This window comes from Enterobacter oligotrophicus (genome assembly GCF_009176645.1).
GTDB lineage: Bacteria > Pseudomonadota > Gammaproteobacteria > Enterobacterales > Enterobacteriaceae > Enterobacter > Enterobacter oligotrophicus.
The window spans coordinates 1260889-1376231 of the sequence record NZ_AP019007.1; the positions used below are offsets into that span (position 1 = coordinate 1260889).

Sequence of the window (115343 nt, forward strand, 5' to 3'; positions counted from 1 at the left end):
CGCGACGCATTTGCATTGTGGCACTGTATCTTGAACAAGATGAAGGTGGGCGTGCAATTCTGAATGCGCTCTATGAAGCTAAACGTCAGCGTCCGGAACTGGATGTTCGCGTGCTGGTTGACTGGCACCGTGCACAGCGTGGCCGCATCGGCGCTGCCGCCTCAAACACAAATGCTGACTGGTATTGCCGCACGGCTCAGGAGAACCCTGGTGTCGATATTCCGGTTTACGGCGTCCCGGTAAATACCCGTGAAGCGCTCGGCGTACTGCATTTCAAAGGGTTCATCATCGATGACAGCGTTCTTTATAGTGGCGCGAGCATTAATGATGTTTACCTGCATCAGCTTGATAAATACCGCTACGACCGCTACCACCTGATTCGCAATCCTCAGATGGCGGACATTATGTTTAACTGGGTTGATAAGAATCTGGTACACGGCCGCGGAGTTAACCGTCTTGACGATCTTCATCGTCCCAAAAGCCCGGAAATTAAAAATGATGTCCGCTCTTTCCGTCAGGAATTACGCGACGCGGTCTATCATTTCCAGGGTAACGCTAATAACGAAGAGTTATCCGTTACGCCTCTGGTAGGGTTAGGCAAATCAAGCCTGCTGAACAAAACAATCTTCCATTTGATGCCATGCGCGGAACAGAAGCTCACGATCTGTACGCCGTACTTCAACCTTCCTGCTGTGCTGGTGCGTAATATCATTCAACTGCTGCGCAATGGTAAAAAAGTGGAGATCATCGTTGGTGATAAAACGGCAAACGACTTCTTCATTCCGGAAGATCAGCCCTTCAAAATCATCGGCGCGTTACCTTATCTTTACGAGATCAACCTGCGTCGTTTCCTGAGCCGTTTACAGTATTACGTGAATACTGATCAGCTGATTGTTCGTCTCTGGAAAGATGAAGATAACAGCTACCATCTCAAAGGCATGTGGGTTGATGACGAGTGGATGCTGCTGACCGGCAATAACCTGAACCCTCGCGCATGGCGTCTGGACCTGGAAAATGCCATCCTGATCCACGATCCGCAGCATGAATTAGCCGCAAAACGCGAGCGTGAGCTGGAGCTTATTCGCACTCATACGACTGTGGTTCAGCATTATCGCGATCTTCAGAGCATTGCTGATTATCCGGTGAAAGTCCGAAAACTTATTCGACGCTTACGCCGCATCCGTATTGACCGCCTTATCAGCCGCATTTTGTAACGCTCAGGCCCTGTCGACGACAGGGCTTTTTTTATGGAGCCTGTTGTGATGCGTATTTATCTCCTGCTGACAACCCTTTGTCTGAATGGCTGCAGCCATATGGCAAACGATAGCTGGTCTGGTCAGGATAAAGCCCAACACTTTATTGCTTCAGCAATGCTTTCCGCTGCCGGTAATGAAGTAGCTCAACGCCAGGGCTACAACCGGGATCGCAGCGCAGCTATCGGCTTTATGTTCTCTGTCAGCCTTGGCGCATCCAAAGAATTTTGGGACAGCCGCCCGGCGGGGAGTGGCTGGAGCTGGAAAGATTTTGCGTGGGACGTAGCCGGTGCAACGACCGGCTACGCCGTGTGGCAGCTGGCGCATTATTAAAGACGGATGCCTTTGCCCTTACGATGCAGCATCAGGGAAACAATAAATGCCAGAGCGCCCATCACGCTGACATACCAGAAGAAAGTCGTTTCGCTACCCCATGATTTAAGTGACAGCGCAACGTACTCTGCAGACCCGCCAAACAACGCATTCGCTACCGCGTAAGAAAGACCCACACCGAGGGCACGAACTTGTGCCGGGAACATCTCTGCTTTCAGTATCCCACTGATAGACGTGTAGAAACTGACAATCACCATCGCTACCATCACCAGCGCAAATGCTGCATACGGTGAAGAGACGTGTTGAAGCGCGGACAAAATGGGTACGGTACATAACGCGGACAATCCACCAAAAATCAGCATTGACGTTCGTCGGCCAATTTTATCGGAAAGTGCACCAATAAGAGGTTGTATGAGCATAAAGACGAACAGAGCCACCGTCATCACCACACTGGCGACGTTAGCGTGCATTCCCGTCGTGTTCACCAGATATTTTTGCATATAGGTGGTGAAAGTATAAAAACTGAGAGAACCACCTGCTGTGAAGCCAAGCACCATCAGAAAGGCTTTGCGGTTACGCCAGAGCCCTTTGAATGTTCCTGCTTCCTTCAGCGTCCTGACCTCCTTTCGGGAGGTTTCATCTAGCTGGCGACGCAACCAGAGCGCAACGATCGCCAGTACGGCTCCCATTGCAAAAGGGATACGCCATCCCCAACTGTGGAGTTGATCGTCTGTCAGGATCTGCTGAAGGATCACCACAACAAGGATGGCTAACAACTGACCCCCTATGAGCGTGACATACTGGAAGGAGGCGTAAAAACCTTTACGCCCTTCCAGTGCAATTTCACTCATGTAAGTAGCACTGGTGCCGTACTCTCCACCAACTGACAGTCCCTGGAACAAACGAGCCAGTAAAAGCAGAGCGGGTGCCCATGTACCGATGGCGTCGTAGCCCGGTAAACAAGCGATCACCAGAGAACCGAAGCACATCATACAGACCGAGATCAGCATGGAGGCTTTACGTCCGCGACGATCGGCAATGCGCCCGAACATCCAGCCACCAATAGGGCGCATTAAGAAACCTGCGGCAAAAACCCCTGCCGTTTGCAAAAGTTGCGTTGTCGTGTTTCCTGATGGGAAAAAAATATGGGCGAAATAGAGTGAACAAAATGAATAAACATAGAAGTCGAACCATTCAACCAGATTCCCTGAAGAGGCACTGATGATTGCCCATACCCTTCTACGGGTATCACTGTTAACCAGTGTCCCGTGTGTTGTAATACTTTCTGTCATTGTGATGATGCTCCTGCCATAAAAAACGGCGTGCTGAGCCATAGAGGACTCAATTGCTTCGTAAATGAAATGTTATAATTTTGTTATAATTGACATTGAGATCAGGATCACATATTTCATTAGCAGGATAAGGGATTCGGAGAAGGGCCATAAAAGCAAAAAACCCCGCACCTTACGGTACGGGGTTCTTCTTAATTGATGCCTGGCAGTTCCCTACTCTCGCATGGGGAGACCCCACACTACCATCGGCGCTACGGCGTTTCACTTCTGAGTTCGGCATGGGGTCAGGTGGGACCACCGCGCTACAGCCGCCAGGCAAATTCTGTTATCTGTATCAGGCTGAAAATATCGTCTCTCACCGCCAAAACATCTTCGGCGTTGTAAGGTTAAGCCTCACGGTTCATTAGTATCGGTTAGCTCAACGCATCGCTGCGCTTACACACCCGACCTATCAACGTCGTCGTCTTCAACGTTCCTTCAGGAGACTTTAAGTCTCAGGGAGAACTCATCTCGGGGCAAGTTTCGTGCTTAGATGCTTTCAGCACTTATCTCTTCCGCATTTAGCTACCGGGCAGTGCCATTGGCATGACAACCCGAACACCAGTGATGCGTCCACTCCGGTCCTCTCGTACTAGGAGCAGCCCCCCTCAGTTCTCCAGCGCCCACGGCAGATAGGGACCGAACTGTCTCACGACGTTCTAAACCCAGCTCGCGTACCACTTTAAATGGCGAACAGCCATACCCTTGGGACCTACTTCAGCCCCAGGATGTGATGAGCCGACATCGAGGTGCCAAACACCGCCGTCGATATGAACTCTTGGGCGGTATCAGCCTGTTATCCCCGGAGTACCTTTTATCCGTTGAGCGATGGCCCTTCCATTCAGAACCACCGGATCACTATGACCTGCTTTCGCACCTGCTCGCGCCGTCACGCTCGCAGTCAAGCCAGCTTATGCCATTGCACTAACCTCCTGATGTCCGACCAGGATTAGCTGACCTTCGTGCTCCTCCGTTACTCTTTGGGAGGAGACCGCCCCAGTCAAACTACCCACCAGACACTGTCCGCAACCCGGATTACGGGTCCACGTTAGAACACCAGCCATTAAAGGGTGGTATTTCAAGGGCGGCTCCACGCAGACTGGCGTCCACGCTTCAAAGCCTCCCACCTATCCTACACATCAAGGACCAGTGTTCAGTGTCAAGCTATAGTAAAGGTTCACGGGGTCTTTCCGTCTTGCCGCGGGTACACTGCATCTTCACAGCGAGTTCAATTTCACTGAGTCTCGGGTGGAGACAGCCTGGCCATCATTACGCCATTCGTGCAGGTCGGAACTTACCCGACAAGGAATTTCGCTACCTTAGGACCGTTATAGTTACGGCCGCCGTTTACCGGGGCTTCGATCAAGAGCTTCGCGTTGCCGCTGACCCCATCAATTAACCTTCCGGCACCGGGCAGGCGTCACACCGTATACGTCCACTTTCGTGTTTGCACAGTGCTGTGTTTTTAATAAACAGTTGCAGCCAGCTGGTATCTTCGACTGATTTCAGCTCCACCCGCAGGGGCTTCACCTACATATCAGCGTGCCTTCTCCCGAAGTTACGGCACCATTTTGCCTAGTTCCTTCACCCGAGTTCTCTCAAGCGCCTTGGTATTCTCTACCTGACCACCTGTGTCGGTTTGGGGTACGATTTCGTGTTACCTGATGCTTAGAGGCTTTTCCTGGAAGCAGGGCATTTGTCACTTCAGCACCGTAGTGCCTCGTCATCACACCTCAGCGTTAAAAGGTACCGGATTTACCTGGAACCTCCGCCTACATGCTTAAACCGGGACAACCGTCGCCCGGCCGACATAGCCTTCTCCGTCCCCCCTTCGCAGTAACACCAAGTACAGGAATATTAACCTGTTTCCCATCGACTACGCCTTTCGGCCTCGCCTTAGGGGTCGACTCACCCTGCCCCGATTAACGTTGGACAGGAACCCTTGGTCTTCCGGCGAGCGGGCTTTTCACCCGCTTTATCGTTACTTATGTCAGCATTCGCACTTCTGATACCTCCAGCAACCCTCACAGGCCACCTTCAACGGCTTACAGAACGCTCCCCTACCCAACAACACATAGTGTCGCTGCCGCAGCTTCGGTGCATGGTTTAGCCCCGTTACATCTTCCGCGCAGGCCGACTCGACCAGTGAGCTATTACGCTTTCTTTAAATGATGGCTGCTTCTAAGCCAACATCCTGGCTGTCTGTGCCTTCCCACATCGTTTCCCACTTAACCATGACTTTGGGACCTTAGCTGGCGGTCTGGGTTGTTTCCCTCTTCACGACGGACGTTAGCACCCGCCGTGTGTCTCCCGTGATAACATTCTCCGGTATTCGCAGTTTGCATCGGGTTGGTAAGCCGGGATGGCCCCCTAGCCGAAACAGTGCTCTACCCCCGGAGATGAGTTCACGAGGCGCTACCTAAATAGCTTTCGGGGAGAACCAGCTATCTCCCGGTTTGATTGGCCTTTCACCCCCAGCCACAGGTCATCCGCTAATTTTTCAACATTAGTCGGTTCGGTCCTCCAGTTAGTGTTACCCAACCTTCAACCTGCCCATGGCTAGATCACCGGGTTTCGGGTCTATACCCTGCAACTTAACGCCCAGTTAAGACTCGGTTTCCCTGCGGCTCCCCTATTCGGTTAACCTTGCTACAGAATATAAGTCGCTGACCCATTATACAAAAGGTACGCAGTCACACCACGAAGGTGCTCCCACTGCTTGTACGTACACGGTTTCAGGTTCTTTTTCACTCCCCTCGCCGGGGTTCTTTTCGCCTTTCCCTCACGGTACTGGTTCACTATCGGTCAGTCAGGAGTATTTAGCCTTGGAGGATGGTCCCCCCATATTCAGACAGGATACCACGTGTCCCGCCCTACTCTTCGAGTTCACAGCATATGTGCTTTCGTGTACGGGACTATCACCCTGTACCGTGCGACTTTCCAGACGCTTCCACTAACACACAAGCTGATTCAGACTCCGGGCTGCTCCCCGTTCGCTCGCCGCTACTGGGGGAATCTCGGTTGATTTCTTTTCCTCGGGGTACTTAGATGTTTCAGTTCCCCCGGTTCGCCTCACAGCACTATGTATTCATGCTGTGATGATGCACCGTAGTGCACCGGGTTTCCCCATTCGGACATCGCCGGGTCAAAGGTTCATATCACCTCGCCGGCGCTTTTCGCAGATTAGCACGTCCTTCATCGCCTCTGACTGCCAGGGCATCCACCGTGTACGCTTAGTCGCTTAACCTCACAACCCGAAGATGTTTCACTTCATGATTGCGAAAATTTGAGAGACTCGAACACACATTAACTGTGTGTCGTTTCAATTTTCAGCTTGATCCAGATTTTTAAAGAGCAAATATCTCAAACGTAACTCAGTGAGTCAGTTTTGAGATATCGGTTGGCTGTGTCTTTCACTCACAAACCAGCAAGTGGCGTCCCCTAGGGGATTCGAACCCCTGTTACCGCCGTGAAAGGGCGGTGTCCTGGGCCTCTAGACGAAGGGGACGTACAGTCTCAATCGCAAGACGCCTTGCTGTTTACTTTTCATCAGACAATCTGTGTGAGCACTACAAAGGCAGGTTCTTTAAGGTAAGGAGGTGATCCAACCGCAGGTTCCCCTACGGTTACCTTGTTACGACTTCACCCCAGTCATGAATCACAAAGTGGTAAGCGCCCTCCCGAAGGTTAAGCTACCTACTTCTTTTGCAACCCACTCCCATGGTGTGACGGGCGGTGTGTACAAGGCCCGGGAACGTATTCACCGTGGCATTCTGATCCACGATTACTAGCGATTCCGACTTCATGGAGTCGAGTTGCAGACTCCAATCCGGACTACGACGCACTTTATGAGGTCCGCTTGCCCTCGCGGGGTCGCTTCTCTTTGTATGCGCCATTGTAGCACGTGTGTAGCCCTGGTCGTAAGGGCCATGATGACTTGACGTCATCCCCACCTTCCTCCAGTTTATCACTGGCAGTCTCCTTTGAGTTCCCGGCCTAACCGCTGGCAACAAAGGATAAGGGTTGCGCTCGTTGCGGGACTTAACCCAACATTTCACAACACGAGCTGACGACAGCCATGCAGCACCTGTCTCACGGTTCCCGAAGGCACATTCTCATCTCTGAAAACTTCCGTGGATGTCAAGACCAGGTAAGGTTCTTCGCGTTGCATCGAATTAAACCACATGCTCCACCGCTTGTGCGGGCCCCCGTCAATTCATTTGAGTTTTAACCTTGCGGCCGTACTCCCCAGGCGGTCGACTTAACGCGTTAGCTCCGGAAGCCACGCCTCAAGGGCACAACCTCCAAGTCGACATCGTTTACGGCGTGGACTACCAGGGTATCTAATCCTGTTTGCTCCCCACGCTTTCGCACCTGAGCGTCAGTCTTTGTCCAGGGGGCCGCCTTCGCCACCGGTATTCCTCCAGATCTCTACGCATTTCACCGCTACACCTGGAATTCTACCCCCCTCTACAAGACTCCAGCCTGCCAGTTTCGAATGCAGTTCCCAGGTTGAGCCCGGGGATTTCACATCCGACTTGACAGACCGCCTGCGTGCGCTTTACGCCCAGTAATTCCGATTAACGCTTGCACCCTCCGTATTACCGCGGCTGCTGGCACGGAGTTAGCCGGTGCTTCTTCTGCGGGTAACGTCAATTGCTGCGGTTATTAACCACAACACCTTCCTCCCCGCTGAAAGTACTTTACAACCCGAAGGCCTTCTTCATACACGCGGCATGGCTGCATCAGGCTTGCGCCCATTGTGCAATATTCCCCACTGCTGCCTCCCGTAGGAGTCTGGACCGTGTCTCAGTTCCAGTGTGGCTGGTCATCCTCTCAGACCAGCTAGGGATCGTCGCCTAGGTGAGCCGTTACCCCACCTACTAGCTAATCCCATCTGGGCACATCTGATGGCAAGAGGCCCGAAGGTCCCCCTCTTTGGTCTTGCGACGTTATGCGGTATTAGCTACCGTTTCCAGTAGTTATCCCCCTCCATCAGGCAGTTTCCCAGACATTACTCACCCGTCCGCCGCTCGCCGGCAAAGTAGCAAGCTACTTTCCGCTGCCGCTCGACTTGCATGTGTTAGGCCTGCCGCCAGCGTTCAATCTGAGCCATGATCAAACTCTTCAATTTAAGTTTGATGCTCGTGAATTAAACTTCGTAATGAATTACGTATGTTCACTCAGAGACTTGGTATTCATTTTTCGTCTTGCGACGTTAAGAATCCATGTCACTTTGAGTGCCCACACAGATTGTCTGATAAATTGTTAAAGAGCAGTGCCGCTTCGCTTTCGCAGCGGCGCGGGGTGTGCATATTACGCTTTCCCGCTTCAGAGTCAAGCGTTTATTTCGCTTTTCCCTGCTGACCCGGCGGCGTGTGTGCCGTTGTTCCGTGTCAGTGGAGGCGCATTATAGGGGGTAATTTTGAAGCTGCAAGGATAAAGTGAAAATTATTTACTAACCGCTCACTTTCCAGGCAAATCGTTACCCAGACCTTCATTTTCGCCTGGTTTTTAAACAAAAACGAGCCGCAAGCGGCCCGTTTTTGCGTTTTGTGACTTACTGCACTGCTACAATGCGATCGTCATTGGCTTCCAGACGAATAACTTTTCCTGGAATCAGCTCTCCGGAAAGGATCTGCTGCGCCAGCGGGTTTTCGATCTGCTGCTGGATAGCACGTTTCAATGGACGCGCCCCGTAAACCGGATCGTAACCATTCTCGCTCAGCAGTTTCAGCGCATCGTCGGAGATGTGAATTTCATAACCACGCTCTTCCAGACGTTTGTACAGACGCTGCAGCTGGATCTGTGCAATTGACGCAATGTGTTTCTCACCCAGAGGATGGAACACCACCACTTCATCAATACGGTTGATGAACTCCGGACGGAAGCTATGGCTGACAACTCCCATAACCAGATCCTTCATATGTCCATAATCCAGCTCACCGAAGCGTTCCTGAATCAGATCGGAACCCAGGTTCGAGGTCATGATGACAACCGTATTACGGAAGTCGACCGTTCTCCCCTGCCCGTCGGTCAGACGACCATCATCCAGTACCTGCAGCAGGATGTTAAACACATCCGGATGCGCTTTTTCCACTTCATCCAGCAGGATAACGGAATAAGGACGACGGCGAACCGCTTCAGTCAGATAACCGCCTTCTTCATAACCGACATATCCCGGAGGCGCACCGACCAGACGCGATACGGAGTGTTTCTCCATAAACTCGGACATGTCGATACGCACCATCGCGTCATCGCTGTCGAACATAAAGTTAGCCAGCGCTTTACACAGTTCGGTTTTACCGACACCAGTTGGTCCGAGGAACAGGAACGAACCGATTGGACGATTTGGATCGGACAATCCTGCACGGCTACGACGAATAGCATTCGAGACCGCTTCAACCGCTTCGTTCTGCCCAATGACACGCTGATGCAGATCCTGCTCCATACGCAGCAGTTTCTCGCGTTCGCTTTCCAGCATGCGCGCCACCGGAATACCGGTCCAGCGCGCCAGCACTTCGGCAATTTCGGCATCCGTCACTTTATTACGCAACAGACGCATCGTTTTCCCTTCCGACTGGGTGGCAATCTCAAGCTGTTTTTCAAGCTCAGGGATTTTGCCGTACTGAAGCTCAGACATCCGTGCCAGGTCACCGACGCGGCGAGCCTGCTCGATGGCAATTTTTGCCTGTTCAAGTTCAGCTTTAATGGTCTGAGTACCGGAGAGTGACGCTTTCTCCGCCTTCCACTCTTCTTCTAACTCAGAATACTGGCGTTCTTTATCGTCCAGTTCTTCGTTAAGCATATCCAGGCGTTTCTTACTTGCTTCATCAGACTCTTTTTTCAGCGCCTGCTGTTCCAGCTTGAGCTGAATGATACGACGGTCAAGTCGGTCCAGCTCTTCCGGTTTCGAGTCAATCTGCATACGAATGCTCGATGCCGCTTCATCAATCAGGTCAATCGCTTTATCCGGCAACTGACGGTCAGCGATATAACGATGCGAAAGCGTCGCCGCGGCAACGATGGCCGGGTCAGTAATCTGCACATGGTGGTGCAGCTCATAGCGTTCTTTCAAACCACGCAGGATCGCGATGGTATCTTCAACGCTTGGCTCAGCAACAAACACTTTCTGGAAACGACGTTCCAGCGCAGCATCTTTTTCAATGTACTGACGGTACTCATCCAGCGTTGTCGCACCGACGCAGTGAAGCTCACCACGCGCTAAAGCAGGTTTCAGCATGTTCCCGGCGTCCATCGCGCCGTCCGCTTTACCCGCACCCACCATGGTGTGCAGTTCGTCGATAAACAGGATGACGTTGCCTTCCTGCTTCGCCAGGTCGTTGAGCACACCTTTCAGGCGCTCTTCGAACTCACCGCGGTATTTCGCACCAGCCACCAGCGCGCCCATATCCAGCGCCAGCACGCGACGGCCTTTCAGCCCTTCCGGCACTTCGCCGTTTACGATACGCTGTGCCAGCCCTTCAACGATGGCGGTTTTACCAACACCAGGTTCACCAATCAGCACCGGGTTGTTTTTGGTACGACGTTGCAGTACCTGGATAGTACGGCGGATCTCTTCATCACGGCCGATAACCGGGTCAAGTTTGCCCTGCTCAGCACGTTCGGTCAGATCGACCGTAAACTTCTTCAAAGCCTGACGTTGGTCTTCGGCTCCCTGATCGTTCACGCTTTCACCTCCGCGCATTTGCTCAATCGCCTGGGTCACACTGGCGGTGGTTGCGCCGGCAGTTTTCAGCAGGTCGGTCAAAGTACCGCGTGATTCAAGCGCCGCCAGAACAAACAGCTCTGACGAAATAAAGTTATCCCCACGTTTTTGCGCCAGCTTGTCGCAAAGGTTCAGCACACGCACCAGCTCCTGAGATGGCTGAACGTCGCCGCCAGTCCCTTCTACCTGCGGTAAACGGCTCAGCGCCTGGTCAATGGCGGTGCGTAGCTGGCCAGCATTAATGCCAGCAGAGGTTAATAATGGACGTACCGATCCCCCTTCCTGATTCAGCAAGGCGCTCATTAAATGAAGAGGTTCGATGAATTGGTTGTCGTGCCCCAGTGCAAGAGACTGGGCATCGGCAAGAGCAAGCTGGAATTTATTAGTAAGACGATCCAGACGCATAACTCCTCCCATAACAGGTCAAATTTGCTACTGGAGATTAAATGAGGTCATCCCTCAATTATTCAAGGTTAATGACCTGAATTATGTGAAAAGAAAACGGCACGTGCCGGATCGTCTTGATTCTTTAGGTTATATCAGCCAAATAAAACTTGCCATACGGCCCGTCGTCTTGTCGCGGCGATAAGAGAAAAAATCACCCTTTTCGGTGAAGGTGCAGCGATCGCCGCCGAAGATCTGCGTCACGCCAACGTTATTCAGACGCTGGCGAGCAAGTTCGTAAATATCGGCCAGGTACTTTTCACCTGCCGACACAAAGGCCTGTACCGCTTGCGGATCTTTTGCCATAAAGGCTTCACGCACCTCTGGACCCACTTCAAACGCTCGAGGGCCAATGGCCGGGCCAAGCCAGGCAATGATGTTGGCAGGGGAGTCGTTAAAGCAGGCAACGGTCTCTTCCAGCACGCCCTCACACAAACCACGCCAGCCAGCATGGGCTGCTGCCACTTCAGTACCGGCATGGTTACAGAACAGAACCGGCAGGCAATCGGCCGTCATCACGGCGCAAACCGTTCCCGGAATATTGCTGTAAGAGGCATCAGCACGTTTAGACGCATAGGGTTCTCCCGACAACGTCAGCACATCCTTACCATGAACCTGCTCAAGCCAGACCGGTTTCGACGGCAAGTTTCCCGCAGCAAACAGGCGTTTGCGGTTCTCTTCAACATGTTCCAGGTTGTCGCCACAGTGCGCGCCGAGATTCAACGACGCCCATGCGCCCTGGCTCACACCGCCAACACGGGTTGAACTGCATGCAGCCACGCCCTCAGGCAGTGGCCACGCAGGGACAATCAGTTTGGTCATAACCAGTCCACGCGATCCTTATGTTCTTCAAAGTCAGCACGCATTGCGTCGATAAGTTCCACCATATCCTGTGGGATCGGCGCATGCCATTCCATTTGAATCCCCGTAATCGGGTGGTAAAGACGCAGCATGGTCGCGTGCAGTGCCTGGCGGTCGAACTTACGCAGTACGGAGATGAACTCATCCGATGCGCCTTTTGGCGGACGCGGACGGCCACCATACACCTGGTCGCCCACCAGCGGATGGGTGATGTGCGCCATATGAACGCGGATCTGGTGAGTACGCCCGGTTTCAAGACGCAGACGCAGGCGCGTATGAATGCGGAAATGCTCCATGATGCGGTAATGCGTTACCGCCGGTTTACCCATCGGGTGCACTGACATATGCGTACGCTTGGTTGGGTGACGGCTAATCGGCTCTTCAACCGTGCCGCCAGAGGTCATATGCCCAATCGCCACGGCTTCATACTCACGGGTGATTTCGCGCAGCTGCAGAGATTCCACCAGACGGGTCTGAGCAGGAACGGTTTTCGCCACCACCATCAGACCGGTGGTGTCTTTATCCAGACGGTGCACAATGCCCGCGCGCGGGACATCAGCGATGGGTGGATAGTAATGGAGGAGTGCATTAAGCACCGTACCATCAGGATTCCCCGCGCCCGGATGAACGACCAGGTCGCGCGGCTTATTGATCACCAGAATGTCATCATCTTCATAGACGATGTTCAGCGGGATATCCTGCGGCTCAAAGCGGATTTCTTCTTCGATTTCAGCATTGATGGCGACAGCTTCCCCACCTAACACTTTCTCTTTTGGTTTATCCCAGATCTTGCCGTTAACCATCACGCGCTGGTCAAGTATCCATTCTTTTATGCGTGAACGCGAATAATCAGGGAACAATTCGGCCAAAGCCTGATCTAAGCGTTGACCGAGCTGATTTTCGGAGACTGTTGCGGTGAGTTCTACTCGTTGTGCCATAAACTGCTTCTTCGTTTAACGTTGGGTTTTACGGCTTTGCCGTTTAATATAGTGTGCTATTGTAGCTGGTCTTAATCGGGAGCAGGAAAGAGATTCTCCCGGACAAACATTTGAGGAAAGTCAAAACGTCATGACGCGCATGAAATATCTGGTGGCAGCGGCCACGTTGAGCCTGGCTTTGGTGGGCTGCTCCGGTTCGAATGAACAGGTCCCTGACAATCCGCCGAATGAAATCTATGCGACTGCACAACAAAAGTTGCAGGACGGTAACTGGAAACAGGCGATAACGCAACTGGAAGCGTTGGATAATCGCTATCCATTTGGCCCTTATTCGCAGCAGGTACAGTTAGATCTTATCTACGCGTACTATAAAAATGCCGATCTGCCGCTGGCTCAGGCCACCATCGATCGCTTCATGCGTCTGAACCCGACCCATCCTAACATTGATTATGTCATGTATATGCGCGGCCTGACCAACATGGCGTTGGATGACAGTGCACTGCAGGGCTTCTTCGGCGTGGATCGTTCTGACCGCGACCCGCAGCACGCGCGTGATGCTTTCAATGACTTCTCCAAACTGGTGCGCGGCTACCCGAACAGCCAGTACATTACCGATGCCACTAAGCGTCTGGTGTTCCTGAAAGATCGTCTGGCGAAATATGAGTACTCCGTTGCGGAATACTACACCCGCCGTGGCGCATGGGTTGCCGTGGTTAACCGTGTAGAAGGCATGCTGCGTGATTATCCGGATACGCAGGCAACGCGCGATGGCCTGAAGCTGATGGAAAATGCTTACCGTCAGATGCAGATGACTTCGCAGGCTGATAAAGTGGCGAAAATCATTGCCGCGAACAGCAGCAACACCTGATACCAACCACAATGCAAAACGGCAGCCACCAGGCTGCCGTTTTTATGTTCATTTGAATACCACGCTGAAGCGGTTTAGCTTCAACCAATCCAGTCAACTATGACCGCTATTTTCAGCTTCGACAAGGTAAATCTCGCCTCTTCCTGCCCTGCCTCACAAAAAAGATTCCCTGACAAAAACCGACAAAATAACGTGATATAAATCACACATTTTGACATTAGGACAGGTATGCTGGAATCACCAAGACGGAAAGACAAGAGGTAAAATTTATGACAATGAACATTACCAGTAAACAAATGGAAATTACTCCGGCAATTCGCCAGCACGTCGCAGACCGTCTCGCCAAACTGGATAAATGGCAAACACACTTGATTAACCCACATATCATCCTGTCCAAGGAGCCGCAGGGTTTCATCGCTGACGCAACTATCAATACTCCAAACGGCCATCTGGTCGCCAGCGCAAAACACGAGGATATGTACACCGCGATTAACGATTTGATCAACAAGCTGGAACGGCAGCTCAATAAAGTGCAACACAAAGGTGAAGCCCGTCGCGCCGCAACGTCGGTGAAAGACGCCAGCTTCGCGGAAGAAGTTGAAGAAGAGTAATCCTTTAAATTGAGTGTACCGCCAACGCGCCTTCGGGCGCGTTTTTTATTGACAGGGTGAAAACAGTACGGGTACTTTAACGGTATCAATTTCAGGATGACTTTATGAAACTTACGCCGTTCTTCTTCGCATTCTTTTTTACCTTCCCCTGACCGGGAGGCGTTTCGTCGTGTTATAAAGAATGCGAAGACGAACAACAAGGCCTCCCACACCGGGAGGCCTTTTTTATTGATAACGATAAAACGAGACAGGCAACACTATGACACCGGAAAACCCGTTACTGGATCTGCGAGTAAAAATCAGCGCACTGGATGAGAAATTACTGGCATTGTTGGCAGAACGCCGCACCCTCGCCATCGAAGTGGGGAAAGCCAAACTGGACTCCCATCGCCCCGTGCGCGACATCGACCGCGAACGCGATCTGCTGGAGCGTCTGATTCAACTCGGCAAAGCGCATCATCTGGATGCGCATTACATCACCCGTCTGTTCCAGCTTATTATTGAAGATTCCGTTCTTACCCAGCAGGCACTACTTCAGCAGCATCTCAACAAAACCAATCCGCACTCTGCGCGCATCGCATTCCTGGGTCCAAAAGGTTCTTACTCACACCTGGCGGCGCGCCAGTACGCCGCGCGTCATTTCGAAGAGTTTATTGAGAGCGGCTGCGCGAAATTTGCGGATATTTTCAATCAGGTTGAAACGGGACAGGCTGATTACGCCGTCGTACCGATTGAAAACACCAGTTCCGGCGCTATCAACGATGTGTACGATCTACTGCAGCACACCAGTCTGTCGCTGGTTGGCGAGCTGACGATCCCTATCGATCATTGCGTGCTGGTTTCTGGCTCAACGGATTTAAGTAAAATCGAAACGGTTTACAGCCATCCGCAGCCTTTCCAGCAGTGCAGCCAGTTCCTGAACCGCTATCCGCACTGGAAAATTGAGTACACCGAAAGCACCTCAGCGGCGATGGAAAAGGTCGCTCAGGCAAATTCCCCAACCATTGCCGCGCTCGGCAGCGAAGCGGGCGGTGCGTTGTATGGCCTGCAGGTGCTGGAGCGCAACCTGGCGAACCAGACGCAAAACATCACCCGGTTCGTGGTGCTTGCGCGCAAGGCTATTGATGTCTCCGACCAGGTGCCAGCCAAAACCACCCTGCTCATGGCCACCGGCCAGCAGGCAGGCGCACTGGTTGAAGCGCTGCTGGTTCTGCGTAACCACAACCTGATTATGACCAAACTGGAATCCCGTCCGATTAACGGCAACCCGTGGGAAGAGATGTTCTATCTCGATATTCAGGCCAATCTGGAATCTGCCTCCATGCAGAAAGCCCTGCGCGAACTGGGCGAGATCACCCGTTCAATGAAAGTGCTGGGCTGCTATCCGAGCGAAAACGTTGTTCCGGTTGACCCGGCTTAACGTTCAATAAAATCGCTTTTCTTCATCCCTGCCACGCTCACAGGCAGGGTGAAGATCGCACCGGAGAGCGGATATTTAGCGACCTCATCCGCATCCATATTTTCCCGCGTGGTGGTGATAAACAGCGTTTTCATGTCTTCACCGCCAAAGCAAACCATCGTCGGGCAACGTACCGGCAAACGGTACTCTTCCAGTTGTTCCCCTTGTGGGGAAAATCGCGCGATGCGCCAGCCGTCAAAGAGTGCGCTCCAGTAGCAACCCTCCACATCCATCGCCGCACCGTCCGGTATCCCTTCGCCCTCTTTAAACCGGCGAAATATTTCACGCCTACCGGGTTCGCCTTGCTCGTCAAGCGGCGTACGGTAGATAACGCCGTTTGGCGTGTCTGAGGTAAACATCCACTGATTATCCGGGCTAAACGCCAAACCGTTATGTCCGTGAATATCACACTGGATCACTTTCGGCGTCAGGTCATTGTCGATGCGCATCAGCATGGCACCGTTGTAATCTCCCGGCCCCCAGAAGGTGCCCGCGTAGAAACGTCCCTGGTGATCGGTTCCGCCGTCATTAAACCGCGCCAGCTGCGGGTTAGACGGGTTATCACACACCTTGCGCTGGAGTAACCCATGTTTGTCCGTGAGCCAGATGGCGTTACGCATCGCCACAATAAATCCGCCGCGCTCACGCAAGGCAAAACAGCCGACCTCTTCGTGGAAAGAAAGTACGGTGTGTTCTGCCGTGGCTAAAAGATAACGGTGGATCTCCCCTTCCAGAATATCGGCCCAGTACAGCGCATTCTCTTCTGCGCTCCACGTCGGGCACTCCGGCAAATGCCCGATGTAGTTCAACAACTGTTGCGGTTCAGACATGACAGTTCCCCAAAATGAAAAAAGCCAGCATTGCTGGCTTTGAGTATATACATCATCGTATTACTGGCGACTGTCATTTGCCTGGCGCAACAGCGTGCGGCTTTCGCTCTGGAAGCGTGTCGCATAATCACCGAACCAGTGTTCAACTTTTCGGAAGCTGTCGATAAACGCCTGTTTATCGCCATGCTCCAGCAGAGTGATGGCTTCACCAAAGCGCTGGTAGTAGCGTTTGATCAGCGCCAGATTGTTCTCCGACGACATAATAATGTCGGCGTAAAGCTGTGGGTCCTGAGCAAACAGACGTCCGACCATCGCCAGCTCCAGGCGATAGATTGGCGAGGAGAGCGCCAGCAACTGTTCAAGCTGAACGTTCTCTTCCGCCAGATGCAGACCGTATGCAAAGGTCGCAAAGTGGCGCAGCGCCTGAATGAACGCCATATTCTGATCGTGCTCAACGGCGCTGATCCGGTGCAAACGCGCACCCCACACCTGAATCTGTTCCAGGAACCACTGGTACGCTTCCGGCTGCCGTCCATCACAGTAAACCACCACCTGCTTCGCCAGGCTGCCGCTGTCCGGGCCAAACATCGGGTGCAAACCGAGAACCGGGCCGTTATGTGCAGCCAGCATCGCCTGCAGCGGACCATTTTTCACAGAGGCCAGGTCAACAAGGATGCAATCCTCCGGCAGTGGAGGAAGTTTTGCAATAATCTGCTCCGTCACGTGGATCGGTACGCTGACGATCACCATCCCCGCATCCTTCATGATGTCTGACGCTCGTGCCCAGTCCTCTTTTTCCAGAATACGCACCTGGTAGCCAGAAAGCGTCAGCATTTTTTCAAACAGACGCCCCATCTGCCCGCCACCGCCCACAATCACTACCGGGCGAAGCGACGGACAAAGGGTTTTGAAGCCTTTGTCATTTTCGCTGGAATAGGATTCCCGCATCACGCGACGCAGGACATCTTCAATTAAATCCGGTGAAACGCCCAGTACCTGTGCCTCCTTACGACGGGAGGCCAGCATTGATGCTTCGCGCTCCGGAACGTAAATCGGCAGGCCGTATTTGCTTTTGACCTCACCTACCTCGGCAACCAGGGCCATGCGGCGCGCCAGCAGATCCAGCAACGCCTTATCCACTTCATCAATTTGATCGCGTAACGCGGTCAATTCAGCAACCATAACTACCCTCTTAAGCCAGACGCGTCGCCAGCTGGCCGTTTAAATCTTTATGGATCTCACGCAGCAGCGCATCGGTGGTCTCCCAACTGATACAGGCATCCGTCACGGACACACCCTGCTTCATTGCGCTACGCGGTTGTTCAGACGACTGATTACCTTCATGAATGTTGCTCTCAATCATCAGGCCGATAATAGAACGGTTGCCATCTTTAATCTGCGCGACCACAGATTCCGCAACCGCAGGCTGACGGCGGTAATCTTTATTCGAGTTACCATGGCTGCAATCTACCATTAGTGCCGGACGCAGTCCCGCCTGCTCCATCTCTTTTTCACACTGCGCGACATCTGCCGGGCTGTAGTTCGGCGCTTTACCGCCGCGCAGGATCACATGCCCGTCCGGGTTGCCCTGCGTTTGCAGCAGACATACCTGACCCGCCTGGTTAATGCCGACAAAACGGTGTGGCATCGCCGCGGCGCGCATCGCGTTGATCGCCGTCGCCAGGCTACCGTCCGTGCCATTTTTAAAGCCGACCGGCATTGAAAGACCAGACGCCATCTCACGGTGTGTTTGCGATTCAGTGGTACGTGCGCCAATCGCAGACCAGCTAAAGAGATCGCCCAGGTATTGCGGACTGTTCGGGTCCAGCGCTTCGGTTGCCAGCGGCAGCCCCATACTGACAAGTTCCACCAGCAGCCGACGCGCAATTTTCAGGCCAGCTTCCACATCAAACGAGCCATCCATGTGCGGATCGTTAATCAATCCTTTCCAGCCAACGGTTGTACGTGGCTTCTCAAAATAGACGCGCATTACCAGATAGAGGCTATCGCTGACCTCCTCCGCTAATGTTTTAAAACGACGAGCATACTCAATGGCGGTTTCAGGATCGTGAATGGAGCAAGGACCACACACCACCAGCAGGCGCGGATCGCGGCCAGCGATAATGTCAGAAATGGTCTGGCGAGAGTGCTCAATTTGCGCTTCCTGCGCTGCGCTCAGCGGAAATTCCGCTTTCAGTTGATCCGGCGTAATTAAAATCTGTTCGTCAGTGATATGTACGTTGTTCAGCGCGTCTTTTTGCATGATGGCGATCCTGTAATGCTCGTTTGCGATAGTTGGTTTCCTCAGAGAGGTGAAACAACGATACCATAAAAAGTAAAGATTTCAATCCAAAATACGTACAGATTACTTTACAGGAACTACTAAACTGCAAAAATCAGCCGCTAAAAACGTAAAGTTAAAATTACACTCACCTTTTCATTTGCCAGGCTATGCTGAAGAAAAAAGGAGAATGGCGATGCGTTCAATGGGGCTTACGCTGCTGGTGCTGATCTTAACGGGCTGTCAGATCAATCCTTATACCTTTCAGCCTGACTGGACAAGCCCTGACTGGTTTGGTGCAGGGAAAGAAGACGCGATGAACGGTGCGCCGGTTAAAGATAGCCAGGCACTGGCTGATGACTTTAACGATCCCGATGTGGATCAGAGCGAATATCTACGCGGCTACGCCGAAGGGCAAAAGAAAATCTGTGAAGACGGTTTTATCCATGCCTGGGGATTAACAGGGAAATCATTCCCTGCCAGTTGTGATACCACAGAAAATGCAGCAAAACTGCATGACGCATGGCAACAAGGGATGGATGAAAGCATGAAGGCCAGCAGGCTTAATTGAATTTGTCTTTAACCAGCAGAATAAATGCAAATGTAAGATTTAACTCAAGCCTGAGTCGTTGCATTTCTGACATAATGACGGCTTTGATAAACAATGGTATTCTGCCTCCAACTCTTAAGGACAACTATTTCCAGAGCGGTTCGGCGGATTCTGGTGAGAAATTCATTCTTGATCTCTTTGTACCGACTCACTTTGGTGTTAACGCTGTTCATTATTGTGGGCCAGGCGACTGCAGGTGCGCTCACGGAAACTGATAAATCGGTGCGTTCGATTGTTTCTGGCATTGTGAGTTATACCCGTTGGCCGTCACTTTCCGGGCAGCCTAAACTCTGCGTTTTTGCCTCTTCCCGTTACGCGCAAGCACTCAGCAGTGATGACGGGAAAAGCGTGTTACCTTATACCCCTGTCATTGTGCGTAACGATCAGGAAGCACTGTCAGCGACGTGTGACGCTATTTATTTCGGAACGGAATCGCCTGTAAAACAACGTGAATTAATAAGTCAATATCAGGGCAGAGCATTGCTTTTAATCTCAGAGCAGAATCCAGAGTGTATTATTGGCAGTGCATTTTGCCTGAAAATAGATCACAACCAGGTCAGATTTTCCGTCAATCTGGATGCGCTGGCTCGCAGTGGCGTAAGAGTCAGTCCGGATGTATTAATGCTTGCACGGAATACGAAGCATGAATAAGGATTTCACTTCTACGCCGCGCCCTACGTTTAAAAGAACGTTGCGGCGTATCAGCATGACGAGCGTCATCATCACAATGACGTTTATCTGGCTTTTATTGTGTTTTGCGTCCGTGGTGACATTAAAGCAATACGCACAAAAAAATCTCGAATTAACTGGCGCAACAATGAGCCACAGCCTTGAAGCCTCTCTGGTTTTCAATGATTCTCTGGCAGCGAATGAAACCCTGGCCACGCTTGGCAAACAGGGGCAATTTGCCGTTGCAGAAGTGCTCAACGTTCATAATCAACGGTTTGCGTACTGGTCATGGAACCCGGAGGATAATACCGACACGCTGGGCGCGCTGGTCAGCCGCTGGCTGTTTCCTGTCCCGGTTGCACAGCCGATAATGCATAACGGTAATATGATCGGTGAAATTCGTCTTACCGCGCGTGATAGCCTGATCAGCCACTTTATCTGGATGTCATTTGCCGTGCTTACCGGCTGTATTCTTTTTGCCTCAGCGATTGCACTTACCATTACGCGCTCTTTGCATCATGGTATGGTCTCGGAGATGCAAAATATTACCGATGTTGTGCATGACGTCCGTACCAACCGCAACTTCTCACGCCGCGTGAAGGAAGGCCGCATCGAAGAGTTTCATCAGTTCGGAGAAGACTTCAACAGTCTGCTGGATGAAATGGAAGAGTGGCAGCTCAAGCTGCAGGCGAAAAATGCCCAGCTGTTGCGCACCGCCATGCACGATCCGCTGACCGGCCTGGCGAATCGTGCCGCATTCCGAAACAGCATTGCGGCGTTAATGCACGATGCTTCCGCAAAGAGAAACTCTGCCCTGCTTTTTCTGGATGGCGATAATTTTAAATTTATCAATGACACCTGGGGCCATGCAGCGGGTGACTGTGTGCTGATTGAAGTCGCCAGCAGGATGGTTGAGTTTGGCGAAAAACGCTACCAGTCATACCGCCTCGGCGGTGACGAGTTCGCCATGATACTGTATGGCGTCCACACTGAACCTGAGGTTCAACACATTTGCGCTGCCCTGTCGCAGCAGTTTGTCCGTCCGTTTGATCTGCATAACGGTCACACGGCATCAATGTCACTGAGCATTGGTTTTGCCCTGGCATGGGAAAATGCCTCGGTGGAAGCATTACTGGAACAAGCCGATCGCAATATGTACCTGGTGAAAAACCAGCGTTCGAAAACATTATCCCAGGAAGGAATATGACATGTTAAAGCGATACCTCGCGCCGTTGTTACTGGCATCACTGATCCTGTCTGGCTGTCAGACGCCACCAGCAGGCAAATTCACCCCAGAACAAATTGCGGCGATGAAATCTTACGGCTTTAACGAATTGAACGGTGACTGGTTCCTGGGTCTGTCGGATACGATCCTGTTTGATAAAAATGACGCCAGACTGCGGCCAGAAAGTGAAATTCAGATCCAGAGCATGGCTTCTCGCCTGGCCGCAACCGGTCTGAATCATGCCCGAATGGACGGCCACACGGATAATTACGGTGAAGAAAGCTACAACGAAGCTCTTTCGTTAAAACGCGCGAATGTCGTTGCAGATGCCTGGGCGAAGGGAGCCAATATCCCGCGGAGCAATCTCACCACGCAGGGATTAGGCAAAAAATACCCTGTTGCCAGCAACAGCACTCCGCAAGGGCGTGCTGAAAACCGCCGGGTTGCGGTGGTCATCAGCACGCCATAACGTTATTTTACAGATGATCCGGCGAGCGACACCGTTGATGCCGCTCGCCAGCGCAGCCAGTCAATGACAATGAATATTGCCAGACTGACGCCCATTACCGGCAGTGCCAGCCCCAGTAGTGCACTAATGACCACCGTGACAGCCCTTCCCCACAATGACAACGCCAGCCAGCTCTGGCTGAGTGTTTGCACCGGATTTGCTGCAGATATAGCAGGGCGTCGCAGCCACCACATCCGGTATCCCCAGATAATCAGCACACATAACGCAATACCGAACGCGATAAGCAGCAACTGATTAACCAGACCAAACAGAATGCCCATATGGAAATCCACACCCCAGCGGGTAAGTTTCGCCATTAGCGGGAAATCGGCAAAGCGCGTTCTGTCCAGTACCTGCATGGAGTGCGGATCAACAGCAACGGCATCAACCTGCGTGGGCCAGCTGCGATCGATTTCCGTGACCGTCCAGGCCTGGTCAGCTATTCTTGCCGGGCGGATCTCCACGTTATTCGCATCAATTCCTGCCTTGCGGGCAGCCTGTAATACGCCGTCAAACTGCGATAAATCCATGGCCATCTCTGGCATCAGCATTCCATTATGATGGCCGTGATGTTCAGCATGTTCATCCCGGATTTCCGGCGTACCGGAAAGCGTTGTATTTACCTGTGGCGTCAGCCAGTTCATTTCTGCACGAAGTTTATCAACGTTACCGCCCGCCCACTGGGACCAGGTCAGACCGGTCGCGGAGAACAGCAGCATCCCGCTGAGCAGAATCCAGCCTAAGGCCACATGCACACGACGGCGATTCTGGAAGCGATTGTGAATACGGCGTTTCGGTCGGGTATAAAACCACAAAGCGATACCGCCCAGAGCAGCAACCCACATCCAGGAAGCAGCCAGCTCGCTGTAGAGCCGTCCAACATTACCCAGCATCAGCGATGTATGTAAATAATCGATTTTCTGGCGCAACGGCAAAATCCCGCTGGTGCCATATACCGTCATATCACCACGCACCTCAAGGCTAACGGGATCAACAAAAATAGCCCGATTTTCAGACGGGCCTAGCTGTGGGTCAGCAAACATCACGCGAGTGGTATCACCGTTAACCAGGCCAGGGCGAAGGGCATGCAATCGCAATTCTGAACCAACGGTTTTTTCTGCCACGGCAATTTGTTCCGCCAGAGGCTGTGGTTCCCCTGTCGAATCAGCGTGCAGCGCATGGCTATACCACATATTTTCCAGCTGTGGCGTCGCCACATACAGCGTACCGGTCAGCGCGGCGAAGAAGATAAACGGGCCGACAAACAGCCCGACATAGAAATGGAGTCGACGCAGCAGGTTTCCCCATGCCGCGCGCGGAGTGCAGGTAGTCATACTTTTCCTTTTTATAGCAAAAAGTTATCAATTTTGTTTTAGAGGGAAAAAGCAGATCTGCGCGGCGGCGCACGGGTATCAGGATAGAGCCAGGGGAAAAAGTGCCAGTAACTGACCGCCTGACGAGGCGGCTTCACGCGAAGTCGTTGCAGAACCACACTGAGCAGCACAATCAGCGCCAGCATCACGCCCGGCACATGCGCCAGCAGCACACAGTAGCCGCACGCTTCCGCGTGATCGAGAGGCATAGAGTGCTGCATATCGCCATGATGCGCATCCATCGACATCATGCTCATGTCATGATGCATTCCCGGCATGGCGCTCATAGGATCTTTCTGCAGCGAGACGGAGATAAGCGGTGCGACCACGATCAGCAAGATCGCAAACAGCGCGATCAATGCCGCTGCGCGTTTCCGTTTATGCTGATGCAGTACGTTATCCACTTACCCTCCACTGAAGAGGCAAGTATTGTAAATGATTTATGAAAAAAGGGTTAACGCGAGAGGTGCGATAGGATAAAAAAAGGGCCGACCTTTCGGCCAGCCCTTTTTAACAGGATGTCGCTTAAGCGAATCTTAGTTAAGACGCTCTTTAATACGAGCAGACTTACCGGTACGCTCACGCAGGTAGTACAGTTTAGCTTTACGTACAGCACCACGACGTTTAACAGCAATGCTGTCAACTACCGGAGAGTGAGTCTGGAAGACACGCTCAACGCCTTCGCCGTTGGAAATTTTACGAACAGTGAATGCAGAGTGCAGACCGCGGTTACGAATAGCGATAACCACGCCCTCGAATGCCTGCAGACGTTTTTTGGAACCTTCAACAACCCATACTTTCACTTCCACGGTGTCACCTGGACGGAAGGAAGGTACGTCCTGCTTCATCTGCTCTTGTTCAAGTTGCTTAATAATGTTGCTCATAATTTAATCTCTTATCCTGGGTAAACTGATATTCGGGCGCGTATTACGCATTCCCATCATGTTCATGCTGCTGGTGCGCGTGTTCGCTTTTGAACTCGGCCAGCAACTTTGCTTGCTCTTCAGTCAGAGCCAGGTTTTCCAGAAGTTCAGGTCTTCTAAGCCAGGTTCGGCCCAGCGACTGCTTCAAACGCCAGCGACGTATCTCGGCATGGTTTCCAGACAGTAACACTGCCGGTACTTCCATCCCTTCTAACACTTCAGGACGAGTATAGTGTGGACAGTCCAGCAATCCATCGGCAAACGAATCTTCCGTTGCCGATGCTTCATGGCCCAGAACACCCGGAATGAACCGGGCGACGGAGTCAATCAGCGTCATTGCCGGTAACTCACCACCGCTGAGAACGTAATCGCCGATAGACCATTCTTCGTCAATCTCGGTTTGAATTACGCGCTCATCTATCCCTTCGTAGCGCCCACAGACCAGAATCAGCTTTTGATTCGTCGCCAGTTCGCTCACGCCTGCTTGATCAAGCCTGCGTCCCTGAGGTGACAGATAAATCACCTTTGCGCCTTCACCTGCCGCGGCTTTTGCTGTGTGAATGGCGTCCCGTAAGGGTTGCACCATCATTAACATCCCCGGTCCGCCGCCGTAAGGACGATCGTCCACGGTACGGTGCCGGTCATGCGTAAAGTCACGAGGACTCCAGCTCTGGATGCTCAGCAGGCCATTTTTTACTGCCCGGCCAGTTACCCCGTAATCGGTAATCGCGCGGAACATTTCAGGAAACAGGCTAATTATGCCAATCCACATAGCGCCGTCTTTTACCGTTTATCCGGAGAATTTAAAAACCAGGATCCCAATCTACTTCAATCGTTTGAGTAGCGAGATCGACTTTCTTGATAACCTGTCCATCGAGGAACGGAACCAACCGCTCCTTGATGCCAAATGCATCTTTCAGGTTTGCCTTAATGACGAGAACGTCATTTGACCCGGTTTCCATCATATCGATGACTTTCCCCAGGCTGTAACCTTCAGTGGTGACCACCTGGCAACCCATAAGGTCTTTCCAGTAGTAGTCGCCCTCTGCAAGCAAAGGCAACTGCGACGAATCCACGACAATTTCACAATTAGTCAGCGCATTCGCGGCATCACGATCGTCAACGCCTTTCAGCTTGATGATGATGTCCTGATTGTGGTGACGCCAGCTTTCCAGCTCGACCTCTTCCCACTTACCGCCTTTCTGGATAAACCAGGGCTGGTAATTAAAAATGCTATCAGCGTCTTCAGTGGAGGAAAACACTCTGAGCCAACCACGGATACCGTAGCAAGAACCCATTTTTCCCAATACGATCGGTTCAACAGGTGCTTTATTGCTCATCATGACCACCGTGACAGATTAAGCTGCTTTGTTTACTGCTTTGATCAGCGTAGCAACGCGATCGGAAACAGTCGCGCCCTGGCCAACCCAGTGAGCGATACGATCCAGATCCAGACGGGTTTCTTCTTCTGCGCCAGCGGCCAGTGGGTTGAAGAAACCAACGCGCTCAATGAAGCGACCGTTGCGTGCATTACGGCTGTCGGTTACAACAACCTGGTAGAACGGACGCTTTTTAGCGCCGTGACGAGCTAAACGAATAGTTACCATAACATCCTCTTGTGTGAATAAAACAACCGGGCCCCATCGAGGAACGGAGCCCGGTGTCATATTAAAAGCCCGAAAATTTTACTGATTTCTGGGGAAATTGCAATCAGCATCTTGATACTGAGCATTAAACACGGGTTATCGGCCAGGGAATCCTGGCGGCATCATCCCCTTCATGCCGCGCATCATCTTCGCCATTCCGCCTTTCTTCATTTTCTTCATCATGCGCTGCATGTCGTCGAACTGTTTCAGTAGGCGGTTGACGTCCTGCACCTGCATGCCGCAGCCGGCTGCAATACGGCGTTTACGGGAACCTTTGATGATTTCAGGCTTCGCACGTTCTTTCAGCGTCATCGAGTTGATGATCGCTTCCATACGCACCAGCACCTTGTCATCCATCTGTGATTTCACGTTATCAGGAATTTGACCCATGCCCGGCAGTTTGCCCATCAGGCTCGCCATGCCGCCCATGTTTTTCATCTGACGCAGTTGCTCAAGGAAGTCGGTCAGGTCGAAACCGTCGCCTTTTTTCAGCTTACTTGCCAGCTTCTCAGCCTGCGCGCGGTCAACTTTGCTCTCGATATCTTCGATCAGCGACAGCACGTCGCCCATCCCGAGGATACGGGAAGCAATACGGTCCGGGTGGAACGGCTCCAGCGCTTCCGTCTTCTCGCCCACGCCGAGGAATTTAATCGGTTTGCCGGTAATATGACGAATAGAGAGCGCTGCACCGCCGCGGGCGTCGCCGTCCACTTTAGTCAGCACCACGCCGGTTAACGGCAGCGCTTCGTTAAACGCTTTTGCGGTATTCGCCGCGTCCTGACCGGTCATGGCATCAACAACAAACAGGGTCTCTACCGGGTTGATAGAGGCATGCACCTGCTTGATTTCGTCCATCATCGCTTCGTCAACGTGCAGACGACCGGCGGTATCCACCAGCAGCACGTCATAGAATTTCAGCTTCGCTTCTTTCAGCGCCGCATTAACGATATCGACTGGCTTCTGGGCGACGTCGGACGGGAAGAAATCCACGCCAACCTGCTGCGCCAGGGTTTCCAGCTGTTTGATCGCCGCCGGGCGATAAACGTCCGCCGAAACCACCAGCACCTTTTTCTTGTGCTTCTCGCGCAGGAATTTACCCAGCTTACCGACGCTGGTCGTTTTACCCGCCCCCTGGAGACCCGCCATCAGCACAACCGCCGGTGGCTGAGCGGCCAGGTTCAGCACCTGATTCTCTTCGCCCATCGCCGCAACCAGCTCGTTACGAACGATCTTGACGAACTCCTGACCCGGCGTCAGGCTCTTATTAACTTCATGACCAACCGCCTTCTCTTTCACGCGGTTGATAAAATCACGCACGACAGGCAGCGCCACGTCGGCTTCGAGCAGCGCCATGCGCACTTCGCGCAGCGTCTCTTTAACATTCTCTTCGGTAAGGCGTCCGCGGCCGCTGATGTTGCGCAGCGTGCGCGACAAACGATCGGTTAAATTATCAAACATTGTCTCTCGCCTGGGGTAGAAACGTTGGGTCGCGTGAGCGACACATACACAGAATTTTGCCGGAGTATAACATGAAGGCAGCTTTGTTGTTATGCAACGGTTGGAGCAGGCGTCACGTAACGTTATACTGCTTCTCTTTCTTATTAAGACAACTGTCGACGCCTATATGCCTGTTTTCGCACTGATCGCTCTTGTTGCCTACTCTGTCAGCCTCGCGCTGATCATTCCCGGCCTGCTGCAAAAAAACAGCGGCTGGCGGCGCATGGCTATCCTTTCGGCAGTGATCGCACTGGTAAGTCACGCTTTTGCGCTGGAATCTCGCATCATTCCCGGTGATGGCAGCGTGCAAAATCTGAGCGTGCTGAACGTCGGCTCACTGGTCAGCCTGATGATCTGTACGGTGATGACCATTGTCGCCTCAAAAAATCGCGGCTGGCTGCTGCTGCCAATTGTGTATGCCTTCGCGCTGATCAATCTGGCCCTGGCCACCTTTATGCCCAATGAATTCATTACTCATCTGGAAGCCACTCCGGGAATGCTGGTGCACATTGGCCTGTCATTGTTCTCCTACGCAACATTAATCATCGCCGCGCTCTACGCCATGCAGCTCGCCTGGATTGACTATCAGTTGAAAAACAAAAAGCTGGCCTTTAACCATGAAATGCCACCGCTGATGGTCATTGAGCGTAAGATGTTTCATATCACTCAGGTCGGTGTCGTACTGCTGACGCTGACGCTCTGTACCGGCCTGTTTTACATGAAGAACCTGTTCAGCGTGGAGAATATCGACAAAGCCGTTCTCTCCATCATCGCGTGGTTTGTCTATATTGTCCTGTTATGGGGTCATTATCATGAAGGCTGGCGCGGTCGTCGCGTGGTCTGGTTCAACGTCGCGGGTGCGGGTATTCTCACCCTTGCCTATTTTGGCAGCCGCTTCATACAGCAATTTGCTGGCTAAGTAACAAAGGAGTTCCCCCTGGAACACATCTCTACCACCGCGCTGATCGTCACGCTGATCATCATGGTGGTCATCTCTGCCTATTTCTCTGGCTCGGAAACCGGCATGATGACGTTGAACCGCTACCGGTTACGTCATCGCGCGAAGCACGGTAATCGTGCCGCACGCCGTGTCGAAAAGCTGCTGCGTAAGCCCGACCGCCTGATTAGCCTGGTGCTAATTGGTAACAACCTGGTCAACATTCTCGCTTCTGCGCTGGGCACCATCGTCGGCATGCGCCTGTACGGTAACGCCGGGGTCGCCATTGCCACTGGTGTCCTGACGTTCGTGGTGCTGGTGTTTGCCGAAGTGCTGCCCAAAACCATCGCCGCACTTTACCCGGAGAAGGTGGCCTACCCGAGCAGCTTCCTGCTGGCACCGCTGCTTATTCTGATGATGCCGCTGGTCTGGCTGCTGAATATGGTCACCCGCCTGCTGATGCGGATGGTGGGCATCAAAGCGGACGTCACCATCAGCAGCGCACTCAGCAAAGACGAGCTTCGCACTATTGTGAATGAATCCCGCTCGCAGATTTCCCGCCGCAATCAGGACATGCTCCTGTCCGTACTGGATCTGGAGAAAGTCAGCGTCGACGATATCATGGTGCCGCGCAATGAGATTGTTGGTATTGATATCAATGATGACTGGAAGGCCATCGTCCGTCAGCTGACGCACTCCCCGCACGGGCGCATTGTGCTCTATCGCGACTCGCTGGACGATGCCATTAGCATGTTGCGCGTGCGCGAGGCCTACCGTCTGATGACCGAGAAAAACGAGTTCACCAAAGAGGTGATGCTGCGCGCCGCCGACGAGATTTACTACGTCCCCGAAGGAACACCGCTCAGCACACAACTGGTGAAATTCCAGCGTAATAAGAAAAAAGTGGGCCTGGTGGTTGATGAATACGGTGATATTCAGGGGCTTGTGACGGTCGAAGATATTCTGGAAGAGATTGTTGGAGACTTCACCACGTCAATGTCACCTTCTCTTGCAGAGGAAGTCACCCCGCAAAACGATGGCTCGGTGTTGATTGACGGGAGCGCCAATATTCGTGAAATCAACAAAGCCTTCAACTGGCATCTGCCGGAAGATGAGGCGCGCACGATGAACGGGATGATTCTGGAAGCGCTGGAAGAGATCCCGGCGGCAGGCACACGGGTGCGTATTGAGCAGTACGACATTGATATCCTGGACGTGCAGGACAATATGATCAAGCAGGTGAAGGTTCTGCCCGTCACGCCACTTCGGGAAAGTATTGCCGAATAAAATGTAGGCCGGGTAAGGCGAACGCCGCCACCCGGCACTACGGATGGCACATTACGCTTTCGCTTTCGCCACGGTCACCATCGCAGCGCGAATAGTACGGCCGTTCAGGGTGTAACCTTTCTGCATCACGCCAAGTACGTTACCGGCGTCGACATCTTCTGATTCCACCATCGCAATCGCCTGGTGAACGTTCGGGTCCAGCGGTACGTTGGTATCGGCAATCACTTCCACGCCAAACTTACGCACCACATCCAGCATGGATTTCAGCGTCAGTTCGATACCCTCGATCATCGCCGCGTTGTCCGGATTCGCTTTATCCGCCACTTCCAGCGCGCGATCCAGGCTATCAATCACCGGCAGCAGTTCGTTGACGAATTTCTCCAGCGCAAATTTATGTGCTTTTTCAACGTCCAGCTCGGTACGACGACGCAGGTTTTCCATTTCCGCTTTGATGCGCAGCACACCATCGCGTTCGCGATTCTGCGCTTCGACTAACTGAGCTTCCAGATTCGCAATTTTTTCATCGCGCGGGTCCACCTGCTCAGCAGACGCGTCTGGCTCTACAGCCTCAACTTCGTCGTGCTGTTCCGTGATAATTTCTTCAGGGGCTTGCCCCTCAGGCGTTTTCTGTTCTTTACTACTCATGAATTTCTCCGCGTTTTTCTGCATTCATCTCGCTAACTTCGCTTATTATGGGGATCAGTTTCCGGGATTCAAGGGAACAAGACAGATTGTCATCATTCATCAGGCACAAGGACCTCCAGAAAATGAATAATCATTTCAGGTGCATTGGGATCGTCGGGCATCCGCGTCACCCTACTGCATTGACGACACATGAAATGTTGTATCGCTGGCTGTGTGGTAAAGGCTATGAAGTGATGGTCGAGCAGCAAATCGCCCAGGAGCTGCAGCTTAAGGGCGTCAAAACCGGCACGCTGGCGGAAATTGGCCAACAGGCAGATCTCGCCGTGGTGGTTGGCGGCGACGGCAACATGCTGGGCGCAGCCAGAACCCTTGCTCGCTATGATATCAAGGTTATCGGTATTAACCGTGGCAATCTCGGTTTTCTGACGGACCTCGACCCGGACAATGCTCAACAACAACTGGCCGATGTGCTGGAAGGCCACTATATCAGTGAAAAACGCTTTTTACTGGAAGCGCAGGTGTGCCAGCAGGACTGCCAGAAGCGCATCAGCACCGCCATTAACGAGGTGGTTCTCCACCCCGGAAAGGTAGCGCACATGATTGAGTTCGAAGTGTATATCGACGAAATCTTTGCTTTCTCACAGCGCTCAGACGGGCTGATTATCTCCACGCCGACGGGCTCAACCGCCTACTCCCTTTCTGCGGGTGGCCCGATTCTGACCCCCTCGCTGGACGCCATTACGCTGGTACCGATGTTCCCGCATACGCTCTCTGCCCGCCCGCTGGTAATTAACGGCAGCAGCACCATTCGCCTGCGCTTCTCGCACCGCCGTAATGACCTGGAGATCAGCTGCGACAGCCAGATCGCGCTGCCTATCCAGGAGGGCGAAGATGTCCTGATTCGTCGGTGTGATTATCACCTGAATCTGATTCATCCGAAAGATTACAGCTATTTCAATACGTTAAGCTCAAAACTTGGCTGGTCAAAAAAATTGTTCTGATTTTGCATCCAACACTTTACTGTATAAAAAACCAGTTTATACTGTATGTAAACACAGTTATGGTTTTTCATACAGGAAAACAATTATGCTGGCACAACTGACCATCAGCAACTTTGCCATTGTTCGTGAGCTTGAGATCGATTTCCACAGCGGCATGACGGCGATCACCGGGGAAACCGGTGCAGGTAAATCCATTGCCATTGATGCCCTCGGCTTGTGCCTCGGCGGCCGTGCAGAGGGTGACATGGTGCGCACGGGAGCAAACCGTGCAGACCTCTGTGCCCGCTTCTCCCTGAAAGATACCCCTGCGGCTCTCCGCTGGCTGGAAGCGAACCAGCTGGAAGATGGACGTGAGTGTTTACTTCGCCGAGTGATCAGCAGCGATGGCCGTTCACGTGGTTTTATCAATGGCACTGCGGTCCCGCTTTCCCAGCTTCGTGAGCTCGGCCAGTTACTCATTCAGATCCATGGACAGCACGCACATCAGCAACTCGTTAAACCGGAACAGCAGAAAGCACTGCTTGATGGCTACGCAGGTGAGTACGCGCTTACTCAACTGATGGCAGAGCACTACCGTCAGTGGCATCAAAGCTGCCGTGAGCTCGCCCAGCACCAGCAGCAAAGCCAGGAGCGTGCCGCCCGCGCAGAACTGCTGGAATACCAGCTTAAAGAACTGAACGAATTTAATCCTCAGTCGGGTGAGTTTGAGCAAATTGACGAAGAGTACAAGCGCCTGGCGAACAGCGGCCACTTGCTCTCAACCAGCCAGAACGCCCTGAATATGCTGGCAGATGGTGAAGACGTAAACCTGCAGAGCCAACTGTACAATGTGCGTCAACTTGTTACCGAACTGACTGGCATGGACAGTAAACTCTCTGGCGTGCTGGATATGCTGGAAGAGGCTGCAATTCAACTCTCAGAAGCTGGTGATGAACTTCGTCACTACTGTGAACGTCTGGATCTCGATCCGAACCGTCTGTTTGAACTGGAGCAACGCATTTCCCGTCAGATCTCACTGGCGCGCAAGCACCACGTCACGCCGGAAGAACTGCCAAACTACTATCAGTCTCTGCTGGAAGAACAGCAGCAGCTCGACGATCAGGCTGACTCGCTGGAAACCTTATCCCTGGCGGTAAACCTGCATCACCAGCAGGCGCTGGCAACGGCAAAACAGCTGCATAATATCCGTCAGCATTACGCGCAAGAGTTAAGCCAGCACATCACCGACAGCATGCACACACTGGCGATGCCACACGGCGTGTTCACGATTGATGTCCGCTTTGAAGAGAACCATCTCACGGCAGAAGGGGCCGATCGCATCGAATTCCGCGTCACCACGAACCCAGGCCAGCCTTTACAGGCCATCTCTAAAGTCGCCTCCGGCGGCGAGCTGTCGCGTATTGCACTGGCGATTCAGGTCATTACCGCACGTAAAATGGAAACCCCGGCGCTGATTTTCGATGAAGTGGACGTGGGGATCAGTGGCCCGACGGCGGCGGTCGTGGGCAAACTGTTACGCCAGTTGGGTGAATCAACGCAGGTAATGTGCGTTACCCACCTGCCGCAGGTCGCGGGCTGTGGTCATCATCACTTTATCGTCAGCAAAGAAACAGACGGAGAAATGACCGAAACGCACATGAAACCGCTGGATAAACGCGCACGTCTGCAGGAACTGGCGCGCCTGCTCGGTGGCAGTGAAGTCACCCGCAATACGCTCGCGAACGCAAAAGAACTGCTGGCGGCATAAACTTTTTCGGGATCTCAGGGTCATACAGAACAACAAAAACGCCGCCAGACCGGTTTCAAAGTGGGGCAAGGTCTATTATCATCGGCATATAACATATGAGCCGCGTTCTGCTCGGGCCCGAAAAGGAATCAAATCACTATGCGTTGTAAAATGCTGACCGCTGCCGCAGCGGTTCTTCTGATGTTGACCGCAGGCTGTTCCACTCTGGAGAAAGTGGTTTACCGTCCTGACATCAACCAGGGGAACTACCTTACCCCTAACGATGTGTCCAAAATCCGTGTGGGGATGACACAACAGCAGGTCGCTTATGCACTGGGAACCCCGATGATGTCCGATCCATTCGGGACAAACACCTGGTTCTATGTTTTCCGTCAGCAACCTGGCCACGAAGGTGTGACCCAGCAGACCCTGACGCTGACCTTCAGCAGCGCCGGTGTGTTGACCAACATCGACAATAAACCTGCCCTGACCAGGTAATCCGGTGTCAGAAATGCAAAAAGGTGCTCATTGAGCACCTTTTTTTGTATCTGAACGCTAGCACAGACTCGTAGCCCCGGTAAGCGCAGCGCCACCAGGGACAAACGTACTACTTACCCGATTTCTCCGCTCGCTGACGACGCAACTCTTTAGGGTCAGCAATAAGCGGGCGATAAATCTCAACCCTGTCGCCTTCTTTCAGCACGTCAGACAGTTTCACCGGACGGCTATAAATGCCGACTTTATTCTTCGCCAGGTCAATGTCGCTACGAAGCTCAAGGATACCAGAAGCACGTATAGCCGCTTCAACGGTTGCCCCCTCTTCCAGCGTCACGCCCTGCAGATACTGCTTTTCCGGCAGCGCATACACCACTTCTACAGATATCTTATGCGACACTGTAAACCTCTTTGGCGCGAGTGGTGAACGCCTGAACCATGTTCGACGCCAGTTCTTTAAAGATGCGGCCAAACGCAAGCTCAATCAGCTTATTGGTAAATTCAAAGTCCAGATGGAATTCGATGCGACAGGCGTCAGCGCTCAGCGGCGTAAATTTCCACCCTCCCATCAATTTTTTAAATGGACCATCCACCAGATGCATCAAAATACTCTGATTATCAGTCAGCGTATTGCGGGTGGTGAACGTCTTGCTGATCCCCGCTTTGGAGACATCGACCGCCGCCGTCATCTGCGTCGGGCCTGATTCCAGTACCCTGCTGCCGGTACATCCCGGAAGAAACTGCGGATAAGACTGGACATCGTTCACTAACTGATACATTTGTTCCGCGCTGTAGGGGACAAGCGCAGTACGGCTAATCTGAGGCATAGCATTTTCCATGGTCACACAACAAACAAATAATAACATTTATCCCTTGTTAAAAAAACGCTAAGCCTTATCTCGTGCTAAGATAGCGCGTTAGACCTCACAGGACGCAATGAGGTGACTTTTTGAAATCAGATTACCGACGGCTTTACGACACTTATGACGAAGAAAAAAGCACATAAACCAGGCTCGGCGACCATTGCGCTCAACAAGCGTGCTCGCCACGAGTATTTTATCGAAGAAGAATTCGAAGCAGGTCTTGCACTGCAGGGCTGGGAAGTTAAATCGCTGCGCGCCGGGAAAGCGAACATCGGCGATAGCTATGTGATCCTGAAAGACGGCGAAGCCTTCCTGTTCGGTGCCAACTTTACACCGCTGACTGTCGCCTCTTCACATTATGTGTGTGACCCAACGCGCACCCGTAAGCTGCTGCTGAACAAGCGTGAACTGGAATCCCTCTACGGACGTATTAACCGTGAAGGTTTCACCGTGGTCGCGCTGTCACTGTACTGGAAAAATGCCTGGTGCAAAGTGAAAGTCGGCGTTGCCAAAGGTAAGAAACAGCACGACAAACGTACTGACCTGAAAGAACGCGAGTGGCAGCTCGATAAAGCACGTATTATGAAAAACGCAGGGCGTTGATTCTGCGCGCTTATTGTACAATTCAATAAGTTAGCGTTCCGGGCTGGTAACCAGGAAGTGAAATCTGGTATACTGAGTTCAACACTATTGGGGCTGATTCTGGATTCGACGGGATTTGCGAAACCCAAGGTGCATGCCGAGGGGCGGTTTGCCTCGTTAAAAGCCGCAAAAAATAGTCGCAAACGACGAAAACTACGCTTTAGCAGCTTAATAACCTGCTCTGAGCCCTCTCTCCCTAGCTTCCGCTCTTAAGACGGGGATCAAAGAGAGGTCAAACCCAAAAGAGATCGCGTGGATGCCCTGCCTGGGGTTGAAGCGTTAAAACTAATCAGGCTAGTTCGTTAGTGGCGTGTTTGCCCGCAGCTGACGTGCGAATGTAAAGACAAACTAAGCATGTAGTACCGAGGATGTAGAAATTTCGGACGCGGGTTCAACTCCCGCCAGCTCCACCAAATATTCATTCATGATGCATCATGAACCTTAAAAAAGCCTGTAACTTCAACGAGTTGCAGGCTTTTTTGTTGCATGTGTGGTCATGATCTCTGTATGAATCTTGGCCTTTTGGCACCATGTTTAGCACCACGGTATCGTGGGTCTAAAAAAGCGTGGTGCTAAAACATGCCTAAGCAACTGAAACTCTTAACAAATGTGGAGATCGCTGGCGCGAAGCCCCGTAGCACAGATTATGAGCTACGGGACGGTGAAGGCCTGTACTTGCTAGTTAAGACTTCAGGGAGGAAGGCCTGGCATTTCGAGTATTATCATCCCGTCACCAAAAAGCGCACCAAAACCAGCCTTGGCCCTTACCCGGTCGTTACACTGGCCATGGCTCGCGAAACTCGCACGAAGTACAGACGACTGCTCTGGCAGGGTATAGATCCCCGTCAACACTTAGCAGGAATAGCCGAAGAAAAACGCATCCAGAATGAATGCACGCTGGAAAAAGTTGCGGAACAGTGGCTCAAAGAGAAGAAACGGACCAGCGATCTTAGCGAAGATCACGCCAAAGATGTCTGGCGCTCGCTGGAGATGCACATCTTCCCTTCTCTGGGCAATATGCCCGTCACCGAGATCCGCCCGAAGATGCTCAAGGAGCACCTCACCCCGCTGGAAGAACAGGGCATCCTCGAAACGCTGCGTCGGGTCATCTCACGGCTCAATGAAATCTTCCGCTTTGCCATCTCCGAAGAGCTCATCGAGTTCAATCCGGCTGACAACCTGGTCGCCCGCTTCAAAAAACCGAAAAAGCAGAACATGCCCGCCCTCCCCCCAGCGAGCTGGGCAGGCTGATGCTGGCGCTACAGAACACCTCTATCCGCAAAGAAACCCGCTGCCTTATCGAATGGGAGCTACTGACCTGGGTTCGCCCCGGCGAAGCCGTCAGCGCCCGCTGGTGCGACATCGATATGAAAAAAGCGGAATGGCGCATCCCTGACACCTTTATGAAGATGAACCGTTCTCACACGGTGCCACTCAGCAAACAGGCGCTGCGCGTTCTTCAGATCATGGAGCCCGTCAGCCGCCATCGTCCGTGGGTCTTCCCCAGTATTCGTAAACCACTGGAACACATGCACCAGCAGACTGCCAACGCCGCGCTTATCCGTATGGGGTTTGGCGGTGAGCTGGTCGCCCACGGCATGCGCAGCATCGCCAGAACGGCGGGGGCAGGTCATTTTCCCCGTGAAGTTCTGGAATCTGCGCTGGCACACCAGAAAGAAGACGAGATCGAAGCGGCCTACAACCGCAGCGACTATCTGGAACAAAGGCGACCGCTGATGCAATGGTGGGGAAACTACGTTGATGCGGCCCGACGGCAAGCATTGCTCGGCGAAGAAGAACCGCTGCGGATCGTGGAAGGAGAATAATGTGACCAGCCCCATTCGTCAGAATCTGTTTGAACGGGAATGTGATATGCCGCTGCTGGAAGCGCGGCATCTCGCCCTTCTGCTTCTCGGCCTTGATGCTTCCCAACCGGCAAATGCCCTGCCGGAAGAACATCAGGAAAATTACCGTATCCTGCACGACGCCATCAGCCGCACCATCAAAGCTACAGGCATGGTCAGCGCCCCGGCGAACAAACGCATGTTCTATGCCGATGAGATGTTTGCCCTGGCCTGGCGGCTTATTGATGACGAACTCACACCGCCAGAAATTAAGGCCCGCAGCCTGATGGCGGTGATGAAACTGTCACGCAACAGCCGTGGCCGCAAGTGGCTGAAAACGCTCGGTGATGATGCGCTACCGGACCTCACTGCTTCAGCACAACCTTCCCTGCGTGGAATGCATAAACGCGACAAGGCTCGAAAAAATACTGCCCGACTCTGCTGGCTACTGGTTCAGCTTCTGGTTGAGGAGACTGACGGGCGTTATGGAACGTCAGATAAACCGGCTTCGGATCGGATACTTCGTAAGCTGAAAACGCTGGCGCAGGAGCGGGAATTGCCGTCGGATGGGCTTGGTAGGGGGACGTTTTATGAAGTGCAGAAGATGGGGCGAGGGAAGGAAAAGTAGGTGTCTGTGCTGGGATGATGGTAGTCGATTGTAACTTCAATTTTCACGCCACCCTAACTCTTTGTATTAAATACAATAACCCGCCAATAGCGGGTTATTTACAAAGCAATGAGTCAAATAAGTTGGAACAAGTTTCTGGGATTGGAAATCGGTCGGTTGACTGAGAACAATTCCCTAATTAACTCTTGGCTTAAACCGGTTTTCATAAGAATCTTCATCCATGCAACATCGTCCAACATTTCGATCGCTTCGGCTAGCATACTTGGTTCTTCAGGGCGTAAGAATTCATCACCAGGTTCCACTTTGGTATACCCTTTGGAGTTCAGATGCATATAACCAGTTCTAGCCTGTTCCTGGGTTAATAGCCCCAATGTACTGGCTCGATAAATGCACATTTTAAGGCTTATTTTCCACCTAAGTTTAAAATCAACCAAAGCGTTCCAATCGAATTGTTTGCCTCTTATGCGTGGAAATTCCTTTATGAAAGATAATCGTGGAACAAGCAATGCGCTCGAAAAGCGATCAGCTTGTGATTCCGTCATTTTATCGCCAGTAGTTATGCCTTCATGCATGACCAAGTGCCCCAATTCATGGCCTATATCTGAGCGAAATCTACATATGCTTTTTTTGACATTATTCCTGATGATGACAGGCCTGTTATTGTGGACAGTAAAAGCATCAACGCGATCATCTACCCCCGTTACATGAGCAACTATTACCCCTAAACTCTCCACCAACTTAACCATCGACGAGATTGGACCCAGCCCCAAATTCCAGGCACGCCGACAGTCTTCTGCCACACGTTCGATATCATTTGGAGTAAGTAATTCAGTGCCAGGATGTTCCGGTATATTGACATCAGGGAATTCAATTTCGCCTTCAACCGCGGAGATTAAAATATTAAGAATCTCCGCTCTGGCCAGAACACTATTAGTAAGAGTTTGAGTTCTGGACTTTTTACTCCTGAAATGGCAAACATCGCTTTCCAGGGCATATTTTCTTTCAGTAAATAGGAAATCAGGTTTAATCATAAGAGCCGAAGCTATTAACTCTAACAATTGCTCTGATGGCCTAAACCCTTTTTCTAATTTACTAACGAATTGTTTTGTCTTGCCAATTTTTTCGGCTAACTCTTCGCAAGAAAGCCCAACAGCCATCCTAGCTAATTTGAGCTTATCCCCACGATAATCAGTGAAGTCAATCACCTGATGTTCCATTGTTACTCACATCCAAATCTTGATCTTTCTTACGACGACGAAGAGACGCTTTGCCGATCTCTGCTTCGTCAGGAAGGGTATTGGAATCAAGGGGCATAAGTGGTACGGAAGCTGTAGATTGGTGAGAAACCATACTGACCTGTGCACCATATGAGTTAAACCCAACGAGAGCCACCTCCCATCGTGGCAATGTGGACTCTAGCTCACCATCCTCTTCTTCGGATATAAATGGCTCGGCTAAAATTCGCCATGTAATATCTTGCTCGGCCTCACATTCACCAAACAAAGAAAGCTGTTCATGCTCAACTTTATTTCGGAGAAGACGATGTCTCTTCTTCGGGTTATCAATGCAATCTTTAGAAAATTGCAAAGGCACTTTATTTAGAGCTACAACATAGTCTAATCCCTTCGAAACCATTTCAAGGCCGGGAATAGTACCTTCGCTTTGAATCAGATGATTTCTCACCCAATCGTAAGCCCTTACACCTTCAGACCAGTTACTATCCAATGTGTGCTTATGGTAGTACAACTGCTCCAAGACGTTAGCAATTTCAGCCAACAGCTGACGAACATTGCTTTCAGCAAGATAAGGCTGAAACTCCCAACAAGGTGCTAACTGGTTGTCACTCATTTCAAGTTTCGCTTTTTTTTGGATTCGTAAACCATATATTTTCGCATTTTTCTGATTTTGTCAACCAACTAAATTAAAAAAACCGCTGAGTGAACTAACTCTTCAAGGAGAACCATTTTCTTAGCGGGATATATGGCCTACGTGCGGTATCGTACTGATCTCAGGGCGCTGAATTTGGTTTGTTTTGTTGGGTTGGGTGCGCGACTTCGTTTTTGGAATCTGGCTACGGTGATGAGGACGTCCCCTCTCACATTCTACATACACTCTCGCCTCTTACTGCAAGTGAAGTGTTTGTAGTCGTGCGTTGCCATTCGTTAACCATAGCAAATCTAATCTCGACGGGGCTCAAATGAATAAAAACCATTTATTTTCAATAAATTAATCTAACGCCATCAGTTTTGATGGCAAAGAGACTCTTTCCGGACTCATTATTTTCTCTCCGGACTCCACTTTTTAACCCGGACCTATACCTCCCCTTCCCGTTCCGCGCTATAACCGCTTCGACACTCTGTTCCCGTGAGGTGCAATCATGAAAACCTGTGCTGACAGTAACGATGCTTTTCCCGAAAGCGGCAATGTGCGTATGCGGCAGGTGGTCCAGTTTCTGGCGATGAGTGAATCGTCGGTTTACCGCCTGATTAAAAACACCGACTTTCCCCGCCCCGTCCATCTCTCTTCCCGACTGGTGGTCTTTGATGCTGCTGAAATCCGCCAGTGGCAACAGCGCCGCACCGCCATCCGTTAATCCACGCTCAGGGATGAGCCGACCGATACCCCATCATGAAACGCGCCCCTTTTCTCAACAAGCAGTCTCCCGACCGCACGCTCGAAGTGGTGATCCTCGCCGGAAGCCTGGCATGGGAGACCTCACGCGTCTGGCGAAAAGATCCCGACCGGGAAGATGATATTCCCCCGGTGGTACTCGGCCCGGATGAACTGGCCGATCTGGACAACCTGACCATTATCAGGCCCGACACGCTCTATGCCCGTGTACTTCGTACCGGCGATATACGCGAAGAAGACCTGCTGAAAATCGCCGTAAAACTGGCACACGCGGGTGTGCAGATGGCGCGGCTGATGACCCCCGACGGTGAGTTAGTGGAGAACTGGACCGGGCAGCTTGAACGCCTGCGGCAGGAAAGGCCTTCCGACATCCTGCCGGATCACTTCCGCCTCGATGAAGAGGCACTGTGGTTTGACAAGCACACCGAACGCCGGGACGGTGAAAGCGATGTCCAGCCCCAGCGCATCTGTTCCCCTCTGCGCGTCACCGCCATCACCTGCGACAGCCATGACGGCAGCTATGGCCGACTGCTGGAATGGCACACCACCACCGGGCAGTTGCGGCGCTGGGCCATGCCGATGGCGATGCTCAGCGGCAACGGCGAGGAGCTGCGGCGCATCCTGCTGGAGAACGGTCTGACCTATATCTCCACCCGCCCCGCCCTGCGCAGCCTGCTGTGTGAATACATCTCGCGGTCACTCCCCGGACGCCGGGTCACCTGCGTGGAGAAAACCGGCTGGCACAACGGGGTATACGTGCTCCCGGATGAAGTTATCGGTCCCGGTGGCGACAATGTCATCCTTCAGGGCAGCCACTACCTGACTGGTGGCTTTGCGCAGGCAGGGACGCTGGCAGAGTGGCAGGAGCAGGTCGCCGCACTCTGTGCAGGCAACTCGCGTCTGGTCTTTGCCGTCTGCTGTGCGCTGGCCACCCCGCTGCTGCGCCTGACCGGAACGTGTGGCGGGGGTTTCCACCTGCGCGGTGAGTCCACCGATGGCAAGACCACGGTGATGAAAGTGGCCGCTTCCGTCTGCGGTGGCACGGATTACTGGCACTCCTGGCGGGCCACCGGGAATGCGCTGGAGGGAATTGCCAGTCGCCACAATGATGCCCTGCTGCCGCTCGATGAACTGCGCGAAGTGGATCCGCGTGAAGCCGGGATGATTGCCTATATGCTGGCGAACGGCCAGGGCAAGGGGCGCGCCCGCACCGACGGCGAGGTACGCAGCCGCAGGCACTGGACGCTGCTGCTGTTCTCCACCGGGGAGCTGTCGCTGGCGGAACACACCGAACGCGCCGGGGAGCGTCTCTACGCCGGGATGGACGTGCGCATGGTACAAATCCCCAGCGACACCGGGCAGCATGGCGCGTTTGAGCAGCTACACGGCTTTGCCAGCGGCCAGCAGTTCGCCGATACCCTCTGCGACAGGGTGGCCCGCTTTCACGGCACCGCCTTTCGTGCCTGGCTGGCCTTCCTCACCCACGACCAGGACGCCAGCACCACGCTGGCGAGAGAGTTACTTCGCCGCTACCAGACCGCCCTGATGCCGGACAACGCTGGAAACCAGGTGCAGCGCATCGTGGCCCGTTTTGCCCTGCTGGCGGCGGCCGGAGAGATAGCGACGCTGCACGGCATCACGGGCTGGCAGGAAGGCACGGCGTATGAGGCGGTGCAGATCTGCCTGCACGCCTGGCTGAACGAGCGCGGCCATATTGCCAACCAGGAAGATGAAGGCGTGCTGGCGCAGATCAAACGGTTTATCACCGCGCACCAGTACAGCCGCTTTGCCTCGTGGGATGGCCCGGACCGCCCGCTGAATATGGCAGGCTTTCGCCGGGTGGAAAAAGATCCGCTGACGGGCGAGGAACACACACTGTTCTTCATCCTGCCGGAGGGCTGGCGGGAAATATGCTGGGGATTCAGTCCTGCCAGAGCGGCCAGATTATGCCAGGAAGCAGAATGCCTGCAGCTCGGCAGCGACGGGAAATACCAGTCGCAGGTTCGCCTGCCGGAGATCGGCAAAACCAGGGTTTACCGGCTTACCTCCCGCATCCTCAGTATCTGAGTGCAGTCTCACGTGTCTTAAAAAAAGGTGGTACAGGGTGGGACAAGTGGTACACGCAGAGCTGGCGAGGGTTACAGCGTCCCACCTTAGAGAATTTGGTTAAAAAAAGGTGGTACAGGGTGGGACAGCCGTTGCTAAATCTGTCCCACTTTTCCGACTGGCATTTTTCAGGTGGTACAGCGCAAAGCCACGGCTGGCGCGGTTGTACCACTTGTCCCACCTGTACCACCTCAAAAACAGAAGGAATGAAAATGGCGAAAAGGGAGTGAAAAGGCAAAGGCTGAAAGGAAGGGAGAATAAGGGGAACGGACTTGCCCGAAAAATTCCGAAGCATAAACAACATACGAAGTTAAAGCAATAACAACAACTTACATTTCAAGCGCTTAGAAGCGAGATTTCACGTTACAGTAACAATTTAATATATTGATATCATTAACTATTCCCCATATCTTATATTCATAATATAATCATTGCTAACATTAATAAAAAGTCGAGAACTGCAATGGAACTCAGAAGAATATCTGTAAATAATTTGTTCGGAATTTTAAACTATGATATTGATTTAGGGAACTCAGAAACAATTATTATTACCGGACCAAACGGTTACGGAAAAACCATGCTTTTAAAGATAATTGACAACATTTTAAATAAAAATATAGATTTTTTCTTTGATTTGCGATTTGAAGAAATAAAAGTTGAACTTGACACCATATTACTATGTATAGAGAAACAAAAAAATAAGAATGTTGCAGTTACGGTAGTCGATTATGTAAACGATAAAAAACGACAGGAAGTATTCACTCTAAATAAAAACAAAGAACTTGACGTTGATTATTTTGATGAAATATATAATAAACTATTAATCTGTGACAACATAGATTCTGATTCTATACTAAAATCATACAATCATGAGGAAATATTAAATTACTATAAAATTAAAAAAATAAAACTTCATAAAGAAAAGCATCATAAAAGTGATTTCTTGGATAAATCCATTCCTAATGCAGAGTTAACTTTTATCAAAGCGCAAAGGATAGAGAATATAAAAAATGAAAAATCAGCAATCGAGTCACAAGCAAATTTCCTTCTTGAGTTGATAAAAAGAGCTGCTGAGGAATCAGCACAAATAAGCCAAAGACTTGACTCCACATTTCCAGCAAGATTATTTGATAGCATTAACGAAAATATATCTTCAACTTCTATCAATGACAGATTGATAGGCATTCAGAGAAAAAGAGAACTTTTTATGAAGTTCGGGATAATAAAGTCTGAAGATACTTTTATCCCTAGAAAATTCAGCAATGCAACATTAGGAAAAGAGTACTCAACCGTTTTAAATCTGTATATTTCAGATGCTTTAGAAAAACTATCACCTTATGAAGAATTATTTGAAAAAATAAATTTATTTGTTAATTTATTGAACGAAAAAATGCTTGCATTTAAAGAAATCAAGATCAGTAACGAGCATGGATTTTATTTTCAAAGTGATAATGGAGAAAAAATATCATTAAGTAACTTATCTTCAGGTGAGCAAAACCAAATAGTCATCTATTTTGATCTTATATTCAAAGCTAAACAAAATTCAGTAATTCTTATTGATGAACCAGAAATCTCTTTACATGTTGCTTGGCAAAAAGAATTTCTTGATTCAATAGCAAGAATACAAAAACTTAATGAGTTCTCTAAAATAATTATTGCTACACACTCGCCTCAAATAGTTAATAATAATTGGGATATAACTTACGATTTATTCGAGAATAACAATAAAAACATGGAGGGACAATGAACAGCCTCCGTGATATCACCGGTGTTTCAGACTGGATATCTGGAATGCTTTTGCTTTTTAGATCACCAAAATATAGCAGGAAGATTTTTTTCACTCTAGAAGGAGAAAGTGATATTAGATTTCTTAATACTCATTTTGCAGATGAGAGAATCCATTATGATTCGCCGTGTAGTGGTAAACCAGAAGTAATAAATGCTGTGCAATTATTGCGCTCTCATGGCAAACAAAACGTATATGGTTTATGCGATGCTGACTTTGATATTTTAGAAGGTAACAGCTACGAAAACATTCATTTTACGGACTGTCACGATCTCGAAATGATGTTAATAGAAGGTGGTTCATTTGACAAATTTATTTCTGAGTTCTTAAAGACAAGTATACTTAGAATACATACTCTTGAAGATATACGAAATAATCTTAAAGAATCTATAATTGACGTAACTTACAAAATAGGAATACTAAAATGGCTTAATTTCAAAAATAATTTATTGTTAATGTTTAAGGGAATGAAATACGATAACTTCATAACCTTTGTGGACTTTAGTGCGAATATAGACATAGATAATTACATTCAGCACATCCTCGACAGAAGTCCTCGAAAACCTCCACACTGTGATTTCAATTTTTTGAAAAAAGAGTACCAATTACTTTATAACAAACAAGCAGATTATAAATATGTTTGCAATGGACATGACTTTACGTATATCACCATGATGGCCTTTCACTCAGAATTTTCCCGTGATAAGAATATAACTCAAGAAAAAGTTGAATCACATTTAAGAATAGCATACTCAGCAACTGCATTTCAAAGCACAAATATTTATAACGAACTTTCGGGCTTAATAGATAGCCATAACATTTAATAAATAACATTCAAAAAATAGCGAAATACACCGTTTCAATACCGAAACGGTGTATTTTTCAGAAAAAAAACCACCTTCATTAAAATTAAATATAACCCATTGATTTATTAAATAATAACACGAATGGATGAACAATCAATGCAAATAACTTCATATATTACCAGACAATATCAATGTACTCCCGGGGTTATTTTTCTTAAAACGGTGATACTGGAGGATCAATTCTGCAAGCTCATCGTCAACAGCATAAAAATACGCTTCCGGTACATCAAGCGCTGCCGCCAGCTTACAGACAAGCTTGAAATCGGGTGCATGGACTTCCTTTTCATACGAACTGATACGCGCGCTTGCGGATTCTTCATCCAGCCCTGCGAGTACACCCAATTCCGCTTGCGTCAGATCAGCCCTGACTCTTGAAATCTTTAATCTTTTACCAATCACGATTGCAATCCTGCACCTGAACATGCAGGAATTATCCCTCTCTGGGCAGCAACCATCTTCAGGTATTCCCTTACCTATTCATGTATTACTTGAATTTTGATTACATTTGGAGCTAAATTCAAGAATTGCGTGATTTATCACGGTTAAAAAGAGAAAACCGATGAAAAAGTCAACAACCAAAGACTGGCACCCCGCCGACATCGTCGCCGCCTTACACAAGCGCGGTACCAGTCTGGCGAAACTATCGCGGGAAGCGGGACTGGCCTCGTCAACGCTGTCGAATACCCTGACGCGCCCGTGGCCGAAAGGCGAGTGGCTGATTGCTATCGCGCTGGACGTGCATCCGTCAGCGATCTGGCCGGAGCGTTACCTCAACGCCAATAACAAACGTGAACCCCGTAAACCGCTTCACCCCATGACAACAACCGATAACTCCGGGACATAACGACCCGCGCTGTGAGTGGCAGGACGCATTAACCAACGACACCTGACAGGAGAGTTGTTTATGCACACCGAACCACAACCATGCACCATCGCACTGAGTACAGGAGGCCGCCATGTTTCTGGTCTCCCTGGCTGAAGGCTTTATCCACCTGTTCCAGACCGCACCGCAGGCAAAATCTTTCTCGACATGATGACCGGGCTAATCCCGATGCTCATCTGTCTGCTGCTGGCCATCAACTTCCTGATGAAGCTGGTCGGCACCGTCAGAATGGAGAAAGTTGCCACCCTGCTCGGCCGCTCGCGCATCCTCACCTACGGCGTGCTGCCGGTACTCGGCTGGTTCTTTATGAGCAGCCCCGGCGCGCTGACGCTCGGCAAACTTCTGCCCGAGAAGAGCAAGCCCGGTTACGAGGATGCGCTCGGCACCACTGCCCATCCCCTCACCAGCCTGTTTCCCCACGTGGTGCCCTCAGAGCTGTTTGTCTGGCTCGGCGTCGCCGCCGGGGTTAAGGCGCTCGACCTGCCCGTCACCTCGCTGGCGCTGCGTTATATCGCTGCCGCCATGCTGATTGGCCTGATTCGCGGGATTATCACCGAGTACCTGTTCCTGCGGCTCAGCAAGCGGGGGAACGCGCCATGATGATTTACTGCGCACGTATTACTGCCATCGGGCTGTTTGTCGCCGACGGCCTCACCGACAAAATGCTCATCACCTTCGACAGCAACGGGCCGAAGGACTGCCTCGATTACTCGCTGTCACTGGAGCCGTCGTTCCGGGAAGAGAGCCTAATGATACTCCCCGGCGACCACCTGCTGCTGGCGGGCCATGATTATCTGGTGACCAGTGTTGGCAAAGGTGCACAGCAGGCGCTGTTTGAGCTCGGCCACCTGACGCTGGTGTTCAACGGCGACCTGAATCCCTGCCACGTCGGCGCGGTTCATCTCTCCGGCCCGGTGCCGAAACTCCATGACCTGCACGGCAATCTGGTGATTGAGGAGGGACGCCCATGAACACGGTGCTTATTCCCCCCGGTCCCGGCGGCTACGGTAAAGGGCTGTGGCTGCCCGTTGGCAGCGGCAAAAAGGTGCTGTCACTGACCGGACGCGAGATTCATCCGGTGGCGATAGAAATCGGCGCGCTCACAGAATCGGAAATCGTCAACGGCTTCTCTGACATTCCGCCAGATAACGACATCCTGTGCGAGGTGATTAACTGCGCCGGGTCTCTACGCTGCGGCCTCTACCCGCAGAAGGGCATTCCGACCATCAACGTGCTCCCCACCTGGCGCGCCGGACCGCTGGCGCAGTTTATTACCTAGGATAACTACGTTTCGGGTGTGACGATGGAGCAACTGGTTCTGGTGGATACCGCCGAAGCCCCGGACGGTGAACCGGAGTCGGTGCCAGTCACTGCACCACGGGTTATCACCACACCACCACCTCCCCGTGGCGCGGAGAAGCTGGTACGCATGGTCGAGCAGACCGGCACCGCTGTCGGCCACGTTATCGCCCTGCTGTTCGCCGCCAGCCGCGAGGCGGTGGACGTGTCGCTGCGCAACGTTATCCCGTTTATGGCCTTTGTCTCACTGCTGATTGCCCTGGTGCAGGAAACCGCACTCGGCAGCCTGATTGCCCATGCCCTGACGCCGCTGGCGAACTCACTGTGGGGGCTGGCGTTGCTGTCACTGATTTGCGGCATTCCGTTCCTCTCCCCGGTGCTCGGGCCGGGCGCGGCCATCTCGCAGGTGATTGGCGTGATGATTGGCACGCAGATTGGTGCGGGCGCGATATCCCCGGCCTTCGCCCTGCCCGCGCTGTTTGCCATCAACGTGCAGGTCGGCTGCGATTTTGTCCCGGTAGGCCTTTCCATGCAGGAGGCAAAGCCGGAGACCATCGCAAAAGGTGTACCCGCCTTTCTGCTGTCGAGACAACTGACCGGACCGCTGGCCGTCATCATCGGCTGGCTGTTTTCCCTGGGCTTATTCTGAGGACGCAATGATGAACAAAATCAGAGCCGCCGTGGTCGGTGCAGGTATTTACGGCAAACACCATATGAACGCGTACCGCCACAACCCGGACACGGTGCTGGTCGCTATCTGTGACACCGACACAGAGCGCTGCGATGACCTTGCCATGGCGTACGGCGTGATGGGCTATACCCGGCTGGATGTCCTGCTACAGGAGGAAGCCATCGACGTGGTCTCGGTGGCCACGCCTGACCCGTACCACACCGAGTCCATCCTCACCGCTCTGCGCTACGGCAAACATGTGCTGGCGGAGAAACCGCTCGCCACCTCGGTACGTGAATGTGAGCTTATCGTGGAGATGGCGCAGCAGCGGGACCTGCTGGTCGGCGTCGATTTCCACAAGCGCTGGGACCCGGCAGTAATGCGCATTAAGGCTGAGCTGGAGAAGCCGGAAGCCGGGCGGATCCTGCGCGGCCATATCAGCATGGACGATGTCATCAGCGTGCCGACGGAGTGGCTGGACTGGGCGGGCGCAAGCTCCCCGGTGTGGTTTCTCGGTTCCCACTGCTTCGACCTGGTGCGCCATCTCTCCGGCCAGGAGGTGGTGTCAGTATATGCCGTGGGACAAAAGCGGCTGATGGTTGAATGCGGCCTCGACACCTTCGACAACGTGCAGAGCTTGCTGACGATGGCCGACGGCAGTTCGTGGGTGGTGGAAAACTCGTGGGTGTTGCCGGAGGGCTTTCCGAAGGACAACGACGGGCGTATCGATATTCTCTGCGAGACAACGTATATCCGCAACACCTCACAGCATCGCGGGCTGGAAATCACTACACCGGGCATGACGCTCACGCCCAACAGCTATTTCATCAATTACCGCAACGGCGTCGCCAGCGGTTTCGGTATCGACCCCATCAATGATTTTGTGCGGTCGGTCAGGTATAAAGCGCCGTACCCGGTCACCGCGGTGGACGGACTGGCGGTCAGCCGGATTTGCGAAGCGGTGCATCGCAGTCTGGAGAGCGGTAAACCTGAATGCCCATAATGCCATTACTTTAAGGGCGGTACCTTTCTGCTACGTCAGATTGGTAAAGCCCTTAACCCAGCAAACCAGTCAAAGCACAGGAATGATTAGAAAGCATGGCCAGCTTTGAGCGAAGAGCTGACATAGATACTTATATACGCTAGCCATTGGAAGCATACTAACGAGAGATGAGCTATACCTTTATGTGTATTTCTACTATGATGGTAAACCGAGAGTTAAGAAATGATTTTTTATAACTTTCGTCTCTTTACGACGAGATTCATTTTTCACCAAGTCTAAAACTGCTTCAACACTTGGTTGCATTCCCCCGGAAAGCATACCGCCGAATAATGTCATAAAGAAAGTTGTTTTCAAATCTCCAGTTACTATTCCTGATAACGCACCTGAAACAGCGCCAATGCTTATATTTTTACCAGTGTTAATCAATGATGAATTAGAGAATGCCTTACTTAATCGATTATTTACTCTCATTTCTAAATTAGAAAACTCACTCCTCACCTCAGATAAAAACTCATTATCCAGATCAGTGTAGTCAGAAGAATGGTTGTATAGTTCCCTAAATGTGGAGTTTAAGAAACCTCTCCATTCCGAAAATAGCTCTTCTTGCTTTCTCATGTAACAAATATCTTTAATCGAAATGTTGTTCATATTCAATAAAGAAATGCTACCGATAACATTAGTTCCAAAAGGTGTTATAATCTCATTGCGAGTAAATTTTTCTTGCTGAATCTTCATTATTTCTTTAAGGACACTAACATGCTCGAAACTTGGGTAAAATGAATCTATATTATTATGAAACTGTTTTTCCTAAATTGTTCTCTTAAAACAAATGCAGCAAGTTGGGGGATTGTGTCATTTTTATCGATTATTCTTTTACTTAACTCTTTTAACAAGCAATCTTCTGGATAAGGTACTTCATTATCCGAGCATTGGGGTTCAGAAACTGGGAAAACAATGCCAGACCTTATTAAATCGGAAATATCACTGTACTCCAGAAGCAACGAATTTATCGCTGGCAGCCTCGCTAATGCATGCTGATTGTTAGAACTACCGGGTCTAAAATAGTCTAAAAGATAAACCAAAGGGTCTTCTATCACTAAACCGTGACAATATAGTAAATACTTTTTTAGTTCTCCTGTGAACGCACCTTGGAACTGAGAGACATCATGTATACGACTAACATAGTTGAAACCCAAATCGTATATTGTGTCAAGTCTTGGCGATATAGAAGGCCTCAAATCAGTTTCTTTTTTAATTGGTAGCTTATATTGATTATTAAAATCATTAAGAGCCATGCCAAGATTTACTAATTCTTTACTTCCCACAGGTCTTTTAAGTAACTCTTTTTTTAACAGTGGTCTACCGATAGTATTTTCAATTACGTCTATAAAATTAGTTGATAGTTTAGTTTCCATCATCCTTCCCCGTATAGCTATAAAGCATTTATCGTTAATTCTTCATCATTTAGCAATTATCAGAATAGTGCAATACGTCAAACAACGTCTTTAGACAAAAAATGCGTGAACAGCCTCACAGACATTACTTGTTATGAAGTTTGATACGTCCGCTCCTAGCATGGAACGGACAAGCTAACTTAGCCAAAGGTCCGCTGTGGGTGAGGAGCGGACATTAACACCTCGCGCATGCGCATCTATGTAGTGTAGCGAAGCCGCAACGAAAATTTCTCAGCAGGACGACGTTGTCATTTAACATGTCTGAAAAAGTCATGATGGCTCCTTGTGTAAATTGACGCTTGTAGTTGCTGCAGGTACGGAGCGCAGCGTAGTACTTATCCGACAACCTGCACTTGTTAGGCTACCAATATGGATATGTATAATGAGGGTTTGCAAGTACTTGAGCCCCTTTAGATGTGTTACACGATTCACATGTGAGTTGAAAATTTGTCGGATCGTTGGTTCCTGATGCATTTAACGGAACCATATGATCTATGTGTCTAGACTCTGTTGGCACTAAAATATTAGTGAGATCACAACCACAGAGTTGGCACCTTCCTTTGTCACGATGAAATACTGCGTTTTTTAACCATACGGGGAAGTATGATCTCTTGATAACTCCCAGGCTAGCAATGCATTGATGCTCATTGGGCTGTAGCCGAGCAATAAATGGCTGAATAAACAGACTAAATTCATATAAAAATGTTCTATCTGCAAATAGCAATTGGAAGGCTGCTTCAGTAATTGTTTCGGTGGCAGTCTCCATGATTTCTCTCAATTCAGGTATATGATCGCTAACATCTTGTTCAGTAAACCATGTTGGGCGTGGAATGTTTGCCCCATCAAGTAATGCTCCATAGTCAGATATGATGATTTCCGCATCAACCTTTCCGAGGTAGTGCTGTATTCCGAATCCATTTACGCTGGAAATAAAGGTATGAAGCAAAGTGTATTTTTTTGGCTTCTCAATTTGCTCAAAAAAATTCAGGGTTCGAAACTCAAAGAAATCAGCAATTATGTCACCTGTTCCAATTTCTGATGGGTTCCGCACAGCAGAAACAACAGTATCAGCAAAGGAATAGGCAGCTGAGTAATTAATTTGTTTTATATTCAATAGCTACTACTCAGTGAATGATGCCTTATTGAGCCGACACGTTTCATCTGGCTCTACCAGATTAACATCCGACGTTAATTTATTGAAATTCAAAAAACTACTGTTAACTCCTGCCCAAAGCATGCTGGCACATTATTACTTTTGTTTGGCCTATAATTTTAAGTCAGTCCACCCTAAGCGTCTAAACTAGAATATTTTTTCTTTTTTAGCAACAGATAAATGTTCCTGTTAATTTGCTCAAAGTGTACCTATTTTATGGTGAAAGCAAATAACACTGTATATTTGCCCAGACGTACAACCAATGTCCGCTTTTGGCACTAAGCAGTCGGTCATTCTGGTCTACTAAAGTACGTAACATCAGGGCATGTTCCTGCAAACGGTCGTAGAAAGTGCGGACTCAGCCGTTACCTGGCCGAGGCCGGTCTCGGTTAGTTCTTCTGGCTGCTCGAGTACAAATGCGCCTAGCGCGAGATGAAGCTATTAAAAGTGGGCAGGTGAGTAAACGCTGCTGTTCTTGCGGTGAATTCAATGCTGAGTTGACATTGGCCATGCGAACATGGGCATACACCCCAGCTGCGGCTCCGGGTTTCACTGATAGCCCTGGGCATATCCGGGAATCCTTGTCGGGTATGTAGGTTTAGTAAACCCACCGGCGCGGTTGCGTTCTTTGTCGTTATAGCAGCGGTGACTTGTTGCTAGCGTCAACAACGCTGGGAAATTGAAGCGTTGTTGAATTTGACTTATTAGATGGCCTTGCTTCGATATTCAATTTCTAATATCGCCTTTGTCATTGCCGCAATAGCTATAGCATCTGCCATAGTCAATTCAGGCTTGTCTAGGCTTCCATGTCCAGCAGTAGGTAATTTGTTACGCAAATCATAAATATCTTTAATCGCAACAATAAGGTTATTAGATAGGTTTGACTTTTTCTTGAACTGTTCAAAAAAACCACCCAATGATTGATTTGATACATTTGGGTTTTGAGAAATATCTTTCGCCATTGTTTCTAAAATATTAGAGGCGGCGTGCAACGCTCCTGCCGGGTCATTGGAATCTAAACAATTATTCATTCTACTTATTTGCTGAACAATATTGGGGTGCAATCTTTTTAAGTAATCATTCCCCAAAGTTTCATTGAACTGTTTAACATGACTAAAGACATCGCAATCCAAATAAAACCTAGGAGTAACGGTCATCCATGAATACTTCCAGTCATTTTTTATATTATCGTTTTTCGCAATACGCACACCTGTATCCTGATCTATTTCATCGACATATTTACACATGTAATCAGCATAATAGTAAAAATACTTATATGATATTTCAGGGCAAAAATTACTGAGCGATGAAACACCTCCATTTTTATTTGAACAAACGGAGGGTAATTCTTCATCACATAAAGATGAAAATTTGGTTCTTTCCCAATACTCACTCAACTCCTCTTCTTTTGTATCCGTTATGCCCGCTATCATTTTGCTACGTTTAAGCAGAACTACACTGTCATGGTATCGAGGGCAGCTATGCGAATTCGCGTATGGGCATACAGTTGCTGCATTTCGATTATGACTCTCGTTATCCCACCAATTTTTATCAGGAATAATTCTTTGCATAATTTGACTGTTATCTCGCGATTAAATGAATTTTTAACTCTATACATAGCTTATCAGCTCTACCATACCTGCCGCCACTGTACGTATCCCTGCAAAAAGAACCATCACTTTTAGAGAGTCTCTGGCCCTCTAACTTCCACTGTTGGCACTCTGCCGACATTTGAAATTTACCCTTTCCCGCACACCTGAACCTGGCTTTAGCAAGGATTGCAGTCGCTAAATAGCGATATCCACCTCGGGATTTGGCTATTGCCTGCCTCTCCGATGATACTTTTACTCCGGCCGTGTAAGCGACCGGAGCATAAATTTAACCCCTGTCAGAATACTCTTTCAACATGGTAAGAACCGCCCATCGTGCCGCATCATCTGCGATATTCTCAGGCAGAGCATCAGCCCGCAGATTGATATAAGCGTCAACAGCCATTCTGATGGCAACACCAACGGAGTCACGATCGTGCGTTGCCAGCGTGGAAGTCAGCAGACCATCAGGATCAATGCCGTAGAATTCAATGCGGCGAACCCCACGTTGCGGTAGATTTGCGCGACGGTACAGCATTGGTCCCAGCACCTGCTCCCGGAAGAATGCCAGCATACCAATCGCCTCAAAGAGTTCGCCCCTTCCCAGTTTAACCACTGCGTAATGAAGCCAGATCCAGGCTCGGGACTCAAACCACTCCGGCGTCATGTTGGGCCAGTGAGCACTAAATTTTGCCAGTTGTCGCTTCAGAGCAGTGTTATCACGGGTAAATAACACCGCTGGCTCCTCAACGCGTTGAGTGAGCATGTCCAGGATGACAAATTTCAGATCGACATGGAGGAGTTCAGGGCCATACAGGCATATAAGCAGGCGAGGCTCTCCCACATGTTCCCCGGTGAAAGCATGCAGCAGATGGCCTAATGTTCCGGCAAGTTCCCTACGCTGCGTCATAATTTCGTCATAGTAGAGAGGATCTACGACAACGACAAAATCGAGATCGGAGTATTTATCAAATCCGCCATGAATCATCGAGCCGCCAGCAAGAAGGGAATGAATTCGCGAATCTGACTGAAATTTAAGTTTGAGTTGCTCTGCAAAACTTCTGTGTAAATCGGGTAACGTACTCAGCATACTTTTTCCTGTTCACAAAAAATACAAAGCATTTCAGAATATCGAGTTGTTTATATTCAGGCCAGATATTTTTTGAAGGAACAGTTATGTCCTTAGAAAATTTACTCACTTACTCGCATGTCCACTATTGGTCGACATCTGGCGCACAATCGCGCCAGATGCCATTCTGCTCGTCTAATCTCAGTGATGCTGCAACAACACCTGTGAAATCTTCCTCGCTTCACCTGCCGGATCTGCCGAATGCGTGATCGCTGATCCCACAATCACCACATCCGGGCCTAACAGCGCATAGTCCTTCACCGTCTGGCTGCTGATGCCACCTGCCACGGCAATCCGGGCTTTCCGGCGCGCCTTCAACATCGTTATCAAATCATCAATCGGTTTGCGCCCTGCAGCCTGCTGGTCGGTGCCTGTGTGTACCGCCAGCATATCCGCGCCCGCCTCTTCCAGCAGGCGGACCCGCGCGGGCAGATCGTCGACGCAGATCATATCCACCACCACCTGCTTTCCGGCCTCTTTCGCCGCGCGGATGCATGACTGGATCGTCAGCACGTCGGTCACGCCTAACACCGTGACATAGTCTGCCCCAGCGTCGAAAAGCAGCTGCGACTCAAAATGGCCGCCATCCATAATTTTCGCATCCGCCAGCACTTCCTTATGCGGGTATTTTTCTTTAATAGCTTTAATTGCATTCACGCCTTCCCGAATAAGAAAAGGCGTGCCCACTTCAATAATATCAACGTCGTCAACCACCTTCTCAATAAATACCAGCGCTTCAGGCAGGGTTAACTCGTCCAGGGCAAGCTGTAATTTCATGTTGGTTTCCTTGTATCGAATGACTTATTCGAGGTTGGCGTGCAGCGCAAAACCTTTGGTTAAGCGATATCCCGTCGACTGGGCCAGATTCACTATCATGGCATCCCCCAGCACCATAACGGCTTCTTCAAACAGGCTGCCGCCGGGCAGAATGCCTTTCACATTCTCGGGTCCATCCGGCAGTTTGTCGGTGTAGGCCGGGATCCTGACCACCACATCCGCCAGTTTCCCCAACGTGGAGTCGGGGAAAATGGTCAGCAAGGCCACAGCGCCACCCAGTTGCTTCGCTTTCGTTGCCACATTCACCAGCGAAGCCGTTTCGCCCGATGCGCTGGCCAACAGTAGCAGGTCGCCTTTTTGCAGTGCAGGCGTTATCACATCACCGACCACATGCACCTTCAGGCCGATATGCATCAGGCGCATCGCAACAGCTTTCAGCATTAACAGCGAACGCCCTGCGCCAAAAACAAATATCGCGTTCGCTTCAGCGATGGCCTGCTCCAGACGCGCCAGCGCAGCGCCATCAATCCGCGCCATCGCCTGATGCAGGTCGCTACAGGCAACACCTGCAACAGATTGCGTTTCCATCATGCGTCCTCCTGGCAGAGCGGGAATAAATCATCCTGATACTCGAGCATCCCCATGATTTCCCGGACATAGTTATCGACATGCCCCAGAAAGTGGAAACGTTCCGGCGCGGCGCGGTAGCGTTGATAAAGCGGCGTATCAAAGGTGATGCCAAGATGCGGGTTCTCTTTGACGGTGGCGAATTTGATGCGCGGAATATGCGGGTAGTAATGATTCCTGCGCACGCAGAGTTGCCCGTTCTCTTCCACGATGTAGCAGGCCATACCGTGGTAAAACTGCACCGTGTCGTAGTGAACTGCACAGGGTTTATACGCCAGGTTGCTGAATACCAGCGGCCCGTCGCCGATATTGATGGAGCAGTGGCCGTAATTCGGCGGCACGATAATGCTCTGCCCCTCCTTCACCACTGCTACGATAAGATCGTCCACCAGCAGATCTTTTGGCTCAACGGCAAAATCCGGCGACTTTTGCAGGATATACGCCGCCGTGCCCTTAATCACCTCATACACTTCCGGATGGGTGTTGCGCCGCGTGTCGTTATAGCCGTGATAGTGACCGCTGGTTTTCTTGCGCTCCTTGCCGATCGTTCCCGGCATGATGATGGTGATGTCATACTGGTACTGGTCTGCAGCAAGCCGTTCCTGATCCTCCGCAAAGCTGAGCCCGCGATAAACATCGTAAGCCGGTTCATCACGCAGCGCTTCGGTGAACTCCGGTAAGACCACCGCCATCTGCCCGGCGCTTTTGCGGCCAAAGCCGAGATAGTTTAGCGGCGGTTTCAGCGCCACCACGCCATCGTCATCGAGATACAGCGGCAGGCCGCTGTGGTGTAGCTGTTTCATTTTGCCTCCTGTGTATACGCGTTAGCTGCGCGGATCGCCTCTTTCAGCCGATCGGATTTCATGCCAAAGACGCTTTGAATGTTGTTCCCGACCTCGACGACGCCCGCCGCGCCAAGCTGTTTCAGCAGCGCTTTGTCCACCAGCGACTTATCCGTCACGTCAATGCGCAGACGCGACATGCAGGCTTCGATGCTGGTCATATTTCCCAGCCCGCCATAGGCCAGAATGATGCCGCTCACCAGGTCGTTCTGTTCGTTTTCCTGCGTCACTGCGCTTTCTTCAACTTCACGCCCCGGTGTCAGCAAATTCCAGCGGCGGATGGCAAAGGTAAACAGGGCGTAGTACAGCGCTCCCATTACCAGACCGACCGGGAACACCATGTACCAGTGAGGCGCGCGCGGCAGAACGCCAAAGAAGAGATAGTCGATAAGCCCACCAGAGAAAGAGAGCCCGATATGCACGCTAAACCACTCCATCAGCAGGAACACCAGCCCCGCCAGGACGGCGTGAATGCCATACAGCACGGGTGCAACAAACAGGAAGGAGAACTCAATCGGCTCGGTGATGCCGCAGACGATGGAGGTGATCGCGCCAGAGAGCATAATGCCCTTCACCCGCGCTTTGTTTTCCGGGCTGGCGCAGTGGTAGATCGCCAGCGCAATCGCCGGAATACAGAACATCTTGATCGGCGTCAGCCCGGCCATAAAGGTTCCGGCGGTAATCGGCACCTGATCTTTCAACTGGGCAAAGAAGATGAGCTGGTCGCCATGCACCACCTGCCCGGCCTTGTTCACGTACTCGCCAAACTGTAGCCAGAACGTCGGCCACCAGACATGGTTAAGACCAAACGGGATCAGCAGCCGCTCGACAAAACCGAACAGGAAGGCGGACACGCCCGGTCCCTGCACCGTCATGGTATTCGACAGGCCATTAATCAGATGCTGGACCGGCGGCCAGACCACCGCCATCACCAGCCCGACAAACAGCGCGGCGAAGGAGGTTATAATCGGCACGAAGCGCTTGCCGGAAAAGAACTCCAGCCATGACGGAAGCTGGATGCGGTAATACCGTTTGTATAGCCAGGCGGCAATAATCCCGATGATGATGCCGCCGAACACGCCGGTCTGGAGCGAAGGGATGCCCAGCACCATCGTGTAGTCACGCACCTGCGCCACCGACTCGGGCGTGATCCCCAGAAACTGGCCGATGGTGACGTTCATAATCAGAAATCCGGCGATCGCCGACAACCCGGCAATGCCCTGATCGTCACTGAGCCCTACCGCCACGCCGACCGCAAACAGCAGCGGCAGGTTAGCGAAAATCGCACTACCCGCTTCCGCCATTAGCTTCAGCACGTGAACCAGCCAGTCAGCGCCGAGAAACGGCAGGCTGGCGACAATATTGGGATCCTGAAAGCTGACGCCGAAGGCCAGCAAAATACCGGCGGCAGGCAGCATGGCAATGGGGATCATGAGCGATCGCCCGATGCTTTGTAACATTTGCAGAAGGTTGAATCTTTTCATCTCGATCTCCTGAGCGCGTCTTTATGACAGGGATTCGCACAACAGCAGGTTCTGCTCCGAACACTTTCAGTATCCGAACCCGAAATGATTAAAAAAACAGCAACCGAAGACGAAAGTTATTTCCGGTTTTCGCTTAAAACCGGAAAATTTATGAGGGCAATCACGCCGGAAACCGTCAGAAAGGGATAAAAGAGGAAATCGAGTTCGACGGGAGGCCATCACATGAGTATCTTCGAGGCGCATTTTCGCAGGCTGCACGCCCGCTACGGCGCAGGTCAGACGCACGAATTACAGATGCAGGAGATCGCCGCCATCTTCGGCTGTTCGGTGCGTAACTGCCGTATTGCGCTGAAAAAGATGCATCAGGAAAAATGGCTCGACTGGCAGCCGCAGCGCGGACGCGGCAAGCGCTCACGGCTCCACCTGTTAACCTCGCCGGAAAAGCTGTTCAGCCAGAACGTCAACAAGCTGCTGGAGAAGCAGGATTACGGCAACGTGCTGCGGTTTATCGGCAACGACAAGTATCTGCTGGATCGCCTGAGCCTGTGGCGATTTGGGGTACAGGATAAAAGCAGCGAAACGCGGGTGCGCATCCCCTACTATCGTAATCTGGATCCTCTTAACCCGCTCGTTCCCCTGCGGCGAACCGAACGTCACCTCCTGCGCCAGTGCCTGAGCGGGCTGACGCGCTATGACGCCGTTCAGGGCAGGATCGTCCCCGATATTGCCCACTACTGGACCCACAACGAGGACTTTACCCGCTGGGAGTTCTGGCTGAAATCCACCGCCCGCTTTGCTGATGGCAGCGAACTGGATACCAGCGCCGTTCAGCGCTGCCTGCTCGCCGCCAGCCAGAGCCCGCAGTTCGCCCCGCTTTTCAGCCCAATCAAAAGCATCACCGCTGACGCCCCCTGGCATCTGGCGATTGAAACGCATCATCCGGTCAGGCGTCTCGACTGCCTGCTCGCCACTCAGCCGACGATGCTGTTCGATTACCAGCACGGACACATCCGCTGTACCGGCGCTTTCCACCTGCAGGAGCACAGCGACAACTTTATGGTTTTGCGGCGCAATCAACACTGGCACCAGGCGCGACCCGGACTGGATGAGATCACCATTTTCACCTGGGCTCCGGAGCATATCAGCATGAGCTTTATTCCCCTGCTTCGGGGTGAGGAGGCTCAGGATGACCGCCCGCTCAACGAGCGTAGTCTGGAGCAGGGCTGCTGCTTTGTGCTGCTCGACGGTGACGGTGCCTTTGCAGATGAGGCCGGAAGACGGTTTATCAATTATCTGCTGCAACCTGTCGAACTCCTCAGCCAGACGCAGCTTCCCGACGAATATGCGCGCATCCTCTCCGTTGCTCAGGGCATGCTGCCGCAGTGGAACCACCGCCCGGTAGATTTTGGCGGGATCACAGCGCCGTTTAACCTGCGTCAGCCGGTTATTATCAGCACCTTTCAGCAACCGGAACTGGTGGAGCTTGCCGGAGCAATTCGCCGCCTGCTTGAGCGCTGGCATATTCGCGCCGAAATACGGATCGACGCATTTGATAGCTTTAACAGCCAGCCGCCCCCCCCTGCGGATATCTGGCTCAGCAACTTTATGCTCGATACCCTTTCTGTTCCGGCATTTCTGGAATGGCTGGCTTCCGCCACGCTGTTTACGCGGCTACCTGAAGCTCAGAAACAAAACCTGAACGCCCTGCTGCCGACCATTCTGAACAGCGACGATGAACAGGCATTCGCCACCATTGCCGCCTTTTTCCATGAGATGACCCACCAGCGATATGTCATTCCTTTGCTGCATCACTGGATGGAATTTGCGACCGAGAAGTCATTTACCTGGCGGGATTTAAATACGCTGGGATGGCCGGATTTTAGCCAACTTTGGCTCGAATAATGCACGCCCGCAAAAGCTCGCTAAAGGGCCTTTAAAGGCCTTTAAGGGTAAGGGAGGGAAGTGCGGGATTTGGGTTGGAGATCGTTTGGTCATCTGCATTGGCTACGTCCTCACGACGGAGACTGTTCAAAGGCCTCTGTACTGACGCCCCAAGAAAACTTTACCTCCAGCTCCGATTGCTGAACAGGTCAATGTCATCGAAGAGATCTGCACGAGCCAGATCCTGGGTTTTGTAGGCCCGTTTTCTGATGCACTGCTTTTTCAGCGAACTGAAGCAAGGTCGTAGAAGTAAAACAGTACCGCTGGCAACTGGGACATTTTCTCGCTTTAGCGGAGGTCGCCACTATGCTTAGATTCAGCTTATGACGTTAGCCGATAGTGCGACTGCACCAGACCCGAAGGGAAGCTGCGGCTGGATAATAGCGTCAAATCGATATCATGGGGCAGTACTCCAAACAGTGGTTTTCCCGAACCGAGCAGAACAGGAACAGTTGTGATAACGATATCGGCAACCAGACCTTCGCGCAGGAACGACTGTATTAACTGCCCACCATCGATATAGACCCGGTGCACGTTCTTCTCCATCAGGTCAGCAAGAGCCTCCCCTGGCGTGCGGCATGAAAACTGCACTTTACCCTTCAGCGCCTTGGGCACGGGGGTATCGGTTAGCTGCCGGGAAAGCACCAGCACGGGCCGATCATAAGGCCATTCGTCAAAAGTCAGCACCTTCTCATAGCTGCCTCGCCCCATAATGATCCAATCTTTGTCCGCGATGAACGCGGCATAGCCATGATCTTCTGTCGGGTCATCGCGCTTCAACAGCCAGTCGATATCGCCATTCTTTCGAGCGATATAACCATCAAGACTGACCGCGATGAAAACATGTGTAGTGACCATCAAGAGCTCCGTATTCAGGTTGCATATATCTCGTTGAGTTTAGCAATGTAAACGATATTGATATGCTCCGATAAAGCCACATCATAATGTTCTCAACGTCCGTTCTAGGCACGAAGCAAGCAAGTTATCTAAGCTGAAGGTCCGCTGTGAGCGAGAAGCAGACATTGTGTTCATGTGGAAAACCGGAGGATTTAGCATCCGGTTTTCCGCACTCTTGGATTACATTAATGATCTCCAGCATCTCGTGCTGGCACCGCAGCAGCTTGTCGCACTTGACGACGCTGATTTCTTTTTTCCCACTTTGCTCGTAACCATTCGCTATATGCCGGCATGTTAAGGTATAACTGCTGTGTCATATCGGCCAGAACGCGAAGATTATCTGTATAGCCGAAGTGTCCCTTTCCCATTTCAGCATGGCGGCCACCTGCAGCATCCCAGGCTTGAGAAAGCGAATATGGTGCGAACAGCTCTAGACCAGTTAAGAGTATTACAGGAGCCCTTGTTTGTCGGCGCTCGTGGATGTATTCACGCCCCCAAGACGCGAGTTTTGTAATTCGCTGAATTTCGGCCGGGGAAAGATCTCCTGCCTGCTTCATGGTTGCAAAAACCAAAATTGCGCCAGGGAAGCGGATAGCAAGTTGTTTCATTCTTTCTACATCTTCAACTTCAAATGCATCAGCAACCGCTTTTTTCTCTTCGGAATTCTCGCCCCTAAAGCTTTTTGCCTCTCCAAATACGAGTTCTGCGTGGTGATCCAGCTCATTGAAAACTTTGCGTCGGTGCCAGAGTATTAGGTCAGCTTCAATATATTGTTTTGGGGCCAATGTCAGTATTTGGCCGGTTGACCATGTAATCGTGGCATCATGATTTCCAAATGTGTTGGCGAGAAATCTTAGCGTTAGGGATGCGGCGTATCCCCCACGAGCATAATCGGGAAGTGCAAAGGGGCCTATCAACCTGTAAGCCCAACGGGACAATTGACTCGAACTTGGATCGATCATTGGAAAGCTAAACTTATTTAGGCAAAGGCCGCATGCTACTACAAGATCCAGTTCGCGTAGCGCGTGCCATCCCCAAGTAGAGCATTTTGCACACTTTAACTCCAAGCCAAGCTCAACAGCACCAAGCTCAACTAAAGTTTCAGCATTTTTATTTCGCCATATATCACCCTTCACCACATTATTAATTTTGTTCTGAAATTCTTGGTGTTGAATTGAGGGTGAAATGGGCCGTCGAGAAATTTTATTGAGAAGTTTCACTATCTCTGCATGAGCAAAACTACTAATTCCCCTGAAACCTCCGAGCGTATTAATAATTTGCTGTGTAGCTTGTCCTGCATCGGAGATTTGGCTTTCAACTCCATTGTTTTTTAGCCATTCACTTATCGCCGTTGTGCCGTCACTCAAACGCCAGAGATCGGACATATTATGGAAACGGCAAAATACAACAAAACCTTCAGTTGTAGATAAGATGCTTCTCTGTATTGACTGGAAACGTGGCATCTTGGGCGACCTGTAATTACAAGGATAAACGGTTGCAGCCCGACTGGTATTTGACCAATTTTTTAATTTCACTACGTTCACCCAGCGAGCATCATTGGCACCATATCTTTCAGTGAATTCTGGATGGAGATAATCAAATCGAACTTCGGTTCGGTCACCTTCGATTTGTGTGTCAAACGTTTTTTCTGCACAGGATAGAGTAGGTCGAGTACTGCGAACTGTAAAACCAGATGATGGTCGCCAAATCGGTGGATACCAATCTTGACGCCTATTTGCCTCATCTTGATTAACCCGCAAATAGTCGGCGTAAAGTTGTTCGATATTCGCAGTAGGGATAGATCTTGCAAACATTACGGTAGCATGAGTCATTAAGCCAAATTGATTCCCTCGAACGGGGCGATGGCAATCTTCAATGTATTCTCTGCAGTATGGGGAAAGCGCATCAATCCATTGGAGTGGAATTGGTCGGACATATTTCCGCATAGCGCGAAGGTTCCAGAAGTCAATAAGATCGCGCGAGTCATGTGCATCCATGACAAAGAGCGTTGGATCCGCATTGTCATGATAATTAACCTCAATATTCGAGTGACCGATTTGTAGTGCTGAATTAAATCCATCCTTGTACAGGTCTACTAGAGCTTCTGGGGATAATTCAACCTGTTTGGGATCAAAAGCATCACAGAACCCTTGGCCAAAATATTTAAGGTCTTCATCCTCAGGGAAGCTGCCAGATAGGCAAGCACAGAACGACTTCAATGCATTCGTCCGAGGTATGAGTTCCACGATATTGTGCTCATGTCGACGCACGAATTGAAATTGTTTCTTATACAGATCTTTATATAGGTCGAAGACATCAAGCCCAGCTTGACCCCGCAGTTCATCAGATCGCCTTAGCATGGCTGAAAGTTGCAGTACTCGGTCTGGGTCATAGCCAAACCCTTTAGCCAGCCCTGCTTCAGCTTCTACAAGGAAATCAGGTTCGAAAGCATCAAGATAGCCATTGACGATCTGCAAAGCGCTCTCAGGTTTGTAGTCATCCCTATCCCACCATTTAGGCACATGGCCAAAAATTGGAATGATAGGGTTAAATTTACCGCCCCAAAGGCATGTGTTTATTTGGAAGATTTCCAGTAACCGTTTACTGTCATTAGGTTTAACGAGGAATGCGAATCGAATTGGTCGTAGGGTTACGACGGCGCTGATATGAGCCATAATTCTTCCTGTCAGAATGTAGTACGTTCACTTTGAGGTTGCATAACCGATTTGTCACGCACCGCGTAACTGAGCGTTTACAAGCATTCTACTTTGATTTACCTGCCGTTTAAAAATGGTTTAAGCATTATGTTGTGTGGAAAAAGAGGCTATTGATCTACGCCTAAAATTAAATCTACGTTCAGTTAATAACGTCCGCTCTTGGCACAATGCTGACGGGACATGAGCACTCTCGGAGTTCGGACCAGAAATGGAATGGCCTGAATAAGAAGGGTAAGTCTTATAACGAAAAGGCCGCGAAAGCGGCCTTTTTTTAGTCCGATGCAACCTAACTAGACTGTTGAAACGGCAGGCTTTGAAGTAATCTCACGCAAGACGTTAATCAGCTCGCGGCCACATTTTAAGTGCGGCATTCCCTAGCAACGCACCACGGGAGAGAATTTGTTCCTCATCCCATCTGTCTTTAACGGTCAGAGGCACGTTCAAACGCAGGCTGGTATGGGCAAGAAAAGCATCGCGTTTCTTTAGAAAATCTGAGTGTTGGAGGGATCGATTCACGCTGAGGTTAAGTAACGTAAGATTTCCCAAAGTTGCAATTACTTGCTGCCGTTTCCGCACCAGTTCCTGATCAGGCGTCAGCTCCGCCCCTGCAAGAACTATCTGAGCAACCGCTGATGCTTCTGTATCCGTAACAGATTGCCCATTTTCGAGAGGCCAGTGAGAGAACCACTGTTGAGGCATAAGGTGATCGATATCAAGGCTGGAAAGTTTAGGAACATCTGGTTCCTCTGTTTTAACCTGACGGCGCAGTTCCCCTTCAAGCTCTGTCAGCATCATACGCATCTTCGGCGTATCAAGCCTGCCAGGATAAAGCTGTGCGGTGATACAGGCATTAAGGAATTCTGAGTCAGTCGGCCAGCGAGAAGCCTCGCCATTCAGATTCTTAAGGCTGTAGCGTAGCTCAATACTGGAAACGGCAGTTTTAGCCAGGTGCCGTAAGACAGCCATGAATACGTTATTGTAGTTCTTAGGTGTCAGCCCACACACGGCTCTTCGTACAACATATGAGACTAGATCATTAAACATGATTGTCTTTTCGGTATCAGAGATATCAGTGACTGAAATCAGGAGCGCAAGAGGATGAATAGTCGTCACGTCATAGGCTGCAATACGACGGCCAAAGCGCGCGACAGGAGTCGTACCACTATCTCCGATCAGTTCTTTATATTGATTAGCATAGCGAGTGAGAAGCGCGACCTGCTGATCGGCGCGGCGCGCAGGCATATCCTTAGTCACAAAGTCCCGGAATTCATTGTAAAGGCGCGACAAATCCACCTCACTGCGTTTTTCAGCCTGTAGCGTGGCGTGAATTAACCATTCCAGTCGGGGTTTATAAATACGACCACGGCGTTGATTTTCAGTCCAGTAGGGATCTTCAAAAGGCTTCCAGTCATTCTCATACAACATCGCAGCATCAATATCGTCACTTACAGCGCGCATAAAGATGTAATTGCGAATGAGATCAGTTGCATGAAGTTCTGCCCCACGGCCATTTAACGTTTCAAAAATGATTTGAGCATCATCTCCTTCCTCCAGGGTGATGTTGATCATTTTGAGGTCAGTCAGGACTGCATTAACCAAAGCCTCTGCATTTGAGGCTACAGGGTGCCCTTCCGCGTTGATAAACTGAATAAAAGCGTCACTAAAGAACCATAATGCTTCCAGTGAGGGTGGGTGGCTGAAATACTTACGCAGGGTCCCGTGTTGTGTGAAGTTTTCCGGATAGACCTCGCGAAGAGCTTCGACTGAGTCAACGTTGAGACTTTTAATAAAGTCTTTTTGATCACGGAATGTCGGCCAAAGTTTGAAACGTTCAACGTCTACATTACGCATAGTCTCTTCGTTTATGTTGCGTAAACAAGGCAATACGATCTTCTCCAGGCCGGAAAGTCCTGTTGCCCGAAGAGCAAGACGGATGGAAGCAAGAACATACTGAAGTGTGGTGAGTCGCTGCTGGCCATCAATGATGTGTGACGTATCCACCCCCAATAGGCTGTCTTTGGATTGTGGTTCGAGCACGATGGCCCCGAGGAAGTGAGGCGTTGGTTTTGTTTTAGAAAGTCTGCTCTCAGCCTTATCGATAATATCTTCTAATAAAGCTGACCATTGGTCTCTTAGTGTCCATACATAGGCTCGTTGATAAAATGGAACGCAATACTGCCGACGATTCTGGAAGAGTTGATTGACGGTAAGCGGCTCTGATTTCATGGGGTTCCTATAATAACGTTAAGTATTTTAAGAGCTTAAGAAACGTAAGGTTGCCACCACCTATTCAGGTAACAAGCTCCTGTAGAAGTCAGTTAAGATATCGAAGATTATTGGTAAGCGTAAAGTGATAGCCGCATTGACGGCTATCACTTTACGCTTACCCTGTATCGCCGTCGATTATTAGTATGTATTTGATGAGCATGGTCTACAGGCCAGAAAATTCAAGAGAGTGAATTATCCGACAGAAACGTTCACTTGAAGAAACGAACGACAAGCCTATAGCGTCCACCAGAGCCTAAACTAGCACGGAAAATCCCGCTCCCAACAACCAACTTAAAAATCAAACAGATACAAAAATTCCTTCCATATCAACATCATCGCTACTCTTTTTGTGCCTTCCCCTTCGCGCAAAAAATAAAAATCTCCCACAAAATCAATCACCTCCATCACCAATTACAAGGACGCCAGCCCACTTTTTAGTTGTTTAAAGTATACTGAAGTCTACTAAGCCCGCATGGAACCAGCCTTGCGGGCTTTTTTGTGTCTGTCATTGTCCGAGAGCATCCAGCTAAATCTGGTGATTATCGGTACACGTTTAGGTACACGTTATACTGTGGTCCATTAAACGTGTACCAATTATTGAAGGGATCCAGACATGGCGCGCATCACACGCCCCCTCACTAACAACGAAATCCTTAAAGCGAAACCTCGGGAAAAAGACTTCACCCTTCATGATGGTGACGGCTTGTTCTTACTCATCAAAACCTCTGGTAAAAAGCTCTGGCGCTTCCGCTATCAACGTCCGGTCAGTGGCAGCCGAACCAATTTGAGTCTTGGCTCATACCCTACCCTTACTCTCGCAGCAGCTCGTAAGATACGCGACCAGCACTTAACCGTGCTCGCACAAGGTATGGATCCGCAGCTGCAACAAGAGCAAGCATCAGAGCAACGTCAGATTGAGCTGGATAGCATTTCTCAACTGTGGCCACCAACTGGTTCAAAATGAAGAGCAAAAGCGTCACTGAAGACTATGCAAAAGATATTTGACGATCTTTAGATAAGGACGTGTTCCCTGCAATAGGCGCGATACCTGTTCAGGAAATTAAGGCCAGAACAATTGTTGAAGCATTAGAGCCAATCAAAGCGCGTGGTGCTCTGGAGACTGTTCGTCGTCTGGTACAGCGTATTAATGAGATTATGATTTACGCGGTAAATACCGGCCTGATTGACGCAAACCCAACTTCAGGAGTTGGAATGGCTTTTGAGAAGCCTAAAAAGCAAAATATGCCTACGCTTAGACCAGAAGAATTACCAAGTCTGATGCGTTCTTTGGTTATGTCAAATCTGTCTGTTCCTACTCGCTGTCTAATTGAGTGGCAACTCCTAACCCTTGTACGCCCTTCTGAAGCCTCCGGTACCCGGTGGGAAGAGATCGATCTCGACTCAAAACTCTGGACAATCCCCGCCGAACGAATGAAAGCGAAGCGTGAAAATTTAATTCCTCTATCTCCTCAGGCGCTTTATATTCTTGAAATCATGGCCCCAATCAGTAAGCACCGTGATCATGTTTTTCCAAGTAGAAATGACCCTAAGAAAGCTATGAATAACCAGACGGCTAATGCTGCACTAAGAAGAGTTGGTTGGAATGGGAAGCTAGTTGCTCACGGCTTACGCTCGATAGCTAGCACGACGCTTAATGAAGAAGGATTTAATCCAGACGTCATTGAAGCAGCACTAGCTCATTCTGATAAAAATGAGGTACGAAGAGCATATAATCGCTCTGTCTATTTACAACAAAGAGTAGAACTGATGCTGTGGTGGGGAAATTTTGTAGAAAATAAAAGAGGTTGAAGCAACCTCATCCCTTAGTGTGTGCATTGCTGCTCTTGAGCGTCATAGGGTAGGTCAGGTTACAAGTAACTTACCTACCGTAATCAGCCCTAGTATATCGAAAAATCGTGTAGGGCATATTGGTTGCTTCAACAACAAATTAGCAATTCAATAGGCTTTTTTCAATTGTTTTTTTTCTAAGAAATTCAAAAGATCGACATTACTCCAGTCCACAAACCAAGGATTTGCTACAGAATAACTGATAAAACCATCTATTTTTTCATTGTTAGGAGTAGCTTCTTGCAATTCTTTTAAAATTGACTTCAACCATATTTTTTCCATTTTAAATCAATGTACGGGCAAGACATAACATCCAAAAAGAGCATTGCCTTTTCACTATAATCCAAAATACTATCACTTGACATTAACTTGGAGTTAATAATGTCAATAACTTTACTCTTAAGTGCATTATAAATTTTTTTATTCTTTACAATATATAGACAGAACACTATATCAAAATAAGAATCAACTTCACTAAAAACATTCTCAACCAACTGTTTTGATAAATATCTTTCTTGATCTAGCTCACCTATAACATACATAATATTATATGCCTCGAGGCTAATTAGATTATCTATGGCTACTTTGCTATTATTAGCAGATTTAAGAAAGTCTTCAATTTCAAAATAAACATATGATGCAATAAGCTCACTGTATGCTGGTACTTTAGCCTTAAAATACCTGAGAGCCACGATAAGTATTGATGCCAATTTATATGATGAACTAACAGAAGGAGCAACTCTGAAAAAGAACAATGAAATATGGAGCAAAACATACATTGCATTATATATATCTTTATCTTCGACTTGATTAACTGAAGAAGTTAATCTTTTAATTCTTTCAAAAATCGCCGACACAATATAAGAGGCAACCTCACCATATCCCGCATTATTTTCGGCACATATTATTTTGACCTCATCTATAAATTTGTCAGTTAACTTCCTATTATTATATATTGGCTTTGCGATTAATTTCATTTCATCATCATACCCAATAAAAGATTCAATAAATAAATTCATTCTTTGATTGACATGATGTATAATTTTCGTTTTTGCTGTGATAAAAGGTCGAGTGTTTTTTGTTACTTTACCCAAATTTATATGCATGTTATATTCATTCAGTTTATCAGTGTAAACCTTGTATATAATTTCGGCATTAGCTTCAATTTTAGCAAAAATAAATACATCATCAACATAACGGCGAATATCATAATCGATACCCTTGCGTATCGATGGCTCAATATTATTTAATTTAAATTGAACATTTAAATCTATTTTTTGAAATATAACCTCAGCAAATATTCGACTGATTTCTGGACCGATAATTACACCATGGGTCTCGTTAAAGTTGCAACGTTGCATTAACTTATCAAAAGCATCACCAAAGTTTAATGATTTATTAGCTAACATACCTTTAGTGAAAGTCTTGGTTTTTGCTGCCCAAGAAATTGAATGAGTATAGATACTATCAAAACATTTTGAAACATCCAATGTATATAACGTATTATATTTACGCTCAAGGTCAATAAACTCATTAGACATAAAGAACTTATACAGGCGATCATATCCGTGATAGCCAAAATATGAAGAAGCATGCCGAGTCAATAGTTCATTTTTGTCGGTATCAACAGGCCCTCTCTTATATAAATTCTTATCTTCCAACAAGTTTTTATAATAATAAGTACTTGCAACCTTAACCGGTCGTCGAATAGAAAAATCACTACGGGAACAAAAATTGATCATCATTTGATTAAAATGGAGATAAAAATCTCGCATTTCAATATGAGATATGGGGTGTGGGAAGGCTAAACGTCGAAACTCCGTCTCATTTTTATTAATTTTAAAGACATAGGGAATCGTATACCTACCTTTCTTCTTTTCCCCTGGAATTATTCTTTGAATCAATGACTTAGCAGTATCATTGGCCGTTGGATATTTAACTACATTGTTATAAAAACCATTATTGGACACTATTATAGGTGTTTCATAAGGTATAGTTTCAGTAACTAAAACCCTATTAAAATCTTTTTTATTAACTCTTACTTCCTTTTTTTTAGACATATTTCCAACACATTTGAATTTTCATCATCTTTGAAGCGGAGTAATGAAAAAAATGACGTTTTTCATGGCCTCTAACAAAACTAATCTTAAGTAATCGATATTTTTTGCATTGGTTTAAGTTCGCATGAAAATCAAAGAAAACCTTACCGCTAGATGATAATACAGCTTTTCTTAAAAATACATCCAGTTCAGCAAGGCGCTTGGAAGATTTAGCATCAATAAGAGGATAATTAAAATGAATGCCCGACAACCGTTTTAATACTCTATCTGAGTCTAAAACACTAAAGTTTGTGGACAGGAATTTTAGTCTTTCACATAGCAACTCAAAATCATTGGTTTTATTAAAATCAATAATCGAATAAATCACTCTGCTTTTTACTTTATTAGCCTTTGCATGTGCAAGATCAATTTCAATTACTCTATAGAATCCTCTTATGTTGCACTCTTCAATTTTATCTCCAACGCTAAAATCGCACCCTAAATATTCAAAGGATAACAATTTCTTGGAGGGTACCGTGTTTGTTTTTTTAGAAGATTTTGGAATCAGATCGCTAATATAATATTTCTTCCCTTCATTAAATTGCAATCCATTCGGAAGGATTGATTTTACATTCTCAACAAAAGCATCACTATCTTCATAACCACTAGTGACAATAACGATATCATCTACATACCTAGCATAATAAAAAACGGAGTGGTCATCTTTCACTTGATTATCGAAATCATACATTAGTAACTCTGCCAGGTATGCACTTATTGATAATCCTCTTGGTATTCCTTTCCCACCATTCAGATAGAACGAATAAAGAAATTCCTTTAGGAGTTGCTTTGTTTTAAGCTCTAACCGCTCCAATCCATCAATTTTATTGAATATATAGTTTTTATCGAAAGATTCATAAAATGAAGATACATCCAACCTGTATATTTTATACTGTGAGCACTCTGATAAAAAAACACTTAATGTATCAACAATCTTTGTTCGAGAAGGTAATCTTAATTAATATAGTTTAGATAAATTTTTTTTAATTTTCCTCAAGACCAATACATCAGCTAACTAATCGGCCCAATATACTGTTTTCCCTCTTAACACGGATGAGCGTAAATTATATCCCAAGAACCCATCCTTATATCTTTCAATAGCCGAGTTAATAGTCTTTTCTCGAACACTGTCTAGACATAATGCTCTATTTTTATGGAAATCCTCCGGCTTGAAGCATCGTGAGAGCGTGCGCGGATTGAAAGACTGATCATACATACAATCATCCTGACTTAAGTTTTATATAATATTAATATTGCCTCCGCGAAGAATTCCTTTCAAGTCTTTTGGCGCGCAATGCTCTCCCCGCCACGCCTGCCCGCTTAAGGGGCCGCTTTTAATGCAGGTGCAAAGGTAGATTCAGGCCGCGCCGCGACGGGCGCTGGCAGGGAATGCAGGAACGGGAAAACGCATACAAAACCATGCACCTTATGGATGCATGGCTTATTTCGTCAAAAATAGCGGGATTTACGGGGATTTTTAGACAGGCTACTGTGCGGCCAGTCCGGCGCGTCGACGGGCGTAAATCATGTTCTGTGCAGGGGTGAATTTTTCACGATTATCATCCCGCGAAGGCGCGTCAGGCCTGTATCCGATGGCCGTTAAAATATCGTTATCCTGTGCAGAATAATTAATTTCATTTCCAGCGGTCAGCCAGACGGAAAGAGCTTCTCTCAGGTAAGAGGCTGAACGGTCAAGCGCGCGATTTTTTATCATCGCGGGCTGGTTTTTAATCCCCATCAGCTCCGGTGCCAGTGCGGCGGTCAGCTCTGCGCCGTTCTGCTGCATAAAATCATGCAGCCGGTTACGGATGCTGATGCGCTGTACTTCCTCGTGCGAGAAGATGTAGCGACCGGCGGCCTGATTAACTTCCCACATTTTTTACGTCAATCAGGTCACGCAGCGTCTGTAATCTGCGGGAGCCTGATACGTTGTCATCCAGCAATAATGCCTGATATTCCTGCTCTGCGGCGGCCAGTTCGGTTTTACGGTTCAGCCACGCGGTTTTGTTCGTCTGACAGGCGTCATAGGCCTGCTGTAAGGTCAGAGTGGTCACGGGTTGTCTCTCCTGATTAATGGCGGAACGGCGAGCTGTAGCAGCCTTTTACCCGACCGGGGGCTGTCGGTACCGGCGCGGGTTTCTCATCGACGACCGGCGAACGTATCACTTCAAAGATGGACTCATGCGTTTTGAATGTCGCCGAGCAGTGCACATTCTGGCACTGCAGGTAACTCTCTTTGACGCTCTCAGACATATAGCGGCTGGTGCGAACGTGGGCCGCCGTGCGGCAGAAAGGGCATCGCATCATGACAGTAGCCCCCGTGCTTTCAGGTCAGCTTCACGTTCCCGCATTTTTTCCTGCCAGACTTTTCGCTGGCCGGGCGTGGCCGCAACGTCATGCTCCATATGTGGCAGCGTGGAGGCCGACAGCCCTGTTTTAAACAGCACCGGTTCATCGGTCAGACGGATATTGCAGCCCTTAACCGCCAGCTCAAGCCACGCTTTCACCTGCTGCATAACGGTCTGCTCCGGCTCAATATATCCCTGATGGCCGGTGATATTGGCTAGCGGGTTATTCAGAACCAGTATGTTGAGTTTCATTGCCCTGACCAGTGCGCTACAGGTGTCACGCAGGGCGGTATTAAGCTCGTGCTCTGCGTACTGGCTTAGAACGCTGTGATGTGCCTGACGGTAATGGCAAAGCTCGCCACAAAACTCACTGACACCGAAATCAATTTGTTTGACGGTAATGGTTTGATTTTGCGAATCGCCCTCCTGGCACCACAGACATTTCACTGATTGTCTGGTCAGTCTGCGCTACCCAGTCCCCCGCCAGGGTGACGCGCACTGAAACTTCAGCACGCTGCTGCTGCAATTGCTCACCAGGCTTAAATCCGGAAGACTGGTTCCCCCCTTTCCTGAAACTCACCTGCGATTTTTCTTATAACCGTTTCACTGTGCATTAAGTGCTTAATTATAGTTGCAATCATCAAATGATATTAGTAATTATTATCATTAGCATTTGCATTGGTGGTTTATCTGGCAAGGTATACAGAGGTATCAGGAAACAAACCGCTCCAGGCTTGTTGACCGGTCTCACACTCAACAAATGCGTCAGAACACCGCGGCGTGGCAGCACGACGCCGCTTCGGCTGTTCAACAGGACAACGGCGCGCAAGCGTTAATGGAAGTCGGGACACGGAATACCCGATTCACCAGCGTACGTCACGGAAAAGTCACCGACAGGACCGTCCGTAACGCTGGTGAAACTCAAAAATGGCGCAGCGTCTGTCAAAGCAGGCTTAACGAAAATTAACGTCCTGCTGCTGGCATATGACTGCGTCGACTTCCTGATTTAGATCGTCAAGCGGAGAGGGATTTTCTCATGCGTATTTTGTTTGTAGGCCCGCCTCTCTATGGGCTGCTGTATCCTGTGCTGTCTCTGGCACAGGCGTTTCGCGTTAACGGCCATGAAGTGCTGATCGCCAGCGGAGGAAAATTCGCCCAAAAAGCGGCAGAGGCCGGGCTGGTGGTGTTCGACGCCGCACCCGGTTTTGATTCCGAAGCCGACTATCGCCGTCGCGAGGCACAGCGAAAAGAAAGTAACATCGGCACCAAAATGGGCAACTTCTCATTCTTTAGCGAAGAGATGGCCGACCACCTGGTGGAGTTTGCCGGACACTGGCGGCCCGATCTCATCATCTACCCTCCGCTCGGAGTCATCGGGCCGCTGATTGCGGCCAAATACGATATCCCGGTCGTGATGCAAACCGTCGGCTTCGGCCATACGCCCTGGCATATCAAAGGCGTAACGCGTTCGCTTGCGGACGCCTATCGTCGCCACGGCGTCGGGGCCGCACCGCGCGATAGGGCCTGGATCGACGTAACACCGCCGAGCATGAGCATTCTGGAAAACGACGGCGAACCCATTATTCCCATGCAGTACGTCCCGTACAACGGCGGCGCGGTGTGGGAACCGTGGTGGGAGAGGAAGCCCGATCGTAAACGTCTGCTGGTGAGTCTCGGCACCGTCAAACCGATGGTCGACGGCCTTGATCTGATCGCCTGGGTAATGGATTCCGCCAGTGAAGTCGATGCCGAGATCATCCTGCATCTTTCGGCCAATGCGCGGTCCGATCTACGCTCGCTGCCGTCAAATGTCCGCCTGGTCGACTGGATACCCATGGGTGCCTTCCTGAACGGCGCAGATGGCTTCATTCATCATGGCGGCGCAGGCAATACCCTGACGGCGCTACACGCCGGTATTCCACAGATCGTCTTCGGCCAGGGTGCCGATCGCCCGGTAAATGCCCGCGTTGTTGTCGAACGCGGCTGCGGGATCATCCCTGGCGACGGCGGCCTGTCGAGCAACATGATCAATGCTTTCCTCGACAATCGCGCGCTTCGCGACGCCTCTGAAGAGGTAGCGGCGGAAATGGCGGCGCAACCCTGCCCGAGCGAAGTGGCGAAAAGCCTGATCGCGATGGTACAGAAAGGGTAGCCATCACGCCGTCATGACGATCATACGCCAGCACGCATCCAGGAGTCATACGCCCGTAACAATGCGGGACCGGATCGCGCTGGCGCTTTTTTTTGCGGAGCGATCCGGCTCGGATCGTATTTTTTACAGACGGAGGAGGCTTAATGCCTGCGACTCACTCTCCCACACCTGCGCGGTCATGGATAGTTCGCCTGGCACGCGTGTGCTGGGAACGTAAGAAACTTAGCATCATCGTGGTGGTAGCGTCGGTATCGACTATTCTGCTGGCCGCGCTGACGCCGCTGCTGACAAGGCAAGCGGTGAACGACGCGCTGGCGGGCAATCCGGCCCGCCTGCCGTGGCTGGCCTGCGGGCTACTGCTGATCGCCTTTTTTGATTTCATCGGTAACTACGTGCGCCGCGGTTATGCCGGGGAGCTCTCGCTCTGGGTACAGCACACCCTGCGAGGACGGGCATTCGACAGCATTCAGAAACTTGACGGCGCAGGCCAGGACGCGCTGCGCACCGGGCAGGTGATCTCCCGGACCAACAGCGATCTGCAGCAGGTGCATACCCTGCTGCAGATGTGTCCGGTGCCGCTGGCAGTATTCACTTATTACATCGCCGGCATTGCCGTGATGCTGTGGATGTCACCCGCCATGACGCTCATCGTCGTGTGTGTACTGGCGTGCCTGGCGATCACTGCGCTACGCGCACGTCGTCGGGTCTTCGCGCAGACCGGTCTGGCCTCGGACCGCCTGGCGAATCTCACCGAACATATGCGCGAGGTGCTGGCGCAGATCTCCGTGGTGAAATCCTGCGTGGCGGAGCTGCGTGAAACGCGCTGGCTGGATCGCCAGTCGCGGCAGATGGTGCGTGTACGCATCGGCGCGGCCATCTCGCAGGCGATGCCAGGTGCCACCATGCTGGCGCTACCGGTGCTCGGGCAAATCGTTCTGCTGTGCTACGGCGGCTGGTCGGTCATGCACGGGCGGATCGATCTCGGAACCTTCGTGGCGTTTGCCAGCTTCCTCGCGATGCTGACCGGGCCAACCCGCGTACTGGCATCGTTTCTGGTTATCGCTCAGCGCACCCAGGCGTCCGTGGAGCGAGTGTTTGCTCTGATCGACACCCGTTCGCAGATGGAAGACGGGACGGAGGCGGTTAACGGTCAGGTTGTCGGGCTGGAACTGGAGAATATGAGCTTCGACTACCGTGGCGGCAGACGCATCCTCAGCGATGTCTCCTTTTCCCTGCACGCCGGTGAAACCGTGGCGGTGGTGGGCGCATCGGGTTCCGGGAAATCGACGCTGCTGATGCTGCTGGCGCGTTTTTACGATCCCAGCGCCGGAGAGATATGGCTCAACACCAGCGCAGGCCGACAGAACCTCCGCGATCTCAGGCTGGAGGCGCTTCGTCGTCGGGTAGGCGTTGTGTTTGAAGATGCTTTTCTGTTTGCCGGTACGGTGGCGGAAAATATCGCCTATGGCCACCCTCAGGCAACGGCGGACGACATTCGCCGCGCGGCGACGGCAGCAGGAGCCAGCGATTTTATCAACGCCCTGCCGAAAGGCTTTGATACCCGGTTAACTGAACGCGGTACGAATCTTTCCGGCGGGCAGAGGCAGCGAATCGCGCTGGCGCGGGCACTCATTACCGCACCGGAAGTGTTGATCCTCGATGACACCACTTCGGCGGTCGATGCCGGTACTGAAGCGGAGATCAACACCGCGCTGAGTCGCTATGCTGACGAAGAGCATATGCTGCTGGTGATTGCCCGACGCCGTTCAACGCTCCAGTTAGCCAGCCGAATTGTGGTGCTGGATAAGGGCCGGGTGGTGGATACCGGAACCCAGGCAGAACTTGAAGCGCGCTGTCCGGCGTTCCGTGCGCTGATGACTGGCGACGGCGATTTCCTCGCGCCTTCCCACAGTGGACATAACGAATTGTGGCCAACCGTACCAGCGGCACAAGACGATGCGCCGGAGACGGGAGATAAAGGCTTTGTCGCCCGTATGACCCGCGTGCCGGAAAAGGCAGTACAGCAGGCGCTGGCCGGTAAAGGCCGCAAAGTCACGTCGCTGCTGAAGCCCGTGGCGTGGATGTTCGTCATCGCCGCCCTGCTGATCGCACTCGATTCGGCGGCCGGCGTCGGGATACTGATACTGCTGCAGCGCGGCATTGACTCCGGCGTCGCCGCAGGCGATATGTCGACTATCGGCCTCTGCGCCCTGCTCGCCCTGTGCCTGGTGGCCGTGAGCTGGTGCTGTTATTCGCTGCAGACGGTCTTCGCCGCCAGAGCGGCGGAGTCGGTCCAGCATACGGTGCGCTTGCGCAGCTTCGGCCATATGCTGCGTCTTGGCCTCCCCTGGCATGAAAAGCATGTCGATTCGCGTCTGACCCGCATGACCGTTGATGTGGACTCCCTCGCCCGCTTTCTGCAAAACGGCCTTGCCGGTGCGGCCACCAGCCTGGTGACGATGTTCGCTATCGCCGCCGCCATGTTCTGGCTCGACCCGCTCCTGGCACTGACGGCATTAAGCGCGGTGCCAGTGGTCGCACTGGCAACCTGGATTTATCGCCGCCTCAGCTCCCCTGCTTATGCGCAGGCGCGGCTGGAAATAGGCAAAGTCAACAGCACCCTGCAGGAGAAAGTCTCCGGCTTGCGTGTCGTGCAATCGCATGGTCAGCAGGAACAGGAGGCCGCCCGGCTGCGTGCGTTATCGGATCGCTTCCGCGCAACCCGCGTGCGTGCGCAAAAATACCTTGCCGTCTATTTCCCGTTCCTGACCTTCTGCACCGAGGCCTCCTATGCCGCCGTTCTGCTGGTGGGTGCATCGCGGGTCGCCGAAGGTGAAATGACCGCCGGGGTGCTGGCGGCTTTCTTCCTGCTGCTGGGGCAATTCTACGGACCAGTTCAGCAGTTATCAGGGATTGTCGACGCCTGGCAACAGGCGACGGCCAGCGGCAAACATATCGATGAACTGCTGGCGACCGAAGGCACAGAGAACGTCGAACCCTCTTCCGCACCGCCCGCCACCGGCGCGCTGCATCTTGATGAGGTCACGTTCAGTTATCCCGACAGTCCTGAACCGGCGCTGAACAAACTTACCCTGACGATCCCTGAGGGAACGGTCATCGCGGTCGTCGGTCGCAGCGGTGCGGGTAAGTCAACGCTGATTAAGCTGATTGCCGGGTTGTATTCCCCCACCCACGGTAGGATCAGCATCGGCGATCGGATGATTGATGATGCTTCGCTTGCCGATTACCGTCGCCAGATTGGGCTGGTCGATCAGGATGTGGCGCTGTTTAGTGGTGATATAGCGGAAAACATTCGTTATTCACGGCCATCCAGCACCAATGACGACGTTGAGATTGCCTCACAGCGGGCAGGGCTGTATGAGACGGTGCGCAATCTGCCGCAGGGATTCCGGACACCGGTGAATAACGGCGGTGCCGATCTGTCCGCAGGTCAGCGCCAGCTGATTGCACTGGCTCGCGCGCAACTGGCGAATGCTCACATCCTGCTGCTCGACGAAGCTACGTCGCGTCTGGATCGCACATCCGAAGAGCGATTGATGTCATCGTTAACAGACGTTGCGCACGCCGGGAAGCACTCGGCGCTGATTGTGGCGCACCGCCTGACCACCGCGCAGCGCTGCGATCTGATTGCCGTTATCGATAAGGGGCAGCTTGCGGAATACGGCACCCACGAACAACTATTAGCTGCGGGCGGCCTCTATACCCGCTTATGGCATGACAGCGTCGGCAGTGCTGTGCCCCATCGCCAGCACGACATCACGGGGGAAATCGTGGGATAGTTATTGCGCACGTAAGACATTAAAAAACACGCTCTGAAGCGGCTGTTCCGGGAATAGCCGCTTTAGCTATTTATACTGACACCCTTAATTTTCAAAGAGAGTGAATGCTGAACATGCAACAACATCCCTCTGCTATCGCCAGGCTGCGCAGCCAGCTGGCAGCAGGCCACATTGCTAACCTTTCTGACTTCTGGCGCGACGCAGAGTCGCTGAATGTACCGCTGGTGACGCCGGTCGAAGAGGCGGAAGACGAGCGTGAAGTGACCTTTCTGTGGCGCGCCCGGCAGCCTCTGCAGGGCGTTTATCTGCGTCTGAATCGGGTGACGGATAAAGAGCACGTAGCAAAAGGGATGATGACCGCCCTTCCCGCGACGGATATCTGGACTCTGACGCTGCGTTTACCCGCAAGCTACTGCGGCTCCTATTCGCTGGTGGAAATCCCCCCCGGCACCCCGGCCGAGACGATTGCACAGTCCGGAGGCCGCTTTGCCACCCTCGCCGGGCAGGCCGATCCGCTAAACAAAACGCCGGGGATCAACGTTCGGGGAGGCGCACAGGAATCGGTGCTGGCGCTTGATAAAGCCCCCGCCCAGTCCGAATGGCGCGGCGGCTCACCCACCGGGCAATTGCTTACCTCCGCGCGCACTATCGCCGGGCAATCGCGCCGGGTTCGGCTCTATCTGCCGGATGTTGATATTTCGCAGCCCCTCGGCCTGGTGGTGCTGCCCGATGGTGAAACCTGGTTCGATCACCTTGGCGTATGCGCGGCAATTGACGCCGCCATAAATAACGGACGCATCGTGCCCGTGGCTGTACTGGGCATCGACAACATCGATGAACACGAGCGCACTGCGATACTCGGCGGGCGCAGCGAGCTGATAAAAGATATCGCCGGGCATCTGCTTCCGACGATTCGCGCCGAACAACCGCAGCGGCAGTGGGCAGACCGTTCGCGCACCGTGCTGGCGGGGCAGAGCCTCGGCGGGGTCAGCGCGCTAATGGCCGCTCGTCACGCACCGGAAACGTTCGGCCTGGCGCTCAGCCACTCCCCTTCAATGTGGTGGACGCCAGAAGGTGCCAGCCGACCAAACTTGTTCAGCGAAACCGATACGTCATGGGTGAGCGAACATCTGCTTTCGGCCCCGCCGCAGGGCGTGCGCATCCGCCTGTGCGTGGGATCGCTGGAAGGTTCGACGGTGCCGCACGTTCAGCAGCTTCATCAGCGGCTACTTACCGCTGGCGTCGACAGCCATTGCGCAATTTATACCGGTGGTCACGATTACGCATGGTGGCGCGGCGCATTGATTGACGGGCTTGGTTTACTGCAGGGTTGACTTGACCCGCGAACACTTTCAGGCAACTGTATAGGCTTCCTGAATAAATAAAATGTCACCTGCGGAAAAGGAATTATCATCAGATGTATGCCCGCGAGTATCGCCCGACACGCCCGCGCAAGGCGCTTTTCTCTCTTCTTTCTGGTCTCACTCTTATCTGTAGCGCGCAAGGTTTTGCGAAGCCGGATATGCAGCCGCTGGGGCCGAATATCGCCGATAAAGGCTCCGCGTTTTACCATTTCAGCGTCAACCCGTTCGACTCCGCCGATGGCACCCGCCATTATCGGGTATGGACGGCCGTGCCGAATAAAGCCGCACCGGCATCGGGCTACCCGATTTTATATATGCTCGACGGCAACGCAGTTATGGACCGCCTGAATGACGAACTGCTCAAACAGCTGGCAGAAAAATCACCGCCGGTGATCGTGGCTATCGGGTATCAGACCAACCTCCCCTTCGATCTCAACGGCAGGGCCTACGACTATACGCCGGCAGCAGAAAGCGGCAAAACTGATACCCGCAACGGGCGTTTTAGCCGTAAGAGTGGTGGCAGCAACGACTTCCGCCAGTTACTGGAAACGCGTATTGCGCCAAAAGTGGAACAGGGATTGAATATCGATCGGCAGCGCCGCGGCCTGTGGGGGCACTCCTACGGCGGCCTGTTCGTGCTGGATTCCTGGCTGTCCTCCTCTTACTTCCGGACGTACTACAGCGCCAGCCCGTCGTTGGGCAGAGGCAATGATGCTCTGCTAAGCCGCATCACGGCGGTTGAGCCGTCGCAATACTGCGCTAAGCGCCTGGCGATAATGGAAGGTTCGGCGACGCCGGGCGATAACCGGGAAACGCATGCTGCCGGGGTGCTGACGAAAATTCATGCCACCCTCGCCACGCTGGAAGATAAAGGCGTCAATGCCGCCTTTTGGGATTTCCCGAACCTGGGACACGGGCCGATGTTCAACGCCTCCTTCCGCGGAGCGCTGTTAGATATCAGTGGTGAAAACGCAGGTAACACAGCAGGCTGTCATTAATTAAGCCGCTAAACACTGCCCGCCTTTACGCGGGCAGTACACCTGTAACACTACGATCAGAATGACGCGGTAACACCGGCATAATAAGCCCGGCCAGGCTCGTTATAGGTATTCGCCCCTTCGGAAGATCGGTAGATCTGTTTATCGAAGATATTGCTAACACCGACGTTAAGACGCAGATTTTTATTAATATCGTAATTGAAGTTCGTCCCCACCAGCGAATAAGCTCCCAGCTCTTTACCTGACAGACCGCCAGTATCTTCACTGCGAGTTTCCGCATGGGTACGCGGTTTTTGTCTGCCGTATAAGGTCCAGTTGACGCTGGCGGAGAACGCCTGGGTGATGGTCCAGTCAAGCGAGTTATTAATGGTATATTTCGGGATGACCGACAGCGGGTTACCGGTGTCTTTTTGCTCCGAGGTGATCATCCAGGTGGCATTGGTATTCCAGTTCAGACGATCTTTCACCAGCGGGAACGCCATGCTGGCTTCGATACCGTCCACCAGCGCTTTCCCGCCATTCTGCCACTGGAGGATATATGCGCCTGAAGCGGTTTGCCCGATAACATTATCCCCGGCCACGATCTTATTCTGGTAGTCATTGCGGAAGTAGGTCACGCTGGCGTGGTAATCTTCCCAGGCGAACTCCAGCCCAATTTCTTTATTGATACTGATTTCCGGATCGAGATCTTTATTACCGATCAGGTAGCAGCCGCCCGATGTAATATCTTTTGGACAACCGTTGCCTTTTGAGTAGAGCAGATAACCTTCGCTGGATTGATACAAGTTTGGTGCTTTAAAGGTTCGGGCAATCCCCGCTTTGACTTTGAAGTAATCGCCCAATTCCTGCGAGAGGTTCAGGCTGGGGCTGAAGTTACCGCCGGACTCGTTGAGATAATCAAAGCGCAGGCCTGGAATGATATTCGTGCCGGGAACCGGCTCAATATTATCTTCAATATACAGCGCACTGATTTGGGAATGGTTTTTACTGCTGCGATCCGCAGCCGAGCCAGAAATGCCGCCGATATCACTGTCATCCACCGTCAGGCTGGTAGAGGAAGGATCGTCGAGTTCATCGCGGCTCCACTCCGCCCCCACGGTCAGCGTTTGATCGACCAGCGCATTCAGCGGAATATTAAGCTCGCCGCTGGTTCGCCAGGAGCTCAGGCGATTGGTCGTGAACTTTTCATCCGCCGAAATACGCCCTTCACCGCCGCCGGATAATCCTTCATTCATGCGGGTGTTATTGGTTTTCTCGTAATAGACACCAAAACGGCTTTGTCCCCAGTCCCAGATACCATTATGCGTAATGCCATAATTCTGCCGGTACAGGCGGTTCGTCTCTTCGCCGGATTTCGCCAGGCTTTCAGTGACGGCACTGGAAGAACTGTTTTGCGTATCGCCCGCATAGATATTCCCCTGACGGCTATATCCGGCTTCGAAATCGAGAATTTGCTGCGGATTTAATTTCCACGAGACAACGCCGTTAATATCTTTGTTGCGCACCCCTTCATGCCCGGCCGCGTTTTTCGTACCGGCCGAGGAGTTAATATCCCAGCTGTCGGCATCGGTTTTATTCAGGTTACCGTACAGGCGCATGGTCAGCGCATCGCCAGCCAGCGGCCCGCTAAGGCTGAAGTTGGCGCGACGCGTAGCGCCTTCATCGCTGCTTTCCGGCTGGTTGGTGTATAACGACAGCGAACCGTGCCAGTCGTTGGAGGGGCGTTTGGTAATGATGTTCACCACCCCGCCCGCTGCGCCCGAACCGTAGCGCGCCGCCGCAGGGCCGCGGATCACTTCGATACGCTCAACCTGTTCCGGTGGTACCCAGTTGGTGTCGCCGCGGGTATCACGCTCTCCACGCCAGCTATAACGCACGGAGTTGCGCGACGTCACCGGTACACCATCAATTAAAATTAAGGTGTTTTCCGGCCCCATACCGCGAATGTCGATCTGGCGGTTATTACCGCGTGTACCCGAGGCGCTGTTGCCGGTCAGATTGACACCAGGCATTTTGCGAATAATATCGGAGATGTCGTTGACCGGAGGGTTCTTTTTAATATCTTCGCTGGTAATAATCGACACGCCCGGCTGCTGTTTGAGTACCTGCTCAGCGGTGGCTTCCACCACCAGGGTCTCGTCGTTATCGTCGGAGGATTTGGCTACTGATACTTGACTATTCAACCCTACCAGGAGCGCAGTTAGCGGCCAGAGGATCTTGTTAATTCTCATACCCATTCCCTAATAAATGCCTAACTTAAAAGTGGTTGATCGTTAAGCTCACATCCTTGCCAGATATTTTTTACTGTCATTATTGTTTTATTATAAGAATGATAATTAATATCATTTAACGAGAGGTAAGGCAATCCTTAACAACACGGGCATGAGGCAATGAGATATTATATTCATAACGGCAACGTTGAGGCTGAACATGAGCGGAGCAGCGTTACACACAGCAATCATTGTGGATGATCACCCTCTCGCGCGTCTGGCGATTCGTGGCGTGCTGGAGAAAGAGCGCATCACCGTTATCAATGAATTTGAAGACGGGACGGCTGCGTTAAACGCGCTGGCAAGGACGACAGCGGACATTGTGGTCGTCGATGTCGAGATCCCCGGCGTGAATGGGGTTGAACTGGTCGAAAAGCTCAGGGCGCGGCACTTCGCCGGTGTAGTGATCGTGGTGTCAGCCAAAAACGACCGTTATTACAGTAAACGGTGTGCCCAGGCAGGTGCTAACGCGTTTATCAGCAAAAAACAGGATCTGGACAATATTCTTGCAGCGCTTAACGCGGCGCAAAAGGGCTACAGCTATTTCCCTTTCTTCCCGCAAGAACCGTCTGTGACGCTCACGGATGCGCAACGGCTGGAGTCGCTTTCAGCGCAAGAGATGAAGGTTATGAGTTATATGCTTAGCGGCCTTGATAATGCCCGGATTGGCGATGCAATGCATATCAGCAGTAAAACGGTCAGTACCTATAAAACACGTTTAATGGAAAAGTTAGGCTGCAAATCATTAATCGAATTGCTCTCATTTGCCCATCAAAATAAGCTGACCTGAAAATGAACAAATGGCTCGCTGTCGTGCTCATCATGTTATCCGTTGCCTGGCGAGTCGTTTATGCGCAGGATGAGTCCCCTGTTGAGCTGGAACTGTCGGGCTACAATTACACCACGCCGGTCACCGTTTATCTGAGTGACGATGACAGGCGTTGGTTAAAGCAGAAAAAAACGCTTAAGGTGGCGGTTTATCAACCCGCGCAGCCGCCTCTCGTTCAGACCACGCTCACGGGGCGTTACCGTGGGATGAATGCCGATTATCTTGCGCTGATCCAGCATTCCCTCAATATCCGCGTCAGCGTGACGGCCTGGCCGAATAAAGCGTCGGCAATTAACGCCCTGAAAACGGGCAAGGCCGATATGGTGTTGACCGGGCTGGACTCTCTGCCTTTAGCTGAAGCAGGGATTCAGGCCTCGCAGCCGCTGGTGCATTCATGGCCCAATCTGGTGACGTCGCTGGCTAACGTAATGGCTCCCTTGCAGAGTACGCAACCGACCCGCGTCGCAATTGTGGATCACTACCCTGATAACGATTTTATCCGCCAGTCATTTCCGAATGCGGAGATCGCAAATTACTCCAGCTATCAGGAGGCGTTAAGCTCCGTCGCTCATGGCCAAAACGTCTGGTTCATTGGCGATTCGCTGACCACCAGCACCTGGCTGTCTCAGGAATTTAGTCTGGCGCTGGCAACGGTGAAATACTGGCCTGAGCCGCAGAAAAAAAGCGCATTTTTATTTTTACCAACGCAGGAACGCCTGCGAACCATTGTGAATAACACGCTCAGTGCGATCGATGAAAATATTCACGGGCAAATTGCCCAGTCAATGATCGACAAAGGCAATCTCTCCTTTCTGTTAGAACCGCTGAACCTGACCCAGCGAGAAAAACAGTGGCTGCATACTCACAAAACGCTCCGCGTTATTGTTAATCCGTGGTTTGCGCCGTACACGATGGTCGACAGTAACCGGGAAATGCGCGGTGTGGCAGGAGATATTCTTAACCTGATCGGCCTGCAAACCGGCATGCAGTTTGAAACCATTATCGTGAAATCGAATGAAGAGATGGTTTCAGAGATGAAGAAAGGCAACTGGCATATTGTGCAGGCCGCAACCTACGATTTAAGCCGCGAAAACCATCTCTCCTTTACCCATCCCTTTATTACCACCCGATTTGTCACGGTAGTCAGAAAAGAGAATGCACAGGCGAGCGCCCTGCGATCGGGGATGCATGTGGCGATCGGCTCCGATCACGTTTTACTGGCGAAACTTAAAGCCCGCTACCCAGGCATCCGCTGGAAAGAGGTGGAGAACTCCAGCGTTGCGCTAAATCTCGTGGCGACGGAGAAAGTCGATGCCGCCATTACCAATCAACTGACCGCCCGCTATATGAGTGAGCATTATTATCCCGATCGACTCAGCTGGTTTCCTGTTGCGGGTGAAGATCCCGCCGCAATCAGTTTTGCGGTTCCCCGTTCCGAGCCGGAGCTTCGGCAGATCCTGGACAAAGCGCTTGACGATATTCCGCAAAAAGAGATTTTCCAGATCGTCAGCAAATGGATACGCCTGCCGGATGTCAAAATCGACACCTGGGAGTTGTACAACCGGCCGTTCTATTGGGTAACGATACTCGCGACTCTGCTGGTGGTGAGCAGCCTGCTGTGGGCCGTTTATCTTGCGCGGGAAGTTCGTCAAAAAAAACGTTCTCAACGTTTACTGGAAGCAGAACGGAACAAAGCGCAACAGGCCAATCAAGAGAAGCGGGAATTTCTCTCGCATATGAGCCATGAAATCCGTACCCCGGTCAGCGCGATTATGGGTTTTCTGGAGCTTCTGCAGTTGTCTCCCGCACGCTTCACGCCTGAGGATAAAGCCTCTATTGACCAGGCTGCTCAGGCATCTCGCTCGCTGTTAAAGCTCATTGGCGAAATCCTCGATCTGGAAAAGATTGAATCGGGGCTGATAGACGTGGTGCCGCAGTGGGTAAATATTGATGCGCTGGTGACAGAAAAAATGTCGCTGTTTAGCGCCCTGGCTGCGCAAAAAGGGATCGACCTGCGTTATGACTCGCAGCTGGAACCGAAAGAAGCGATGCGGCTGGACCCGCAGTTGCTGGGACAGGTGCTCACCAATCTCATTGGCAATGCAGTGAAATTTACTCAGCAGGGTTACGTCCGGGTCTCGGCGACAAAGCATAACGATACGCTGCTCCTGTCGGTAAGTGACTCCGGTCCCGGCATCAGCACCGAAGAGCAGCGTCGCCTGTTCACCGCTTTCAGTCAGGGAAAAACGGGACAACAGCATCGCGGTTCAGGTTTGGGTTTAGCGATTAGCCGGGCGTTGATGACGCAGATGGGGGGAACGGTCGCACTGCAAAGCGAGGTTAATCACGGAACCACCCTGACGCTAACCCTGCCCGTGCAAACGTCGCCAGAGGCCATTGTGGCACCCGTGGACGTGCCTCCGCTACCGGTTATTCAGGGTGCGTTACGCGTAGCGATCGCCGACGATCACCCTTCCAGCCGATTGCTACTGAAACGTCAGCTCGCGACGCTGGGGATTATCGCCGATGAAGCCGAAAACGGCGAAGAGGCCTTACAGCTCGTCCGGCAAGGCCGCTACGATTTGCTCATTACCGACCTCAATATGCCCGTCATGGATGGCATTGAGCTTACCCGCCAGGTGCGAAAAGTGGATAACACCCTCCCCATCTGGGGGCTGACCGCAACCGCACAGGAGCACGAGCGCGAGCGCTGCCTTGCGGCGGGCATGAATGCCTGTCTTTTCAAACCCGTGACCTTATCGCAAATTTCTCACTTACTCTCCGGCGTGGCAGAAACAGGCGATATGATGTTTGATATTGAAAGGCTTGGTCTGTTAGCACAAGGGAATCGGGCGCTTATGCTCTCAGCCTTACAAGATGCGCAGCAGGAAAACCGGCGAGATTTAGCCGCCGCCCGGCAAGCGGCTCGTACTGAAGATTATTTGACGGTGAAACACCACATTCATCGCATTAACGGAACGGCACAACTGCTGGGGATCGCAACGTTAATGGCGATAGCACAGTCGCTGGAAGATAAGTTACCTGACGCTATTTCAGATGCAGAACTTACCGTAGAACTTAATCATATTGAAATTTTACTTGATGAACTGGACCAGGCCATCGAAAAATTCATTCCATAATATTTTTCCTACACCTGTAGGCGCACCCTGACAAAAAAATAAGCCACCGCCGATGTTGCTTCTCTGTTAACCAGGTAAAATTAGCCTTGTTGAGACGCAATATATTTCGTTAATAATACCTGGAATACTTCCTAAGAAAATTCCATTTTTGTCGTTACTCCAGGTTTTAGCTATCAAACACATCAAGATCATTAAGGCGCACCTATCCATTGCGCCAGTTTTATATTTTGTTTTTATGGTTAAATGGTGGTTTTTTGTTTCAACAAACACCGCCACAAATGGCTTATTACTCCAGACAAAATCAAAAAATAGTAGAAACGATCGTTTTTATAATCGCTTTCGGAAACCATTACTTTTGTGATGTCATCTGAATTTATTTTCTGTAAATTTTATAGCGAAACATGAGGTGAATTTCTGCCACTCAATAACCAAAGAGGACATGCCGAAAAGGGAATTTTTATGGATTTATCAAACTCCGTTTTTTCTGATGATTACTTTTTTATCGTTGGCATCAGTGCGTTGTTAACGCCGGAGTTGATTGATGAGAATTATTACATTGTGGACGTTGAGTCAACGAGCCTTGAAAAGATTAAAGAATATCTGTTTTCTGACCGGAAAATCATCGCATTTATAACCAGCGATCTTGATTATTATGCGTTAAAAGATCTGCAGGATATTGTTTTTATTGACAGGCGCAGCCAGCTAAATGCAATTTTGTCGTGCTTGTTTGTCAATAACTCCCGTTATTCATACCGGGTAAAATATGCCCTTTCGTTGCGGGAAAGTGAAGTGCTTTCCTGCATGCAAGAAGGGCTGAATGCAGATGAGATTGGTAAACGACTGGGCATGACAGTCAAAACATTTTATGCCCACCGCCGCAGTCTGGTTTTCAAACTCCAGGCCGGGAACCGTATCTCGCTGTATCGTAATATCGCGCGCGTGGAGAATTACAAATCAGAAACCTGCGAAACCGATCTGTCGTAATCAGACAAGATCATTCGCCAGGTAATTATTTCACTGGAGGTGATTAGCACATTACATATTAACACTATAAGCAACTGTATTTTATTTCCTGAATATTCATTTAATTTACTGGATTTTATATGAAAAAGATTTCACTGATTTCTGCAATTTTATCTCTGTCTGCGTTACAGGCCGCAAATGCAGCCGACGGCGTGATTAACTTTACCGGAAATATTACCGGCACAGCCTGTGTGGTTGACACCACGGCTATTGCACAACCCGTCGAGTTGGGAACCGTTTCTGCTACGGCATTCTCAGGCGGTAACGGCGCAACAGCGGCATCAAAGCGTTTTAACATTCTGCTGAAATCCTGCCCGGAAAGTATTTCCAGCGCCAGCGTTCGTTTTGATGGCATCACTCATGCTGCTAACCCGTCAATTCTGGCACTGAATAATGGCCAGACCGCGACGAACGTCGGCGTGGCAATTTATGAGCAGGATAACTCAACGCTGATCCCGGTTGGCTCTGCATCTTCCAGCATAACGCTGCAGGAAGATGTTGATAATACGCTGACTTACTTTGCCAAATATATGGCAACCGGCGCTGTTGGCGCAGGTACGGCAAACTCTTCAACCGCGTTTACCGTTACCTACCAGTAAAAGCAGGGCCCATCGTGGCCCTGAGTCATTCAATCAGGATCTCTTCATGTTACAGAAAGTATTTAAAAACGTTGCCGTTGCTCTTTTATTTATCTCTCCGGCGGCAATCAGTGGTGTAGAAATAGGCGGCACCCGCCTTATTTATAACGGTGCCGCTAAACAAGCATCGATAAGCGTTAACAACCCAGATAACAAGCCGTATTTGATTCAGTCCTGGGTGAATAAAGACGAAAATGGGGATGACAGTGACAATGCGTTTATCACTACCCCACCCTTATTTAAATTAAATCCGCATGCGCAAAACTCAGTACGCATTATGCTGGCTGAAAATACGTTACCCACTGACAGGGAAAGTATTTACTGGTTAAACATCAAAGCGATTCCGTCGTCATCACCGGACGCTAAAAATGAATTATTAATTGCCGTAAAAAGCAAAATGAAGGTGTTTTATCGCCCCGCAGGGTTAAAAGGCAATCCTTCTCTGGCGTATCAGCAGTTAACGTTTTCGCGTGAAGGTGGGAAATTACACATTCATAACCCATCACCTTATAGCGTGTCGCTTTATGACATCAAGGTGAATGGAAAAGAACTAGCAAAACCTCCAATGGTTTTACCATTTCAAACGGTATCGCTACCTCAGTCGGCGGTAACGGGTGGTGAAGTATCATGGCGTGCGATTAATGACTTCGGAGGCATTACGGCTGAACATAAATTTAAAATGTAGGTTAATACGTCATGTTCCATGTCAACTCTATTTCAGGCTTTGCTAAGTTAACTCAGCTATCCACGTTTATTTACCTGTGTACGCATATTCCTGCTGCCGTGGCTGACGATTACTTCTCTCCCGATTTTATTGAAACCCGCGGGAATATTCCTCAGGATATCGATATCTCGCGTTTTAATAAGGGGAACGGTCAGGTCCCTGGCGTCTATCTCGTTGATGTCTATGTTAACGGTAATTTTCTTGAGTCACGGAATATTTCGTTTATCGATAATGAGAGCGGATTAAAGCCAGAACTGACGCGTGCCGAACTGGTGAACTGGGGCGTGAAGCGTAATGCACAGCCAGAATGGATGCGCATGGCGGACAGTTCAAAAATTGAAAACCTCAGTGAACAGCTTCCCGGCAGCCAGCTTGTTTTCCAGTTTGACGGGATGCGCCTTGATCTCTCAATACCGCAGGAGTACCTGCAGCGCGATCCGCGGGGTTCCGTATCGCCGGAGCAGTGGGACGATGGGCTGAATATGCTGTTCCTGAATTACAACTTATCTGGTGCCAACAGCCATACCAGCGGCGAGTCACGCAATGACGGCTATTTAAACCTGCGCAGCGGTATTAACGTTGGCCCGTGGCGCTTACGTAATTACTCAACCTATAACAACAACGATGGCACCGGCCGCTGGAACACCATCGGAACGTCTCTGGAACGTGACATTAAGGCGCTGAAAAGCCAGTTCAGCATGGGAGACAGCTACACGCAGGCCAGTGTATTCGACAGCGTGAATTTTCGTGGTATGCAGCTTTGGTCCGACGACACCATGCTGCCGGAGAGCATACGCGGCTTTGCTCCCGTGGTGCGCGGAATCGCTCAGAGTAACGCCCAGGTAACCATTCGGCAGAGTAGAAACGTTATCTGGCAATCCTATGTTCCCCCCGGTCCGTTTGTCATTGACGACCTGTATCCGACTGCCGCCAGCGGCGATCTGGAGGTTGTGGTACGTGAAGCGGATGGCACGGTGCACCAGTTCATCCAGCCCTTCTCGGCTGTACCGGTAATGCAGCGTGAGGGACAGCTCAAATATACGCTGGCAGCAGGGAAATACCGCGCGTCAAACAGCAAGGATAAAGAACCGGAGTTTCTGCAGGGTACGGTGGGCTACGGTTTACCTCTGGATACAACGCTCTATGGCGGCACGCTGGCCTCTGCAGATTACTGGGCCGGGGCGTTGGGTGTCGGGAAAGGGTTCGGTGAATTTGGCTCGATCTCAGTAGATACCACATTTGCCCGCACGCAACTTCCGAACGGCACGGAAGAAGGCGTGTCGTTACGGGCACAATACGCCAAAGACTTTGCGTCGACAGGCACCTCGTTCAGTTTGATGGGCTATCGCTATTCCTCGTCAGGTTTTCGTGATTTTCAGGAAGCGAACGGGGATGTGAATACTTACCGAATGGGGAACGACAGGATACGGGAAGGCAACAGTTGGCGATACGAGCGGAACAAACGCAGTAAGGCGCAGGTGACGCTCAACCAACGACTCGGTGATTCGGCAAATATAAACCTCTCCGCCTGGCAGCAGGATTACTGGGGCGGCGACGCCGAACGCAGCGTTAACGTCGGTTACAACACCAGCATACAGAATATCAATTACGGCCTTAACTACAGCTATTCACAGGGTCCGTGGCGCAATGAGAACGATCATATCGTCTCCTTTACGGTACAGATCCCGTTCTCGCGTTTCCTGCCAGACAGCTGGATGACGCTCTCTGGCAATACCAACAAGAAAGGCGACACCACCTCGCAGGTGGGTTTATCCGGTTCAGCGCTGGAAGACAAGAAGCTGAGCTGGAACGTGCAGCAAGGCTACAACAGTAAAGGCTCAGATGTGATGGGAAATACGTCCGTCACTTACAAAGGCCGGAACGGGGAGTACCAGCTTGGTTACAACTACTCACGCGATAACCGTCAGGTTTCGCTTGGGGCACAGGGCGGACTGGTGGTTCACCCTTACGGCGTCTCGGTTACACAGCCGCTGGGCGAGACGATGGCGCTGGTAAAAGCAGACAACGCGGCGGATGTGAAAGTAGCAAACAACAGTGGGATTTATACCGACAGCAAAGGTTTTGCCGTTGTGCCTTACGTCACGCCTTATCGACAAAACACGCTTTCGCTGGATACCGCATCGCTGAAACAAAACACCGACGTGGTGAATGACACACGTACCGTTGTGCCGACCAAAGGTGCGCTGGCGCTGGCTGACTATCCTACCGTCACCGGTTATAAGGTCATGCTCCAGTTAGCCGGGAAAGCGATCCCCTTTGGCGCAACAACCCGTATTAAAAATCACGACAACATTCCGGAAGGGATTGTTGACGATCGTAAACGCGTCTGGCTCAACGGCGTACCAGAAAAAGCGACTGTGATCGTGACCTGGGCCGAAGGAAGTTGTCAGGCAATGTATGAAATAGCGCAGATCTCTGACAAACCGCAAACCGTTATCGCGCAATGCCACTGATCTGGAGAGAAAGAAAAATGTATCGAATTTTAGGTATCTTATTATTCATCCCGCTGGGATTATTTTCACACGCTGCGCTGGCGTGGAACTGCGCAACGGTTACGCCCTCTACCACGATCTCGCCGCAGAACATCACCATACCCCGAGATCTGCCCGTGGGTTCAGTTATCGGGACACCCGTCACTACGCCGTTGATCCGTGCGTTTAACTGCTGGAGCGGCGAACAAGGGGTTCTCTCCCATCAGATTTTTGGTGTCAGAGCGCTTGGCCGTTTCGAGATACTGCTCAACGGTCGCCGGATGTACAGAACGGATATTCCGGGAGTGGGATATTCTGTGTCAGGCGCAACAACAATATGTGCCGGAGGAGAGAAGACGATCACAGGAAGCGATACCATCCGTACAGATGTAAATACCGTCAGGCTCTGTGAAAATGAGAGCGGGATGATCTATACCGATTTGAACGCTACCGTGACCATCACTTTTTATAAAATTGCTTCAGAAACCGGGTCCGGGACGATACCGTCACTCTCCGTCGCGTCTTTAACCATGCTGAATAACTTGCTGCTCTGGCATTCGCCTGAGGCTGCCGTCAATATCAATGCATTCACGATTACCACGCCGGCCTGTAACCTACAGACGACGTTTGTTCCTGTGAATATGAAAGACGTGGATAAAAAAGCCTTTAACGGCAAAGGCACCACGCCGGGAGACGCGCACACGCAATCTTTCACGCTGCCGATGGTCTGTAATGCCGGAACACGGGTCAGCGTAAAAATGGAAGGTAATATTTTTGATGCGAACAAAGGCGTGCTGAACATCACGGGTGGAACTAACGCCGCTACGGGCGTTGGGCTCCAGTTACTGTATAACAACCAGCCGATGGTGCTGGGTTCTGATGTCGCCGTTGGAACGTCATCGTCATCTGGCGGATTCTCAGTGCCGCTTAAAGCGCGTTATTACCAGACGGGCGATTCGATCACGACCGGTACGGCGAATGGGGTAGCAGCCTTTACCATAACGTACCATTAAGTCATCGTTCGATTCTGATTCAGGATAACCCAGCCCGTGGCTGGGTTTTCAATGTTGAGCGTCAGACGGCTTAAATACTCATCCATCAACATTGACTGATATCAAAGCTATTTATCGGGGTTCGTGGAAAATAAAAAAACAGCATAATGCGTCAGACGGACTCCGCGCTGAGCACATGAAAACAAAGATCAGAAGAATCTCATAACCAATTAATTTACCACTTAAAAAACCACAACAACCAGGACGAACACAGCCTATGTACAGACCAATAGTTGTCATACTTTTCATTCTCCTGACACTGGCTGCTCTTGCGGAAATGGGTTATTTACCCATCGGGTAAATTTGCTGGTTAAATATTACCCATAAACCGTAATGTACCATTTACAGTTTTTTCCTAAAGCCATCTGCATATTTCTCATGCCATCCTTAATCACGCTAATAATACGAAAACGTTAATTGAGGATAAAACATGAAAAAAACGATTATTGCATTATCTGCCATTCTGTTGGCTTCACCTGTTTTTGCTGCGACCACACATGCAACTGACGATACCGTAGCGGCGGCAAACGCGAATGCCAACGACGCGAAGCAAAAACTGCACGAAGAGCAGAACAAAGGTGAAGAGCTGAAGCTGAAACAGCAGCATGCCGCTGAAGGGAAAAGCGACAGCGTTGGCAGCAAGGTAAGCGAAGATTCGCAGAAAGCCTGGCATAAAACCAAAGAAGGCACAGAGAAAGGGTGGGATGCCACCAAAGAAGGTGCTGAGAAAGGCTGGAACAAAACCAAACAAGGTGCCAGTGAGTTAGAAAAGAAAGTCACTGAATAATCATCACCTGTCCCGTAAGGCCGCTGTCGCGGCCTTTTTACTTCCCCCTTCACAAAAATAAATCAGGTTATTTTTTAATTACGTGCTACCGCATTTTCATTTTTACATAGCAGAATAAACATCCCCTGCCAGCATATATTTCATTAATGCGAGCAAACATAATATATCTTATACGTTAAACTTTACCGTGTCTTAAATATTAATTAAGCGGTAATAAATATATACGTTCAATAATAAATACCCTGCCCCGCATCAACTGTGTAAAGCTGAACGCCACCCGGCGTCTGACGGGCCTTTCAGACATACCGCTTTATATTGACGTGGTGAATAAATACTTTTTCAATGACACGAATGGCATTTACAGAGGCGTAATTTGCATATTTAGTTTTTTATAGCTATATCCTTTTTAGAGCGAATTAAATTAATACCTCTATTACACACAGGGCTTTATATATCACGAAAAATTAAAAAGACAACGTTATCCACAATAAATAATTAGAGTCGCCCTGATGTTGCCATTCTGGATGCTGGCGGGCATCGGCCGCGCTGAAGAACGTTACGGTGAGCACTGATTAACTATCAGCGACTCCGCCGGGGGCGCGCTTTACCCTCAGCAAAGAGATGACCATGTCTTGCACGCCGTCCATGACAACTCTGCTGGAGTAATAACTGTATGAGCCAAATCTCTGTTATATCGAAACTTACTGGCGTGGAAACGACCACGGAAGGCACCCGGATCACTCTGGACCATTCCTCTATCGTTAAGCTCCATGTAGGGCGGGCCGACATTTCACACTACACCCGTAGCGGTAACGATCTGGTGATATCTCTGCATTCGGGGGAAGTGGTTACCCTGAAAAACTTCTACGTTGGCGACGCTCAAGGGGTGAGCCAGCTGGTGCTGGAAGAAGAGAATGGCGCATTGTGGTGGATTGAAGATCCGACTGCCGCTGAACATTACGAAGCTATCTCGTCCATCGACGCGTTAATGGCGTCATCCGGTTCAGACGCAGGCGGTGCTGCCCTCTGGCCCTGGGTGCTCGGTGGTCTCGCCGTTGCCGGGGGCGTCGCCCTCGCAGCCGGTGGCGGTGGCGGTGGCGGCGGTGGAGATGACGATGACAACACCACCAGCCCCGGCAATCCAGGCAATCCTTCTAATCCTGATACCACACCGCCGGATGCCCCAACAAATTTGCAGTTCTCACCGGATGGTAAAACCGTTACCGGCACCGCCGAACCGGGAAGCACAATAACGCTTAAAGATGCCAACGGTAATCTGGCAGGAACGGGTAAAGCCGGTAGCGACGGCAAATTTACGATTGAGCTGGGTACGCCAATGACCAATGGCGAACAGCTTGCCGCCACAGCAACCGACGCTTCCGGTAATGCCAGCCAGAACGGGCATGTCATCGCCCCTGACCTGACCGTCCCCGACGCCCCGGATATTCTGATTGTTAACGATAACGTCGGCACCGAAACGGGCCCGCTGGAAAACGGGCAACGAACCGATGATGCACGCCCTGCCCTCAGCGGCATGGCTGAAGCGGGGACAACAATCACGATTTATGACAACGGCAGCCTGCTTGGCACCACGAAAGCCGATGCCAGTGGCAACTGGAGTTTTACGCCACCTGCCGCCCTTGCCGATGGCAATCACGTCATTACCACCACCGCGACCGATGCTGCCGGCAATACCAGCGCACCGTCCACTGCCGCCACCTTTATCGTTGATACCGTGGCACCAACGGCCCCCGTCATTTCCGGCTTAACCGATGACGTTGCCCCCAATACCGGCTCTCTCAGCAATGGCGGAAGCACCAACGATCAACGTCCCCGGATTAGCGGCACGGCGGAGGCCAATTCCACCGTTACGGTTTATGACAATGGCATCGCCATTGGTACTGCAAATGTCGCCAGCAATGGCAACTGGTCCTTTACGCCGTCGGTGAACCTCAGCGAAGGCAGCCATCAGATTACGGTGCAGGCGACTGACGTCGCGGGCAACCAAAGCGTCCCCTCCCCGGCGATTACGATCACGGTAGATATCACCCCACCTGACCAGCCAACCGTCGCGCTGGATGCCGCTGGAACCGTGGCAACAGGCACCGCAGAAGCCAATACAACGATCACCATCACCGACAGCAACGGTATCCCGATCGGGACTGCACCTGTCGACGCTAACGGTAATTTCAGCATCCCCCTGGCTCCCCCTCAGCCTGGCGGCGCGGTTATCAGCGTCATTGCTACTGACGCCGCGGGCAACGTCAGCCCGGCGGCCACGGCAACAGCCAGCCTGAGTGTGCCCGATACCACACCACCGGCTATCCCGGCCGATCTTGCCGTTTCTGGCGATGGCAGAACAGTGACCGGCAACACCGAACCGGGCAGTACGCTAACAATTAAAGACCCTACCGGCACCGTGATTGGCAGCGGCACGGCGGACAACGACGGTCATTTCTCCGTCGGGATCGACCCGGCACAAACAAATGGCGAGGTGCTACAGGTTGTCGCAACCGACGGAGCCAATAACACCAGCCAGCCAGGGTTTGCCGACGCGCCTGATACCACCGATCCATTAGCGCCTACAAATGTTGACGTCTCAGATGATGGCACCACCATCACCGGCGAGGCGGAGCCGGGCAGTACCATCAGTATTAAAGACGAGGGTGGCACTGAAATCGCCGCTGGCTCCGCTAATGATGACGGTACATTCAGCATTCCGCTTATCCCGCCGTTAGTGAATGGTGAAACAGTGACGGCAGATGCGACCGACAACGCGGGCAATACGGGCCCAACGACCTCTGCAAGTGCGCCGGATATTACGCCCGCAGAAACGCCGGTCATCACCTCCGTTGAAGATAACGTGCTTAACATCGTCGGACCGATTGCCAACGGTGGCCTGACCAATGATGGCACGCCGACGCTTCACGGTACGGGTGAAGCTGGCACACGGCTTTATCTCTATGATGGTCAAAACCAAATCGGAACGCTGGTGATACCGGAGGGAGGCGTCTGGACATATACTCTGCCCGCCAATATTCTCGCGGGCGGGCATGTCTTTACAGCCAAAGCCATTGATGATGCAGGCAATGCCAGCGGTACATCGAACAGCTGGAGCATTACCGTCGATCTCACGCCGCCCGCAACGCCAGCGATTACCCAGGTTGTGGACGCTGTTGAAGGTAATACTGGCCCGCTGACCAGCAACCAGCCGACCAATGACAACCGCCCTGCCATCAGCGGCACGGGCGAGCCTGGCGCGACAATCAGCATCCGTATTGATGGCGCTCAGGTGGGTACAACAGTGGTGGGCTCCAGTGGAGACTGGACCTTCCGTCCGGCGACAGCCATTGCAGATGGCAGCCACGTCCTGACTGCCGTCGCGCTCGATCAGGCCGGTAACGCCAGTTCCGCCACGGGCGGATTTACGCTTAATATCGATACCACAGCCCCCGGTACGCCAACCATCGGAAGCGTGACGGATAACACCGGCGACGTGACCGGCCCTGTCACCAGCGGTTCACCGACGGATGAAACACAACCCCTGCTGTCGGGGACGGCCCCCGCTGGCACGACCATCACCGTGTATGACGGCACCACGCTGCTGGGCCCCGCCACGCTCAACGGCACGGGTGGCTGGAGCTTTACCCCTTTAACACCGCTGACAGACGGCACACACACCCTGACCGTCCGAGCCACCGACCCGGCAGGAAATGTCACCACTTCCCCACCGTTCAGCCTGGTGATAGATACGATAGCGCCCGTCACGCCGGACGCGCCGGATGTCACCGTTAACCCGGACGGCGGTACTACGGGTACATTATTGAACCCAGGCGACACCACCCGCGATACCACGCCGACGTTAAGCGGTGAGGGAACCGCGGGGGAAACGGTAGCTATCTATATTGATGGCGTGAAAAAGGCTGAAGTCCCGGTCGGTGAAGATGGAAAATGGAGCTGGACGGCCTCGCCACCGCTCGGTAACGGCACCTATGATGTCACCCTGACCGTAACCAACAAAGACGGTGCAGGCAATGAGAGTTCACCTTCGCAGCCGGTGACCATCGTCATTGATACCGAGGCACCCGATAAACCCGCCACTCCGACCGTCACCGACAGCGTCAGCCAAATCACTGGCCCGGTAGCGGATGGCGAAAGCACCAACGATCCGCGCCCGGTCCTGAGCGGCAGCAGCGAACCAAACGACGTGATCATTATTTACGATCGCGTGAATAATGCCGATCCGGTTGAAGTGGGCCGCGTTACCGCAGACATTAACGGCGACTGGAGCTGGCGGCCTGCGACGAATATCGCCGAAGGTTCGCACCAGTACACCGCCACCGCAACGGATGAGGCGGGGAACGTCTCCGTAACCTCCGATCCGATCACCATCAACGTCGATACCCTTGTGCCTTCGGCTCCGGTGATTACCCTGGCGGGGGGTGTCGGAAGCGGCGGGTCCACAAACGACAACACGCCGGATATCACCGGGACAGGTGTCAGTGGCGATCGGGTTATTGTTTACAACAATGGCGTCGCCATTGGTGAAGCTATCGTAACGAACGGCACCTGGACCGTCACGCCATCGGCCCTGCCGGACGGCACACTCAATCTGACCGCCGTTGCGGTGGATGCGGCGGGCAACCCCAGCACACCAGGGGCGGGATTCACCGTAACCATTGATACCGTGCCGCCAGCCGTACCGCAAATCGACGAAATCACTGGCAGCACGCTGTCTGGCGGGCAGTTGTACACGCAAGATACAACCCCCGAAATTACGGGGAGAACCGAACCGGGCAGCACCGTTGAAGTCTTCATTAATGAAGACTCTGTGGGCTTTGCCACCGTTAACACAGATGGCACCTGGACATTCACACCAACAACGCCGCTGGATCAGGGCTTAACGGACATTTCAGTGATTGCCCACGATGCCGCCGGTAACAGCACGCCAGGCCCGACCACCACCGTTACCGTGGACAACGTTCCCCCGGCCGACCCAACAAACCTTGCCATTACCGATCAAGGGACACCGGTCACCGGTAATGCCGACCCCGGCTCCATCATCACGATCAGAGATGCCGATGACAACGTGATCGGTACGGGTGTCGCCAACGCCAGCGGCGCGTTTTCCGTCGCCGTCAGTCCGGCACAAACGGATGCCACCACGCTGAGCGTCACTGCAACCGATGAAGCAGGGAATAACAGCCAACCCGTCGATCTCACCGTTACGGCAGCGCCGGTTGATTTACCGGACGTACCGACGATCACCGCGATCGACGACAATATAGGTAGCGTCACGGGTAACGTAATCGGCAAAACCTCAGACGATACGATGCCGACCATCAGCGGTACTGCCGTCGCGGGCAGTACGGTGACCCTCTATATGGATGGCAGCCTGATCCCGCTGATCACCATTCCGGTGCTGGCCGGTGGAACCTGGAGTTATACCCCACCGCTTCCATTGAGTGAAGGCACGCATACTTTCGAGGCGACCGCCACGGTAGGGCTTGAGACAAGCGGCCGTTCACCTGCTGCGGCTGTCACCATCGACACCACCGCCCCGGTCGCCCCCACTATTGGCGCGGTCACCGATGATGTTCCTCCTGGCACCGGCGTGCTCACCAGCGGGCAGGCGACCAACGATACCCGGCCAACCCTCAGCGGTACGGCGACGCCGGGTGACACCATCACCGTTTACAATAACGGTATTGCTATCGGGACTGCACAAGCAGGGCCAACAGGCTCCTGGAGCTTTACGCCGTCCTCTCCCCTGGCCGAAGGCAGCAACCCGCTGACCATTCGGGCCACCGATCCGGCAGGCAATCAGAGCGCCCCTTCAGCGGCGTTCAACGTCGTGGTCGATACGACCACCACCACGCCCGTTATTCTGGGAGCAGAGGATAACGTCGGTAGCGTGACGGGCAATGTCACCAGTGGCAGTACCACCAACGACACCACGCCAACGCTCACCGGCACGGCAGAAGCCAACAGCACTGTCGCAATCTTTGATGGCGTTACGCAAATCGGCACCGTCACCGCCGATGGCAGTGGCAACTGGACATTTACGCCAGTGACCGCACTGGTCGAAGGCGCACATGACTTTACGGTCAGAGCAACCGATACGTTAGGGAACGTCAGCACGCCTTCTGCCGTCTACAGCGTGACGGTCGACACCACACCGCCAGCCGTCCCTACTCTCAATGGCGTAGAGGACAACGTCGCAGGGGGCATTGAAGGCAATATCGCCACCGGACAGGTGACCAACGACAATACGCCAACGCTGAGCGGGACCGGAATGGCAGGCAGCACGGTGCATATTTTCAATAACGGCACCGAGATCGGCTCCACAACGGTGCTGGCAGGCGGCACCTGGAACTTTACCCCCACGATACCGTTGCCGGACGGAACCTATACGCTGAGGGTGAATGCCACCGATACCGCAGGTAACGTCTCGGCTAACTCGTCGGTTTATACTTTTACAGTAGATACCGCCGGGCCAGCCGCACCGGTACTCTCTACCGTCATTGATGATGTCGGCCCGGTAACGGGTACACTGAGTACCGGTAATTCAACCAACGACGCGCGTCCGACGTTCAACGGGACGGGCGAAACGGGCTCAACCGTACACATTCTGGTGGACGGTGCAGAGGTGGGCACCGCGCTGGTGAATGCGCAGGGCAACTGGACCTTCACACCGACAGATCCGCTGGGCGATGGCCAACATGCCATTACGTTCAATGCAACCGACGCGGCGGGTAACAGCGGCAGTACCAGCACCGCATTTAACCTGACGGTCGATACGGGCGTACCGCTCGCCCCCACTATCGCCACGGCCAGTGACAATGCAGGCCCGGTTCAGACACCCCTCACTTCCGGCCAAACCACGGATGACACCACGCCAACGCTGAACGGGACGGCGGAAAATAATGCGACCATCACGATTTACGAAAACGGCGCATTCGTTGGCACAACCCAGGCTAACGGTTCGGGGGCATGGAGTTTTACCCCAGACACACTGACCAGCGGGAGCCATACGTGGACCGCAACGGCAACCGATGCAGCAGGCAACGTTAGCCCTGCGTCACCGGGCTTCACCGTGATTGTCGATACCACCGCCCCTAATGCGCCGGTCATTACCTATGCGCTTGATGATGCCGGTTCTCTGACGGGACAACTCAGCACCGGTCAAACCACTGACGACATCTCGCCACGTCTTAGCGGGACCAGCGAGCCGAACGCCACGGTGAGAATTTATGAAAACTCAGCGCTGATTGGCACCGGCCAGGCCGATGCCAACGGCAACTGGACGATTGATCTCACCACCACGCTGAGCCCCGGTACACATACGTTTACCGCGCAGGCCACCGATGTGGCGGGTAATAACAGCCAGCCTTCAGCCAGCTTCAGCCTGACGGTTGACACCACGCCACCTGCGTTACCGGTGTTAACCAGCATCACGGATGATGTCGGCAACGCCGCCACGCCGATCGCCAACGGAGGGTTAACCAACGACGCGCAGCCAACCCTCACCGGTACAGCGGAGGCGGGAGCAACGGTAAACATCTTTGATAACGGCGTGCAAATTGGCAGCGTCACCGCCACGGGCGGTACGTGGAGTTTTACACCCTCGGCGGGACTGGGCAACGGATCGCATAGTCTGACCTTCTCGGCAACCGATGCGGCCGGCAACGCCAGCGCACAAACTGCCGACTATGTGATAAACGTTGACGCCACCGCGCCAGCTATTCCGGTTATCAGCGCCGTGGTGGATGATGTGGGTACTATCACCGGGCCTGTGACCGGGGGTAATCCGACCAACGATGCCCGTCCGACGCTGAACGGTACTGCCGAAGCCGGTTCAACCGTTCGCATCTACGACGGCACCACGCTCGTGGGAACCGTTACCGCCGACACCAACGGCAACTGGACGCTGCCGCAAACCAGCACCACGTTGTCGGAAGGGCGGCATAATTTTACGGTGACCGCGACCGATGTGGCGGGCAATACCAGTGCGCCATCAATCGTCACGTCAATTGTGGTCGACCTGACGCCGCCGCCAGCACCAACAGGCCTCGCGGTGATCACCAACGGTACGCACGTCACCGGAACCGCCGAAGCGGGCAGTACCATCACCATCACCACCAGTACCGGAACCGTACTCGGTACAGCCACGGCGGATGGGAGCGGCAACTTTAATGCCACCATCACTCCGGCGCAGACGGGCGGGGAGTCCCTGCAGGTGTTTGCCACCGATAAAGCCGGAAACGCAGGCGCGAGTGCTTCGGTCACGGCACCGTTTACCACAATCCCGAACGCACCGGTTATCGCCACCATCGACGATAACGTCGGTACGGTGACCGGAAATCTGACCAACGGGAAAACCACCGATGACACCACGCCGACCCTGAACGGCACCGCGCAACCCAATTCCACCGTCACCCTGTATAACAACGGTGTTTCGATGGGGAGCGTTGTGGCGGACGTCAATGGTAACTGGAGCTTTACCCCGACGGCATTAAGCGAAGGTGCCCACACCTTTACCGCCACGGCAGGTAACGCCACAGGGACCAGCCCGGTTTCATCGGCCACGACCGTTATCGTCGATCTCACGGCACCAGCAGCGCCAACCGGCACCTTTAACGCAGACGGTAGCGTATTGATCGGTAACGCCGAAGCGGGCAGTACCGTCTCCATTCTTCTGGTTAACGGGACAACGGTGACCACTACCGCAGGGAGTGACGGCACTTACAGCTACACCTTCCTCAATAAACAGACGGAAGGCCAGACGCTGCAGATCGCCGCGACGGACGCGGCAGGTAACGTCTCGCTGCCGGGCTCGGCACTTGCGCCCGTGGTGCCGCTGTCGGCCAGTACCAACGTCGAGGAGCTGGATATCAGCACCACGGCAACGGTGACCCACTCGCAGCTCAGCGATTACGGCTTCCTGCTGGTGGGGGCCGCGAACAACATCCTCACGCTGCTCGGTAATGACACCGCGCAGGTCGGGTTTACGGTGGAGAGCGGCGGCAGTGCGGATATCACCGTAAACGCCAATGCAACGGGAGCGGTACTTTCACTGCTCAACACGCTTGAGCTGGTGGTACAAGTTCTGGATACGGAGAACGGAACCTGGACCACGGTGGTGGATACCGGAGAGCCGCAGTTTGCTGACCTGCTGACGCTCGGCGCTACTGGCGTATCGCTGAACCTGACCGGGCTGGCGAGTGGGCAGTATCGTGTGCTGAGCTACAACACTAACCTGCTGGCAACCGGCTCTTACACCAGCCTGGATGTTGACATAAAAGAGACCAGCGCAGGTACGGTGACGGGCACCACCAGCCTCGGCGGTAACGTGATCCTTGATGACGATCCGGCCACCGGTAGCGATAACGCCCCGGCGGGCACCACGGTGACAGCGGTGACCAACTCGGATGGCGACACGGTCGCGGTGACCGCTGACGGAACGCAGGTCCAGGGGCTTTATGGCACGCTGACCATCAACCTGGACGGCAGTTACACCTACACCCTCACCAACACCAGCGCCTCAGTGATTGGCCGTACCGAGAACTTCACCTACACCATCACGCATAACGGCGTCAGTGCGTCAGCAAATCTGGTGCTGTCACTCGGCGCAGGCACCACGGCCAACAGCATTGTGGCCGTGGACGACACGGCCTCGCTGACCTTCGACACCACCGTCCATTCGATAAATAACGGAACCTCGTCGCAGGGCGGCTTTACCGTGGTGGGGATTAATCTCGGCAATACGCTGGGGCTGAACCTGCTGGACGATCTGAGCAACCCGATCATCTACAACGTTGAAGAAGGCTCCACCCGCACCATGACCATTCAGGCTTCCGTGGGAGGCGTGGCGCTGGCGTCAGTGTTTGACCTGTACATCTATAAGTTCAATGACGCGACGCAGACTTTCGAACAGCTCCGCGTCCAGCCGGGCTGGTTGCGTGCGCCGCTGCTGGGTGGCACGTCATCCCAACTGACGCTGAACCTGCCTGCCGGGGAGTACCTGTTCCTGCTGAATACGGCGGCGGGGATCACCGCACTGACGGCGTACACGCTCAATGTGCTGGAAGATCATGTCTACAGCGTGGCAAGCGTTGGGACCTCCACCACCGGAGACGTGCTGGCGGATGACATTGCGCCATCCGGCACCGTGGTGTCTGACGTCAACGGTGTGGCGGTGAACGGCAGCGGCCCGACCACGATTCAGGGAGAGTACGGCACGCTGACGATCACTGCGTCCGGGCAGTACACCTACACCCTGAAAAGCGGGATCGGGTCTGACCATATCAGCACCCCGGACACCTTTGTTTATACCATTACCGCGCCCGGTGGCGCGAAAGACACGGCATCGCTGAACATCACGCCGACCGCGCAGGCGATGGATGCGGTGAACGATGTCAGTTCCACAATGGATATCACCCCGGTGCATCACACGTCGCTGTATTCGGATACCAGCGTAGGGTCCGCAAACTGGAACGCGGCCCTGCTGGCAACGACATCGGGCAGCGGCAGCGGCACCTTCGTGGTGGATGCCAATACTGCGCTGCATAATGTGGTACTGCACTTCAACGTGGCCTCGCTGCTGACGCTGGGCGGGCTGACCGTTAACTGGACGATTTCACAAGGCGGGACCACCCTCAGAACCGGATCGTTCGGCGGTGGGTTGCTGTTGGGCGGCAATGCCGATATCGCGGTGACCGGTCTGGATCTGAATGCCGGAACCTATACCCTGAGCTACACCGGGAGCGTACCGGCACTGGGGCTGGGCGGGATCACCATCACCCCAAGCGTCACCGGCACCACCTACTCCCTTAGCCAGTTTGACTCTACCAGCGGCCACACCGTTAACGGCAACATCTTTGACGGTTCCGACTCCGCCGGGGCAATGGATCAACTGCACTCGGTAGACACCCGCGTAAGTATTACCGGCTATGACGGCGTGACCACTACGCTGGACCCGTACACCGGCAGCACCACGGTGAATGTCGTCGGCCACTACGGCACGCTGGCGATTGGCGCAGATGGTCATTACACCTACACCCTCAATGCCGGAATTTCACTCTCGACCATCACCTCGAAGGAGGCCTTTAACTACACCCTGACCGATGCCGCCGGTAAAACGGACAGCGCCTCGCTGACCATCAACATGGCACCGCAGTTCATCAGCTCTGAACACAACGATCTGATTACCGGTACAGCCTATGGCGACACGCTGATTTACCAGGTGCTGAACGCTACGGCTGGCAACGCCACCGCAGGCAACATCTCAGGCACAACGGGCGATCACTGGACCAACTTCTCACTTTCACAGGGGGACAAAATCGACATTGGCGATCTGCTGGTGGGCTGGAACGGAAGCGCTTCGACATTAGGCAACTACCTCCACGTGACGCAAAGCGGCGGGAACACGGTGATCGCCATCGACCGTGATGGCGCAGGGAGTACCTACGCCACAACCACGCTCGTTACGCTGGATAACGTTCAGACCACCTACGACGAGCTCGTCAACCAGCAACACATTATTACCTGACCACACACGCACCAAATGACCCAGGCGCTTGTCGCCTGGGCATAAACAATAAAGCTGTACGCATTTATTAGGGATATGACATGGGAAAGAAGATGCCATACAGGTGGCTCTCGTGCTGCCTGATATCTGTCTCCGCCATCGCCGCAAACCCTGCGGCGATGATTAATACTGGCCAGCTCCGCGAAACGCAGGAGCTACCCTCGCTGAATGGTCGCGTGGCACCCGTTGCAGGCAAAGCCGCGCCCGGAACGCTCCAGCTAAGCGAGGCAGTTAACCGCGCCGTCACCTGGCACCCTGCCATCAGCGAAGCGGTCGGCAAACTCTATGAACAGAGCGAAAATGTAGACGTCGCCAAATCGAAATACTACCCGCAAATTAACGCCGGAATGGAAAATGGCTATACCCACGACGGCAGCGATAATGGCTTTACGCCGTCGCTGGTGCTCTCACTCTCACAAATGCTCTACGACTTTGGCAAAGTGGCAAGCCAGGTGCGTGCTGAAAGCGCTGGCGTCGCCCAGCAGCAGGCTAACGTGCTGGTCAGCATTGACACTATCGCCCACGATACCGCCATCGCGATGGTACAGGTGCAAACCTGGCAGCAGATGGTCGATACCGCCAAAGAACAGCTCAATGCGCTCTCCTCCATCGGCACACTGACCAAACAGCGCAATGACGAAGGGGCGACATCGCTCTCTGACGTGGTGCAGACCGATGCCCGTATTGAAGGCGCACGCGCCCAACTCATGCAGTACCAGGCCAGCCTTGACAGCGCCCGCGCCACGCTGATGAGTTTTCTTGGCTGGGACAACCTGCACGACGTCAGCAATGAATTTCCGCAAAATCTGGCCCGCAGTTGCGATATCGCCGAGCCGGACGATCGGCTGGTTCCGGCGGTATTAGCCGCCTGGGCACAGGCTAACGTTGCTCAGGCCAACCTCGACTACGCCAATGCGCAGATGACGCCGACCGTCTCGCTGGAGCCGGAAGTTCGCCACTACCTCAACGACCGCTACGCGGGCAACGAAACGCGGGATCGCACCCAGTATTCCGCGTGGGTCAAAGTGCAGATGCCGCTCTACCAGGGCGGTGGCCTGACGGCCCGCCGCAACGCCGCCGGACACGCGGTGGAGTCCGCTCAGTCTACCATCCAGCGCACGCGTCTCGACGTGCGGCAAAAACTGCTGGAGGCGCGCAGCCAGGTGCTGAGCCTGATGAGCACGCTGCAAATTCAGGGTCGCCAGGAGGCGCTCAGTGCCCGCACCCGCGAGCTTTATCAGCAGCAGTATCTTGATCTCGGTTCGCGCCCTTTGCTCGACGTGCTCAACGCTGAGCAGGAGGTCTATCAGGCCCGTTTCACCCAGCAGCAAACCGCCGGACAACTGCACCAGTTGCAGTTGAACTGCCTGTACAACACCGGGCGTCTGCGTCACGCGTTCGATCTTGAAAACCGAACCATCCAGACCGTGGAGATCCAGCCATGAAGCAACGCGATATCCCGCAGGATGAAACGATAGCAGATGATGCGCTGGAACAGTGGGCGCAGGCGTTTGGCTACGTCGCCACACGCTACCGTGTCGCCTGCTCTCCCGGTGCGCTGGTAGCCGGTGCGCCGTGGCTGAAAGGCAAACCGATGGTCCCTGCCCTAACCCAGCTTGCCCGCGAGGCCGGGCTGTCGTTTCAGTTGCTCACGGCGGATCAGCAGTCCATTAACAGCTGGCGCTTGCCGGTGGTGGTGGCGCTGAACGACGGTAAAATTGGCGTGATCGAACATTTCGACGGCGAGGATACGCTTGAGGTCAGCTTTTTCGACGATCAAACGCACACCAACCGCCTGTCGATGATGGCGATGCTGCCTGCCATTCGTCACATCATCGCCCTGCGCCCGCTGGCGGCCCTGAAAGACAGCCGCGTAGATGCCTATATCTCGAAATATCGCCCGGACTGGCTCTACCGGCTGGTAATGCGCGACCTGCGTCCTTACAGCTGGGTAATGCTCGCCGCGCTGTTTATCAACGTACTTTCGCTTTCGGGGATCGTTTTTTCCATGCAGGTCTACGACCGGGTGATCCCCGCCCAGTCCTATCCGACGCTCTACGTTCTGACCATTGGCGTGCTGATCGCCACGCTGTTTGGCTTTGTGCTGCGCGTGGCGCGCGGGCACATTATGGATCTGCTGGGTAAGCGCTCGGATCTGCGCGTCTCGGATCGCGTCTTTGGCCACGCTCTGCGTCTGCGTCACAGCGCCATTCCCCGCTCCACCGGTAGCTTTATTTCTCAGTTGCGCGAGCTGGAGCAGATCCGCGAGATGGTCACCTCTTCCACCATCTCCACCATAGTCGATCTGCCGTTCTTTTTACTGTTCGTGGTGGTACTTGCGATCATCGCCCCGCAGCTGGCGTGGATCGCCCCGGTGGCGGCGGTGATCATGGTGCTGCCCGGCCTGCTGCTGCAGAAAAAACTGGCGGAGCTGGCGAAGCAGTCGGCGCACGAATCGACCCTGCGCAACGCGGTGCTGGTGGAGAGCGTGCAGGGGCTGGAGGACATCAAGCTGATGCAGGCGGAAAACCGTTTTCTGCAGCAGTGGAACAGCTATATCCAGATCACCGCGGAATCCGGCCTGCGCACCCGCGAGCTGACGCAGAACCTGATCAGTTGGGGGATAACCATCCAGAGCCTGGTGTATGCCGCGGTGATTGTGGTCGGTGCGCCGATGGTGATCGACGGCACGTTAACCACCGGCTCGGTGGTCGCCGCCTCGATGCTGGCCTCGCGCATGATCGCCCCGATGGCAACGCTGTGTGGCGTGCTGGCTCGCTGGCAGCAGGTCAAAGCGGCAAAAGAGGGGCTGGACAGCATTATGCAGCTCCCGACCGAAAATCAGCGCGAAGAGACGCCGATCCGCCAGGACGTGCTGCGCGGCCACTACCTGTTCGAGCAGGCGCAGTTCCGCTATCACCCGGACGATCCGCGCATGGCTTTACGCATCAACCGCCTGGAGATCAAGCCCGGCGAGAAAGTGGCGATCCTCGGGCGCAACGGCGCGGGCAAATCGACGCTGCTGCAGGCGATGGCGGGCGGAATGGATCTGGCCGGCGGCGAACTGCGCCTCGACAACCTCAGCCTGCCGCATCTGGACGTGGCGGACGTGCGGCGTAACGTCGGGTTTATGACTCAGAACGCGCGGCTGTTCTACGGCACCCTGCGCGAAAACATCACCCTCGGTATGCCGCGCGCCACCGATGAAGAGATCTTCGGGGTGCTGGAAATGTGCGGCGCGGCGGGCTTCGCACAGAAACTGCCGAAGGGGCTGGACTACCCGATTATGGAGAACGGCGTGGGGTTATCCGGCGGGCAACGTCAATCCATTCTGCTGGCGCGTATGCTTCTGCGCGATCCGAATATCGTGCTAATGGACGAACCCACCGCCTCCCTTGATGAGCACACCGAGCGGGAATTTATCCAGCGCCTGAGCGCCTGGCTCGGCAACCGCACCCTGGTTGTCGCCACTCATCGCGTACCGGTGCTGGAGCTGGTGGAACGCGTGGTGGTACTGAAAGAGGGCATGCTGGTGATGGACGCTCCAAAAGCGCAGGCGCTGAGCAACAGCCGCATGCAGCAACAGCAGCAGGCAACCGGACGGGAGTGGAAAAATGAAAATCAGTCAGCGTGACGTCGCCGCAATGGAAGACCTGGACAACGCTCTCGACTCTGAGAGCGGCTACACTGGCGCACGGCGGATTGTGATTTTCTCCCTGCTGCTGTTTATGGCGCTTGGCGTCTGGGCATGGTTTGGCGTGCTGGACGAAGTCTCCACCGGGACCGGGAAAGTGATCCCCAGTTCGCGTGAGCAGGTTTTACAGTCGCTGGACGGAGGGATACTCACTGAACTCAACGTACACGAGGGGGATCAGGTGCAGGCCGGACAAGTTCTGGCACGGCTTGACCCTACCCGATCCGAATCTAACGTTGGTGAAAGTGCGGCGCGCTACCGGGCCTCGCTGGCCTCCAGCGCACGTCTTTATGCGGAGGTGAACGATCTCCCGCTGAAGTTCCCCCCTTCGCTGGCGAAATGGACCGATCTGATCGGGGCCGAAACGCGCCTTTATAACTCACGTCGTGCGCAACTGGAGGACACTCAGCGGGAATTGCGTTCGGCATTAGATCTCGCCAACAAAGAGCTGGCGATCACCCAACGGCTGGTGAAAACCGGTGCCGCCAGCCACGTGGAAGTGCTGCGACTGCAACGGCAAAAAAGCGATCTTGAACTCAAGCTCACCGACGTGCGCTCGCAGTATTACGTGCAGGCGCGCGAGGCGTTATCCAAAGCGAACGCAGAAGTGGATATGGTTTCGGCGATCCTCAAAGGACGCGAGGATTCCGTGGCCCGTCTGACGGTGAAATCTCCGGTGCGCGGGATCGTGAAGAACATCAAGGTCACCACCATCGGCGGCGTCATTCCGCCGAACGGTGAGCTGATGGAGATCGTGCCGGTGGACGATCACCTGCTGATTGAAACCCGCTTGTCGCCGCGCGATATCGCCTTTATCCACCCGAACCAGGAGGCGCTGGTCAAAATCACCGCCTACGATTACGCCATTTACGGCGGGCTGCACGGCGTGGTCGAAACCATTTCGCCGGACACCATTCAGGACGAAGCTAAGCCGGAAGTGTTCTATTACCGGGTGTTTATCCGCACCAGCCAGGATTATCTGGTGAATAAGGCGGGCAGGCATTTCTCCATTGTGCCGGGGATGATTGCGACGGTGGACATCAAGACCGGGGAGAAAACGGTGCTGGATTATATGATTAAGCCGTTTAACAGGGCGAAAGAGGCGTTGAGAGAGCGGTAAGACTCCCTGTTATATGAGGAGGAACATAAGAATGCGGTGGTCATTCCGTTCATTTTACGTTCCCTGCTACTCTGTCACCCTATTACCAATGAGCGCTCCAGGGTGGCTCAATCGCCAGCAAAATCTGGCATCGGGATTGGCACCCCGGTGAAACTTAATGGCGGCGTGGCCTTTTGTTGCGCCGTGAGTTTAGCAACAGCGCCCTTTACGCAGAATGAGATTCTTTAAGCGTCCATTGCTTTGGCGTTTTGCCTGTATAAGCCCGGAAGATAGCAATAAACGCGCTGACGCTGCTATAACCGCATGATAGCGCAATCCACCCTACTGGTTTTCCGGCGGCCAGCCACTCCATCGCCCGGACGACACGGGCAAGCTGCCTCCAGTTAACGAAATTCATACCTGTTTCAGCACGGAATCTTCGGTTAAACGTACGCACACTCATTCCCGCGTGACGAGCGTGGTGCTCAACCGTGTGATTATCATCGACACATTGCATCAGGTGACGGGTCACCTTGCTGAGCCTTGAATCCGCAGGCATGGGCAACAAATAGCGATTCCGCGCGGAACGAGCCAACTCATCCAGCAGAACAGAGAGCATCCGCGGATCATGTTCGCTTCCCTGTTCGCTGAGACGCATAAAAAGCGCACTGGTCAGGTCATCGGCATCAAACAGCGTAGTTTCGCCAGGCAATGCGCTACAGCATGCTGAATCAAGATAAAGCGAGCAGCCTTCAATGGCGCTTTCAGAAGAGGCAGCATGAAGCTGACCCGGCGGGACCCATACAATGTGTTTCGCCGGTACAACCGAGCGCCCTTTGTGCGTCTCAATGACCATCAGACCTGTCGTAATTCGACAGAGCTGTCCGGCTTCATGACGATGCCATTGCGTATGATGACCTGTGCGATGGCGCAGTAACTCAGCAGTAAGCATGATAATGGCCGAAAATCGTTATTCATTGTCGTATTACAGAAACTACGTCATTGGCTGTCAAGGATAATGGGGGCTCATCATCAAAAGGAGCGCAACCATGAACATCATTAATACTCTCTTATCCGCCACAGACAGCGTAACGCTGCGTCAGAAAACCGAAGCGTTTCTGACCGCATTATTTACAGGCAATCTTGATCCAGCGGAAGTTTTCTCTCCTGATTATCAGCAATACACCGACGGCAACCTGCTTGATTTTCCGGGTTTTGTGCAACATCTTAGCCACATTCGTCTGCACACCCGCAGCGTAACATTCAGGGTTGTACAGGCTTGTTGCAACGACACTCTTCTGGCGGATCGGCATATCGTTACGGTCGTTTATCCTGGAGGGAATCAGGCGGAGATTGAGGTGTATATGTTTGCAACGCTGCGCGAGGGGAAAATCTGTCGGATAGATGAAGTCACGCGGTTAATCAATGGCGAAATGAGTGACCGCGCTTTGGCTCACGCAACCCACTGACGTTACTCAGCCGGAAGTGTCGGGGCGTTAATATACACCCCAACGTAGCGCACAAATTTCCCGATAAACACCCCCGCAAAGACACCGCCAGAGAGGATCGCAAAGGCGCTCATGGCGGGCTGCTGCAGCGTTTGCGGGGAAATAGCGCTTGTCACGCCCAGTACATATTTCACCAGAAACGCCAGCATCATAAAGGGCAGCGCGGTGTAATCAGCCTGACGGGAAATACTGCGCGGCGCAGCGGCACGGGTCACCGCGTTTGTCTTAATCAGCACATAACCCAGCGCCGCGCCCGCGAGAATACCCGCCATCCACAGCGTGACGGTGGCAATGGTCAAATCGCGATAAACCACCAGATCGTAAATATCCCAGACCAGAAAAATCGCCGGAATGAGGGCTAATTTCTCCAGCGTCACGGTGGCAGGTTTGCGGGCCTTGATACCGCGGGAGATCAGAAAAACAAACAGAACCCACACCCAGACGGGCGTGTGCGTCACAATACCGGTAAGGAATTCAAACATGGGATTCACCATGGCGATCGCGGCCATTACCGCACCGGGTAAGTATTGCGCATAACGGCGTAACCGCCATCATGCGCACGTCAGTTACAGTGACACTTTCAGGCGTCTGACCGCCTCTTTCAGTTGTTCATCCGTTGGGGTAACGAATGACATGCGCAGCGTCGTGTGGTCCGGCTCGTTACAATAGAAGAATTCGCCAGGCACAAACACCACGCCGTTGCTTAACGTTTTCTCCAGCCAGCGCGTGGTATTAATGTCAGTGTTCATTTTCGCCCACAGGAACATCCCGCCTTTTGGCTTGTGGAACGACATCACATCCCCCAGCTCCGCTTCCAGCTCGCTCGCGAAGGTCTGGTATTTCTGGCGATAGGCTTCACGGATCATGTTGATTTGATCGGCCAGACGGCCGGTTTTCAAATACTCGTATGTCATCAGTTGCGACAGCGTGCTGGTATGCAGATCCGTGGTTTGCTTGAGATTGACCACCGCGCGCTTCAGCCACTCCGGCACGATCACCCAGCCCACACGCGTACCCGGTGCCAGAATTTTGGAAAACGTAGAGGTATAAACAACGTTATTTTCATTGCCAATCGCTTTTGCGTGCGCAATTAACGGGCTGAAAACTTCATCGGTATAATTAATTTCGCTGTAAGGATCATCTTCAATAATGACGAAATCATATCGCTTCGATAATTCTACCAGTTGTTTACGACGCGCTTCAGAAAGCGTTACACCGCCAGGATTACCAAATGTCGGTACAATATAAACCGCTTTAATGGTTTTATTTGCCACCAGAGCTTCAAGCTCGTCGACTTTCATTCCGTCGCCATCTGTCCCTACAGACTCAAATTGCGCCTGTGCCAGGCCAAATACCTGTAATGCAGCAAGATACGTAGGTCTTTCTACGACAACGGTATCACCCGGATTAATTAACGCGCGCGCCAGCACGTCGAGAGACTGCTGCGAGCCGGAAGTAATGACGACATCATCGGCCTTACAGGCAATACCACGTCCCTCGCAGATGCGTTTAATTTCCTCGCGCAGACCCGGTACGCCTTCCGTCAGTCCATACTGGAAAGCCTCGCCAAAATGCTGTGATAACACAGCATCCGCAGCAATTTTTAGCCCTTCATGGTCGAACAGATCCGGGTTTGGAATACCGCCCCCCAGCGAAATCACGCCCGCCATTTTGCTATGTTTTAATAATTCACGGATGGCAGATGATTGCAGGCCCTGCGCGCTGCTGGCGAGTTTGTTTGCAGACATTCTTCGATTACCTTCTTTTTTATATTGTGCCCAATCTTAGCAGAATATGGGCGATAAATTCCGTTAGCTTCGGGAGCGGCCGTAAATCCTGACGCCACAACAGATGCACCGGCCTCGGTTCCGGAGTGAAATTCTCCAGCACCCGCACCAGCCTGCCGCTTGCCAGCTCTTCCGCCACCAGCACTTCCGGTTGCAGCAACAGCCCTGCCCCGGCTCTCGCCGCCATCCGCAGCCCGTAGCCATCGTTGCATCTTAAAATCGCGTCCCGCTTCCAGCGCACCTCTCCTTCCACGCCCGGCAGCCGCCACTCGTTGCGCGCGGTCCACACCGTGTGAGAAAGACACAGATGATCCACCAGATCGGCAGGCGTTTGTGGCGTGCCGTGACGCGCTAAATAGTCCGGTGCGGCGCAGATCACCATCCGGTAGGGGCACAGGTATTTCGCCACCAGATCGTCGTTGCGAATGTCACCGATACGGATCGCCAGATCAACACCTTCATCCACCAAATCGACCATCCGGTTAGTGAGATCCAGCTCCACCCGCACTTCCGGATAGCGCTGTAAAAACGTGGCGGTTAACGGCGCAATCACACAGCCACCAAATGAGGTCGGTGCCGTCACGCGCAACGTTCCGGCGGGAGTAGCACGCAGCCGCTCGACCGCGCGCTCAGCAATGGAGAGCTGCTCCAGTACCCGCTTCGCCTCTTCAAACCAGACGCGCCCGGCATCCGTCAGGCTCTGGCGGCGCGTATTGCGTTCCAGCAGACGCGTGCCAAGCTGCGATTCCAGCCACGCAATGTACTTGCCCACCATCACCGCCGACATCTCCAGCCGGGCTGCCGCGCCCGTAAAGCTCCCGCTTTCAACTACGGCGATAAACGTTTCCATGCCGCGAAGTTTATCCATATTCCGAATCTCTGGTTAGCAATCCTCTAACTTTAGCCCAGTTTATCTGCATTTTAATTTATTAAAGAATGAAAGCTCACAACGTAAGGAGTCTGCTATGAAAATCGTCATTATTGGTGCCAGCGGTACGGTCGGTCGCGCCGTAACGGAAGAGTTGGAACGTCGCCATGAGGTGATCCGGGTGGGTCGCACGCAGGGCGATCATCAGGTAGATATCACCTCACAGGCGAGCGTACAGGCGCTGTTTGAAAAGATCGGCCCGGTGGATGCGATTGTGTCTGCCAGCGGTGGTCTCTACTTCGGCCCGCTGGAAACGATGAAAGACAGCGATTTTAACCAGGGGCTGCAGGATAAGCTGCTCGGGCAGGTACGCCTGGCGTTGACCGGGCAACACTACCTGAACGAAGGTGGCTCGATAACACTGATTAGCGGTATTGTGGCGCACGAGCCGATAGCCCAGGGCGTGAATGCCACCACGGTAAACGCCGCGCTGGAAGGGTTTGTTCGCGCTGCTGCCTGTGAGCTGCCGCGCGCTATCCGCATCAATCTGATTAGCCCGACGGTGCTCACCGAATCCGCCGAAGCGTACGACGGCTTCTTCCCCGGCTTTGAAAGCGTCCCCGCTGCAACGGTGGCACAGGCCTATCGCCGCAGCGTGGAAGGGGTGCAGAGTGGGCGGGTATATAAAGTGGGTTATTGATCCTTACGGGCGGAGATGAGCACCAGCATCGGGCGCTCTGCCTCTTCAGCCAATGCAGGCCAGGCGTCAATTTGCGCCTGCGTTGGTCCCCACTCATTGACTTCGCTTATTGTTAATCCGGCCTTGATCAGCGCGTTAAGCGTGGTGCCCAGCGTACGGTGGTATTTTATCACCCCGTCCGCCAGCCAGTTGCTGACGCGCTGGCTTTCATCCTGATAATGGTTCACGCCCCAGAACCGCTCGCCGCTGTCGTCCGTCAGCCAGCCCTGACGGGAGGCGCAGGTGTAAATCGGGTGCTCCATTGAAAAGACCAGGCTACCGCCGGGTTTGAGCGCGCGCTGAACATGGGCGAATAACGTGTCCAGTTCCGGCAGGTAGTGCAGCGCCAGCGAACTGTAGACCAGATCGAGGGTGTTCTCGTTGAGCCTGAGAGATTCCAGATCGCTACGCTGATAGTGAATCTGTGGATCGGAGGTAAGCTCCGCTGCACGGGCGAGCATCTTTTCGGAGATATCTACGCCCGTGACGTCAGACGCGCCCAGCTCACGCGCCGCGCGGCAGAACCAGCCATAGCCGCAGCCGAGATCGATAACCGCTTTGCCGGTTAAATCCGGCAGCATTGCCCTGAGCGCAGGCCACTCCGGCGCGCCGTCCAGCCCCTGCACCGAGCGCGGAAGCTGAGCGTAGCCTTCGAAAAACGCCGGGTTGTCGTAGATGTTTTGTGCCATGGCAGATCCCTCTTTAAGAATGTGCCTGGCAGTATACGGCATTGCCGGGTGGCGCTGCGCTTACCCGGCCTACGATTTGAGGGGTTTGGTTGGCCGGGTAAGGCGAAGCCGCCACCCGGCACCCATCAGCCCACCGAGCCCCAGACCAGATTCCCTTTGTGGAACGTTGCGGTACGCGGAGAAATGCGCGCCACGGCTTCGGCAGAGCAGGAGGCATCCACCAGCA

The 115343-nt window shown here is 52.1% G+C and carries 86 protein-coding genes, 1 tRNA gene, 3 rRNA genes, 1 other RNA gene, 8 pseudogenes and 1 other annotated feature (2 of these 100 only partly in view); of the genes and pseudogenes, 49 read left to right on the forward strand and 50 right to left on the reverse strand.

Translation table 11 applies throughout. The annotated features are described in order from the left end of the window. Window positions 1–1214, forward strand: partial view of a CDP-diacylglycerol--serine O-phosphatidyltransferase gene (gene pssA / locus EoCCA6_RS05960; protein WP_152084405.1) — the 3' portion only. 142 nt of this gene lie to the left of the window's left edge; only the last 1214 of its 1356 coding nucleotides appear in the window; its start codon lies beyond the left edge, outside the window; the stop codon is at window positions 1212–1214. A 48-nt stretch (window positions 1215–1262) separates the two neighbouring features. Next, window positions 1263–1586, forward strand: coding sequence for a YfiM family lipoprotein (locus tag EoCCA6_RS05965; RefSeq protein WP_152081898.1), 324 nt, complete (start codon window positions 1263–1265; stop codon window positions 1584–1586). Here EoCCA6_RS05965 and EoCCA6_RS05970 read toward each other — a convergent pair. The 8 genes from EoCCA6_RS05970 to rluD form a co-directional block, all read right to left on the reverse strand. Continuing rightward, a complete protein-coding gene (locus EoCCA6_RS05970) occupies window positions 1583–2878 on the reverse strand; it encodes an MFS transporter (protein ID WP_152081899.1) in 1296 nt (431 codons plus the stop codon). The two genes, EoCCA6_RS05965 and EoCCA6_RS05970, sit on opposite strands and share 4 nt — an antisense overlap. Window positions 2879–3078: 200 nt before the next feature. After that, window positions 3079–3194: ribosomal RNA gene (gene rrf / locus EoCCA6_RS05975) — 5S ribosomal RNA — on the reverse strand. Window positions 3195–3260: 66 nt separating this feature from the next. Continuing rightward, a 23S ribosomal RNA gene (locus EoCCA6_RS05980) occupies window positions 3261–6164 on the reverse strand. Window positions 6165–6349: 185 nt separating this feature from the next. Then, window positions 6350–6425: transfer RNA gene (locus tag EoCCA6_RS05985), tRNA-Glu, on the reverse strand. Window positions 6426–6509: 84 nt separating this feature from the next. Beyond that, window positions 6510–8051, reverse strand: a 16S ribosomal RNA gene (locus EoCCA6_RS05990). The 16S, 23S and 5S rRNA genes sit together here with 1 tRNA gene alongside, the layout of an rRNA operon. Window positions 8052–8477: 426 nt before the next feature. Further along, a complete protein-coding gene (gene clpB / locus EoCCA6_RS05995; RefSeq protein ID WP_152081900.1) occupies window positions 8478–11051 on the reverse strand; it encodes an ATP-dependent chaperone ClpB in 2574 nt (857 codons plus the stop codon). Between the two features lie 129 nt (window positions 11052–11180). Next, window positions 11181–11912, reverse strand: coding sequence for a purine nucleoside phosphorylase YfiH (gene yfiH, locus EoCCA6_RS06000; RefSeq protein WP_152081901.1), 732 nt, complete (start codon window positions 11910–11912; stop codon window positions 11181–11183). Further along, window positions 11909–12889 carry a 23S rRNA pseudouridine(1911/1915/1917) synthase RluD gene (gene rluD, locus EoCCA6_RS06005; protein WP_152081902.1) on the reverse strand — a complete coding sequence of 327 codons (981 nt, stop codon included), beginning with the start codon at window positions 12887–12889 and terminating at the stop codon, window positions 11909–11911. Before rluD ends, yfiH begins: the two co-directional genes overlap by 4 nt. A 130-nt stretch (window positions 12890–13019) precedes the next feature. On the opposite strand from rluD, the gene bamD reads away from it, so the two are divergent. From bamD to pheA, 4 genes are all read left to right on the forward strand, one after another. Beyond that, window positions 13020–13757: an outer membrane protein assembly factor BamD gene (gene bamD, locus EoCCA6_RS06015; protein WP_152081903.1), complete on the forward strand. Its 738-nt coding sequence runs from the start codon at window positions 13020–13022 to the stop codon at window positions 13755–13757. 269 nt (window positions 13758–14026) lie between these two features. Further along, a complete protein-coding gene (gene raiA, locus EoCCA6_RS06020; protein WP_003863162.1) occupies window positions 14027–14368 on the forward strand; it encodes a ribosome-associated translation inhibitor RaiA in 342 nt (113 codons plus the stop codon). 103 nt (window positions 14369–14471) lie between these two features. After that, window positions 14472–14597 (forward strand) — a sequence feature (Phe leader region). Then, window positions 14473–14520: a pheA operon leader peptide PheL gene (gene pheL / locus EoCCA6_RS06025; RefSeq protein WP_100249759.1), complete on the forward strand. Its 48-nt coding sequence runs from the start codon at window positions 14473–14475 to the stop codon at window positions 14518–14520. It overlaps the preceding feature by 48 nt. A 30-nt stretch (window positions 14598–14627) precedes the next feature. Beyond that, the gene (gene pheA, locus EoCCA6_RS06030; protein ID WP_152081904.1) at window positions 14628–15788 is read left to right on the forward strand and encodes a bifunctional chorismate mutase/prephenate dehydratase; all 1161 of its coding nucleotides are present in this window, start codon (window positions 14628–14630) and stop codon (window positions 15786–15788) included. Here the strand turns inward: pheA and EoCCA6_RS06035 are convergent. The 3 genes from EoCCA6_RS06035 to aroF are packed head-to-tail and all read right to left on the reverse strand — an operon-like array spanning window position 15785 to window position 18920. After that, window positions 15785–16657, reverse strand: a complete 873-nt coding sequence (locus EoCCA6_RS06035) for an SMP-30/gluconolactonase/LRE family protein (protein ID WP_152081905.1) — start codon at window positions 16655–16657, stop codon at window positions 15785–15787. The two genes, pheA and EoCCA6_RS06035, sit on opposite strands and share 4 nt — an antisense overlap. A gap of 60 nt (window positions 16658–16717) precedes the next feature. Continuing rightward, window positions 16718–17839: a bifunctional chorismate mutase/prephenate dehydrogenase gene (gene tyrA, locus EoCCA6_RS06040; protein WP_152081906.1), complete on the reverse strand. Its 1122-nt coding sequence runs from the start codon at window positions 17837–17839 to the stop codon at window positions 16718–16720. Window positions 17840–17849: 10 nt separating this feature from the next. After that, window positions 17850–18920, reverse strand: coding sequence for a 3-deoxy-7-phosphoheptulonate synthase AroF (aroF, locus tag EoCCA6_RS06045; RefSeq protein WP_152081907.1), 1071 nt, complete (start codon window positions 18918–18920; stop codon window positions 17850–17852). A 214-nt stretch (window positions 18921–19134) separates the two neighbouring features. Between aroF and EoCCA6_RS06050 the strand changes: the two genes are divergently transcribed. From EoCCA6_RS06050 to EoCCA6_RS06065, 4 genes are all read left to right on the forward strand, one after another. Beyond that, the gene (locus EoCCA6_RS06050) at window positions 19135–19509 is read left to right on the forward strand and encodes a DUF2799 domain-containing protein (protein WP_152084406.1); all 375 of its coding nucleotides are present in this window, start codon (window positions 19135–19137) and stop codon (window positions 19507–19509) included. 153 nt (window positions 19510–19662) lie between these two features. Further along, on the forward strand, window positions 19663–20199 hold the full coding sequence (gene yfiR, locus EoCCA6_RS06055; RefSeq protein ID WP_232623270.1) for a regulatory sequestration protein YfiR: 537 nt from the start codon (window positions 19663–19665) through the stop codon (window positions 20197–20199). Next, a complete protein-coding gene (gene dgcN, locus EoCCA6_RS06060) occupies window positions 20192–21424 on the forward strand; it encodes a diguanylate cyclase DgcN/YfiN (RefSeq protein WP_152081909.1) in 1233 nt (410 codons plus the stop codon). The genes yfiR and dgcN overlap by 8 nt, the downstream gene beginning before the upstream one ends. Before the next feature lies 1 nt (window position 21425). Continuing rightward, window positions 21426–21911, forward strand: a complete 486-nt coding sequence (locus EoCCA6_RS06065) for an OmpA family protein (protein WP_152081910.1) — start codon at window positions 21426–21428, stop codon at window positions 21909–21911. Window positions 21912–21913: 2 nt separating this feature from the next. Here EoCCA6_RS06065 and EoCCA6_RS06070 read toward each other — a convergent pair whose 3' ends face one another. The 7 genes from EoCCA6_RS06070 to ffh form a co-directional block, all read right to left on the reverse strand. Next, the gene (locus EoCCA6_RS06070; RefSeq protein WP_152081911.1) at window positions 21914–23284 is read right to left on the reverse strand and encodes a PepSY-associated TM helix domain-containing protein; all 1371 of its coding nucleotides are present in this window, start codon (window positions 23282–23284) and stop codon (window positions 21914–21916) included. Window positions 23285–23322: 38 nt separating this feature from the next. Beyond that, window positions 23323–23727, reverse strand: coding sequence for a DUF2946 domain-containing protein (locus EoCCA6_RS06075; protein ID WP_152081912.1), 405 nt, complete (start codon window positions 23725–23727; stop codon window positions 23323–23325). Between the two features lie 132 nt (window positions 23728–23859). Then, window positions 23860–24207, reverse strand: a complete 348-nt coding sequence (gene rplS, locus EoCCA6_RS06080) for a 50S ribosomal protein L19 (protein WP_002914145.1) — start codon at window positions 24205–24207, stop codon at window positions 23860–23862. Between the two features lie 43 nt (window positions 24208–24250). Continuing rightward, on the reverse strand, window positions 24251–25018 hold the full coding sequence (gene trmD / locus EoCCA6_RS06085; protein ID WP_152081913.1) for a tRNA (guanosine(37)-N1)-methyltransferase TrmD: 768 nt from the start codon (window positions 25016–25018) through the stop codon (window positions 24251–24253). A 31-nt stretch (window positions 25019–25049) separates the two neighbouring features. Beyond that, window positions 25050–25589, reverse strand: coding sequence for a ribosome maturation factor RimM (gene rimM, locus EoCCA6_RS06090; protein ID WP_152081914.1), 540 nt, complete (start codon window positions 25587–25589; stop codon window positions 25050–25052). Between the two features lie 15 nt (window positions 25590–25604). Beyond that, window positions 25605–25853: a 30S ribosomal protein S16 gene (gene rpsP, locus EoCCA6_RS06095; protein ID WP_032642860.1), complete on the reverse strand. Its 249-nt coding sequence runs from the start codon at window positions 25851–25853 to the stop codon at window positions 25605–25607. Between the two features lie 135 nt (window positions 25854–25988). Then, on the reverse strand, window positions 25989–27350 hold the full coding sequence (gene ffh / locus EoCCA6_RS06100) for a signal recognition particle protein (RefSeq protein ID WP_152081915.1): 1362 nt from the start codon (window positions 27348–27350) through the stop codon (window positions 25989–25991). A gap of 166 nt (window positions 27351–27516) precedes the next feature. On the opposite strand from ffh, the gene EoCCA6_RS06105 reads away from it, so the two are divergent. Beyond that, on the forward strand, window positions 27517–28308 hold the full coding sequence (locus EoCCA6_RS06105) for a cytochrome C assembly family protein (protein WP_032674137.1): 792 nt from the start codon (window positions 27517–27519) through the stop codon (window positions 28306–28308). Window positions 28309–28326: 18 nt separating this feature from the next. Continuing rightward, window positions 28327–29613, forward strand: coding sequence for an HlyC/CorC family transporter (locus tag EoCCA6_RS06110; protein WP_152081916.1), 1287 nt, complete (start codon window positions 28327–28329; stop codon window positions 29611–29613). Window positions 29614–29664: 51 nt separating this feature from the next. On the opposite strand, the gene grpE is transcribed toward EoCCA6_RS06110, so the two are convergent. Then, the gene (gene grpE / locus EoCCA6_RS06115) at window positions 29665–30258 is read right to left on the reverse strand and encodes a nucleotide exchange factor GrpE (RefSeq protein ID WP_152081917.1); all 594 of its coding nucleotides are present in this window, start codon (window positions 30256–30258) and stop codon (window positions 29665–29667) included. Window positions 30259–30380: 122 nt separating this feature from the next. On the opposite strand from grpE, the gene nadK reads away from it, so the two are divergent. The 3 genes from nadK (at window position 30381) to bamE (ending at window position 33483) form a co-directional block, all read left to right on the forward strand. Then, window positions 30381–31259, forward strand: coding sequence for an NAD(+) kinase (nadK, locus tag EoCCA6_RS06120; protein WP_152081918.1), 879 nt, complete (start codon window positions 30381–30383; stop codon window positions 31257–31259). Window positions 31260–31344: 85 nt separating this feature from the next. Next, window positions 31345–33006: a DNA repair protein RecN gene (gene recN / locus EoCCA6_RS06125; RefSeq protein ID WP_152081919.1), complete on the forward strand. Its 1662-nt coding sequence runs from the start codon at window positions 31345–31347 to the stop codon at window positions 33004–33006. A 138-nt stretch (window positions 33007–33144) separates the two neighbouring features. Then, window positions 33145–33483 (forward strand): outer membrane protein assembly factor BamE, encoded by a 339-nt coding sequence (gene bamE, locus EoCCA6_RS06135; RefSeq protein ID WP_152081921.1) that lies wholly within the window; start codon window positions 33145–33147, stop codon window positions 33481–33483. A gap of 109 nt (window positions 33484–33592) precedes the next feature. On the opposite strand, the gene EoCCA6_RS06140 is transcribed toward bamE, so the two are convergent. Together EoCCA6_RS06140 and EoCCA6_RS06145 are read right to left on the reverse strand one after the other, a co-directional pair. Continuing rightward, complete coding sequence (locus tag EoCCA6_RS06140) at window positions 33593–33880, reverse strand: RnfH family protein (protein WP_152081922.1); 288 nt, start codon at window positions 33878–33880, stop codon at window positions 33593–33595. Continuing rightward, a complete protein-coding gene (locus EoCCA6_RS06145; RefSeq protein ID WP_198440047.1) occupies window positions 33870–34307 on the reverse strand; it encodes a type II toxin-antitoxin system RatA family toxin in 438 nt (145 codons plus the stop codon). Before EoCCA6_RS06145 ends, EoCCA6_RS06140 begins: the two co-directional genes overlap by 11 nt. A 156-nt stretch (window positions 34308–34463) precedes the next feature. Between EoCCA6_RS06145 and smpB the strand changes: the two genes are divergently transcribed. The 4 genes and pseudogenes from smpB (at window position 34464) to EoCCA6_RS06165 (ending at window position 37457) form a co-directional block, all read left to right on the forward strand. After that, window positions 34464–34946 (forward strand): SsrA-binding protein SmpB, encoded by a 483-nt coding sequence (gene smpB / locus EoCCA6_RS06150; RefSeq protein ID WP_008502505.1) that lies wholly within the window; start codon window positions 34464–34466, stop codon window positions 34944–34946. Between the two features lie 89 nt (window positions 34947–35035). Further along, window positions 35036–35398: a transfer-messenger RNA gene (ssrA, locus tag EoCCA6_RS06155) on the forward strand. A gap of 166 nt (window positions 35399–35564) precedes the next feature. After that, window positions 35565–36811, forward strand: a pseudogene (locus EoCCA6_RS06160) (integrase domain-containing protein). 1 nt (window position 36812) lies between these two features. Continuing rightward, the gene (locus tag EoCCA6_RS06165) at window positions 36813–37457 is read left to right on the forward strand and encodes a hypothetical protein (protein ID WP_152081924.1); all 645 of its coding nucleotides are present in this window, start codon (window positions 36813–36815) and stop codon (window positions 37455–37457) included. Window positions 37458–37570: 113 nt separating this feature from the next. On the opposite strand, the gene EoCCA6_RS06170 is transcribed toward EoCCA6_RS06165, so the two are convergent. Both EoCCA6_RS06170 and EoCCA6_RS06175 read right to left on the reverse strand, forming a co-directional pair. Beyond that, window positions 37571–38674: a helix-turn-helix domain-containing protein gene (locus EoCCA6_RS06170; RefSeq protein WP_152081925.1), complete on the reverse strand. Its 1104-nt coding sequence runs from the start codon at window positions 38672–38674 to the stop codon at window positions 37571–37573. Next, window positions 38655–39305 carry a hypothetical protein gene (locus EoCCA6_RS06175; protein WP_142512553.1) on the reverse strand — a complete coding sequence of 217 codons (651 nt, stop codon included), beginning with the start codon at window positions 39303–39305 and terminating at the stop codon, window positions 38655–38657. The genes EoCCA6_RS06170 and EoCCA6_RS06175 overlap by 20 nt, the downstream gene beginning before the upstream one ends. 529 nt (window positions 39306–39834) lie before the next feature. Here EoCCA6_RS06175 and EoCCA6_RS06180 point away from each other — a divergent pair. The 4 genes from EoCCA6_RS06180 to EoCCA6_RS06195 all read left to right on the forward strand — a co-directional run bounded on the left by EoCCA6_RS06180 (window position 39835) and on the right by EoCCA6_RS06195 (window position 44804). Further along, a complete protein-coding gene (locus EoCCA6_RS06180) occupies window positions 39835–40050 on the forward strand; it encodes an AlpA family transcriptional regulator (RefSeq protein WP_152081926.1) in 216 nt (71 codons plus the stop codon). Between the two features lie 35 nt (window positions 40051–40085). Continuing rightward, on the forward strand, window positions 40086–42155 hold the full coding sequence (locus EoCCA6_RS06185) for a DUF927 domain-containing protein (RefSeq protein WP_152081927.1): 2070 nt from the start codon (window positions 40086–40088) through the stop codon (window positions 42153–42155). A gap of 502 nt (window positions 42156–42657) precedes the next feature. Continuing rightward, window positions 42658–43941, forward strand: coding sequence for an AAA family ATPase (locus EoCCA6_RS06190; RefSeq protein WP_152081928.1), 1284 nt, complete (start codon window positions 42658–42660; stop codon window positions 43939–43941). Window positions 43942–43985: 44 nt separating this feature from the next. Beyond that, the gene (locus tag EoCCA6_RS06195; RefSeq protein ID WP_137376300.1) at window positions 43986–44804 is read left to right on the forward strand and encodes a DUF4435 domain-containing protein; all 819 of its coding nucleotides are present in this window, start codon (window positions 43986–43988) and stop codon (window positions 44802–44804) included. Window positions 44805–44954: 150 nt separating this feature from the next. Here the strand turns inward: EoCCA6_RS06195 and EoCCA6_RS06200 are convergent, their stop codons facing one another. Next, window positions 44955–45311, reverse strand: a complete 357-nt coding sequence (locus EoCCA6_RS06200) for a helix-turn-helix domain-containing protein (RefSeq protein ID WP_152081929.1) — start codon at window positions 45309–45311, stop codon at window positions 44955–44957. A gap of 94 nt (window positions 45312–45405) precedes the next feature. Here EoCCA6_RS06200 and EoCCA6_RS06205 point away from each other — a divergent pair, with 94 nt between their 5' ends. From EoCCA6_RS06205 to EoCCA6_RS06225, 5 genes and pseudogenes are all read left to right on the forward strand, one after another. Further along, complete coding sequence (locus EoCCA6_RS06205; protein WP_152081930.1) at window positions 45406–45690, forward strand: helix-turn-helix domain-containing protein; 285 nt, start codon at window positions 45406–45408, stop codon at window positions 45688–45690. Between the two features lie 112 nt (window positions 45691–45802). Beyond that, window positions 45803–46329, forward strand: a pseudogene (srlA, locus tag EoCCA6_RS06210) (PTS glucitol/sorbitol transporter subunit IIC). Then, on the forward strand, window positions 46326–46700 hold the full coding sequence (locus EoCCA6_RS06215) for a PTS glucitol/sorbitol transporter subunit IIA (protein ID WP_152081931.1): 375 nt from the start codon (window positions 46326–46328) through the stop codon (window positions 46698–46700). The pseudogene srlA and the gene EoCCA6_RS06215 overlap by 4 nt, the downstream one beginning before the upstream one ends. After that, window positions 46697–47677 (forward strand): annotated as a pseudogene (gene srlE / locus EoCCA6_RS06220) (PTS glucitol/sorbitol transporter subunit IIB). Before EoCCA6_RS06215 ends, srlE begins: the two are co-directional and overlap by 4 nt. A 10-nt stretch (window positions 47678–47687) precedes the next feature. Next, window positions 47688–48701, forward strand: coding sequence for a Gfo/Idh/MocA family protein (locus EoCCA6_RS06225; RefSeq protein ID WP_152081932.1), 1014 nt, complete (start codon window positions 47688–47690; stop codon window positions 48699–48701). Window positions 48702–48896: 195 nt separating this feature from the next. On the opposite strand, the gene EoCCA6_RS06230 is transcribed toward EoCCA6_RS06225, so the two are convergent. The 9 genes from EoCCA6_RS06230 to ptsG form a co-directional block, all read right to left on the reverse strand. Next, window positions 48897–49436 carry a hypothetical protein gene (locus EoCCA6_RS06230; protein WP_152081933.1) on the reverse strand — a complete coding sequence of 180 codons (540 nt, stop codon included), beginning with the start codon at window positions 49434–49436 and terminating at the stop codon, window positions 48897–48899. Between the two features lie 47 nt (window positions 49437–49483). Beyond that, a complete protein-coding gene (locus tag EoCCA6_RS06235) occupies window positions 49484–50119 on the reverse strand; it encodes a hypothetical protein (RefSeq protein WP_152081934.1) in 636 nt (211 codons plus the stop codon). Window positions 50120–50516: 397 nt separating this feature from the next. After that, window positions 50517–51269, reverse strand: a complete 753-nt coding sequence (locus tag EoCCA6_RS21595) for an HNH endonuclease (protein ID WP_198440048.1) — start codon at window positions 51267–51269, stop codon at window positions 50517–50519. Between the two features lie 743 nt (window positions 51270–52012). After that, the gene (locus tag EoCCA6_RS21650; protein ID WP_152081935.1) at window positions 52013–52879 is read right to left on the reverse strand and encodes a hypothetical protein; all 867 of its coding nucleotides are present in this window, start codon (window positions 52877–52879) and stop codon (window positions 52013–52015) included. A gap of 307 nt (window positions 52880–53186) precedes the next feature. Then, window positions 53187–53987 carry a nucleotidyltransferase domain-containing protein gene (locus tag EoCCA6_RS06250; RefSeq protein ID WP_152081936.1) on the reverse strand — a complete coding sequence of 267 codons (801 nt, stop codon included), beginning with the start codon at window positions 53985–53987 and terminating at the stop codon, window positions 53187–53189. 180 nt (window positions 53988–54167) lie between these two features. Then, window positions 54168–54803 (reverse strand): 3-hexulose-6-phosphate synthase, encoded by a 636-nt coding sequence (gene hxlA, locus EoCCA6_RS06255; RefSeq protein WP_152081937.1) that lies wholly within the window; start codon window positions 54801–54803, stop codon window positions 54168–54170. Window positions 54804–54827: 24 nt separating this feature from the next. Next, the gene (gene hxlB, locus EoCCA6_RS06260; RefSeq protein WP_152084408.1) at window positions 54828–55391 is read right to left on the reverse strand and encodes a 6-phospho-3-hexuloisomerase; all 564 of its coding nucleotides are present in this window, start codon (window positions 55389–55391) and stop codon (window positions 54828–54830) included. Next, window positions 55391–56233 (reverse strand): glucose-6-phosphate isomerase family protein, encoded by an 843-nt coding sequence (locus EoCCA6_RS06265; protein WP_152081938.1) that lies wholly within the window; start codon window positions 56231–56233, stop codon window positions 55391–55393. Before EoCCA6_RS06265 ends, hxlB begins: the two co-directional genes overlap by 1 nt. Further along, window positions 56230–57756, reverse strand: a complete 1527-nt coding sequence (ptsG, locus tag EoCCA6_RS06270; RefSeq protein WP_152081939.1) for a glucose-specific PTS transporter subunit IIBC — start codon at window positions 57754–57756, stop codon at window positions 56230–56232. The genes EoCCA6_RS06265 and ptsG overlap by 4 nt, the downstream gene beginning before the upstream one ends. 222 nt (window positions 57757–57978) lie before the next feature. Between ptsG and EoCCA6_RS06275 the strand changes: the two genes are divergently transcribed. Continuing rightward, the gene (locus tag EoCCA6_RS06275; protein WP_152081940.1) at window positions 57979–59658 is read left to right on the forward strand and encodes an SgrR family transcriptional regulator; all 1680 of its coding nucleotides are present in this window, start codon (window positions 57979–57981) and stop codon (window positions 59656–59658) included. Window positions 59659–59768: 110 nt separating this feature from the next. On the opposite strand, the pseudogene EoCCA6_RS21755 reads toward EoCCA6_RS06275, so the two are convergent. The 4 genes and pseudogenes from EoCCA6_RS21755 to EoCCA6_RS06290 all read right to left on the reverse strand — a co-directional run. Further along, a pseudogene (locus EoCCA6_RS21755) lies at window positions 59769–59932 on the reverse strand (IS3 family transposase); the annotation flags it as partial. A gap of 86 nt (window positions 59933–60018) precedes the next feature. Further along, window positions 60019–60555 carry a dihydrofolate reductase family protein gene (locus EoCCA6_RS06280; protein ID WP_152081941.1) on the reverse strand — a complete coding sequence of 179 codons (537 nt, stop codon included), beginning with the start codon at window positions 60553–60555 and terminating at the stop codon, window positions 60019–60021. 224 nt (window positions 60556–60779) lie between these two features. Beyond that, window positions 60780–63269, reverse strand: coding sequence for a hypothetical protein (locus EoCCA6_RS06285; protein ID WP_015958839.1), 2490 nt, complete (start codon window positions 63267–63269; stop codon window positions 60780–60782). 378 nt (window positions 63270–63647) lie between these two features. Beyond that, window positions 63648–65537, reverse strand: a complete 1890-nt coding sequence (locus tag EoCCA6_RS06290) for a DUF262 domain-containing protein (RefSeq protein WP_152081942.1) — start codon at window positions 65535–65537, stop codon at window positions 63648–63650. 655 nt (window positions 65538–66192) lie between these two features. Here EoCCA6_RS06290 and EoCCA6_RS06295 point away from each other — a divergent pair. After that, window positions 66193–67388 (forward strand): annotated as a pseudogene (locus EoCCA6_RS06295) (integrase domain-containing protein). A 147-nt stretch (window positions 67389–67535) separates the two neighbouring features. Here the strand turns inward: EoCCA6_RS06295 and EoCCA6_RS21525 are convergent. The 6 genes and pseudogenes from EoCCA6_RS21525 to EoCCA6_RS06325 form a co-directional block, all read right to left on the reverse strand. Next, window positions 67536–67709, reverse strand: a complete 174-nt coding sequence (locus EoCCA6_RS21525) for a hypothetical protein (protein WP_167515531.1) — start codon at window positions 67707–67709, stop codon at window positions 67536–67538. After that, window positions 67691–69487, reverse strand: a complete 1797-nt coding sequence (gene drt3b, locus EoCCA6_RS06300; RefSeq protein ID WP_152081943.1) for an antiviral reverse transcriptase Drt3b — start codon at window positions 69485–69487, stop codon at window positions 67691–67693. Before drt3b ends, EoCCA6_RS21525 begins: the two co-directional genes overlap by 19 nt. Then, window positions 69480–70460, reverse strand: a complete 981-nt coding sequence (gene drt3a / locus EoCCA6_RS06305; RefSeq protein ID WP_152081944.1) for an antiviral reverse transcriptase Drt3a — start codon at window positions 70458–70460, stop codon at window positions 69480–69482. Before drt3a ends, drt3b begins: the two co-directional genes overlap by 8 nt. Window positions 70461–71012: 552 nt before the next feature. Continuing rightward, window positions 71013–71580: pseudogene (locus EoCCA6_RS06315) on the reverse strand (phage polarity suppression protein). Between the two features lie 16 nt (window positions 71581–71596). Next, window positions 71597–71833 (reverse strand): ogr/Delta-like zinc finger family protein, encoded by a 237-nt coding sequence (locus EoCCA6_RS06320; RefSeq protein ID WP_152081945.1) that lies wholly within the window; start codon window positions 71831–71833, stop codon window positions 71597–71599. Continuing rightward, a pseudogene (locus EoCCA6_RS06325) lies at window positions 71830–72219 on the reverse strand (glycoprotein 3); the annotation flags it as partial. The pseudogene EoCCA6_RS06325 and the gene EoCCA6_RS06320, both read right to left, overlap by 4 nt. Between EoCCA6_RS06325 and EoCCA6_RS06330 the strand changes: the two are divergent. From EoCCA6_RS06330 to EoCCA6_RS06355, 5 genes and pseudogenes are all read left to right on the forward strand, one after another. Beyond that, window positions 72220–72306: pseudogene (locus EoCCA6_RS06330) on the forward strand (integrase arm-type DNA-binding domain-containing protein); the annotation flags it as partial. A gap of 604 nt (window positions 72307–72910) precedes the next feature. Further along, window positions 72911–74026, forward strand: a complete 1116-nt coding sequence (gene iroB / locus EoCCA6_RS06340; protein WP_152081946.1) for a salmochelin biosynthesis C-glycosyltransferase IroB — start codon at window positions 72911–72913, stop codon at window positions 74024–74026. A gap of 143 nt (window positions 74027–74169) precedes the next feature. Next, complete coding sequence (gene iroC, locus EoCCA6_RS06345; RefSeq protein WP_152081947.1) at window positions 74170–77826, forward strand: salmochelin/enterobactin export ABC transporter IroC; 3657 nt, start codon at window positions 74170–74172, stop codon at window positions 77824–77826. A 104-nt stretch (window positions 77827–77930) separates the two neighbouring features. Further along, window positions 77931–79160, forward strand: a complete 1230-nt coding sequence (locus EoCCA6_RS06350; protein WP_152081948.1) for an alpha/beta hydrolase-fold protein — start codon at window positions 77931–77933, stop codon at window positions 79158–79160. A gap of 83 nt (window positions 79161–79243) precedes the next feature. Then, window positions 79244–80188 carry an alpha/beta hydrolase gene (locus EoCCA6_RS06355; RefSeq protein WP_152081949.1) on the forward strand — a complete coding sequence of 315 codons (945 nt, stop codon included), beginning with the start codon at window positions 79244–79246 and terminating at the stop codon, window positions 80186–80188. 56 nt (window positions 80189–80244) lie between these two features. Here the strand turns inward: EoCCA6_RS06355 and iroN are convergent, their stop codons facing one another. Beyond that, window positions 80245–82419, reverse strand: a complete 2175-nt coding sequence (gene iroN, locus EoCCA6_RS06360) for a siderophore salmochelin receptor IroN (protein ID WP_152081950.1) — start codon at window positions 82417–82419, stop codon at window positions 80245–80247. A 199-nt stretch (window positions 82420–82618) separates the two neighbouring features. Here iroN and evgA point away from each other — a divergent pair, with 199 nt between their 5' ends. From evgA to EoCCA6_RS06420, 12 genes are all read left to right on the forward strand, one after another. Next, window positions 82619–83248, forward strand: a complete 630-nt coding sequence (gene evgA, locus EoCCA6_RS06365) for an acid-sensing system DNA-binding response regulator EvgA (protein WP_152081951.1) — start codon at window positions 82619–82621, stop codon at window positions 83246–83248. Between the two features lie 2 nt (window positions 83249–83250). Continuing rightward, entirely contained in the window at window positions 83251–86427 is a 3177-nt protein-coding gene (locus EoCCA6_RS06370; protein WP_152081952.1) for a response regulator, read from the forward strand. Between the two features lie 459 nt (window positions 86428–86886). Next, a complete protein-coding gene (locus EoCCA6_RS06375; protein WP_152081953.1) occupies window positions 86887–87411 on the forward strand; it encodes a helix-turn-helix transcriptional regulator in 525 nt (174 codons plus the stop codon). Window positions 87412–87530: 119 nt separating this feature from the next. After that, complete coding sequence (locus EoCCA6_RS06380) at window positions 87531–88049, forward strand: fimbrial protein (protein WP_152081954.1); 519 nt, start codon at window positions 87531–87533, stop codon at window positions 88047–88049. Between the two features lie 46 nt (window positions 88050–88095). Next, complete coding sequence (locus EoCCA6_RS06385) at window positions 88096–88773, forward strand: fimbrial biogenesis chaperone (RefSeq protein ID WP_152081955.1); 678 nt, start codon at window positions 88096–88098, stop codon at window positions 88771–88773. Between the two features lie 11 nt (window positions 88774–88784). After that, window positions 88785–91286, forward strand: coding sequence for a fimbria/pilus outer membrane usher protein (locus tag EoCCA6_RS06390; protein ID WP_152081956.1), 2502 nt, complete (start codon window positions 88785–88787; stop codon window positions 91284–91286). Then, window positions 91277–92317, forward strand: coding sequence for a fimbrial protein (locus EoCCA6_RS06395; protein WP_225903454.1), 1041 nt, complete (start codon window positions 91277–91279; stop codon window positions 92315–92317). Before EoCCA6_RS06390 ends, EoCCA6_RS06395 begins: the two co-directional genes overlap by 10 nt. A gap of 469 nt (window positions 92318–92786) precedes the next feature. Next, entirely contained in the window at window positions 92787–93143 is a 357-nt protein-coding gene (locus EoCCA6_RS06400) for a hypothetical protein (RefSeq protein WP_152081957.1), read from the forward strand. 673 nt (window positions 93144–93816) lie between these two features. Then, on the forward strand, window positions 93817–104694 hold the full coding sequence (locus EoCCA6_RS06405) for a BapA/Bap/LapF family large adhesin (protein ID WP_152081958.1): 10878 nt from the start codon (window positions 93817–93819) through the stop codon (window positions 104692–104694). Between the two features lie 80 nt (window positions 104695–104774). Continuing rightward, the gene (locus EoCCA6_RS06410; protein ID WP_152081959.1) at window positions 104775–106178 is read left to right on the forward strand and encodes a TolC family outer membrane protein; all 1404 of its coding nucleotides are present in this window, start codon (window positions 104775–104777) and stop codon (window positions 106176–106178) included. Then, on the forward strand, window positions 106175–108367 hold the full coding sequence (locus EoCCA6_RS06415) for a type I secretion system permease/ATPase (RefSeq protein WP_152081960.1): 2193 nt from the start codon (window positions 106175–106177) through the stop codon (window positions 108365–108367). Before EoCCA6_RS06410 ends, EoCCA6_RS06415 begins: the two co-directional genes overlap by 4 nt. A 10-nt stretch (window positions 108368–108377) precedes the next feature. Continuing rightward, on the forward strand, window positions 108378–109547 hold the full coding sequence (locus EoCCA6_RS06420) for a beta-barrel domain-containing protein (protein ID WP_152084412.1): 1170 nt from the start codon (window positions 108378–108380) through the stop codon (window positions 109545–109547). A 205-nt stretch (window positions 109548–109752) separates the two neighbouring features. Here the strand turns inward: EoCCA6_RS06420 and EoCCA6_RS06425 are convergent, their stop codons facing one another. Next, the gene (locus EoCCA6_RS06425; protein ID WP_152081961.1) at window positions 109753–110478 is read right to left on the reverse strand and encodes an AraC family transcriptional regulator; all 726 of its coding nucleotides are present in this window, start codon (window positions 110476–110478) and stop codon (window positions 109753–109755) included. 97 nt (window positions 110479–110575) lie between these two features. Here EoCCA6_RS06425 and EoCCA6_RS06430 point away from each other — a divergent pair, with 97 nt between their 5' ends. Next, the gene (locus tag EoCCA6_RS06430; protein ID WP_152081962.1) at window positions 110576–110995 is read left to right on the forward strand and encodes a nuclear transport factor 2-like protein; all 420 of its coding nucleotides are present in this window, start codon (window positions 110576–110578) and stop codon (window positions 110993–110995) included. 2 nt (window positions 110996–110997) lie between these two features. On the opposite strand, the gene EoCCA6_RS06435 is transcribed toward EoCCA6_RS06430, so the two are convergent. The 3 genes from EoCCA6_RS06435 to EoCCA6_RS06445 all read right to left on the reverse strand — a co-directional run bounded on the left by EoCCA6_RS06435 (window position 110998) and on the right by EoCCA6_RS06445 (window position 113689). Further along, window positions 110998–111516 (reverse strand): DUF6622 family protein, encoded by a 519-nt coding sequence (locus tag EoCCA6_RS06435; RefSeq protein ID WP_152084413.1) that lies wholly within the window; start codon window positions 111514–111516, stop codon window positions 110998–111000. A gap of 84 nt (window positions 111517–111600) precedes the next feature. Beyond that, a complete protein-coding gene (locus EoCCA6_RS06440) occupies window positions 111601–112782 on the reverse strand; it encodes an aminotransferase-like domain-containing protein (RefSeq protein ID WP_152081963.1) in 1182 nt (393 codons plus the stop codon). Between the two features lie 19 nt (window positions 112783–112801). After that, window positions 112802–113689: a LysR family transcriptional regulator gene (locus EoCCA6_RS06445; protein WP_152081964.1), complete on the reverse strand. Its 888-nt coding sequence runs from the start codon at window positions 113687–113689 to the stop codon at window positions 112802–112804. A 97-nt stretch (window positions 113690–113786) separates the two neighbouring features. On the opposite strand from EoCCA6_RS06445, the gene EoCCA6_RS06450 reads away from it, so the two are divergent. Next, a complete protein-coding gene (locus EoCCA6_RS06450) occupies window positions 113787–114389 on the forward strand; it encodes a short chain dehydrogenase (protein WP_152081965.1) in 603 nt (200 codons plus the stop codon). On the opposite strand, the gene EoCCA6_RS06455 is transcribed toward EoCCA6_RS06450, so the two are convergent. Together EoCCA6_RS06455 and EoCCA6_RS06460 are read right to left on the reverse strand one after the other, a co-directional pair. Next, entirely contained in the window at window positions 114383–115117 is a 735-nt protein-coding gene (locus tag EoCCA6_RS06455; protein WP_152081966.1) for a class I SAM-dependent methyltransferase, read from the reverse strand. The two genes, EoCCA6_RS06450 and EoCCA6_RS06455, sit on opposite strands and share 7 nt — an antisense overlap. Before the next feature lie 125 nt (window positions 115118–115242). Then, a protein-coding gene (locus EoCCA6_RS06460) for an amidohydrolase family protein (RefSeq protein WP_152081967.1) crosses the window boundary here: on the reverse strand, window positions 115243–115343 show its end. It continues 1279 nt past the right edge of the window; the window shows 101 of its 1380 coding nt (coding positions 1280–1380); its start codon lies beyond the right edge, outside the window — the gene reads right to left on this strand; it ends in the stop codon at window positions 115243–115245.

Excerpts from the sequence above, each read along its gene's own strand:
- EoCCA6_RS05965 (WP_152081898.1), top strand. The coding sequence starts at position 1,263 with ATGCGTATTTATCTCCTGCTGACAACCCTTTGTCTGAATGGCTGCAGC.
- EoCCA6_RS05970 (WP_152081899.1), bottom strand. The coding sequence starts at position 2,878 with ATGACAGAAAGTATTACAACACACGGGACACTGGTTAACAGTGATACC.
- clpB (WP_152081900.1), bottom strand. The coding sequence starts at position 11,051 with ATGCGTCTGGATCGTCTTACTAATAAATTCCAGCTTGCTCTTGCCGAT.
- yfiH (WP_152081901.1), bottom strand. The coding sequence starts at position 11,912 with ATGACCAAACTGATTGTCCCTGCGTGGCCACTGCCTGAGGGCGTGGCT.
- rluD (WP_152081902.1), bottom strand. The coding sequence starts at position 12,889 with ATGGCACAACGAGTAGAACTCACCGCAACAGTCTCCGAAAATCAGCTC.
- bamD (WP_152081903.1), top strand. The coding sequence starts at position 13,020 with ATGACGCGCATGAAATATCTGGTGGCAGCGGCCACGTTGAGCCTGGCT.
- raiA (WP_003863162.1), top strand. The coding sequence starts at position 14,027 with ATGACAATGAACATTACCAGTAAACAAATGGAAATTACTCCGGCAATT.
- pheA (WP_152081904.1), top strand. The coding sequence starts at position 14,628 with ATGACACCGGAAAACCCGTTACTGGATCTGCGAGTAAAAATCAGCGCA.
- EoCCA6_RS06035 (WP_152081905.1), bottom strand. The coding sequence starts at position 16,657 with ATGTCTGAACCGCAACAGTTGTTGAACTACATCGGGCATTTGCCGGAG.
- tyrA (WP_152081906.1), bottom strand. The coding sequence starts at position 17,839 with ATGGTTGCTGAATTGACCGCGTTACGCGATCAAATTGATGAAGTGGAT.
- aroF (WP_152081907.1), bottom strand. The coding sequence starts at position 18,920 with ATGCAAAAAGACGCGCTGAACAACGTACATATCACTGACGAACAGATT.
- EoCCA6_RS06050 (WP_152084406.1), top strand. The coding sequence starts at position 19,135 with ATGCGTTCAATGGGGCTTACGCTGCTGGTGCTGATCTTAACGGGCTGT.
- dgcN (WP_152081909.1), top strand. The coding sequence starts at position 20,192 with ATGAATAAGGATTTCACTTCTACGCCGCGCCCTACGTTTAAAAGAACG.
- EoCCA6_RS06065 (WP_152081910.1), top strand. The coding sequence starts at position 21,426 with ATGTTAAAGCGATACCTCGCGCCGTTGTTACTGGCATCACTGATCCTG.
- EoCCA6_RS06070 (WP_152081911.1), bottom strand. The coding sequence starts at position 23,284 with ATGACTACCTGCACTCCGCGCGCGGCATGGGGAAACCTGCTGCGTCGA.
- rplS (WP_002914145.1), bottom strand. The coding sequence starts at position 24,207 with ATGAGCAACATTATTAAGCAACTTGAACAAGAGCAGATGAAGCAGGAC.
- trmD (WP_152081913.1), bottom strand. The coding sequence starts at position 25,018 with ATGTGGATTGGCATAATTAGCCTGTTTCCTGAAATGTTCCGCGCGATT.
- rimM (WP_152081914.1), bottom strand. The coding sequence starts at position 25,589 with ATGATGAGCAATAAAGCACCTGTTGAACCGATCGTATTGGGAAAAATG.
- rpsP (WP_032642860.1), bottom strand. The coding sequence starts at position 25,853 with ATGGTAACTATTCGTTTAGCTCGTCACGGCGCTAAAAAGCGTCCGTTC.
- ffh (WP_152081915.1), bottom strand. The coding sequence starts at position 27,350 with ATGTTTGATAATTTAACCGATCGTTTGTCGCGCACGCTGCGCAACATC.
- EoCCA6_RS06105 (WP_032674137.1), top strand. The coding sequence starts at position 27,517 with ATGCCTGTTTTCGCACTGATCGCTCTTGTTGCCTACTCTGTCAGCCTC.
- grpE (WP_152081917.1), bottom strand. The coding sequence starts at position 30,258 with ATGAGTAGTAAAGAACAGAAAACGCCTGAGGGGCAAGCCCCTGAAGAA.
- nadK (WP_152081918.1), top strand. The coding sequence starts at position 30,381 with ATGAATAATCATTTCAGGTGCATTGGGATCGTCGGGCATCCGCGTCAC.
- recN (WP_152081919.1), top strand. The coding sequence starts at position 31,345 with ATGCTGGCACAACTGACCATCAGCAACTTTGCCATTGTTCGTGAGCTT.
- bamE (WP_152081921.1), top strand. The coding sequence starts at position 33,145 with ATGCGTTGTAAAATGCTGACCGCTGCCGCAGCGGTTCTTCTGATGTTG.
- EoCCA6_RS06145 (WP_198440047.1), bottom strand. The coding sequence starts at position 34,307 with ATGCCTCAGATTAGCCGTACTGCGCTTGTCCCCTACAGCGCGGAACAA.
- smpB (WP_008502505.1), top strand. The coding sequence starts at position 34,464 with ATGACGAAGAAAAAAGCACATAAACCAGGCTCGGCGACCATTGCGCTC.
- EoCCA6_RS06170 (WP_152081925.1), bottom strand. The coding sequence starts at position 38,674 with ATGGAACATCAGGTGATTGACTTCACTGATTATCGTGGGGATAAGCTC.
- EoCCA6_RS06175 (WP_142512553.1), bottom strand. The coding sequence starts at position 39,305 with ATGAGTGACAACCAGTTAGCACCTTGTTGGGAGTTTCAGCCTTATCTT.
- EoCCA6_RS06180 (WP_152081926.1), top strand. The coding sequence starts at position 39,835 with ATGAAAACCTGTGCTGACAGTAACGATGCTTTTCCCGAAAGCGGCAAT.
- EoCCA6_RS06185 (WP_152081927.1), top strand. The coding sequence starts at position 40,086 with ATGAAACGCGCCCCTTTTCTCAACAAGCAGTCTCCCGACCGCACGCTC.
- EoCCA6_RS06190 (WP_152081928.1), top strand. The coding sequence starts at position 42,658 with ATGGAACTCAGAAGAATATCTGTAAATAATTTGTTCGGAATTTTAAAC.
- EoCCA6_RS06195 (WP_137376300.1), top strand. The coding sequence starts at position 43,986 with ATGCTTTTGCTTTTTAGATCACCAAAATATAGCAGGAAGATTTTTTTC.
- EoCCA6_RS06205 (WP_152081930.1), top strand. The coding sequence starts at position 45,406 with ATGAAAAAGTCAACAACCAAAGACTGGCACCCCGCCGACATCGTCGCC.
- EoCCA6_RS06215 (WP_152081931.1), top strand. The coding sequence starts at position 46,326 with ATGATGATTTACTGCGCACGTATTACTGCCATCGGGCTGTTTGTCGCC.
- EoCCA6_RS06225 (WP_152081932.1), top strand. The coding sequence starts at position 47,688 with ATGAACAAAATCAGAGCCGCCGTGGTCGGTGCAGGTATTTACGGCAAA.
- EoCCA6_RS06230 (WP_152081933.1), bottom strand. The coding sequence starts at position 49,436 with ATGAAGATTCAGCAAGAAAAATTTACTCGCAATGAGATTATAACACCT.
- EoCCA6_RS06235 (WP_152081934.1), bottom strand. The coding sequence starts at position 50,119 with ATGATGGAAACTAAACTATCAACTAATTTTATAGACGTAATTGAAAAT.
- EoCCA6_RS21650 (WP_152081935.1), bottom strand. The coding sequence starts at position 52,879 with ATGCAAAGAATTATTCCTGATAAAAATTGGTGGGATAACGAGAGTCAT.
- EoCCA6_RS06250 (WP_152081936.1), bottom strand. The coding sequence starts at position 53,987 with ATGCTGAGTACGTTACCCGATTTACACAGAAGTTTTGCAGAGCAACTC.
- hxlA (WP_152081937.1), bottom strand. The coding sequence starts at position 54,803 with ATGAAATTACAGCTTGCCCTGGACGAGTTAACCCTGCCTGAAGCGCTG.
- hxlB (WP_152084408.1), bottom strand. The coding sequence starts at position 55,391 with ATGGAAACGCAATCTGTTGCAGGTGTTGCCTGTAGCGACCTGCATCAG.
- EoCCA6_RS06265 (WP_152081938.1), bottom strand. The coding sequence starts at position 56,233 with ATGAAACAGCTACACCACAGCGGCCTGCCGCTGTATCTCGATGACGAT.
- ptsG (WP_152081939.1), bottom strand. The coding sequence starts at position 57,756 with ATGAAAAGATTCAACCTTCTGCAAATGTTACAAAGCATCGGGCGATCG.
- EoCCA6_RS06275 (WP_152081940.1), top strand. The coding sequence starts at position 57,979 with ATGAGTATCTTCGAGGCGCATTTTCGCAGGCTGCACGCCCGCTACGGC.
- EoCCA6_RS06280 (WP_152081941.1), bottom strand. The coding sequence starts at position 60,555 with ATGGTCACTACACATGTTTTCATCGCGGTCAGTCTTGATGGTTATATC.
- EoCCA6_RS06285 (WP_015958839.1), bottom strand. The coding sequence starts at position 63,269 with ATGGCTCATATCAGCGCCGTCGTAACCCTACGACCAATTCGATTCGCA.
- EoCCA6_RS06290 (WP_152081942.1), bottom strand. The coding sequence starts at position 65,537 with ATGAAATCAGAGCCGCTTACCGTCAATCAACTCTTCCAGAATCGTCGG.
- EoCCA6_RS21525 (WP_167515531.1), bottom strand. The coding sequence starts at position 67,709 with ATGGAAAAAATATGGTTGAAGTCAATTTTAAAAGAATTGCAAGAAGCT.
- drt3b (WP_152081943.1), bottom strand. The coding sequence starts at position 69,487 with ATGTCTAAAAAAAAGGAAGTAAGAGTTAATAAAAAAGATTTTAATAGG.
- EoCCA6_RS06320 (WP_152081945.1), bottom strand. The coding sequence starts at position 71,833 with ATGATGCGATGCCCTTTCTGCCGCACGGCGGCCCACGTTCGCACCAGC.
- iroB (WP_152081946.1), top strand. The coding sequence starts at position 72,911 with ATGCGTATTTTGTTTGTAGGCCCGCCTCTCTATGGGCTGCTGTATCCT.
- iroC (WP_152081947.1), top strand. The coding sequence starts at position 74,170 with ATGCCTGCGACTCACTCTCCCACACCTGCGCGGTCATGGATAGTTCGC.
- EoCCA6_RS06350 (WP_152081948.1), top strand. The coding sequence starts at position 77,931 with ATGCTGAACATGCAACAACATCCCTCTGCTATCGCCAGGCTGCGCAGC.
- EoCCA6_RS06355 (WP_152081949.1), top strand. The coding sequence starts at position 79,244 with ATGTATGCCCGCGAGTATCGCCCGACACGCCCGCGCAAGGCGCTTTTC.
- iroN (WP_152081950.1), bottom strand. The coding sequence starts at position 82,419 with ATGAGAATTAACAAGATCCTCTGGCCGCTAACTGCGCTCCTGGTAGGG.
- evgA (WP_152081951.1), top strand. The coding sequence starts at position 82,619 with ATGAGCGGAGCAGCGTTACACACAGCAATCATTGTGGATGATCACCCT.
- EoCCA6_RS06370 (WP_152081952.1), top strand. The coding sequence starts at position 83,251 with ATGAACAAATGGCTCGCTGTCGTGCTCATCATGTTATCCGTTGCCTGG.
- EoCCA6_RS06375 (WP_152081953.1), top strand. The coding sequence starts at position 86,887 with ATGGATTTATCAAACTCCGTTTTTTCTGATGATTACTTTTTTATCGTT.
- EoCCA6_RS06380 (WP_152081954.1), top strand. The coding sequence starts at position 87,531 with ATGAAAAAGATTTCACTGATTTCTGCAATTTTATCTCTGTCTGCGTTA.
- EoCCA6_RS06385 (WP_152081955.1), top strand. The coding sequence starts at position 88,096 with ATGTTACAGAAAGTATTTAAAAACGTTGCCGTTGCTCTTTTATTTATC.
- EoCCA6_RS06390 (WP_152081956.1), top strand. The coding sequence starts at position 88,785 with ATGTTCCATGTCAACTCTATTTCAGGCTTTGCTAAGTTAACTCAGCTA.
- EoCCA6_RS06395 (WP_225903454.1), top strand. The coding sequence starts at position 91,277 with ATGCCACTGATCTGGAGAGAAAGAAAAATGTATCGAATTTTAGGTATC.
- EoCCA6_RS06400 (WP_152081957.1), top strand. The coding sequence starts at position 92,787 with ATGAAAAAAACGATTATTGCATTATCTGCCATTCTGTTGGCTTCACCT.
- EoCCA6_RS06405 (WP_152081958.1), top strand. The coding sequence starts at position 93,817 with ATGAGCCAAATCTCTGTTATATCGAAACTTACTGGCGTGGAAACGACC.
- EoCCA6_RS06410 (WP_152081959.1), top strand. The coding sequence starts at position 104,775 with ATGGGAAAGAAGATGCCATACAGGTGGCTCTCGTGCTGCCTGATATCT.
- EoCCA6_RS06415 (WP_152081960.1), top strand. The coding sequence starts at position 106,175 with ATGAAGCAACGCGATATCCCGCAGGATGAAACGATAGCAGATGATGCG.
- EoCCA6_RS06420 (WP_152084412.1), top strand. The coding sequence starts at position 108,378 with ATGGAAGACCTGGACAACGCTCTCGACTCTGAGAGCGGCTACACTGGC.
- EoCCA6_RS06425 (WP_152081961.1), bottom strand. The coding sequence starts at position 110,478 with ATGCTTACTGCTGAGTTACTGCGCCATCGCACAGGTCATCATACGCAA.
- EoCCA6_RS06430 (WP_152081962.1), top strand. The coding sequence starts at position 110,576 with ATGAACATCATTAATACTCTCTTATCCGCCACAGACAGCGTAACGCTG.
- EoCCA6_RS06435 (WP_152084413.1), bottom strand. The coding sequence starts at position 111,516 with ATGTTTGAATTCCTTACCGGTATTGTGACGCACACGCCCGTCTGGGTG.
- EoCCA6_RS06440 (WP_152081963.1), bottom strand. The coding sequence starts at position 112,782 with ATGTCTGCAAACAAACTCGCCAGCAGCGCGCAGGGCCTGCAATCATCT.
- EoCCA6_RS06445 (WP_152081964.1), bottom strand. The coding sequence starts at position 113,689 with ATGGATAAACTTCGCGGCATGGAAACGTTTATCGCCGTAGTTGAAAGC.
- EoCCA6_RS06450 (WP_152081965.1), top strand. The coding sequence starts at position 113,787 with ATGAAAATCGTCATTATTGGTGCCAGCGGTACGGTCGGTCGCGCCGTA.
- EoCCA6_RS06455 (WP_152081966.1), bottom strand. The coding sequence starts at position 115,117 with ATGGCACAAAACATCTACGACAACCCGGCGTTTTTCGAAGGCTACGCT.